Origin of the sequence: Gilliamella sp. B3783 (assembly GCF_026536125.1) — a bacterium.
Lineage (GTDB): Bacteria > Pseudomonadota > Gammaproteobacteria > Enterobacterales > Orbaceae > Gilliamella.
Genome location: NZ_JAFNOU010000001.1, coordinates 57,672 through 173,014, shown reverse-complemented (window position 1 = coordinate 173,014; position 115,343 = coordinate 57,672). Strand labels below are relative to the sequence as shown.

114 protein-coding genes, 3 tRNA genes, 1 other RNA gene, 4 pseudogenes and 1 other annotated feature (2 of these 123 cut by a window edge) are annotated in these 115,343 nt (G+C 32.5%); of the genes and pseudogenes, 85 read left to right on the top strand and 37 right to left on the bottom strand.

What is annotated here, in order from left to right; genetic code table 11:
- The 43 genes and pseudogenes from J3U59_RS00805 to J3U59_RS00610 all read left to right on the top strand — a co-directional run.
- Positions 1-223, top strand: the end of a protein-coding gene (locus J3U59_RS00805) for a hypothetical protein (protein ID WP_267332754.1). It extends 710 nt beyond the left edge of the window; the window shows 223 of its 933 coding nt (coding positions 711-933); its start codon lies beyond the left edge, outside the window; its stop codon occupies positions 221-223.
- A 353-nt stretch (positions 224-576) separates the two neighbouring features.
- A complete protein-coding gene (locus tag J3U59_RS00800) occupies positions 577-942 on the top strand; it encodes a hypothetical protein (RefSeq protein WP_267332755.1) in 366 nt (121 codons plus the stop codon).
- Complete coding sequence (locus J3U59_RS00795; protein ID WP_267332756.1) at positions 935-1,384, top strand: SMI1/KNR4 family protein; 450 nt, start codon at positions 935-937, stop codon at positions 1,382-1,384. Before J3U59_RS00800 ends, J3U59_RS00795 begins: the two co-directional genes overlap by 8 nt.
- Positions 1,385-1,525: 141 nt before the next feature.
- On the top strand, positions 1,526-1,804 hold the full coding sequence (locus J3U59_RS00790; RefSeq protein WP_267332757.1) for a DUF7710 domain-containing protein: 279 nt from the start codon (positions 1,526-1,528) through the stop codon (positions 1,802-1,804).
- Between the two features lie 113 nt (positions 1,805-1,917).
- Entirely contained in the window at positions 1,918-2,769 is an 852-nt protein-coding gene (locus J3U59_RS00785) for an immunity 22 family protein (RefSeq protein WP_267332758.1), read from the top strand.
- On the top strand, positions 2,770-2,976 hold the full coding sequence (locus tag J3U59_RS00780) for a hypothetical protein (protein ID WP_065632887.1): 207 nt from the start codon (positions 2,770-2,772) through the stop codon (positions 2,974-2,976).
- Positions 2,977-3,164: 188 nt separating this feature from the next.
- Positions 3,165-3,605, top strand: a complete 441-nt coding sequence (locus tag J3U59_RS00775) for a hypothetical protein (RefSeq protein WP_267332759.1) — start codon at positions 3,165-3,167, stop codon at positions 3,603-3,605.
- Positions 3,606-3,765: 160 nt separating this feature from the next.
- Complete coding sequence (locus J3U59_RS00770) at positions 3,766-4,065, top strand: hypothetical protein (RefSeq protein ID WP_267332760.1); 300 nt, start codon at positions 3,766-3,768, stop codon at positions 4,063-4,065.
- Between the two features lie 362 nt (positions 4,066-4,427).
- Positions 4,428-4,619: pseudogene (locus J3U59_RS11975) on the top strand (RHS repeat-associated core domain-containing protein); the annotation flags it as partial.
- 1,203 nt (positions 4,620-5,822) lie between these two features.
- Positions 5,823-6,020, top strand: a complete 198-nt coding sequence (locus J3U59_RS11970; protein WP_416379532.1) for an SMI1/KNR4 family protein — start codon at positions 5,823-5,825, stop codon at positions 6,018-6,020.
- 245 nt (positions 6,021-6,265) lie between these two features.
- Entirely contained in the window at positions 6,266-6,814 is a 549-nt protein-coding gene (locus J3U59_RS00760; protein ID WP_267332761.1) for an SMI1/KNR4 family protein, read from the top strand.
- A gap of 284 nt (positions 6,815-7,098) precedes the next feature.
- Positions 7,099-7,320: an RHS repeat domain-containing protein gene (locus tag J3U59_RS11965; RefSeq protein WP_416379546.1), complete on the top strand. Its 222-nt coding sequence runs from the start codon at positions 7,099-7,101 to the stop codon at positions 7,318-7,320.
- Between the two features lie 23 nt (positions 7,321-7,343).
- Positions 7,344-7,793, top strand: a complete 450-nt coding sequence (locus J3U59_RS00755) for an SMI1/KNR4 family protein (protein WP_267346532.1) — start codon at positions 7,344-7,346, stop codon at positions 7,791-7,793.
- 122 nt (positions 7,794-7,915) lie between these two features.
- Positions 7,916-8,254, top strand: a complete 339-nt coding sequence (locus J3U59_RS00750) for a DUF7716 domain-containing protein (RefSeq protein WP_267332763.1) — start codon at positions 7,916-7,918, stop codon at positions 8,252-8,254.
- A 202-nt stretch (positions 8,255-8,456) separates the two neighbouring features.
- Positions 8,457-9,029 carry an imm11 family protein gene (locus tag J3U59_RS00745; protein ID WP_267332764.1) on the top strand — a complete coding sequence of 191 codons (573 nt, stop codon included), beginning with the start codon at positions 8,457-8,459 and terminating at the stop codon, positions 9,027-9,029.
- A gap of 49 nt (positions 9,030-9,078) precedes the next feature.
- A complete protein-coding gene (locus J3U59_RS00740; RefSeq protein WP_267332765.1) occupies positions 9,079-9,651 on the top strand; it encodes an imm11 family protein in 573 nt (190 codons plus the stop codon).
- A gap of 49 nt (positions 9,652-9,700) precedes the next feature.
- The gene (locus J3U59_RS00735) at positions 9,701-10,273 is read left to right on the top strand and encodes an imm11 family protein (RefSeq protein ID WP_267332766.1); all 573 of its coding nucleotides are present in this window, start codon (positions 9,701-9,703) and stop codon (positions 10,271-10,273) included.
- A 37-nt stretch (positions 10,274-10,310) separates the two neighbouring features.
- Entirely contained in the window at positions 10,311-10,850 is a 540-nt protein-coding gene (locus tag J3U59_RS00730; protein ID WP_267332767.1) for a hypothetical protein, read from the top strand.
- Between the two features lie 302 nt (positions 10,851-11,152).
- On the top strand, positions 11,153-11,401 hold the full coding sequence (locus J3U59_RS00725) for a DUF7660 family protein (protein ID WP_065633107.1): 249 nt from the start codon (positions 11,153-11,155) through the stop codon (positions 11,399-11,401).
- A 276-nt stretch (positions 11,402-11,677) separates the two neighbouring features.
- On the top strand, positions 11,678-12,259 hold the full coding sequence (locus J3U59_RS00720; RefSeq protein ID WP_267332768.1) for a hypothetical protein: 582 nt from the start codon (positions 11,678-11,680) through the stop codon (positions 12,257-12,259).
- Positions 12,260-12,314: 55 nt separating this feature from the next.
- Positions 12,315-12,668: a hypothetical protein gene (locus tag J3U59_RS00715; RefSeq protein WP_065633104.1), complete on the top strand. Its 354-nt coding sequence runs from the start codon at positions 12,315-12,317 to the stop codon at positions 12,666-12,668.
- Between the two features lie 39 nt (positions 12,669-12,707).
- Positions 12,708-13,022: a hypothetical protein gene (locus tag J3U59_RS00710; protein ID WP_065798175.1), complete on the top strand. Its 315-nt coding sequence runs from the start codon at positions 12,708-12,710 to the stop codon at positions 13,020-13,022.
- 439 nt (positions 13,023-13,461) lie between these two features.
- Entirely contained in the window at positions 13,462-13,653 is a 192-nt protein-coding gene (locus tag J3U59_RS00705) for a hypothetical protein (RefSeq protein WP_267332769.1), read from the top strand.
- A 295-nt stretch (positions 13,654-13,948) separates the two neighbouring features.
- Positions 13,949-14,392 (top strand): hypothetical protein, encoded by a 444-nt coding sequence (locus J3U59_RS00700; RefSeq protein WP_267332770.1) that lies wholly within the window; start codon positions 13,949-13,951, stop codon positions 14,390-14,392.
- Positions 14,393-14,565: 173 nt separating this feature from the next.
- Complete coding sequence (locus J3U59_RS00695) at positions 14,566-15,162, top strand: hypothetical protein (RefSeq protein ID WP_267332771.1); 597 nt, start codon at positions 14,566-14,568, stop codon at positions 15,160-15,162.
- An 88-nt stretch (positions 15,163-15,250) separates the two neighbouring features.
- Positions 15,251-15,847 carry a hypothetical protein gene (locus tag J3U59_RS00690; RefSeq protein ID WP_267332772.1) on the top strand — a complete coding sequence of 199 codons (597 nt, stop codon included), beginning with the start codon at positions 15,251-15,253 and terminating at the stop codon, positions 15,845-15,847.
- 88 nt (positions 15,848-15,935) lie between these two features.
- The gene (locus tag J3U59_RS00685; RefSeq protein ID WP_267332773.1) at positions 15,936-16,532 is read left to right on the top strand and encodes a hypothetical protein; all 597 of its coding nucleotides are present in this window, start codon (positions 15,936-15,938) and stop codon (positions 16,530-16,532) included.
- Positions 16,533-17,049: 517 nt separating this feature from the next.
- Complete coding sequence (locus J3U59_RS00680; RefSeq protein ID WP_267332774.1) at positions 17,050-17,598, top strand: imm11 family protein; 549 nt, start codon at positions 17,050-17,052, stop codon at positions 17,596-17,598.
- Between the two features lie 64 nt (positions 17,599-17,662).
- Positions 17,663-18,478: pseudogene (locus J3U59_RS00675) on the top strand (RHS repeat-associated core domain-containing protein); the annotation flags it as partial.
- Positions 18,459-19,106: a hypothetical protein gene (locus J3U59_RS00670; RefSeq protein ID WP_267332776.1), complete on the top strand. Its 648-nt coding sequence runs from the start codon at positions 18,459-18,461 to the stop codon at positions 19,104-19,106. The pseudogene J3U59_RS00675 and the gene J3U59_RS00670, both read left to right, overlap by 20 nt.
- A gap of 190 nt (positions 19,107-19,296) precedes the next feature.
- On the top strand, positions 19,297-20,790 hold the full coding sequence (locus J3U59_RS00665; protein WP_267332777.1) for a hypothetical protein: 1,494 nt from the start codon (positions 19,297-19,299) through the stop codon (positions 20,788-20,790).
- A gap of 183 nt (positions 20,791-20,973) precedes the next feature.
- A complete protein-coding gene (locus J3U59_RS00660; protein WP_267332778.1) occupies positions 20,974-21,540 on the top strand; it encodes a hypothetical protein in 567 nt (188 codons plus the stop codon).
- A 514-nt stretch (positions 21,541-22,054) separates the two neighbouring features.
- Entirely contained in the window at positions 22,055-22,252 is a 198-nt protein-coding gene (locus J3U59_RS00655; protein ID WP_267332779.1) for an RHS domain-containing protein, read from the top strand.
- 15 nt (positions 22,253-22,267) lie between these two features.
- Positions 22,268-22,495, top strand: coding sequence for an RHS repeat-associated core domain-containing protein (locus J3U59_RS11960; protein ID WP_416379547.1), 228 nt, complete (start codon positions 22,268-22,270; stop codon positions 22,493-22,495).
- A gap of 374 nt (positions 22,496-22,869) precedes the next feature.
- Positions 22,870-23,367, top strand: coding sequence for an immunity 26/phosphotriesterase HocA family protein (locus J3U59_RS00650; RefSeq protein ID WP_267332780.1), 498 nt, complete (start codon positions 22,870-22,872; stop codon positions 23,365-23,367).
- A 162-nt stretch (positions 23,368-23,529) separates the two neighbouring features.
- Entirely contained in the window at positions 23,530-23,769 is a 240-nt protein-coding gene (locus J3U59_RS00645; protein WP_267332781.1) for a hypothetical protein, read from the top strand.
- 948 nt (positions 23,770-24,717) lie between these two features.
- Entirely contained in the window at positions 24,718-25,179 is a 462-nt protein-coding gene (locus tag J3U59_RS00640; RefSeq protein ID WP_267332782.1) for a hypothetical protein, read from the top strand.
- 327 nt (positions 25,180-25,506) lie between these two features.
- Positions 25,507-25,941, top strand: a complete 435-nt coding sequence (locus tag J3U59_RS00635) for a hypothetical protein (protein ID WP_267332783.1) — start codon at positions 25,507-25,509, stop codon at positions 25,939-25,941.
- Between the two features lie 251 nt (positions 25,942-26,192).
- Positions 26,193-26,567, top strand: coding sequence for an SMI1/KNR4 family protein (locus tag J3U59_RS00630; protein ID WP_267332784.1), 375 nt, complete (start codon positions 26,193-26,195; stop codon positions 26,565-26,567).
- Positions 26,568-26,812: 245 nt separating this feature from the next.
- Positions 26,813-27,829, top strand: a complete 1,017-nt coding sequence (locus J3U59_RS00625; protein WP_267332785.1) for a hypothetical protein — start codon at positions 26,813-26,815, stop codon at positions 27,827-27,829.
- 191 nt (positions 27,830-28,020) lie between these two features.
- Positions 28,021-28,446, top strand: a complete 426-nt coding sequence (locus J3U59_RS00620; RefSeq protein WP_267332786.1) for an NTF2 fold immunity protein — start codon at positions 28,021-28,023, stop codon at positions 28,444-28,446.
- A 513-nt stretch (positions 28,447-28,959) separates the two neighbouring features.
- On the top strand, positions 28,960-29,313 hold the full coding sequence (locus J3U59_RS00615) for a hypothetical protein (protein WP_267332787.1): 354 nt from the start codon (positions 28,960-28,962) through the stop codon (positions 29,311-29,313).
- A 1,192-nt stretch (positions 29,314-30,505) separates the two neighbouring features.
- A complete protein-coding gene (locus tag J3U59_RS00610; RefSeq protein WP_267332788.1) occupies positions 30,506-30,892 on the top strand; it encodes a hypothetical protein in 387 nt (128 codons plus the stop codon).
- 188 nt (positions 30,893-31,080) lie between these two features.
- On the opposite strand, the gene J3U59_RS00605 is transcribed toward J3U59_RS00610, so the two are convergent.
- Both J3U59_RS00605 and J3U59_RS00600 read right to left on the bottom strand, forming a co-directional pair.
- Complete coding sequence (locus J3U59_RS00605; RefSeq protein ID WP_267332789.1) at positions 31,081-31,374, bottom strand: hypothetical protein; 294 nt, start codon at positions 31,372-31,374, stop codon at positions 31,081-31,083.
- Positions 31,375-31,475: 101 nt separating this feature from the next.
- Positions 31,476-31,598: a hypothetical protein gene (locus tag J3U59_RS00600; RefSeq protein ID WP_267332790.1), complete on the bottom strand. Its 123-nt coding sequence runs from the start codon at positions 31,596-31,598 to the stop codon at positions 31,476-31,478.
- A gap of 117 nt (positions 31,599-31,715) precedes the next feature.
- Between J3U59_RS00600 and J3U59_RS00595 the strand changes: the two genes are divergently transcribed.
- Together J3U59_RS00595 and J3U59_RS00590 are read left to right on the top strand one after the other, a co-directional pair.
- On the top strand, positions 31,716-31,886 hold the full coding sequence (locus J3U59_RS00595; RefSeq protein ID WP_267332791.1) for a hypothetical protein: 171 nt from the start codon (positions 31,716-31,718) through the stop codon (positions 31,884-31,886).
- A gap of 184 nt (positions 31,887-32,070) precedes the next feature.
- Positions 32,071-32,976 (top strand): LysR family transcriptional regulator, encoded by a 906-nt coding sequence (locus tag J3U59_RS00590; RefSeq protein ID WP_267332792.1) that lies wholly within the window; start codon positions 32,071-32,073, stop codon positions 32,974-32,976.
- Positions 32,977-33,309: 333 nt separating this feature from the next.
- Here J3U59_RS00590 and J3U59_RS00585 read toward each other — a convergent pair whose 3' ends face one another.
- On the bottom strand, positions 33,310-34,110 hold the full coding sequence (locus J3U59_RS00585) for a PQQ-binding-like beta-propeller repeat protein (protein WP_267332793.1): 801 nt from the start codon (positions 34,108-34,110) through the stop codon (positions 33,310-33,312).
- Between the two features lie 49 nt (positions 34,111-34,159).
- On the bottom strand, positions 34,160-35,368 hold the full coding sequence (locus J3U59_RS00580; RefSeq protein WP_267332794.1) for an MFS transporter: 1,209 nt from the start codon (positions 35,366-35,368) through the stop codon (positions 34,160-34,162).
- An 804-nt stretch (positions 35,369-36,172) separates the two neighbouring features.
- Between J3U59_RS00580 and J3U59_RS00575 the strand changes: the two genes are divergently transcribed.
- Positions 36,173-36,613, top strand: a complete 441-nt coding sequence (locus J3U59_RS00575) for a putative T6SS immunity periplasmic lipoprotein (RefSeq protein WP_267332795.1) — start codon at positions 36,173-36,175, stop codon at positions 36,611-36,613.
- A 322-nt stretch (positions 36,614-36,935) separates the two neighbouring features.
- On the opposite strand, the gene J3U59_RS00570 is transcribed toward J3U59_RS00575, so the two are convergent.
- On the bottom strand, positions 36,936-37,835 hold the full coding sequence (locus tag J3U59_RS00570; RefSeq protein ID WP_267332796.1) for a LysR family transcriptional regulator: 900 nt from the start codon (positions 37,833-37,835) through the stop codon (positions 36,936-36,938).
- A 126-nt stretch (positions 37,836-37,961) separates the two neighbouring features.
- On the opposite strand from J3U59_RS00570, the gene J3U59_RS00565 reads away from it, so the two are divergent.
- The 3 genes from J3U59_RS00565 (at position 37,962) to J3U59_RS00555 (ending at position 39,985) form a co-directional block, all read left to right on the top strand.
- On the top strand, positions 37,962-38,654 hold the full coding sequence (locus J3U59_RS00565) for an HAD family hydrolase (RefSeq protein WP_267332797.1): 693 nt from the start codon (positions 37,962-37,964) through the stop codon (positions 38,652-38,654).
- A 271-nt stretch (positions 38,655-38,925) separates the two neighbouring features.
- Positions 38,926-39,366: a hypothetical protein gene (locus J3U59_RS00560; RefSeq protein WP_267332798.1), complete on the top strand. Its 441-nt coding sequence runs from the start codon at positions 38,926-38,928 to the stop codon at positions 39,364-39,366.
- Positions 39,367-39,778: 412 nt separating this feature from the next.
- The gene (locus J3U59_RS00555) at positions 39,779-39,985 is read left to right on the top strand and encodes a hypothetical protein (RefSeq protein WP_267332799.1); all 207 of its coding nucleotides are present in this window, start codon (positions 39,779-39,781) and stop codon (positions 39,983-39,985) included.
- Positions 39,986-39,990: 5 nt separating this feature from the next.
- Here J3U59_RS00555 and J3U59_RS00550 read toward each other — a convergent pair whose 3' ends face one another.
- Entirely contained in the window at positions 39,991-40,200 is a 210-nt protein-coding gene (locus J3U59_RS00550) for a hypothetical protein (protein WP_267332800.1), read from the bottom strand.
- 1,055 nt (positions 40,201-41,255) lie between these two features.
- On the opposite strand from J3U59_RS00550, the gene J3U59_RS00545 reads away from it, so the two are divergent.
- Both J3U59_RS00545 and J3U59_RS00540 read left to right on the top strand, forming a co-directional pair.
- Complete coding sequence (locus J3U59_RS00545; protein WP_267332801.1) at positions 41,256-41,636, top strand: helix-turn-helix transcriptional regulator; 381 nt, start codon at positions 41,256-41,258, stop codon at positions 41,634-41,636.
- A gap of 648 nt (positions 41,637-42,284) precedes the next feature.
- Positions 42,285-42,707, top strand: a complete 423-nt coding sequence (locus J3U59_RS00540; protein ID WP_267332802.1) for a hypothetical protein — start codon at positions 42,285-42,287, stop codon at positions 42,705-42,707.
- A gap of 439 nt (positions 42,708-43,146) precedes the next feature.
- Here J3U59_RS00540 and cmoB read toward each other — a convergent pair whose 3' ends face one another.
- Positions 43,147-44,115: a tRNA 5-methoxyuridine(34)/uridine 5-oxyacetic acid(34) synthase CmoB gene (gene cmoB / locus J3U59_RS00535; protein ID WP_267332803.1), complete on the bottom strand. Its 969-nt coding sequence runs from the start codon at positions 44,113-44,115 to the stop codon at positions 43,147-43,149.
- Between the two features lie 36 nt (positions 44,116-44,151).
- Positions 44,152-44,922: a carboxy-S-adenosyl-L-methionine synthase CmoA gene (gene cmoA, locus J3U59_RS00530; protein ID WP_267332804.1), complete on the bottom strand. Its 771-nt coding sequence runs from the start codon at positions 44,920-44,922 to the stop codon at positions 44,152-44,154.
- 32 nt (positions 44,923-44,954) lie between these two features.
- Between cmoA and J3U59_RS00525 the strand changes: the two genes are divergently transcribed.
- Together J3U59_RS00525 and rnd are read left to right on the top strand one after the other, a co-directional pair.
- Entirely contained in the window at positions 44,955-46,103 is a 1,149-nt protein-coding gene (locus tag J3U59_RS00525) for a metallophosphoesterase (protein ID WP_267332805.1), read from the top strand.
- A 19-nt stretch (positions 46,104-46,122) separates the two neighbouring features.
- Positions 46,123-47,214, top strand: coding sequence for a ribonuclease D (gene rnd / locus J3U59_RS00520; RefSeq protein ID WP_267332806.1), 1,092 nt, complete (start codon positions 46,123-46,125; stop codon positions 47,212-47,214).
- 25 nt (positions 47,215-47,239) lie between these two features.
- Here rnd and J3U59_RS00515 read toward each other — a convergent pair whose 3' ends face one another.
- The gene (locus J3U59_RS00515) at positions 47,240-47,863 is read right to left on the bottom strand and encodes a TRIC cation channel family protein (protein WP_267332807.1); all 624 of its coding nucleotides are present in this window, start codon (positions 47,861-47,863) and stop codon (positions 47,240-47,242) included.
- Complete coding sequence (locus J3U59_RS00510; protein ID WP_267332808.1) at positions 47,860-48,552, bottom strand: 5'-methylthioadenosine/adenosylhomocysteine nucleosidase; 693 nt, start codon at positions 48,550-48,552, stop codon at positions 47,860-47,862. Before J3U59_RS00510 ends, J3U59_RS00515 begins: the two co-directional genes overlap by 4 nt.
- Positions 48,553-48,653: 101 nt before the next feature.
- Between J3U59_RS00510 and J3U59_RS00505 the strand changes: the two genes are divergently transcribed.
- Together J3U59_RS00505 and J3U59_RS00500 are read left to right on the top strand one after the other, a co-directional pair.
- Complete coding sequence (locus J3U59_RS00505; protein WP_267332809.1) at positions 48,654-49,424, top strand: SDR family oxidoreductase; 771 nt, start codon at positions 48,654-48,656, stop codon at positions 49,422-49,424.
- Between the two features lie 26 nt (positions 49,425-49,450).
- Positions 49,451-50,320: a co-chaperone YbbN gene (locus J3U59_RS00500; protein WP_267332810.1), complete on the top strand. Its 870-nt coding sequence runs from the start codon at positions 49,451-49,453 to the stop codon at positions 50,318-50,320.
- A gap of 205 nt (positions 50,321-50,525) precedes the next feature.
- On the opposite strand, the gene map is transcribed toward J3U59_RS00500, so the two are convergent.
- Positions 50,526-51,314, bottom strand: a complete 789-nt coding sequence (gene map, locus J3U59_RS00495; protein ID WP_065634177.1) for a type I methionyl aminopeptidase — start codon at positions 51,312-51,314, stop codon at positions 50,526-50,528.
- A gap of 212 nt (positions 51,315-51,526) precedes the next feature.
- On the opposite strand from map, the gene rlmC reads away from it, so the two are divergent.
- The 6 genes from rlmC to J3U59_RS00465 all read left to right on the top strand — a co-directional run bounded on the left by rlmC (position 51,527) and on the right by J3U59_RS00465 (position 60,189).
- Entirely contained in the window at positions 51,527-52,684 is a 1,158-nt protein-coding gene (rlmC, locus tag J3U59_RS00490) for a 23S rRNA (uracil(747)-C(5))-methyltransferase RlmC (protein WP_416379548.1), read from the top strand.
- Between the two features lie 338 nt (positions 52,685-53,022).
- Positions 53,023-55,218, top strand: a complete 2,196-nt coding sequence (locus J3U59_RS00485) for a TonB-dependent hemoglobin/transferrin/lactoferrin family receptor (RefSeq protein WP_267332812.1) — start codon at positions 53,023-53,025, stop codon at positions 55,216-55,218.
- Between the two features lie 82 nt (positions 55,219-55,300).
- Positions 55,301-56,977, top strand: a complete 1,677-nt coding sequence (locus J3U59_RS00480; protein WP_267332813.1) for an ABC transporter ATP-binding protein/permease — start codon at positions 55,301-55,303, stop codon at positions 56,975-56,977.
- A 56-nt stretch (positions 56,978-57,033) separates the two neighbouring features.
- The gene (locus J3U59_RS00475) at positions 57,034-57,552 is read left to right on the top strand and encodes a HugZ family protein (RefSeq protein WP_267332814.1); all 519 of its coding nucleotides are present in this window, start codon (positions 57,034-57,036) and stop codon (positions 57,550-57,552) included.
- 293 nt (positions 57,553-57,845) lie between these two features.
- Positions 57,846-59,408, top strand: a complete 1,563-nt coding sequence (gene gshA, locus J3U59_RS00470) for a glutamate--cysteine ligase (RefSeq protein ID WP_267332815.1) — start codon at positions 57,846-57,848, stop codon at positions 59,406-59,408.
- A 1-nt stretch (position 59,409) separates the two neighbouring features.
- Positions 59,410-60,189 carry an endonuclease/exonuclease/phosphatase family protein gene (locus J3U59_RS00465; RefSeq protein WP_267332816.1) on the top strand — a complete coding sequence of 260 codons (780 nt, stop codon included), beginning with the start codon at positions 59,410-59,412 and terminating at the stop codon, positions 60,187-60,189.
- On the opposite strand, the gene J3U59_RS00460 is transcribed toward J3U59_RS00465, so the two are convergent.
- The 3 genes from J3U59_RS00460 to rnhA form a co-directional block, all read right to left on the bottom strand.
- Positions 60,170-61,429 (bottom strand): transglycosylase SLT domain-containing protein, encoded by a 1,260-nt coding sequence (locus tag J3U59_RS00460; protein WP_267332817.1) that lies wholly within the window; start codon positions 61,427-61,429, stop codon positions 60,170-60,172. The genes J3U59_RS00465 and J3U59_RS00460 overlap by 20 nt on opposite strands.
- A 42-nt stretch (positions 61,430-61,471) precedes the next feature.
- Positions 61,472-62,200, bottom strand: a complete 729-nt coding sequence (gene gloB / locus J3U59_RS00455; protein ID WP_267332818.1) for a hydroxyacylglutathione hydrolase — start codon at positions 62,198-62,200, stop codon at positions 61,472-61,474.
- A 64-nt stretch (positions 62,201-62,264) separates the two neighbouring features.
- Entirely contained in the window at positions 62,265-62,738 is a 474-nt protein-coding gene (gene rnhA / locus J3U59_RS00450; RefSeq protein WP_267332819.1) for a ribonuclease HI, read from the bottom strand.
- 238 nt (positions 62,739-62,976) lie between these two features.
- On the opposite strand from rnhA, the gene dnaQ reads away from it, so the two are divergent.
- The 3 genes from dnaQ (at position 62,977) to J3U59_RS00435 (ending at position 64,316) form a co-directional block, all read left to right on the top strand.
- Positions 62,977-63,660, top strand: coding sequence for a DNA polymerase III subunit epsilon (gene dnaQ / locus J3U59_RS00445; RefSeq protein ID WP_416379549.1), 684 nt, complete (start codon positions 62,977-62,979; stop codon positions 63,658-63,660).
- Positions 63,661-63,775: 115 nt separating this feature from the next.
- Positions 63,776-63,852: transfer RNA gene (locus J3U59_RS00440), tRNA-Asp, on the top strand.
- A 101-nt stretch (positions 63,853-63,953) separates the two neighbouring features.
- Positions 63,954-64,316: a YbaN family protein gene (locus J3U59_RS00435; protein WP_267332821.1), complete on the top strand. Its 363-nt coding sequence runs from the start codon at positions 63,954-63,956 to the stop codon at positions 64,314-64,316.
- A 75-nt stretch (positions 64,317-64,391) separates the two neighbouring features.
- On the opposite strand, the gene J3U59_RS00430 is transcribed toward J3U59_RS00435, so the two are convergent.
- Positions 64,392-65,447, bottom strand: a complete 1,056-nt coding sequence (locus tag J3U59_RS00430) for a hypothetical protein (protein ID WP_267332822.1) — start codon at positions 65,445-65,447, stop codon at positions 64,392-64,394.
- Positions 65,448-65,969: 522 nt separating this feature from the next.
- Between J3U59_RS00430 and J3U59_RS00425 the strand changes: the two genes are divergently transcribed.
- The 3 genes from J3U59_RS00425 (at position 65,970) to J3U59_RS00415 (ending at position 71,288) form a co-directional block, all read left to right on the top strand.
- A complete protein-coding gene (locus J3U59_RS00425; protein WP_267332823.1) occupies positions 65,970-68,741 on the top strand; it encodes a flavocytochrome c in 2,772 nt (923 codons plus the stop codon).
- Between the two features lie 27 nt (positions 68,742-68,768).
- A complete protein-coding gene (locus tag J3U59_RS00420) occupies positions 68,769-69,737 on the top strand; it encodes an FAD:protein FMN transferase (protein WP_267332824.1) in 969 nt (322 codons plus the stop codon).
- A gap of 90 nt (positions 69,738-69,827) precedes the next feature.
- Positions 69,828-71,288 (top strand): DASS family sodium-coupled anion symporter, encoded by a 1,461-nt coding sequence (locus tag J3U59_RS00415; protein WP_267332825.1) that lies wholly within the window; start codon positions 69,828-69,830, stop codon positions 71,286-71,288.
- Between the two features lie 56 nt (positions 71,289-71,344).
- Here the strand turns inward: J3U59_RS00415 and J3U59_RS00410 are convergent, their stop codons facing one another.
- From J3U59_RS00410 to J3U59_RS00395, 4 genes are all read right to left on the bottom strand, one after another.
- Positions 71,345-72,814: an exopolyphosphatase gene (locus tag J3U59_RS00410; protein WP_416379550.1), complete on the bottom strand. Its 1,470-nt coding sequence runs from the start codon at positions 72,812-72,814 to the stop codon at positions 71,345-71,347.
- Positions 72,815-72,880: 66 nt separating this feature from the next.
- On the bottom strand, positions 72,881-74,938 hold the full coding sequence (gene ppk1, locus J3U59_RS00405; protein WP_267332827.1) for a polyphosphate kinase 1: 2,058 nt from the start codon (positions 74,936-74,938) through the stop codon (positions 72,881-72,883).
- 111 nt (positions 74,939-75,049) lie between these two features.
- Positions 75,050-76,462: a pyruvate kinase PykF gene (pykF, locus tag J3U59_RS00400; RefSeq protein ID WP_267332828.1), complete on the bottom strand. Its 1,413-nt coding sequence runs from the start codon at positions 76,460-76,462 to the stop codon at positions 75,050-75,052.
- A 335-nt stretch (positions 76,463-76,797) separates the two neighbouring features.
- Entirely contained in the window at positions 76,798-77,217 is a 420-nt protein-coding gene (locus tag J3U59_RS00395) for an META domain-containing protein (protein WP_267332829.1), read from the bottom strand.
- A 74-nt stretch (positions 77,218-77,291) separates the two neighbouring features.
- Here J3U59_RS00395 and hrpA point away from each other — a divergent pair, with 74 nt between their 5' ends.
- Positions 77,292-81,170, top strand: a complete 3,879-nt coding sequence (gene hrpA, locus J3U59_RS00390; RefSeq protein WP_267332830.1) for an ATP-dependent RNA helicase HrpA — start codon at positions 77,292-77,294, stop codon at positions 81,168-81,170.
- 101 nt (positions 81,171-81,271) lie between these two features.
- On the opposite strand, the gene J3U59_RS00385 is transcribed toward hrpA, so the two are convergent.
- The 13 genes and pseudogenes from J3U59_RS00385 to thrS all read right to left on the bottom strand — a co-directional run bounded on the left by J3U59_RS00385 (position 81,272) and on the right by thrS (position 95,803).
- Positions 81,272-82,315, bottom strand: a complete 1,044-nt coding sequence (locus J3U59_RS00385) for a YdgH/BhsA/McbA-like domain containing protein (protein WP_267332831.1) — start codon at positions 82,313-82,315, stop codon at positions 81,272-81,274.
- Positions 82,316-82,366: 51 nt separating this feature from the next.
- A complete protein-coding gene (locus J3U59_RS00380) occupies positions 82,367-83,080 on the bottom strand; it encodes a helix-turn-helix domain-containing protein (protein WP_267332832.1) in 714 nt (237 codons plus the stop codon).
- Between the two features lie 527 nt (positions 83,081-83,607).
- Positions 83,608-84,126: pseudogene (locus tag J3U59_RS00375) on the bottom strand (zincin-like metallopeptidase domain-containing protein); the annotation flags it as partial.
- Between the two features lie 1,238 nt (positions 84,127-85,364).
- Positions 85,365-87,308: a peptidase U32 family protein gene (locus J3U59_RS00370; RefSeq protein ID WP_267332833.1), complete on the bottom strand. Its 1,944-nt coding sequence runs from the start codon at positions 87,306-87,308 to the stop codon at positions 85,365-85,367.
- A gap of 107 nt (positions 87,309-87,415) precedes the next feature.
- The gene (gene htpX / locus J3U59_RS00365) at positions 87,416-88,285 is read right to left on the bottom strand and encodes a protease HtpX (RefSeq protein ID WP_267332834.1); all 870 of its coding nucleotides are present in this window, start codon (positions 88,283-88,285) and stop codon (positions 87,416-87,418) included.
- A 223-nt stretch (positions 88,286-88,508) separates the two neighbouring features.
- An RNA gene (ffs, locus tag J3U59_RS00360) (signal recognition particle sRNA small type) lies at positions 88,509-88,604 on the bottom strand.
- 132 nt (positions 88,605-88,736) lie between these two features.
- Positions 88,737-89,036: an integration host factor subunit alpha gene (locus J3U59_RS00355; protein ID WP_267332835.1), complete on the bottom strand. Its 300-nt coding sequence runs from the start codon at positions 89,034-89,036 to the stop codon at positions 88,737-88,739.
- A 5-nt stretch (positions 89,037-89,041) separates the two neighbouring features.
- On the bottom strand, positions 89,042-91,429 hold the full coding sequence (pheT, locus tag J3U59_RS00350; protein ID WP_267332836.1) for a phenylalanine--tRNA ligase subunit beta: 2,388 nt from the start codon (positions 91,427-91,429) through the stop codon (positions 89,042-89,044).
- A 16-nt stretch (positions 91,430-91,445) separates the two neighbouring features.
- Positions 91,446-92,429, bottom strand: a complete 984-nt coding sequence (gene pheS, locus J3U59_RS00345) for a phenylalanine--tRNA ligase subunit alpha (protein WP_065633608.1) — start codon at positions 92,427-92,429, stop codon at positions 91,446-91,448.
- A gap of 27 nt (positions 92,430-92,456) precedes the next feature.
- Positions 92,457-92,570 (bottom strand) — a sequence feature (Phe leader region).
- A 74-nt stretch (positions 92,571-92,644) separates the two neighbouring features.
- Positions 92,645-92,998 (bottom strand): 50S ribosomal protein L20, encoded by a 354-nt coding sequence (gene rplT, locus J3U59_RS00340; protein WP_024496189.1) that lies wholly within the window; start codon positions 92,996-92,998, stop codon positions 92,645-92,647.
- A gap of 30 nt (positions 92,999-93,028) precedes the next feature.
- On the bottom strand, positions 93,029-93,226 hold the full coding sequence (gene rpmI / locus J3U59_RS00335) for a 50S ribosomal protein L35 (RefSeq protein ID WP_065557738.1): 198 nt from the start codon (positions 93,224-93,226) through the stop codon (positions 93,029-93,031).
- A gap of 84 nt (positions 93,227-93,310) precedes the next feature.
- Positions 93,311-93,850, bottom strand: a complete 540-nt coding sequence (gene infC / locus J3U59_RS00330; protein WP_065633609.1) for a translation initiation factor IF-3 — start codon at positions 93,848-93,850, stop codon at positions 93,311-93,313.
- A 27-nt stretch (positions 93,851-93,877) separates the two neighbouring features.
- Positions 93,878-95,803: a threonine--tRNA ligase gene (gene thrS / locus J3U59_RS00325; protein ID WP_267332837.1), complete on the bottom strand. Its 1,926-nt coding sequence runs from the start codon at positions 95,801-95,803 to the stop codon at positions 93,878-93,880.
- Between the two features lie 263 nt (positions 95,804-96,066).
- On the opposite strand from thrS, the gene J3U59_RS00320 reads away from it, so the two are divergent.
- Positions 96,067-96,516 carry a YaiI/YqxD family protein gene (locus J3U59_RS00320; protein ID WP_267332838.1) on the top strand — a complete coding sequence of 150 codons (450 nt, stop codon included), beginning with the start codon at positions 96,067-96,069 and terminating at the stop codon, positions 96,514-96,516.
- A gap of 68 nt (positions 96,517-96,584) precedes the next feature.
- Here J3U59_RS00320 and recO read toward each other — a convergent pair whose 3' ends face one another.
- Complete coding sequence (gene recO / locus J3U59_RS00315) at positions 96,585-97,277, bottom strand: DNA repair protein RecO (protein ID WP_267332839.1); 693 nt, start codon at positions 97,275-97,277, stop codon at positions 96,585-96,587.
- A 158-nt stretch (positions 97,278-97,435) separates the two neighbouring features.
- On the opposite strand from recO, the gene J3U59_RS00310 reads away from it, so the two are divergent.
- The 15 genes from J3U59_RS00310 to J3U59_RS00240 all read left to right on the top strand — a co-directional run bounded on the left by J3U59_RS00310 (position 97,436) and on the right by J3U59_RS00240 (position 110,678).
- Positions 97,436-99,064, top strand: a complete 1,629-nt coding sequence (locus tag J3U59_RS00310) for a Na+/H+ antiporter (RefSeq protein WP_267332840.1) — start codon at positions 97,436-97,438, stop codon at positions 99,062-99,064.
- Positions 99,065-99,568, top strand: coding sequence for a ubiquinone anaerobic biosynthesis accessory factor UbiT (gene ubiT / locus J3U59_RS00305; protein WP_267332841.1), 504 nt, complete (start codon positions 99,065-99,067; stop codon positions 99,566-99,568).
- 356 nt (positions 99,569-99,924) lie between these two features.
- Positions 99,925-100,983, top strand: coding sequence for an alpha/beta fold hydrolase (locus tag J3U59_RS00300; RefSeq protein WP_267332842.1), 1,059 nt, complete (start codon positions 99,925-99,927; stop codon positions 100,981-100,983).
- A gap of 283 nt (positions 100,984-101,266) precedes the next feature.
- Positions 101,267-102,700 (top strand): exodeoxyribonuclease I, encoded by a 1,434-nt coding sequence (sbcB, locus tag J3U59_RS00295; protein WP_267332843.1) that lies wholly within the window; start codon positions 101,267-101,269, stop codon positions 102,698-102,700.
- Positions 102,701-102,799: 99 nt separating this feature from the next.
- A complete protein-coding gene (locus J3U59_RS00290; protein WP_267332844.1) occupies positions 102,800-103,261 on the top strand; it encodes a CidA/LrgA family protein in 462 nt (153 codons plus the stop codon).
- A complete protein-coding gene (locus J3U59_RS00285) occupies positions 103,258-103,947 on the top strand; it encodes a CidB/LrgB family autolysis modulator (RefSeq protein ID WP_267332845.1) in 690 nt (229 codons plus the stop codon). Before J3U59_RS00290 ends, J3U59_RS00285 begins: the two co-directional genes overlap by 4 nt.
- Position 103,948: 1 nt before the next feature.
- Entirely contained in the window at positions 103,949-104,596 is a 648-nt protein-coding gene (locus J3U59_RS00280; protein ID WP_267332846.1) for an ElyC/SanA/YdcF family protein, read from the top strand.
- 136 nt (positions 104,597-104,732) lie between these two features.
- Positions 104,733-105,461, top strand: a complete 729-nt coding sequence (artP, locus tag J3U59_RS00275) for an arginine ABC transporter ATP-binding protein ArtP (RefSeq protein WP_065633617.1) — start codon at positions 104,733-104,735, stop codon at positions 105,459-105,461.
- Between the two features lie 23 nt (positions 105,462-105,484).
- A complete protein-coding gene (locus J3U59_RS00270; RefSeq protein ID WP_267332847.1) occupies positions 105,485-106,219 on the top strand; it encodes a transporter substrate-binding domain-containing protein in 735 nt (244 codons plus the stop codon).
- 86 nt (positions 106,220-106,305) lie between these two features.
- Positions 106,306-107,082 carry an arginine ABC transporter permease ArtQ gene (gene artQ / locus J3U59_RS00265; protein WP_267332848.1) on the top strand — a complete coding sequence of 259 codons (777 nt, stop codon included), beginning with the start codon at positions 106,306-106,308 and terminating at the stop codon, positions 107,080-107,082.
- A 9-nt stretch (positions 107,083-107,091) separates the two neighbouring features.
- Positions 107,092-107,769: an arginine ABC transporter permease ArtM gene (artM, locus tag J3U59_RS00260; RefSeq protein WP_267332849.1), complete on the top strand. Its 678-nt coding sequence runs from the start codon at positions 107,092-107,094 to the stop codon at positions 107,767-107,769.
- A 5-nt stretch (positions 107,770-107,774) separates the two neighbouring features.
- Positions 107,775-109,610: an excinuclease ABC subunit UvrC gene (gene uvrC, locus J3U59_RS00255; RefSeq protein ID WP_267332850.1), complete on the top strand. Its 1,836-nt coding sequence runs from the start codon at positions 107,775-107,777 to the stop codon at positions 109,608-109,610.
- 108 nt (positions 109,611-109,718) lie between these two features.
- A complete protein-coding gene (gene pgsA, locus J3U59_RS00250; RefSeq protein ID WP_267332851.1) occupies positions 109,719-110,273 on the top strand; it encodes a CDP-diacylglycerol--glycerol-3-phosphate 3-phosphatidyltransferase in 555 nt (184 codons plus the stop codon).
- Between the two features lie 224 nt (positions 110,274-110,497).
- Positions 110,498-110,585: transfer RNA gene (locus J3U59_RS00245), tRNA-Leu, on the top strand.
- Positions 110,586-110,602: 17 nt separating this feature from the next.
- Positions 110,603-110,678: transfer RNA gene (locus tag J3U59_RS00240), tRNA-Gly, on the top strand.
- 291 nt (positions 110,679-110,969) lie between these two features.
- On the opposite strand, the gene J3U59_RS00235 is transcribed toward J3U59_RS00240, so the two are convergent.
- Positions 110,970-111,350: a VOC family protein gene (locus J3U59_RS00235; RefSeq protein WP_267332852.1), complete on the bottom strand. Its 381-nt coding sequence runs from the start codon at positions 111,348-111,350 to the stop codon at positions 110,970-110,972.
- 126 nt (positions 111,351-111,476) lie between these two features.
- On the opposite strand from J3U59_RS00235, the gene J3U59_RS00230 reads away from it, so the two are divergent.
- Complete coding sequence (locus J3U59_RS00230; protein WP_267332853.1) at positions 111,477-112,436, top strand: helix-turn-helix transcriptional regulator; 960 nt, start codon at positions 111,477-111,479, stop codon at positions 112,434-112,436.
- A gap of 17 nt (positions 112,437-112,453) precedes the next feature.
- On the opposite strand, the pseudogene J3U59_RS11955 reads toward J3U59_RS00230, so the two are convergent.
- From J3U59_RS11955 to J3U59_RS00210, 3 genes and pseudogenes are all read right to left on the bottom strand, one after another.
- Positions 112,454-113,307: pseudogene (locus tag J3U59_RS11955) on the bottom strand (aldo/keto reductase).
- Positions 113,308-113,848: 541 nt separating this feature from the next.
- Entirely contained in the window at positions 113,849-114,772 is a 924-nt protein-coding gene (locus J3U59_RS00215) for a LysR family transcriptional regulator (protein ID WP_267332856.1), read from the bottom strand.
- Between the two features lie 495 nt (positions 114,773-115,267).
- Positions 115,268-115,343, bottom strand: partial view of a DMT family transporter gene (locus tag J3U59_RS00210; protein ID WP_267332857.1) — the final stretch only. Its footprint extends 857 nt past the window's final position; 76 of the gene's 933 nt are visible here — the last part of the coding sequence; its start codon lies off the right edge, out of view; it ends in the stop codon at positions 115,268-115,270.

Genomic DNA, 115,343 nt, shown 5'->3' with positions numbered 1-115,343 from the left:
ACAAAAATTATTAATCGATTTGGAGCCCTTTGATGAGCAAGGAAAATTAAAAACCGACACAGTGATTAAAAGGGAAAATGTAACGCCAGAAGGCCTAGCATTATTTAATACAGCTGTAGAGGGATGGCTTAAATATTTAAATAGAAGTCAAGCTGCTAACAAATATGAAAATCTTAGTCGTCTTGAAAATGGCTTGGCTGAAATCAGAGAAAGTAAAAAATAATTAATTTTAAATAGGGTATTTTTATAGTCGGTATTGGATTGAGTCCGAACGGCTCATTTAGCATGCTTATTACCTCAGTTTTCTGCCAGATCGGATTGGGCTTTTGGGTGGTGTTAACTTGTATCAGTATGTGCCTAAAGCAAGTATAAAAAATTTTATAAAAAGATATAATGAAAAACAGTATCAGGAAATCATTTTGAAAGTGCAAGAGCATTATTAGTGAGAAATATTTGAACGTTAACAATCACCCCTCCTAAAATCCCCAATAATCCCCTTAAAGAATTAATAGCTAAAAATAAAAAATGTATCCTGAATAAAACAAGGTAAAACATAATAGTAAAAAAGGATGTTAAATGAAAATTTTAAAAAATGATGAATTAGTAGTTAAGTCACTTTTATCTGAATTACTTGATGAAGGGCTTCAATATTATAAAGTAAACTTAAGTGACTCAAGTCAACCAATAAATGAAGCAGATCCTTTTTCAAGATTAAGAAGTATAGTCGTCGGATTATCAAACAACGACCAAGAAACGATTTTTAATTTTTTACGCATAGTAATGGTAGACACAATGTCAACAATTTTTGGAACAATAGATGGCTCACATTTTCCTCCTAATATTAATGGTGATTTTGTCTTAACCTATAATGGCGAAGAAATACAAGGTACGTTGCAAGATGAGTTAATCGGAAAAGCAGAAGAATTAGGTATATATGAGTAAGATTAAAAGCCTTATTGAGAAATTGCATAATGAAGCTGAAGATGAAGTATATTGGCTAGGTTCTTGTGATGAATCTCAAATTAAAATACTTGAAAATAAATTAAAATTGTCATTACCAGCCGAGTTGAAAGAATTTATTTTATTAGTTGGTGGCGGCGGTATTGTAGAAGAAGAGATATCAGGCATAGTGAATAATGATGCATTAACAGAGTCTGAAGGTAGTATTTATTATGATACCTGTCAATGTCGAAATGAATACTCCTTACCTATGAATCTAGCGGTTATCTATTTTAAGGATGACGAAGTATGTTGGTGTGTTGATTGTAGAAAAGATACTTTTGGACAAATTATTAATTATGATCTTTTTTCAAAAAAAATATTAAATGTTCTTGCTCCATCGTTTGAATCTTTTTTTGAAGAATATGTAAATCTACGGACGTAAATATTGAATGAAAATTTTTATAACTGACTAAAAATGATTCAGGAAATTCGTACCAATAGAAGCACGCCAGTTGATGTTAGTGGTTATGACTGGTGTATTCAAAATAAAGAGTAAATCAAATAGACTAAATGAAAAAAAGTAATGACATCATTTATATGGGTTTTTCATGGACATGAAGCTGATTTTTGCTCAGGTGTGTATAGCGAGTTAGAACAGGCAGAAAACTTTATTAAAAAAAATCTTTTAAGTGGCGTTTTAACAAAAATGCCTCTAAATAAAAGTGTCTATGAATGGACGACAGAAAACGGTTTTTTTGAACCCAAAACGGATTATCAGCATAGCAGTAAATTTATTCAAAAATTTACTAGTGCTTATTTGGAACACTATCATTATCAAGATGGTGAGAGAATTTCATATTAAATTAATGGATAAATTAAATAAAGCTACTTCAAAATCGCAAGCTATAATAGACAGTATGCATAGTAAACATATGAAAGCTAAACCCAATTGTCTATAAATAAGGAATATTAGTGATGAGTCATTTAAATTCGGATAAAGTTACTATCCACCTGTGGATAGGTAATAATTTTTCTTCAGATGAAGAATACAAAAATTATTTTCACCAATTTGAAGGAATACAAAAAGATTACCTAAATCTTAAACCAAGCTGTCCGTTTTGTGCAGATATTGGAAATATTGCATACATGACAGAAAATCTAATCATGTTAGAAAAATTTTCTTCCCCTAAAGATATGGATTTTGTTATCAATAAAGTCGAAGTAAATGAAAATGAAAAGAAAAAAATAATAGAAAAATGCAATGAATTAGGCATTAAATCGGCAAATGCAGTATTTTGGTATGTTAATAACGATCCAATATTGGAATTAGAGGTAAAAGAACCTTATAAAGAAAATTACAATGGATTAAAATATATAGGTGAATTTGAAGCTGACTCTAAATATCCCATCATTGAACAAGATGATCTTACAAAAAATTGGCATCTATGGATAGGTACGAATACTATGCCAACTAGAGAATATAATAAATATTTTAAATTGGACTATAAGCATGATATTGATAGTCCTAAATATGTAATCTGTGGTTTTTGTAAAGACACGGGTAATGATTGGTATGATGAAGACTTTATCGGTTATCCTAAACCGTTAAAAAAAAGCGTCAAAATTGATAAACTGATTGATGAATTTGTTACATCAGATTTAGATTGCATACAACAAATTGAAACAAAATGCCATCAATTAGGTATAGAACAAGCTAATGCTGTAGTTTGGTATATAGCAGATGATGAATTAAGTGAATTCAATATCCAAAAACCTCTTAAAGAAAATTATAATGGACTAAAGTATATTGGGATTTTTAGATTTTAATTGGTTAATACTAAAACTATGTCATCAGCGGCAGAATCGAAAACTGCCGCAACTGACCTACTGGATAAAAGCGCAACGAAGACAGCAGTACCCGAAAACCAAAACGTGGTAGGCTTTAACCAACAACTTGATTTACACTGCCTCCAATACACCTACGACAGCAAACAAACTGCCAGTGGTACCCGTAGTATAGCTATGAAAAGTTAATATAGGAAAATTTGGCTCAACTAAACAAAAGCCTATAGGAATGACAACTGTAGATGGAAAAAATGGATCTCATATAATGTGTTTAGTGAAAAAGATAAAGGTGAACACTTTTTATTTGATGCCACTGAATCCGCAGTAAACAAACTTCAAAATCTATTTGTGCATCCATCTCAATCACGGAAAAATTTATGACACTTGATGATGAAATCAAAATACATCTCACTCAATTATTCGATCAACCAAAACTAATAGATAATTGGGGAGAGATTGCAGATAAATTATCAGATTCTTTTGATTGGAAAGGAACAAAGATTGATTGGACAAAAACTATTAACTATAAAAGCAGTCGACTATTTGGAAACTATTCTAACTGGTTATTCCTGATAAAAAATTTTTTATATAACAATGATATATTTGTTGAAATAAAAAAAAGTAGCGTAATTTATTATATCAATGATTCGTCTTTGAATTTTGCAGTGCAGTTAACAAATCAGCAATTTGAGCGTTTTCTTGCATTTGCTATTAAAAATATCCCTCAACATCATTATTTTTTTGATTCATCCAATAAATGGTGTCTTGTTATAAGTTCGGAAGGGTATATTGATTTTGGACTAGCCCAGAAAAATTGATAATTATAAAAAATAGACTATATTTTAATACTCACCTTGATGGTATAAGGCCGGCGAGATATGCTGAAGTTATGGATTTAAATAAACACGCTAAGATAACATAGATTAAAGCAATCAACGTTAGAAAACTATACTAGAGCAGTATAGGAGATAATTTTTTATGAATCGTGTAAAGATTGTATGGCTTCCAGAGTCTAAAGGAGGCAGAAAAACAATTCCACCTGCGGGAAAATACTATGCCGTATCTCGTTTTAAAGAGGATAAAGAATGGCCGAATAATGCATGGAGCGTAGTATTTGAGATAGGTGAGTGCGAAATTAAAAATAATGAGATATGCTCTTTAGGAGCGGTAAGATTTTTAATGGACACAGCACCAGAAAGCCGCTTGGAATCACAAAATAAATTCGAAATTTATGAGGGTCCCCAAAAAGTTGCATATGTGTATTTAATACACAATTAGTTTCAATTTATATAAATATAAGCTATAAAATTAAACTCTTTATTAGTCTAGAATTGTAAAAGAGATTTGTTAATTTTAATTTAACTTTAAATTTTGTTTCTATGACCTCACCGGCAGAATCGAAAATTGCCGCAATCACGCCGACAGGGAAACCCTGCAATACAATGCCGTAACCAACCGACTGGATAAAAGACACAAAGAGGACTGTAGTATCCAAAATCAAAACTTGTTACGCTTTAACCAACAGCTTGATTTACACTGCCTCCAATACACCTATGGAGCAAACAGCTCTCCCCACAGCAAACAGACTGCCAGCGGTACCCAGTACTATCGCTATGAGCCGAACACGCCTAACAAAAATACAACAGAACTTAAGCTCTCAAGCACAATATTTAGACAAATAAATTAGCTTACATTACAATACCTTAAGGTACTGCGACCCAGATATAGGTAGATTTACACAGCCGGTCTCGATTGGGTTGTTGGGTGGGTTTAATTTGTATCAATATGCGCCTAATGGGGGGATGTGGATTGATACAGTCGGTTTAAAATGTATCCTAAAAAATTTATTGAATTATTTAACTCCCTCCCTTTGGAATATGCTGGAAAAAAATAAAATGTATGAATTGAATAAAATTCAAAATGCTATTAAAGAATGTATTAAATTGCAAGATAGTATGCTTGATAACATTTTTTTATTAGTAAATTCCCCTAAATCTGTAGAATTAATTAGAAAAGATTTAACAGGAGTAGTAAACCCTTTATTATTACATGTAATTAAGCAACTACCAGAAGAAATGAAGGTTAACTTATTGCCAAATATCATAGAAGTAATGAAAAATTTAGATGGAAATACCAAATTATGTCAAGATATTATCCTATCTATAGATAAAAATTGGTTAAAAAAAAATATTTGGTTATACACTAAAGATGCAATTGATGATCAAGATTATCAAAATATTGGAATATTTATCTATTTGTTTAAATCTATCAGTGAAGAATTATCTAATAAACTTGCTCTTTTGGCATTAAAGAGTAATGTTGAAGATGTTCGTGAAATAGGCGAAATGTATTTTGATAAAATGGCTGTGTATTGTGAAGATGATGGTATAGCTGTAGATATAATTTTAAGTTGTTTTGGATCACAAAAAATTTCAGTTGTTTATTTAGAGTCTGAAGAATGTGATGAAAAAATGAAAACAGATATAAATTTTATTATATCTCACCAAATTGAGCTTCTTCATTTAATTGAGCAGGCAACAGCTTCATACATTGATAAAGTTTACAAAAAAAAATTAGATAAACTGACATTAATAAAAATTTATTTATTTCCCGATGTTGAATATCAATATGGTTTTTTATTTGATTGGTTAGGTGATATAGAGCATGGAATAGGGGTTAAAATTAAAAATTTAAAAGTAGAAGATATAGGTGGAGCTGAAATAGCATTTCTCTAAAAATATAATATTTATTTGTATAATCAAACTAAGCTGATACTAGAACGACTACCCCGACCGACTGGTCAGTAAAAAAACAAAGCTTTAGCCTGATTAGAAAAAGGTTCTAAAACTCAGAAAGTTAATATAAAAAATTTGGCTCAACTAAAAAAAAGTTTGTAGGAATGACTACTACAGATAGAAAAATGCGATTTAGCATTAAGTACGATAATCAATGGAAAAGGGTTGGTTAATGGGAAAAAAACCGATGAAATCAACAAAAAGCTGTTAGTTTATTAACAATATATTATTGAATAGAAAATGTTGAATAAAAATAAATTTTTTAAATGCGAAAAACAATTAACTAATGATAATTTAACTGAATGTGAAAATAAATTAGGTATTAAAATTCCTTCATCCTTAAAACAGCTTTATTTAACTTGCAATGGAGGAAATATTTACCAAAATGTTTGTATAATTGATCGTTTTCCATATAATTTCAAAATTTCTTGCAATTAAATATAATTAAGCATTCAAAAATGACCCTGATTTCTTACTAGAAGGAATTGTATTAGAACATTGGAATGAAAATAAATTACCGAAAACTTTGCTACCTTTTGCACTGGATTATGGTGATGGATTTTATGTATAAATATTGATACTAGTGCTATATATCAATACATTAGATTTGCTTGGGATACTACGCTTAGTAAAGAACAAAATTTTGAAAAAAATAGTATTTATTTGATTCATTGGGAAAATTCTTGGATTGTTTAACTGAAGATGAAGAAAACAAAGATTGCGTTATAGAATATGAAGATATTAAACCTCGTAAAAGCAACAAATTTTACGATTCTCAAAAATCAGTTAACATAAATGATATAAGTGAAATTGAAAATAGTTTAAAAATAAAAATTCCAGAACAATTAAAAGAATTTTTATTAAAACATAATGGTGGTATGCCTGAAAATAATACATGGTTCGATCCTAAACATGAATATGTCACAATCCATGAGTTGACTCCAATTAAACATTATAAAAAATTTAATAATAATAAAAACTATTTGATGGACACAATAGCTAGAAATTTATGGGATAGAAATTTATTGGCCAAAAATTTACTACCTTTTGCTAGGGATGCTGGTGGTAATTATTTTTGTATTAATATCAACAATGGAAAAATTTACTATTGCACTTTCGATACATGGTCTGACAATCTATCGGTATCTGATAATCAGAGTAAAAGTACACTTTTCCTATGTAATAGCTTTAATGAATTTATGTCTAAATTAGTTTGTGAAGATGACTTATGAATTTTTTAATATAATTGTATTACTTTTTGTTTCATCTAATAGTTAACTTATATCGATAACAAAGCTTATACACAATACGAAGTTTTACATAGTCAGCTACAATAATTCAGCCATACTCGCAATAGCCAACCGCAAAGCAAACAGACTACCAGCGGTACCCAGCATTATCGCTATTATGCCGGAAACCACCTAACCAAAATACAATAGAACCTAAGATCTCAAGGGCAATATTTAGACAAATAAATTAGCCTACATTACAATATTTTAAGGTACAGCGACCTGATATAGGCAGATTTACACAACCGGACTCGATTGGGCTCTTGGCTGGGTTTAATTTGTATCAGTATGCGCCTAATGGGTTGATATGGATTGATCCATTAGGCTTTTGTTGTGGCCTAATGGTAAAGAAAATTAAGGATTTATTGGCACCACCATCAGGACTCTGGATATATGCAGCTGATTTCACCGTTTACATAATGCAATATGATATTCAGGTGGCATTTTAATAAGTAAAAGGTAATTTATGGTTATGATCATTTGTTCTAAAAAACCGGCAGTATTACAAGATATCTCTGATTTTGAGAAAAAAATACAAAGTATTTTACCAAACGATTATAAAGATTTTTTGATAAAGTTTAATGGAGGAAGACCTTTCCCGGCTTCTTTTAAATTTTTTTCAGATAGAACTGACGCATCTTCTGTTGACCAATTTCTTAGCTTAGGGAAAGAAAAAAATAGCAACCTTGAAAAGTATTATTTTAATTATAAAAATAGGATTCCATCAGGTTTTATTCCCATTGCCCATGATGCAGGAGGTAACCTTGTTATTATGAAACTAAAAAATGAAGAAAACCAGATCTATTTTTGGGATCATGAGCTTGAAGCTGATGAGGGAGAAAATCCTAATATGGAAAATGTCTATTTAGTTTGTAAATCATTTTCTGATTTTATAAACAACCTTTTTGATGAAGAAATTTAGATAATCCTAAAGGAAATGGTGGACGTTATCTCTGGCGAGTCAGCAAAGAAGACCGACGTGGAAGATTAAATGTATTAACAGGTAAAAAATTATATTAAATTTTATTATGGAGTACTTATACTATGCTGATTAAAGGTAACCTTTATCCAGTAAACGATATTATTTCTTATATAAAAAACCCAACAGAAAGAAATGATAATTTTTGTCTTTATGGCGAATTTGATGAAGATTTAAAGAGTAACAAAAGTTATTATATTGGTGACTATCCAAATGTGGATGATGATGGAAAAGAAATCTATCCATCTTTTGTTTTAAAAAAGAAACTATACTTTCTTTATTCAGGGGAGCAATTTGCTGATGTAATCGATTCAGTGATGGAACAGAAACCTTCAGCTACAACAAAAGACTTTATAAAAGCCTTAAATTATTATTCTGAATATGATGATTTTTTAGATTTCTAAATATACCCGTTCATATTATCAATACTCATTGGATATGAAAACTTAAATGAATGAAATTCATAACAAGGATCAAAAGGAAAATTGAATACAAAAGCAATTTAAAGAAGCTTTAAATAAACGTATAAAAACAAAAAGAATTGAACCACGTAGTGGAAAACTATTTTAAATAAAAATTCAAGTAAGTATTTTAAAGGATGTTGTTATGATTTATCAACTTATGATAGGTAATTATGCTAATCGTTATTGGTTCGAATATGACTCAACTGTCGTTAATCTTTACGAACTTTTACAACGTAAAGAGATTCAAATAAATAAACCCTTAGTTTTTAAATTAAAACACAAAGTCAGTGAAAAACGTTTACTCTCTTATGATTTTTATTTTAGTGATGGTCCTGAATTTATCTCGCCTAGACTTGCCAATTTACTTTCAAACAATCAGGATTTTTTACATGATCTCCAGCTAATAGATGCAACTATAACTGTTAATGGTCGCAGCTATTCTGGTTATAAAGTATTAAATATTCTTCGTTTAATATCCTGTATTGATATGAATAAATCTGAATATGAACCAATATTAGATGATTATCCTGATGGACCAATGAGATTTTTTAAAATCGTCTTTAAAGAAGATATAAATGAGCAATTTTGTATGGCAAGGTGTGAAGAATCTATAGGGCGAATTGTGATGTCAGAGTCGTTACGCCAGTTTTTTATAAAAAATAAAGTAAAAGGAATAGATTTATCCACATCATGTAATCAATCTATCTATGGATAATAGTGAAGCTTAAATAAAAATTCAAGTAATTATTTTAAAGGATGTTGTTATGATTTATCAACTTATGATAGGTAATTATCCTGATCGTTATTGGTTCCAATATGACTCAACTGTCGTTGCCAGTTACGAATTTATAGAATTCAAGGAGATTCAAATCAATAAACCCTTAGTTTTTAAATTAAAAGACAAAGTCAGTGAAAAGCGTTTATTCTCTTATGATTTTTATTTTAGTGATGGTCCTAAATTTATCTCGCCTAGACTTGCCAATTTACTTTCAAACAATCAGGATTTTTTGCATGACGTCCAGCTAATAGATGCGACAATAATAGTTAATGGTCACAGCTATTCTGGTTATAAAGTATTAAATATTCTTCGTTTAATATCCTGTATTGATATGAATAAATCTGAATATGAACCAATATTAGATGATTATCCTGATGGACCAATGAGATTTTTTAAAATCGTCTTTAAAGAAGATATAAATGAGCAATTTTGTATGGCAAGGTGTGAAGAATCTGAAGGGCGAATTGTGATGTCAGAGTCGTTACGCCAGTTTTTTATAAACAATAAAGTAAAAGGAATAGATTTATCCACATCATGTAATCAATCTATCTATGGATAATAGTGAAGCTTAAATAAAAATTCAATTAAGTATTTTAAAGGATGTTGTTATGATTTATGAATTAATGGTATGCAATTATGCTAATCGTTATTGGTTCGAATATGACTCAACTGTCGTTGCCAATTACAAATTTATAGAATGCAAGGAGATTCAAATCAATAAACCCTTAGTTTTTAAATTAAAAGACAAAGTCAGTGAAAAACGTTTACTCTCTTATGATTTTTATTTTAGTGATGGTCCTGTTTTTATCTCGCCTAGACTTGCCAATTTACTTTCAAACAATGAAGATTTTTTACATGATGTCCAGCTAATAGATGCAACTATAACTGTTAATGGTCGCAGCTATTCTGGTTATAAAGTGTTAAATATTCTTCGTTTAATATCCTGTATTGATATGAATAAATCTGAATATATACCATTATTAGAGAGTTATCCTGATGGACCAATGAAATTTTATAAAATGGTCTTTAAAGAAAATATAAATGAGCAATTTTGTATGGCAAGGTGTGAAGAATCTGAAGGGATAATTGTGATTTCAGAGTCGTTACGACAGTTTTTTATAAACAATAAAGTAAAAGGAATAGATTTATCCACATCATGTAATCAACTTTTCTATGGATAATAGTGAAGCTTAAGTAAACCTTTTAAAGGATGTTGATATGATTTATGAATTTATGCTAAGTAATTATCCAAATAGTTATTGGTTCCAATATGATTCAGCTATAGTTGATCTTTATGAATTTTTACAATGCAAAAAGATTCAATCAAATAAACCATTAGTTTTTAAATTAGAAAAAAAAGTGAGTGAAAAGCGTTTATTCTCTTATGATATTTATTTCAGTGATGGTCCTGAATTTATCTCGCCTAGACTTGCCAATTTACTTTCAAACAATCAAGATTTTTTACATGATGTCCAGCTAATAGATGCAACTATAATTGTTAATGGTCGTAGCTATTCTGGTTATAAGGCATTAAATTTTCTTCGTTTAATATCCTGTATTGATATGAATAAATCTGAATATATACCATTATTAGAAAGTTTGCCTGATGGACCAAAAGAATTTTATAAAATGGTCTTTAAAGAAAATATAAATGAGCAATTTTGTATGGCAAGGTGTGAAGAATCTGAAGGGATAATTGTGATTTCAGAGTCGTTACGACAGTTTTTTATAAACAATAAAGTAAAAGGAATAGATTAATCCACATCATGTAATCAATCTATCTATGGATAATAGTGAAGCCATCTTTTTGCTCTGATAAAGGCAGATTCATGTAGTCTGACCAGATAAGGGTGGCATAAATACGTATCAGTAATAAGACGGGAATTGATACTGTCTTGCAAAATGCACGAGATCTGAAAAGTGGACAAATGACTCCTGTTCAATGTGAATATCGAAAGATAATGACGGAAAAATATGGAAATTGGAGCATCGCAGGCGATTAGCTGGTTTAGATTCTATTCCTGTTAGATGGGTGACAAAAGCACAAAGGTTATAAGGTAATGTTTGATAAGATTAGTAATATTAAAGATAAAGCTGATTTTTTATCATTTATGAATGCTCTAAGAGATGATTTAAAAAATGAACCAGAAAGTTGGACAAACGGGGATTTGCAATCATATTTAGAAGCTTTATCTGCATGGGTTGACAACATAGAGCAATTTTATATTAATACTAAACAGCCAATTCCAAAACATATTAGTTGGAAAGTTCTTGCTGATATATTAATGGCTGCAAAAATGTATGAATAATTTTATATAAATATTAGGTAGATTTATGCAACTCAATCCGCTACGTTAGCTGATGCGCATTTTACTGGAACTATTCACAACGGTTTACATTATCAATACTCATAGGATATGCAAACTTAAATGAATGAAATTCATAACAAGGGTCAAAAGGAAAATTGGACATAAAAACAATATAAGAAAACAATAAAGAAACAAATAAAAACAAAAGAATTGAACCACGTAGTGGAAAAACTATTTTAAATAAAAATTCAATTAAGTATTTTAAAGGATGTTGTTATGATTTATGAACTTATGATAGGTAATTATCCTGATCGTTATTGGTTCCAATATGTCTCAACAGGAGATGATTATTACGAACTTTTACAATGCAAAAAGATTCAATCGAATAACCCAATAGTTTTTAAATTAGAAAAAAAAGTAAGTGAAAAACGTTTATTCTCTTATGATATTTATTTCAGTAGTGGTCCTGTTTTTATCTCGCCTAGACTTGCCAATTTACTTTCAAGCAATCAAGATTTTTTACATGATGTCCAGCTAATAGATGCAACTATAACTGTTAATGGTTGCAGCTATTCTGGTTATAAAGTATTAAATTTTCTTCGTTTAATATCCTGTATTGATATGAATAAATCTGAATATGTGCCAATATTAGATGATTATCCTGATGGACCCAAAAATTTTTATAAAATGGTCTTAAAAGAAAATATAAATGAGCAATTTTGTATGGCAAGATGTGAAGAATCTATAGGGCGAATTATGATGTCAGAGTCGTTACGACAGTTTTTTATAAAAAATAAAGTAAAAGGAATAAATTTATCCAAACAGTATATTGATAATGACTTCATATTTTCGTACTGATATAGACATATTCACGTAGCCTGACCCGATAGTTAACTGTTAGTGAAATAAAATAATGAACGAAATTGATTATACTTTACTTGATTTACCAATGTTACTTACTAGAAATAAAAACAAATGGTGGCAAGATCCTATTATACAAAGCTCAATAGCTTTATTAGGCTTTTTAAAAAAACATGAATTATTAATCGATGTTGAACCGTTTGATGAGCAGGGAAATTTGAAAACCGATACGGTTGTTAAAATGTCAAACGTAACTCCAGAAGGTTTGGAATTATTTAAAGCTGCTGTAAATGGATGGTATGATTATTTAGCTAGAAGTACCGTTCCTACCAAATATCAAAATGTTAGTCGGCTAGAAAAAGCTTTAGCTAAAATTCGAGAAAGTAAAAATAATGAAGTAAGATAAATATCTCACAATAGATAATAATTAAAATATGAGGTATTTATGGCTTTGGATTTTATAGCATCAAGTAATCAAAAAGAAATAGATGAAAATTCACCGATATTTTCACTTGAAAAATCTGATTACGATGAATTATTCAATAAAGCAAAACCATTAAATCAGTATTCAATAATAAAAAAACTTGATGATTATTATGCTGATACAATTATTCTATATGGGGAAATTCAGCCGTTAATAAAAGAACTTGAAAATCTTATTAAAATAAAAAAATTCCAACCGCAATCAATTATTGATTTTATTAATTTTTTAAAAGAATCTTTTAATGATGGATTAAATATATATATCAATAGTGACTAAAGGGATTGAGTGGTAGACTTTATTTTATCTGTGCTGTGATCTTAATATTGACCGATTTAACGAGTAACACTATACGGCATCGGTTGAACGGCAAAAATTACATGTATCACACCGTGTCGATGTTTTGTATGATACCTGATGGATTAAAGCGCTAAAAAATGGCTGTCAAATATGAGTATGGTAGATTTAGATATCGTAGATGTTATAAAAAAGGTGGTTTTTAGCGTGTTTTTCAACTCCAGAAAAGAGACATTTTATTAATGATTGTCAATTAAGTGTGATGAAATCAGCTTTTTTGTTTACGGCAACTTTAAATCTTTTTAATATAAAAATATGCGTTCCCAAAAAACAGCGAAATGGGTATGAAACAATCGATAATAAATTGTCCAAAAACATCAATTATATAAACTATATCAATTTAAGTGATTATCACGGGATAATGAAAACAACATTTAATGATCTATTACAATCTAATACGATCTTACTGTTACCAGAATATACAATAAAACAAGAAACGGATATTGAACAAATTGAAATAGAATTTAATAGCGGCACTACTATCATTTATCAAAATAGCAATTTGCCTCCTGCAATTATATCGAATAAATTAAAAAATCTCATTTTAGAATAAACGACAAGCTTACTGGGTAGCCCACAATACCATGCCACATCAACCTACAGGATAGCGAGTTTAGACCGATCGAGTATTGAGGATGTAGTGAGTTATGCCAAACAGCAATTAGATAGCGTGACACAAGAGTGAATAAAACTTAAGCCATTATTTACCTTACTTAGCATATAAAACGCCACCAGCTTTTTCACTGAATCTCCCATTAAAAAAATTGAATTGTGCTGAATATATATTGTTGTTTAAATGGAAAATAGCACTTAAAATCAAAACAGTGATAAATCGAAATGACGATGTAATGAAAATTGATTTTTTATTCTTGTGGGCTGAAGTTGGCGTTTGTTACGAGATTACTAATACGGTTTTAAATCCGTGGAGATCAAATCTCAATAAATTAAACAAAACGCTTCCACATTATGACAAATTGTTTAAAACAACAGATTATGAATTAGTATTTACCATATCTGCTACACAAGAACACAAAAATTTAGTCTACGGTCCTACAACATCGTCAAAAAACAAAGTGGTTTATTTCACAATTTTTATACCTTATAAAACGTTTAATTGCTATACGCAACAAATGTTCTATGTTCTTGATACCATCGCAGAGGGAATTATTTTTGTATTTAATAAATATAAAGTGGATCCTTCAGGAATAAAAGATGTGTTTGAAACATTAAAAACATTGATTGCCAAAGATCCGGAAAGATATCAAAAATGGCTAAAAGATCTCGAGGATTGATAACTTAAAAACTAATAGTGCCTAAGGCGTTATTGCCTTAGATAGATTGCAAAAGTAGCTAACCATTTGATAAAAGTTCTTATCGAAAAACACAAAACTAATGCACAAAACAATACGAATATTGAAAGTGCTGTTTGGAAAAATATAAATAATGGTAAATTTAAGGAATATCCATGAAGCGTGAACCACTTTATCACCTGTATTATTCAGGAATAGACACTGTCGATATCGTTCCCGAATGGGAGCATAAAAACAGAGAGCAATTTTGTCATTATTGCCATAGACTAAAACTACCTCACGGTGGTATGGATGTGATTACGGATGGCAAAATTAGAAAAAACCTAGATATGCCCATGGTAGGCGATCTTATGATACCTAGTATTATGTCGCTGCGCTTATTGAATTTGCTAGGTAAAGATGCTGAAAAACATTTAAATATAGGTTTTATTTATAATAAAGTGGAAAGTGAAAAGCATAAACAGCCATTTATAACTTTTATTAGTAAATATGATTACGTTGTACTGAGAGGTGAAACGCCAAATATTTTTGATGGACAGCCTGTTCCTGAGAATGATCGTCTAGTTGTCTGTCCTGAATGCCATTTCCACTCAAGAAGAGAAAGAGCGCCAAGGTTTTTACTTGAGAGCGAATATCCAAAATATCCAATATGCTGTACGGAATTTGGTTTACTTTTATATGAAAGTATTTATGAAAGGCTGAAAAATATTAAATTAGTTGGGGTACTTGTAGAGAAAGTCAAAGTTAAATAGCAAGATACGTATTCTTGAAATCATAATAGCAGGCTTGTTGGTGCTGTTTGGGAAAATATAATTAATAACAGATATAAGGTATACAGAAATGAAGCGTGAGCCACTTTATCACCTGTATTGTTCAGGAATGGTTACTGTCGATCTCATTCCCGAATGGGAACATAAAAACAGAGAGCAATTTTGTCATTATTGCCATACACTAAAACTACCTCACGGTGGTATGGATGTGATTACGGATGGGAAAATCAGGAAAAACCTAGATATGGCTAATACAGGCTATTTTCTGATACCTAGTAGTATGTCGCTGCGCTTATTGAATTTGCTGGGTGAAGAGGCTGAAAAACATTTAAATATAGGTTCTATTTATAATAAAGTGGAAAGTGAAAAGCATAAACAGCCATTTATAACTTTTATTAGTAAATATGATTACGTTGTACTGAGAGGTGAAAAACCATATCTTTTTGATGGACAACCTATTCCTGAAAATGAGCGTCTAGTTGTCTGCCCTGAATGCCATTTTCACTCAAGAAGAGAAAGAGCGCCGTGGTTTTTACTTGAGAGCGAATATCCACCATATCCAATATGCTGTACGGACTTGGGTTTACTTTTATATGAAAGTATTTATGAAAGGCTGAAAAATATCAAATTAGTTGGGGTATGTGTAGAGAAAGTCAAGATTAAATAGCAAGATACGTATTCTTGAAATCATAATAGCAGGCTTGTTGGTGCTGTTTGGGAAAATATAATTAATAACAGATATAAGGTATACAGAAATGAAGCGTGAGCCACTTTATCACCTGTATTATTCAGGAATAGACACTTTCGATCTTGATTCCAGATGGAAGCTTAAAAACAGAGAGCAATTTTGTCATTATTGCCATAGACTAAAACTACCTCACGGTAGTATGGATGTGATTACGAATGGGAAAATAAGGAAAAACCTAGATATGCCAATGGTAGGTCGTCTTCTGATACCTAGTATCATGTCGCTGCGCTTATTGAATTTGCTGGGTGAAGAGGCTGAAAAACATTTAAATATAGGTTCTATTTATAATAAAGTGGAAAGTGAGAAGTATAAACAGCCATTTATAACTTTTATTAGTAAATATGATTACGTTGTACTTAGAGGTGAAAAGCCATATATTTTTGATGGACAACCTATTCCTGAAAATGAGCGTCTTTTTGTCTGCCCTGAATGCCATTTTCACTCAAGACGAGAAAGAGCGCCGAGGTTTTTACTTGAGAGCGAATATCCACCTTACCCAATATGCTGTACTGAAATGGGTTTGCTAATATATGAAAGTATTTATGAAAGGATAAAAAATATCAAATTAGTTGGGGTACTTATAGAGAAAGTCAAAGTTAAATAGCAAGATACTTATTCTTTTGAAAACATAATAGCATGCCGAAAAGATTTTCCCAATCTTTTCGGCTATCCTGCCCGACATTCTTACCGACCGCCGTTACCAGTACGACAATCTGGACAGACTGGTGAGTAAAAAAACACCCGTCAGGGACAGACCGATTACCATTATGACGTCACCGGCCGAATCGAAAGCTGCCGCAACTAACCTGCTGGATAAAAGACGCAACGAAGACAGCAACAGCGACAACCAAAACCTGGTTCGCTTTAACCAACTACTCCACTTCCGTGGCCTGCAATACACCTACGACGCAAACAGATATCCCCACAACAAACACAGACAAGCATTATCATTATGAACAGAACACCACCTAACAGAAATACAGCAGAATCCTAAGCTATCAAGAGCAATATTTAGACAAACAAACCGGCTTACATTACAATACTTTTAAGAAGAATTGGTTTACGTCGTGGAAAAACTATTTTAAATAAAAATTCAATTAGGCCGTCTAATGGATGTTGATATGATTTATGAACTTATGATAGGTAATTATCCTGATAGTTATTGGTTTCAATATATCTCAACTGGAGATGATTATTACGAACTTTTACAATGCAAAAAAATTCAATCAAATAAACCAATAGTTTTTAAATTAGAAAAAAAAGTAAGTGAAAAACGTTTACTCTCTTATGATATTTATTTTAGTGATGGTCCTGTTTTTATCTCGCCTAGACTTGCCAATTTACTTTCAAACAATCAAGATTTTTTACATGATGTCCAGCTAATAGAGGCAACTATAATTGTTAATGGTCGCAGCTATTCTGGTTATAAGGTTTTAAATATTCTGCGTTTAATATCATGTATTGATATGAATAAATCTGAATATATACCATTATTAGAGAGTTTGCCTGATGGACCTAAAAAATTTTATGAAATTATCTTTAAAGAAAATATAAATGAGCAATTTTGTATGGCAAGGTGTGAAGAATCTATAGGGCTAATTGTGATTTCAGAGTCGTTACGACAGTTTTTTATAAAAAATAAAGTAAAAGGAATAGATTTATACACATAATCTAATTTAGTAAACCTTGCTATTAACAATAGTCAGGCAAGACATCTGATAAACGAAACGCCATCTGTGGGACGGACTAAGCATGATTCAGGAAACCCGTACCGACAGAAGCAAAAGCGTCTATATCTACACTGATGAAAGCGGCTATGAACCCTTAGCCAGAGTAGAGACCACCACCGGTACGGAACAAAAGGTGCTGTACTACCACACCGATGTCAATGGCGCCCCGGAAGAACTCACTGATGAAGAAGGTCATATTGTATGGTCATGCAGCTACCAGCTGTGGGGCAAACCGATACAGGAAATCGAACATACCGATATACAACAGAACCTAAGGTATCAGGGACAGTATTTAGACAGAGAAACGGGCTTACATTACAATACTTTCAGGTACTATGACCCTGATATAGGCAGATTCACGCAGCCGGATCCGATTGGGTTACTGGGTGGGTTTAATCTGTATCAGTATGCGCCTAACTCACTGATGTGGATTGATCCGTGGGGCTGGAGTTGTCGTACAGATGCTAAAAAATTACGTACTAATATGAAAAAAGCGCATGTACCTGTGCCAAACTATAATTATTCAGCACACCATATTGTTATGTCTAATTCACAAGATGTAAGAATGAAAAAACTTAGAGATAAGATGAAAGTGCTAAAAGTGGGTAAAAATTCATTTGAAAATGGGGCATATTTACCGACTTCTTCTAAAGATAAAGCAAAGGCACAAACTAAAGCAATTGCTCATTCTAAAGTTCATACTGAAATATATATGGAGAATGTTTATAATAGACTTATAAATATAAATGTCACTAATGAATTCACTAATGAATTGAAAAAGATAGGTAAGGAGCTATTAAATGGAACATTTAAATATTAAACTAGGGAAATTGAATTTAGTTAACATAATAAATATCCTTAAGAAAAAATATGAAAATATTATGTTGTCCCCCAAAAAAATAAATGATGAATATTATCAAAATGCTTTGTCAGAATTTGCATATAAAAAAATATCTAAAGGTCCAAGTGTTAATATTAAACCATTTGATTTTCAGCTAGATGGTTTCAAAAAGGGTAGAGAATTAAAGGCATTACCAAAAAATATCGATTATACACATGTATATTACTTTGATAATAATAATAATTTGCTTTTAACTGAAATTTATGGTCAAGCAGAAAATATTGTTGATAGAGAGTACTATTTTTATGATGAAAATCATATTGAATCAATCTATTTTGCAAGTGGTACAAATAATGTACGTAATATTTCATTTTTGATAAATGAAAAAAAGCAAGCAAAATATTGGATAAATTATTCTGAATATGGATATGGAGTTTCGGAATATATTTATAATGATGATAAGCTTACAGAGATAAATGTTAAAATAAGACAACATGAAACAAATGAGTGTACATGCTTTACCAATTTTTTTGAATACAACAAAGGGGAATTAGTTAAAATAACGAGTAAATATTCTAATGGTTATGAAGAACAACTCTACCCATAAAAAACGTATTAATTAGATTTTTATTACTTATTTTAAATTGCAATAATACTCTATATTATATAAAAAATTTATCCACACCTTTATAGTTAGGAACAGCTAGTGCATCTATAAACATACATTACTTAAAATTTATTATTATTTTCAGTTATGTATAAAAAATTAACATGGTATTAGTTAAAGGATATATGTTTTGAATGCTTTTTTTGATTTTCTCAATGAGAAAAAAATTAAATTTAATATAAGAAACCAATATATTTATATTCATAATGATTTAGATTTAAGATATACTAAAATTAAAACATTGCCTAATAATTTGATTGTTAACGGTAATTTAAATTTAGAATACCTAAATATTAACATATTACCAGAAAATTTATTTGTTAAGAAAAATTTAAATTTAGCATATACAAAAATTAAGTCATTACCTAATAAAATACGTGTTGATGGTAATTTGTATTTAAGAAATACAAAAATTAAAATGTTACCCCAAAATTTGGATGTTCGTGGTAGTTTAGATTTAAGATATACAAAAATTAATGTATTACCTAAAAATCTATGTGTGAATGGTAATTTATTACTTGCTCATACGAAAATAGAAACATTGCCTGATAATTTATCTATAAAGGGTGATTTATATTTAGAATATTCTAACGTTAAGATTTTACCTAATAATTTATCTGTTGGTGGTTTTTTAAGTTTAAATCATACAGAAATATATATGTTACCTGATGATTTAAATGTTAAAGGAAGTTTAGATTTAGCATTTACAAAAATAAAAACATTACCAGATAATTTTATTATTAATGGTTTTTTAATTTTGAATTCATCTAATATAAAAGTTTTGCCAGAAAATCTATCAATTAAGGGATTTCTAAGTCTAGATAATACAGATATTGAACAGTTGCCTAAAAGTTTATTAATTGGTGGTGATCTATTCATAAAAAACACGAAAATTAAAAATTTACCTGACAATTTTTTTATTGGTGGAAGTTTAGAATTAATAAACACAGAAATAGAAACATTGCCTGATAATTTAACAATTGGCGGTAATTTAAATGTAAAATCAAAAAAAATAAAAATATTACCAAAAAAAATGGTAATTAAAGGTAATTTAGATTTAAGTCACACTCAAATTAAAATTTTACCTCATGATTTAATTATTCTTGGCAATTTAGATTTGAAATATAGTAATATTGAATTATTACCTGAAAATTTTTCCCTTCAAGGAAATTTAAATCTAAGAAATACTAAAATTAAATTTTTACCCAAAAATTTGTTTATTGGTGGCAATTTAGATCTGAGCTATAGTGATTTAAGAACATTGCCGGAAAATTTATTTGTTAGTGGCTCTTTAAACTGTGAGTTTTCAAAAATTGAGTTTTTATCAAAAAATATTATTGTTAATGGTGATATAATTCTAAGACATACTCCAATCGAAATTTTACCTGAAGATTTTTCTATCAACGGCAGTTTAGATTTGGGATTTTCTAATATAAAAAAATTACCAGAAAATTTAAAAATTGCTGGTTATTTGAATTTAACTAACACTTCAATCGATATATTGCCTGACAATTTGTCAGTTGATGGAAATTTAAATTTAGTAAATACAAATGTTAAAAGATTGCCTAAAAATTTATCAGTCGGTGGAAAGTTATTTGTAAACAAAAATAACTCTTTGGAATAATATAAATACTACTATAATACGATGCGATTGCTAACCTACGAGGCCAAAGACGAAACCAAGACAGCCGCATTGAAAACCAAAACTTCGTACGCTTTAACTATATATTTCAAAGCAGTAGGAATACTTAACTGAGGCGGAGGAGCATTAAAAAAATAAAACCAAATCTAAAACAAGTGGAAAGAAATGTTAATTAAAAAACAACGCAGTCAAGAAAATACAGTATTCGGTGTCTATATAAAAGATGGGTTGTATTCATTAGCGCAATCCAGAAAAAACCATTGGATGGAGTTTTTTAATATATTTAATGATAAAGATGAATGGGATGGGGTAGACCTGAATAAGGTTAATATCTTATTTACCTATTCAGTGGCAGCACACAGACTTAAAGAGTTATTCGTTTCTATACAAGATGAACATGTACGAAAAAATGTACGCCCACAGCAATCTAGAATTATTGCAATAACAGATATTTTGGCTGGTACAAGAGGTCTGGTGGAAATGGATGACAGATATGATACCGTAGATAATAAAGTTTTGATTCCTCAATTAACTGTAAAAGATTATTTAGATATTATTCATACAAAAGAATTAGCAGGCATGCACGGAGATTCTAAAGATATCCAAAAACGTATACTTAAATTTTACGAAACGGGAGTCAATTGGGATGAATCTAAAAAATTTTTATTTCCTGATGTAATACCACCAGCACCTACCCAAAAACCTTTAACCAAAGAAGATTATTTGCACTAGTATAAAAACTTGTATGCAAAAACTTTATTAAGGTTTGGATGGAACAAGTTATAACTATAGTCTACTAAATAGGAAAAGAACGAGGTTGCCAAGATAAATTTTGAAGGGCGAATCTGCTTTTAATTTATCACCTTTCCCAAATTACCATTACATTGACCGTAGCCGAAGCCAACACAACATTTCAGCTACCGTTTTAAGGATATGCTTTTAAGTGAAACCAACGCTTAAGGCACACGCAGCCATCACTACAATTAACTAAGTAAACAAATTACCGCCACCTTTATACACCTACGACGAACACGGTCGCACCCACAGCAAACAGACCGCCAGCGGTACCCAGTATTACCACTACGATGCCGAACACCGCTTAATCGAAGTTCGTATCGAAAAATTAAACCGTACTGAACGCTATGGCTACCTCTACGACGCCTTAGGCCGACGTATTGAAAAACACCAAATAGACCTAGCAGGCAAAGCGTATAACCGAACTCGTTTCCTGTGGGATGGTTTACGCATGATTCAAGAAACCAGCCCAAACAAACAGCACAGCGTATATATCTATACCGTTGAAAGCAGCTACGAACCACTGGCACGAATAGACAGCAACACCGGTACGGAACAGAAAGTGCTGTATTACCACACAGATGTCAATGGCGCCCCAGAAGAACTCATTGATGAAGACGGTCACATTGTATGGACGTGTAGCTATTAGCTATGGGGCAAACCGATACAGGAAATCGAACACAGCCAGATACAACAGAACCTAAGGTATCAGGGACAGTATTTAGACAGAAAAACGGGCTTACATTACAATACTTTTAGGTACTATGACCCTGATATAGGCAGATTCACGCAGCTGGACCCGATTGGGCTATCGAGTGGGTTTAATCTGTATCAGTATGCGCCTAATGGGGTGATGTGGATTCGATCCTTGGGGGTTAATATCGACAGATGAACCTGGATATTTTGTTTATGCATTATATGACCAAGGAGCTAGAGAACCTTGCTATATTGACATTACCAATGACATTGACAGAAGAACGATTGAACATCGAGAAACTGGAAGATTATCTGCATCTGGATGAATGGAAGTATTAGAAAAAATATTATATATGGGCACGCAAGAGGTTATGAACAATAGTATATTGAAACGTATGGAACGAAAACTGGTAAAATAGAAGAAAAAATGTCTTCTACAAATAGAGGAAATAAATATAATTCCTTTAACTATCAGCATAATGATGACAGAGCTAAAATATTTAAATAAGCCTATAACATTAAAAAAGCGAGTGATGTAAAGAAGGGTAAGTCAGGGAAAGGAAAGTGCTAATGAATGATTTTAAAATATGGGGTTGGGATAAAAAACCTCGTACGATGTTACGCTACATTAAAGCAGGAGACATATTCTGTTTTAAATTAGATAATCAAAATTATTGTTTTGGAAGAATTGTTATTAAATTTATAGTTGGCCATATTGCTGAGATTTTTGATATTATTTCCAATTCTCCAGATTTATCAGAAGCAAAAATTAGAAATGCTCACCGAATGATTGATCCGGTAATATTAGATAGCTATTTACTATTTGATAGAAAATTTGAAGGTGATTGGAGAATAATTGGGCATCAACAAAACTACTCACCCAGTAATATGCAAAATGTATATTTTACATACGGGATAGAGCCTTGGTTTAAAAAAGTAGACATATGGCAAAATGAAACATTGATATCTGAAAAAGAAGCTGAATCTTTGCCTCGCGTATCGCCACTCAATGATTATCATATTAAACAATTAATGAAAAATTTTAATATTAAGCTGAATATACATTAAGTTTTCTTTATGGCATCTATTTTTATTATGGATATCAATTTAGTTATCTAATGAATTAAAATAATCATTTGATATCAACTTAATTTGCATTGAAAAATAATTACTATACTAATAACTAATACTAAACATGAATATTATCTTTTTTTCATAATAAAATTGTATGTGTTTTTTAATAAATACTTAAAAAATTGGTCGAAAGAAATGTTAATCAAAAAACAACGCAGTCAAGAAAATACAGTATTCGGCGTCTATATAAAAGATGGGTTGTATTCATTAGCGCAATCCAGAAAAAACCATTGGATGGAGTTTTTTAATATATTTAATGATAAAGATGAATGGGATGGGGTAGACCTGAATAAGGTTAATATTTTATTTACCTATTCAGTAGCTGCACACACTTAAAGAGTTATTCGTTTCTATACGAGATGAACATGTACGAAAAAATGTACGCCCACAGCAGCCTAAAATTATCACTTATACAGGTCCATTAGCTGAAAAAATAGGTCTGGTGTAAATTGATGATAGATATACTTTTGTAGATCAAAAAGTTTTGATTCCACAGCTAACCGTAAAAGATCACTTAGATATTATTCATACAAAAGAGAATGTGGGAATGCATGGAGGTTCTAAAGATATCCAAATACATCTACTTAAATTCTATGAAAATGGCATTAATTGGGATGAATCTCAAAGTTTTTTTCCTCTGATGTAACACCGCCAGCACCTATCCAAAAACCTTTAACTAAAGAAGAATATTTACACTAGTATAAAGACTCGAGCGCAAGACCTTTATTAAGGTTTGGATGGAACAAGTTATAACTATAGTCTACTAAATAGGAAAAGAACGAGGTTGCCAAGATAAAGTTTGAAGGGCTAATCTGTTTTCAAGTTATCATCTTTTCAAATTACCATTACATTGACCCTAGCCGAAGCCAACACATCATTTCAGCTACCGTTTTAAGGATATGCTTTTAAGTGAAACCAACGCTTAAGGCACACGCAGCCATCGATACAATTAACTAAGCAAACAAATTACCACCACCTTTATACACCTACGACGAAAACGGGATGCGCCCACAGCAAACAGACCGCCAGCAGTACCTATTATTACCACTACGATGCCGTACGTCGCCTAATTGAAGTTCGTATCAACAAACACCAAATAAGACCGTGCGAACAAAGCCTACAACTGCCTTCAGGTCTTGTAATTATAGGATCATGTTAGTTTTTTATTGAAGAATTGTGTTATGCAATAGGATTATGTATAAAATGAGTTATTATAGATAAAAAGTTATAACTATCTAAAATTTTACTTAAACCAAAAACAGTGATAAACCGAAAGGCCATGTAATGAAAATTAATTTTCCATTTTTGTGGGCTGAAGTTGGCGTTTATTATGAAATTAGAAATACGGTTTTTAATCCGTTGATAGAAAATCTTAATAAATTAAACAAAACGCTTCCATATTATGACAAATTATTTAAAACAACAGATTATGATTTATTCTTTACTATCTCTGCCACACTAGAAAACAAAGATTTAGTTTACGGCCCGTTAGCCTCGTCAAAACGAAAAGTGGTTAATTTCTCAATTTTTATACCTTATAAAACGTTTAATTGTTACACACAACAAATGTTTTATATGCTTGATACCATAGAAGAGGGAATTATTTTTGTATTTAATAAATATAAAGTGGATCCTTCAGGGATAAACGAAGTGTTTGAAAAATTAAAAACATTGATTGCCAAAGATCCAGAAAAATATCAAAAATGGTTAAAAGATATTGATGCAAAAGATATAGATGAATGGTGACACTAGAATGAATAGAACTTAAGGCATTATTTACCTTACTTAGCATATAAAACGCCACCAGCGTTTAACCGAAATCTCCCATTAAAAAATTAAACTTACCGAACGCCTATGATGCCTTAGACCGATATATCGTAAAACATCATCGGGCATTAAATAAAAGAATAACACTCTATTTTATTTAAAGTTGATAGCGCTAAGTCTAAAATAGTTAAACGACAAAATGTTTTTTAAGACGACACATAGAAAACATTTTACTGAGATGAAAAAATAAACTCCAAAGCGATTGTAACAAAAATTTACTATTGTGAGTGAGTTTGAGGGGAAAATATGGAATGGACTGGTAATATGTATGGATTTTATACCGATAAATCCGTCGATGATGTATGGTTTTCATTAATTAAAAAATTATCATCTATTAATTATAAATATGAACAAAGTAGTTTTAGAGATGAAGAGTTTCTATTTTGTTATAAAAACGATGAAATGCGAGATTATCATGATAATCATGGTTACAATTTAGATTTACAAGGGGAAGGTTGTTTTTTAATTGAAGCAAAAAGCACACAGTTAAATGGAATAGCAACTTTATTTGAATTCGATAATGCTTCTGATTTTGAACCCTATGATATAAATTTGCAGTTTAACCAGGTCTTTTATTATGTACTTGTGTTACCTGATCTCATTGAGAATTCAAAATTTTGTCATGACATACATAGTTTGTTTATTAAGATTCTTCATGAGAAAAATGACAACATTAGGTAAATATCTACTTTCAAAGTTGTTATTGTTGAAATTGCATTAATCTGAAACAAGATATTTTATGAAATATCAGAGGACGCTATTCGATAGAGATGCATTAAACATACTTCATCTGAATGGTTTAAAACAATAGTCACCAAAGCTTTTTTTACAAGCTTTAAAAAAAGGCTAAAAATATTTTGATGATATGCTAACTTTAATACTAACAATTTTGTTTTTGAATTATACCCTATTCGTTGAATGGAGAATTTTAGATGGAAAAAAGAGTTATTGAAATGTTGAATATTCTTGAGCAAGAGATGAATATTAAATTTCCGAATTTGTATGTGAAATTTTTATCCGAAGAGGTTCAAGATAAAGAGCCATATGAATTAATCAATGAAAGGGAAGAGTACATATACATCTATAATATAAATAATATTAAAGAGAGAAATAGTACCTATAATATACAAGACGTTGAGCCTAATTATTTTTTAATCGGTCAAGATGGTGATATAGGCTATTTTGTATCTGTAAAAAAAGATAATGAATCTAATTATATATATAGTTTGGATTTGGGGGCGTTAGGCTGCCTTGACATGGATAAAGAAGCAACTGATATTTATCACTTAGGAAAATATGTTAAATGATGTATCTGAAAACACTATTAAAATGAATTGCTTCGTTTTCTTATACCATTAAGCTGATGATAGTTGAATATAAAATAGTGGATTGATTGGAGCAATAACTCGGTATAATGCTTTGAATATTTGCTCATGAATAATAAAAAAGAAAAATGCCCAAAGTGGTCCTAATTTTTGCGAAATATAGTCGTAAAGCTTAACTAACATAATATTATTAACTGTAGCGTATCAAAAGTTGGATAAAGAAAATAATGAATAAACCAGATCCTATTTTATATGATTTGCCCATGTTGATAGCTAAAAATAAAACAAATCTTTGGCAAGAGCATAGCACTAAAACTTCAACAGCTTTAATGCGTTTTTTAAAAAAACATGATTTATTGATTGGTGTTGAACCGTTTGATGAACAAGGAAAATTAAAAACTAATACAATAATTAAAAAGTCAAACCTGACGCCAGATGGCTTAGAATTATTTAAAACAGTTGTAAATAGTTGGTTAAAATATTTAGACAGGAGTAGTGCTACTAATAAATATCAAAACTTCAATCGACTTGAAAATGGTTTAACCGAAATTAGAGATTTTATAAAAGCAAGGGATGAAAAAGATTATACTTTACATAATTTACCAATGTTGCTTACTAGAAATAAAAACAAATGGTGGCTAGATAGTGTTATGCAAAGCTCAACAGCTTTATTGAGCTTTTTAAAAAAACATGAATTATTAATTGGGGTTGAGCCGTTTGATGAACAAGGAAATTTGAAAACCAATACGGTAATTAAAAAGTCAAACCTGACGCCTGATGGCTTAGAATTATATAAAACGGCTGTAGATGGTTGGTATAATTATCTAGACAGGAGCACTGTTGCTGATAAATATCAAAACGTCAGCCGTCTTGAAAAAGGTTTGGCAAAGATTAGGGAAAATAAAAACAAAGAAGTCGATTTTATCGTATACGATGTTGCTGTGTCACTGGCTACTAATAAAATCAATCAGTTACCTGAGCCTATCATACAGTCTTCAATTGCGTTATTGGTTTTTTTAAAACAACATCAATTATTGATCGGTGTTGAACTATTTGATAAAAAAGGAAATTTGAAGACTGATACGGTGATTAAAAAGTCAAACCTGACGCCAGATGGCTTAGAATTATTTAAAACAGCAGTAGATGATTGGTTAGCGTCAGTAGACAAAACAACTGCTGCTAATAAATATCAAAACGTTAGTCGTCTTGAACAAGCTTTAGCACAAATTAGAGAAAGTGATTAAGTTAATTCGTATTGAATTGAAGCGTTGTTTCTGATTTTTGTTGATTCATTTTTAGACGTTTATCGAGAAATGAATTAGCATTGGGTTATTGTTGTTAAATAACCTGCCATAAAATAGATCGCCTTAGGATCAATCATTCAAAGTTTAAAGAAATGGAAAGAAAAATATATATTTGTTAGTTAAGGAATAATATGGAAAAAAATGTACAGCAGGCTGTATCAGTGTTAAAAAATTTTATAACGGATATGAATAAGTGGGAAGGATATTGTGAACCACTTTGCGAGCTAATCGAAAATGGTGAGGATGACGAGCCTTTAAAAGATAAGATGAGAAGTGAGTTAAATACTATATTCAATCAGTATTGTACTATTAAAGAAAGAAAGTACGGTCGCCAAGTTTCATTAGACTGTGGATATCCACCAGAGTATTCACCCGATGAAGAAATACTAAAAACAGAACAACTATCAGAAAACAAACTACTCATTTATACGCAACAACATACAGAATTTAAAAGTCAGTTTCGTTATTCCTTAATATATACTCATAAACAATGGCGAATTGATAAAAAAGAAATATTTGATAAGTCTGACAATAAATGGGAAAAATTTTCATTATAAAAAGGGATAACGGCTTGTAACATCGCTTTAACTTGATAATTGTCGTTATTCGATTGCTAAGCTGTATGCCTGAAATTATAGATATCACTACCAGCCAATATAAGCTCAATAAACGAAATGAATTTATTTCATTTGATGAGTTGTTATCTCTATTTACCTTTTTTTAGATACGTTAAATAAAAGCTAAAAGCCTATAGCGTATTATAAAATGAATTAAGTCGTCTTTATTACATAACAGAATAAAGACTATTAAATGGCATTGACACTTAAAATTATATTGAATAATTTTGCCTACTTTGTGATTGATGCTTATAACATTATGCCAATGTAGCAATAAGACTTAAATTTTTAACTTACTTAAATATAAGCTATTAAATTTAATTAAATCAATGTAATGCAAAGTATCGTTGAACAACATACTGTTAAATTAAATGTTATATTGTTAACTCCATATAATGTTATAATTTAATAAGTTCCAATTAATTTTAAAGAAGTTATGGCAAAGTCTAAAAAATGATAACTAAAGCGATACCAATCAAATACGGCATTATTTATGCTCGAAACGCATTAATTCTAAAAAAGGTTAACTTGGATTGCTACCCGTTTACATTGATTGTTGAAACGTCACTATCGCTAGCTAATTGTCAGCCCGAAGTGTTGAACGTGCCTGATGTATGGGTAAAATTTATTTTTACTGATATTGATAACTTATCTATTTATCAATTAGATAATTATCCTAATCAAAGATATTTAACCTCAAGTTTTGATCTTGTTGAACAAGTTCATCACAAAGGTAAAAAACGCATAATACTCAGCACATACGATCATATTTTTGATATTGTTGGTCGTTATCGTATTGAATACTAAGCATAATCAAACGTCGAGTATTGATTAAAAATAATCGGTTTAACATGACTAAAAAATAAACTGGCAATGTTAGATAAAAGTTGTGTTAATGAGCGCTATAAGATAGTGCGTTACTTGGTGTTAAAAATATTGCAATTGGTCCTCATTTTTACTTGAACAGATGGACTTTGGGTTCAAATCAAAATGCAATATTATTAGAGAAAGTAACACAATCTAACATCCAAGTAAATCTAACAAAACGTAAAACAATTAATGTCAAACTATATTGGTTACCCGCTTAACAAGGTGTAAAAAAAATACTGCCACTAAATACACTATATTATCCAACTACTGAACCTCTTCAACATTAATATTATGAACCTCATAACTTGGTCATTTTCGATAAGAATTGATAATAATAGTCGAATTAATGATTATAAAATAATAGGTTAGTGAGAAGCGTAATTTTGAATAGATAATGTACCTGATCATTAATTTACAAAAGGTTTAAAGTCAATATTTTTGAAGAATCAAAACTTATTGATGTCATGGGAGTCGATTAGTCTATTATCAATAGAAAAAAGTAACTTGTTAGTTCTAATTAACCTATAACCATCAATATGTTACATAAAGAAATTAACAAATTTTTTCGCGGTTGATTGTATAATTACTAGGTATTGATTATTAATATTATTTTTTTTCGGTTAATAAGCTATGGACGATATATTCAGTATTACTCATGCATCAGTTTTATACTAATTGCAAACTTTATCCAATAACACACACATCTTACTCTTGGAAAATTGAATTATATTGAAAATGAATGTAATCGAAATTAATTTAGTGGTTTTCTAACAAAGATGATATGCGTCAAAGTGTAAAGTCATTGTTGAAAAAGTGTAAAGTTTATATTAATATATTAGAAACTATATATAGAATATATGGTTATTAAATAAAAATTATTGATAAGAGTAATTATTTCTAAGCCTTAAGATGATACTGCAAATATAATCAATCAGTTCACAGCTATATAGGAATGTAAATCAAAGTCAAAGGTTAAAATAATAAAAAATTAATATAACATGCGCTTATATCAGATGGTTAACATACTTAGACAATATAAATTCGATAAAGAATAAAATATTCATATGTAGCGCGATTATCAATTAATGGATTAAAAGTCATTTTTTTACAAAACAGATTCGGAGTTACAATGAAAAAACTAATTAGTATATTTTTAGCATTATTTGTAGTTGGGTGTGCAAGTAATATAGATCCAATGATTGAACAAAAAGCAAAAGAGCCATTATACTGCGATGGGGCTGAACAATGTTCTCTATATTGGAAAAGAGCGGAATATTGGGTTTCAACAAACTCTAGATGGAAACTTGAAACAGTAACAGATGTGACTATTAGAACAGCTAATCCATTAGCGAATGATCCTTACTTAGCATTTCAGGTTTCTAAAAAACCTATTACTTCTGATAAATATCAAATCTTGATCGCCGCATATTGCGATAATATGTTTGGATGTGTACCAAATAAATATGGCGCTATGGCTGCATTTAAACAGTATGTTAAAACAGGAATGGATAACTAATTCAATTACATCCCCGTTTAATCATAATTATCCTAAAACCTTCATTTCGAAGGTTTTATTTTAGTTGCTGAAATTTTTCGTAAAAAAATAAAGAATTCACTCATCTAGATAATTGAATACTGAATCAATCATTTATAAAAATGAGATCACCTTCAATAATGTTTTGTGCTTTTAGAAAAGTATTATCCCTACATGTATTTAACACTGAAAATATGTAAGTCACAACGCTTGGTTGGGGTTGGGCAACAATGCCTTGGATTGATTGATATTTTGTTATCTGGCAGGTCGGCTATATATTGTGATTTTGGCCAAATTTTATTGAAATCATCATGGGTTAGCATCATTTTGGTGCTTTCGGTTTGCTTGTTGCTGGTTTGAGGTAATTTAGCCTCAACGGCTTGTGCTTTTTTAAGCGCACTAGCTTGGCTATTTTTAGCGGTCAATGTTCTGATGACTAATAATTGTAGGTTTTTATCTTCCACTAAACCTTGTGCTACAGCGTACTCAACTTTTGGTAAAAACTCCGCTATTGCATTACGGCTTCCACTGCGCCTGCAAGTAGCTTTGGTGTATAGGGAATAATCTAGTCAAAAATAGGCCAAACTAGTGATAGTAATCCCTGATGAGCCAATACTGTTAACACTGTTACTAAACTTGCTGTACGTTCACATAATTTTGTTTGAGTAATACCTAATTCAAACAGCATATCTAACCATATTTTACGGTCTATAGGACGAATGGCAATATCAACATTTATTCAGTTAATGATGTTGTCGAAGTAATTAATATTGATTTTCACGGTAATCAAGAGCTTCCCGTAATATTGGGCAAACTCGACAATTATTGGCGACTTGCTAAATGGTTATCATGGGCTGAACGTAGCGCTTGGCAAGTTGAACAGGGTAATGAACGGGTCAATTTATCTAGCAATAATTTAACCATTCAATTATTTCCAAGTGGCAAGTTAGCGTTAGTTTCACTCTACTTATCTTAAATTAGTTTGTAAATTGTAAATAGAGTAAAATCATCCCAACTTTAGAATATTTACTATAAACTTTTAACTAATCTTACTATATGTTTAAAACTTAGAAAAGTCATGAATTTATTGGTAAATTAGTGTGATAAAATACATTGAGTACCCCATCGATTTAATCATCAATTGCGAAGTAATTTAAAATATGGATATTTATAATAAAAAACTACCAACAATCAGGCAATTGCAATATTTTATTGCGATTTGTGAAATGCATAGTTTTCGTGCTGCAGCAGATAAACTGGGTGTAAGTCAACCGCCATTATCCGTGCAAATAAAAGAACTCGAAGATAAATTGCAAGTGAGCTTATTTTTAAGAAATTCTCACAACATGGTATTAACTAAAGAAGGTGAAAAATTTAAAAGCCAAGCATTGGAGGTATTAAACAGTTTATGTCAATCAGTGGATAATATTAAATCTTGTCAAGGCAATCAAGTCATGTTAGGTATGACGAAAACACTGTGTTTTGATTTTATTCCTTTTTTCAAAAAGTTTTTAGCAAATTTCAATGATAATATAAAACTTTATCAACATGACTACACGTCTAAAGAGCTGTTATTAGAACTCCAAAAAGGCAATTTGGATTTTGCTGTTGTATCTGATTTTGCTTCAAGAAACCAACAAGAAAATTCGATGCTAATTTATCAGGAGCCGCTTATTTTGGTTCTTCCAGAAAGCCATCCTTGTAGCCAACAAGATTATGTTGATCTTAATGATGTCACTGATTTACCGTTATTTTGGTTTAAAGCCCATTTAAATAAGACTTTTTATGCACAGTGCGAGTCTGTATTTAAAACGTTAAATCATCCATTGGTTCGTCGAGCTGAACGACCAGACACGCTGTCTATGTTATTGGATATTGCATTAGGGAGAGGTATGATGCTATTACCTCAGTCGATGACACAGGCCAACATTGATGGGGTAGTGTATAAAAAATTGATTAGTACCCAAACCAGTAAATTATATATCGATATTTATCTTGTTTGGCGGAATAATTTACACGCTAACTTGATTTATGAACAAATTATCAATTATTTCAAATCGTTATAAGTAGTTACTTAAGGGGTATTTGACTAATTGTGATGTAAAAAGAGTGACGATAGCGTTACCAAGTGGTTTGCATGATTAAATATCGTATTCATGGCTACTGTCGTTTTTACTCTAGACCAACTCTATAACCCTTAAACGTTTAAAAATAGCATTGCGATAGATTGTAAACACTTGATATTATCGTATTAAAAAATTAGAAAGATTTTTACATACTAATGATAGTATGGCTAAAAGTTCGGACCTGATTTTGTTTAAAAAGGTCCGAAATGACATTGATTGAAATGATACCCTTAAAAAATTCTATCTTTGCCGATAATTAATCAAGCGTGTTTATTATGGGTTGATGTTAGTTAATTGATAAACCGATTCATCACCCCAAGTACCGATATACAATTGGTTTTTGTACAGACTTAACGCTACAGCACCAGACAATGATGTAACTAGTGTAGTGGTACTTTTGCTATTGACATCGACTTTACGAACTGCACCAGCCCCATTATCAATGACAGCAACTTCGCTAGGTGAAAGACTTACTATACCTACACCGGGTTGGTTAAATGCACTCCCTAATTCTATCTGTTTTCCATTAGGTTCGATTAAAGTTAAGCGTCCACTATATTGTGACACAACTAAGCGATTGTCAGCTAATTGTGTTACACCGACAGGTAATGATAATCCTTTTGCAACAACCTTTTTTTGCTTTGTCGTTAAATCCAAAGCGACAACCTCGCCAGAGGAGCGATTAGTAATCAACAATTCACCTGTATTAGAAAATGCAATTCCAGTTGGCGTATGATAGTCAGTCGATATTTTTTCTACTTTGCCATCTTTGGTGATTTGTAAAATATAATTGCCACTATAAGATGAAACATAGATATTATCTTGTTTATCAATAACTATTCCTGCAGGAGAGGATATGTTGTTATAAATAGTGTTACGTTTACCTTCCGTTGTGATTTTTTCTATTGAACTTCCAGACCAATTTGTCACATACATCGAACCTTGGCTATCGAAGGCGATAGCGGTTGGCGCACTAAAAGATTTTGCAATAAGATTCAATTTTGCCATAGCTAATTCCCCATATAGAATAAAACAGATAAATAGTGCAATTTGAAAAAATACTTTTTTGATCATTGTTTTTCCTCGTAAAGTGATAGTATTGCGATATATGTTCGCCTATTGTTTAAGTATTGCTTTGTTTAATTTTGATTAATTTAATACCAAGTAAAGCTAAAGCAACATTAAGTATGGTTAAAATTAAGATAGCCACAATTAAATTAGGCCAATTTAATTGTTGATAAATGCTTCCTAATAAATAAGTGCCTAAACTGCCACCAATAAGGCATGCAAGTAAATATAAAGACGATACCGCGCCTCGTAAGTCGAGTGGTACAATTTGATTAAGCATAGCCATGACAATGGGTTGAATTCCAAACACAAACATAAATAGACAAAAAATACCTAAACTAATCATTAATATGTTGGTACCAAAACCAATGATCGTAATTGAAGCACTTACGCATAAAAGTAATAAGATGAGTAAATTGTTTTTATTGATAATCTGTGCCAATTTTCCCGTAATGATCGAACCAATTATTGCGCTGATTCCTGCAAAATTTAACCAACCAAGTTCTGTTGAGGTTAGATAAAATGGTGAACCTTTCAAATAAAAAGTGAGCAATGAAGACAACCCTAAATAAACAAAAAAGAGCAAAAATCCAACCAATAAGAAAATAATGACAGTTCGATTAAACAGCAGTTTTGATGCGTGTTGATAAGTTTCAATGATGCTGATTTTAGCCGTGTTGTTTAAAGTGGGTTTGATCGCAGATGGAATAAAAATAGTGACAATTAAAATCAGGCAAGCATAAACCCCAAAAGCAACTTTCCAAGAATAGATATCGGTTAACATGGCTGCTAAACTACGGCTGAATATCATTCCTACAATTGAGGCCGAAATTAACATCCCCATTGCTTGTGATAATTTTGCGTTGTCTGTATTTTTGGCTGTGTAAGCAAATAAAGCAGCCGGTACTGAGGCGGCAAAAAAGCCAATTAATGACATTACACTAAGATATAGATTAAATGACGTTACTATATTGGCAATGCATAGGCAAAGTACTGTGCCAAGACTGCCAAATGTCACTAACAGACGTGTGGATAGTTTATCTGATAATGGCCCATAGATAAAAAAGGCTAATGCATAAAAAAAACATGATAAGCTAAAAACTAATCTCGCATCTAAAATCTCAATGTTAAAGTTTATCGATATCTCCTGAAAAATAAGTTGAGTAATATAAACAGAGCCAACCAAAAGCATAATAAGAAGTGCAGATATAATAATGCTCATTTTATTTGATAATCGTTGAGTGGATGTCATCCTTGAATTCATACGGCTAAAGTTCCTTATTAAACAATATTGTGATTGATGTGTACTGAAGGTTTAGGTCGAAAGTAAAACGATCTAAACCTTAGATTTACTATCACTGTTTTTGGCAATAAGCATAGGATAACAAGTGTAAAATATGGAAATACTTATTTTGTGATAGTAAAAAACTATCAGAGTTGAAAAGTCAGTTTAAAACGTGTTGCTTAAGTGCTTTTATTATAAATATTAATCAGTATAACAATATGTTAGCTATAAAACTTAGTTTGATCGTATAAAATCAAACAGTCTAATTGATTTCTGTTTTTGAATAATAGGGATAAGCAAAGTCGACTATTTTTATGCAAGGATTGATGATTAAAAGGCGTGGTTATTTAAATAAAACAATGTAAATTTTCATCTAGATAATTGTCTTGTAAAATAACAAAAAATGATGATTGTGCTATTAAAATGGTAATTGAAAATGTATTTATGAACAGTGAATAAATTAAATTACTTGCTTTATGCTCAATCTCTTTTTTTATTACCCGTTTATTCAGAACAAAGTTTTTAAAAAAAGTTCAGTTAGGTCTTTCAAACAATCAATCTAAAATGACCGGATTATTCATCTCATTTTTAAAATTAATTATTGTTATGCTTTGTAAGCATAAAGCGCAGATAGTTTAATTTCAAGATGAATGATTTATTCAACTTTATGGCATGTATAAGATTGTTATACATTGTTTTTTGAATAGCTGATTGATTAAAAAATAAGGTTATTGGATAATGTGGCGACTAAATAACCATGTCTGCACTATATGGAATAACAAAATGAAATTAAATCTAATCCGTCCGTTATTTTTTATTACCATTGTTTTGTTATTAACCGGCTGTTTTTTTTGTACCTATAAAGTCAACACCGCTGAAGTTAAATTAGATCAAAATCAAAAAGTTTGCATCAACATACCAAAAGAAAAAGCGCGTTCAACTGATGTGTTTAATATTTCATCTAGCAGTATTTTTGTAACGCATATTGGGTATATTTGGGAACAGGAAGATCATGGTTCAATTTATCAAGCTAAAGCAGGTGAATGTTTACGCTTTGATTATCCTTTTCAAGTCGATGTGGATTATTCAATTGATTTTGTTTCAACCAACCTCAAAAATAATGAGGATAAACCATGGATTGCTAGTTTTCGGTTAAAAAAGAAGGCTGATGGTAATTTGAAAATATTATGGCCAAATGATCCTGATGAAACTAAAACTGAATAAATTCAGTCAATATTTAATTTTTTAACAGGTTTTATATAAAATTTGTACATTTAATAGATAGGTTACGTGATTATAGATAAAATAAAATGACATCACCATTATTAGTTAATTATGAATGTTCATATACCCATTTTTTTATGAATGATTAGCTATCAGGCAAAATCCCATAAATTATTCATACCATCGATCGCTATTAATTTATCCAATAATTATTCAAACTAACAAGCTAATACATTTGCGATCAGTTCCCATATTAGCATAATAATTTGACCTAAATGATTGCTGAGTTTGAGTCGCGCTTTAGTGGGGATAAAAAACAAAACTAGCAATGATTACCCTGTATTTTACCGCTATCTTTATTCACTACATCAATAAAAATATTTCGAAAATCACACATTACTTTGTCATTCCAGGCCATTGCTATGTCCCAATGTACTGTTTTTTGTTTAGGAATGATGAGTTTTACGTTCCTTGGCAAAAATTGCTTCATACTTTGTGGCATAAAGGCAATAGCATTGCCGCCAGCAACTAACGCTAATAGTGTTGTCAAATCACCATTTATTAATATTTTATTAGTTTGAAGTTGATTTTGTATCAAAAATTGTTCGGTTTGTTCTGCCAGACATGGAAAGCGATCTTTATCGAGTTGATATAAAGGATAGTGCTTTAAAATTGCCGATAAGTTATGCCAATCGATAGGGCTACTAGAGGGAATGGCTAGGGCAAGTTTTTCGTGGGCAATAAGCTGTGAACTTAGTTGATTAGTAAAAGGCATCCGTAAAAATCCGATTTGTAGGGATCCTTCTAATAGCATATTAATTTGAACACTTGAAGGAAGCTGATTGAGCGTAACTTGGCAATCAGGTCTTTGTTTGACAAATTGATCAACCCATAATGGTATTTTTTGATAGGTAGATAGACTAAACCCAATTGATAAGGTTTGTTGATACTTTTTATTTATCTGTTTGGCATAAGTAAGAAAATTGTCATGTGATTGTAGAATCGACTTTGCTTGAGCATAGAGTTGACCACCAAAAGTAGTCGCGGTTGCACCTTGCCGACCTCGAAAAAAAAGTTGACCGCCAGTTAAAGATTCTAACGCTTGTATTTGTTTGGATAAAGCCGGCTGGGTAATAAATAACGCTTTTGCTGCCAAACCGTAATTACCGGTTTCAACAAGTTTTACAAAAGCACGTAATAATCTTAAATCTATTCCTTGCATTTATTGAATCCTAAAAAATTGGAATTATACAGAGTCTAAAATCAAATCTATGATAGGCGTTATTTAGTCAGGATAACAGATATGGGTTGTTTTGACTTGTGTAAGATAAAAGATAAGGAAAAAATTATGCGTGAAACTCTTACTAAAATTACTGCGGTATTGTTTGATATGGATGGGGTATTGATTGATTCGAATGAGGCAATTGAACGAGCGTGGCGTGAAGCTGCACACATGTATGGTCGAACTATTAGTGACACAGATATGGTTAAACATATTCATGGTCAACCTGGTCGACATACGATTGCGACGCTATTTGGAGATTTGTCTATTACTGATCAACAAAAAGTTCAGGCCCATATTATTTATGTTGAAAACACTGCTATTTACAAACCAATTGCTGGCGTTGCTAAATTCATCACGGCATTACATAAAGCCGGCGTTAAAGTTGCCATCGTTACCAGCGGTTGGCTAGAAAAAGTCAATTCGATCATGAATTTATTGAAAGTGAAGGAGTGTATTTCGGTCATTATTGATCGTGACAGCGTCACTCGAGGTAAACCTTATCCAGACCCTTATCTAAAGGCTATCAAGTATCTTAATATTACAGCAAAACAGGCAATGGTCTTTGAAGATTCAATCAGTGGCGTTAAATCTGCTGTGGCAGCAGGAACATTTTGTGTCGGTGTTGGCCATGAATCGCTAATGACTTTAGGGGCAAAATTTACGATTGCCGATTTTTCGCTTATAGAGGTGATTATTCAACCTAATGGATGCGCAATTATTGATTTTGGTAATGCGCATCGAATATTGGTTGGATAGAATAATAACCTTGAATAAATTCGCTAAATTTGAGTAGACGATGGAACAAATTGTTAAGTCACCGGTTGATATCTTTATTAGAATAGACCAATTTTCATTAATTGATTATCCTAAGCAGGTTCGCATTTTTACTTTATATGCTTCTATTTATGATTTTTTTATTTGTTTTTTTGTTTTATTTTGAGATAAAAGAATTTTGTTCGTCTTTTTAATTGATCCTTATTGTTAAATCACCTACTATTAATACTCAATTTATAGGTAATGGAATGATATGAATAAAAATATAATTATTGGACTAGTGTGTTTAGTCATGTTTGGATGCAGTGAAAATAAAGTCACCGAACAAATGCTTATTGGTAGTTGGTCTTGTGTTTCGAATCTAAAGTCTGCTAAATGGCGAAATGGCGCTTTTGAGGATTATGGTGAAGTTAAAACCGAAAAGGGCAATATTCATTATCTGTTAGAAGGTGGCCAACTTTTATGGAAAACAGAAACAGATTCACACCCCTTTGATTTAAAAACTTTTTATGATAAACCTAAACAGTTAAAAATAGCTCATGGTGGAATAAGAACTGTTCATAAAAGTATTGAGTATTATTCACAGAATAAATTTAAAATGGTTAATGTCTTTGAAACCATTTATCCAGAAGATAGCCTAAACAATCATAGAGAAAAAATTGAGTTTGAATGCTTACGTCGTTTAAATATATAAATGGTATTAAGATCGAGACGATCTTTTATGTTTAATAATCCAGTTTTGTGATTGTTTATCAGCTAACACTATTTAGTAATTTTGTTAATTAAAGGTTGTTAAGAAATCAGTTGATAAAAATAGACTACAGGTTAACCTACCTTTGAGCAAACTAATTCCAATTTTACTATCAAAATTGTTGTCATTTAATTAGTTCAAAAAATTTATCATGAATTAATAATGCTTGCAAATCAGATTAATTTTATTATTTTTAATAGATTACATTTTTATATCACTATTTTGCTTTTGATAGCCAAACGAATGAAACAAAATAAAGTTAATACCAAGCTTGATTTTTTATTGAAACCGCGTTTATATAGTACTGATAAGTAATGTGCTTATCGCTAACATAACCTTACTGGAGAAGCTTATTATGGTACAAAAATTTGCTGCATACGGTAGTGATGTTTCAGCTGGCACTTATAAGTGTGCCGACTGTGGTTATATTTATTCAAACCAAAGTAAGAAATCTTTACCACCTTGCCCTGATTATAATAAAAAACCGCATAGCAAAAATGGTTGGTATGTGATGTCAGGTCAAGGTGATTCTGTGAAAGATCCTCATCCAAATAAAAAATAATTGTTTTACGTTTCATCAAAAGGTAACCAATTTGTGTTACCTTTTCGATTATTTGCTTGCTCGTTTAATATTTGTTGTTTTAATGGCTCTAGCAAATCACGAAACCAAAACAGCGCTATGTCTTTATCCCGTTCCCTTAAATTCAAATTTTCAGTAATAACTCTTGAAAGTAATTCAGCCCGTTCAATTGTTTTTATTTTTTCTAACTCATCCATTATTTATTACCCTTTTACTGCATTTCTATACAGTTAATAATAATTACCTTTCCGACCAACTGTTAGTTGATAATATTATTGATTAATCAGAATGTTATAAATTTTTCTGGTTATTTAACAAAATGTCATTTTAGCTAACATTAACGATACATTTGGATCGGTTTTACTAATGTTGTTTTAAAAATCACTTTCAGAACAGACCTTTAAAAAAACCATTATTTGGCTTTTAACCTAGACTAATCTGCATTTACACTATACCGTTAATTTTTTATTTTTGCTATCCCGATAAATTTAAAAAAGTCGATGTTTGGTTAAATTAAATGTGTGAAAAGATCGTTTAATTTTATTAAAGTTATATATCTTTTAATTAGTTATAATGCTAACGGTTTCCAATTATTTTTTATTAAACATTTTTATTAGAAAAAATAAAGTGAGTTAAATTTGCATTTTTAGAATTGCTTTACTTTTTGAAATGATTAATTAATGGATAAAAATATCGTATTTTTTTTAAAACAAGCATATTATGATGATATATGATATGTCAGTAAAACGGAGCATTATAAAAAACGTTTTTAATAATTTTGTTCGAAAAATTAACTACTCAGAATTTTATACCCAGTTTTAAGGTTAAGTTTATTAATTTGTAAAAAAATTAATGTTGGCTTATTCCATAATTTAGTGCTTAAATATATGTTATGACTCATAAAGGATCCTTGAGTAAGTTAAGTAAAGGATTATATACTTTAAAGACTTTTATGGATAAACTCAGTCATGTAGCTTAAGGTTATTTTCTATTCGGCTTGTTCGTGAATCTTTTTTTTCACGGATGTATTTTGCCTAATCAGCATTCATGTCTATATCCAAACAAGTTTGTCAATCGTAATATAACTCGCTGAAATAGAGATTGAAATTGATGTCATCATGGTGCATTATTCCTAGCTAATTGTAATTTATGGTTGTGTTTTAATTTAACTTACAAGGTTAAACTAAATATAAAATTCTTTTAGTTTAAGTTTAATGTTTTTTTAATTATTTTTATCTGAGCTTAATTTATTATGAGTATTAATTTTAATTCTGGTGGAGCTAAAGTATTAGATAGAATCATTGAAGCTTATGGTTTTCGATCCAAAGTTGAATATAGCAATTATTTGGGGACATCTGCAGCAAGCTTATCCATTCGCTATAAACGAGATTTGTTTCCTTCTGATTTAGTCGTTAAATGTATGGACGAAACAGGTGCATCATTACAATGGTTGGCACATGGCCAAGGTGATTTTAATCACGTAGATACGGATAAAGCAGTGGTTATATATGATAAAATTTTAGATAAACTAGAGCGACTAATAACCTTCAAAGAAAAGGGGGACATTACACCGCAAGAGTATAATGAATTGAAAAGGGCACTTATCAAAATGGGTGATGTAAATAATGAATAGTGAATAAAAGCTATTAAATAATCATCTCTTTTTAAAATAAAACATCCCAATTCATGGATAAACTAATTTTTTTGATAACATGACATTATTAGATGCCCACCATATTTAATTCTTTTGCTAGCTAGTCAATTTCAAATTTGTTTTTTATTTAATTGATGTTAGATGAGTTGAATGTTATGAATCACTTAAATAAAGCAAATAATCTAATTCGTTTAACTTGGACTAGCTATCTATTTTGTTTTAACTTATTCTTTATTTTTATGGTAATAGCGTCGTTATAATGGAATGGATTAATAATAGCCGTTGAGTGTTATTTGATGTAACTTTGCCAGTCTTATTTCAGCTTGATAAAGATGAACGTTTAGCTATGCTTTATATTTAATGTATTGAATATATTGATAAACTAAAAATAATTGATTTGAGAAAATGTCTATCACTACCTATCTTATTAAGATCAATTGCACAATAAAAATGTACTAACTTAATTAAATACTCTTTTTTTATAAAAAATTTTGTGTAAGATAACCATCAAATATATTAATCAATAAATATTTGATAATTATCAGCAGTTACTAGAGTACTTACTCAAAATAGTGAATGAGCATTTTTTATCGGGTAAGATTAAATAATACAATAAGGGATAGCACAATGAAAAAATTAGCGAAATCAGCAGCGATATTGATTGGATTATTGATGTTTTCATCAGCTTATTGCGATGAATTACCGCCAGTATCTAAAGTAAGTTCGGCTATTGTGAATAGTGCAAAAAAATCGATTTTAGGTGAAAACGGTAAGTTTCCATATAAGACGGCAGATGGTACCGAATTAACCAATATTAGCGCAAATAGTAATAACATTATATTTGAGTATAAAATTCCCGCAGATAGCCAAACCCTACCCGTACAGGATCTTTCTGATTATTTTAGAGTTCAGCTTAAAGATGAATTTTGTAATAAGCAAGATGTTGTCAATGTCTTGAGTTTTTATGATATTCGTTTTTTATTTCGTTTTCAGTATTCTGATGATCGTAACGTACCAGCTACGCTATCGATTAAAGAAATTTGTCAGTAATATTTTTAGTTAAGAATGCGTTAGCTAATCGCTATTGGATAAGCTTTAATAAAATAATGCCCATATTTTGTAAAAGTCTTATCCAAACATAACGTATTTATTGATACCACTTCCTATTCCACATAAAAGCCCAAACTGGCTACTAGCGTATTGGTTTTCGCCAAATCTACATCGTTAATATGTTTAAATAAAGATTGACTAACTGCTCATCAAAAACTCATTTTTCAAGTTATAAATCATGTATTGTAATATCATTCACAATATTCATCTATTACTGCTGGGTAAGGCAAAAGATCGCAGTCAGGCAATGACTATTACCGCATTATTGCGAATCATTTATTGTGCCAATTGTTAGTCATTGTCAATTAATTAGTCATTTTAAAGAGACATTTTGATTAACACTCATCATCACTATTTGTGTCTATTATTGGTTTGTAGACTAGTTTTTAGCAATAAATACTGCCCGCATTGGGGCAGGATAGCCTTCTACGGTTTTGGTTATGTCATTGGGATCTAAAAAATCAGCCAGTGAATCAGATGTCATCCATTCTGTTTTACGTTGTTCATCCAAGCTAGTAGTCGAAAGATCAACAAGCTTAACTTCGGTAAAACCACATTTATTGAGCCAGTTAATCATGGTGGGTACTGATGGAATAAAATAAACATTACGCATCTGAGCATAACGTTCACCGGGCATTAGCGCTTGATGCAGCTCACCATCAATGACCAGTGTCTCTAATACTAATTGTCCACCCTTAATCAGCTGATCTTTTAATTGATAGAGATGATCAAGCGGGGAACGGCGATGATATAAAACGCCCATTGAAAATACGGTATCAAAAGCATTGAGTTTGGGTAACTCTTCAATACCTAGTGGTAATAGGTGGGCTCGCTGGTCATTACCTAATAATTTACGGATTGCTTCAAATTGGCATAAATAAAGCGCCATTGGATCAATGCCCACAGCCAATTTGGCTCCAGCACCAATCATACGCCATAAATGATAACCACTATTACAGCCAACATCTAAAACTGTTTTACCTTCTAAGGTATCAATATGATTGATTAATCGTTGCCATTTCCAATCTGAACGCCACTCGGTATCAATATAAATATCATACAAATTAAAAGGTCCTTTACGCCAAGGCATCATGGTTTTTAATAACTGCGTAATCCGTAATTGTTCGCCATTAGTTAGCGGTTGTTCGGTTTTTGCTGTGACACTATGCAATAAATCAATTTGATAAGGCGTGATAGACGGTAGATGCTTAATACTGTTGAGCCATTGATTAAAGCGATTATCAATGTTTTGTTTTTGCCAATTGGCTAGTTGTGCCGGTAAAACCTCAAGCCAACGACTCAGTTTACTTTTTGCGATTATCTGGTAAAAATCACCAAAGTCGATCATGTGTTATTCCTTGTTATCTGTGTTTGCATTTATACATTATTTGATTGCGATAATAGATCCAAAATTAAAACACTGGAACCAAGTGTCTATATGATTAAACCCTGCCTGAGATAAGCGTTTTTTATGTGTTTTGATCGAATCGGTCAGCATCACATTTTCTAACATGTTTCGTTTTTGACTAATTTCAAGTTCGCTATAGCCATTCGCACGTTTAAAGTCATGATGCATATTGAACAGTAATTCATCAATAGTTGGATCACTAAAACTAAATTTTTCAGAAAGGACCAAAATACCATTAGGTTTTAATGCTTGATAGATATTATTTAAAACACGTTGACGATTGTCTGGGGTTAAAAATTGTAAGGTAAAATTAAGTACCACCATTGATGCATTTTGCATACTAATATTGCAAATATCATCACAGATGACTTCAACAGGAACTTTAGCTTTGTATGCTTCGATGTGTCGTTTACAACGTTCAACCATGGGTTCGGAATTATCTACTGCAATAATACGACAATTAGCATGATTGATATTACGTCGAATAGAAAGAGTAGCCGCACCTAAAGAGCACCCCAAATCATAAACTGTTGAATTTGGTTGAACGAATCTTTCTGCTAACATGCCAATCATTGAGATAATATTAGAATAACCAGGAACCGAACGTTGCACCATATCAGGAAAAACTTCTGCAACCTTTTCGTCAAATGTCCAATCGCCTAATTTATCAATGGGTGTCGAAAATAATTGGTCTTTTTTGATATCCATAAAAGTTATTGGTACTATAGAAATTAATTCTGTTATCATACCATTTTTTAGGTTCAATTGTTCGGGTAATTATGAGTTTTATTGCGCTTATTGCCATAGTTGTTAGCATTCTGATCGCTATCTATTTAGGCAAACGTTGGCAATTTTGGTTTAAATGTCATCCACGTGGTGTATATCAAATTGCTTATTGGTTTTTTGTTGGTATCGCGAGTTTATCTATAGTACTTTCTAAGATATTTGATAGTTTGTCTACATATTGGCTGCCTTTATTGGCGAATGTTACTTTCGGTTTAATTATCTGCGCTATTTTTGTCACTTTATTGTTTGATATTGTGCATAAACTTATTAAAAATAAATTTAGTCCCAATTTAGCGACCAAAATTATCTATATCATTTGTGTTCTCGCACTATTTTGTTATGGCCATGAGATGGCTTTCGAATCTAAAATTGTTAATTATCAAGTTAAAATTAATAAACCGGCTAATGTTGATCATTTACGTATTGTTCAGCTTACAGATATTCATATCAATGAATTAACTACGCATAGAATGATTCAACAAATGGTTGATAAAGTGAATAGTTTGAATGCCGATTTTATTGTTATTACTGGTGATACGTTAGATAAACGTTTAAAACCATTTATTGAGCAAGATTTTTATAAACAATTTCAGCAATTAAAATCAAAATATGGTACATATATCATTTTCGGTAATCACGAATATTTAGGTACAAAGGAACCGAATAATCGTGAACAAGATATCATTAATGCCTTTCAACAAGCGAATATGAAAGTGTTAAAAGATGATATAGTTTATCTGGATGATGTCGGTATTAACCTGGTTGGGCGCGATGATTTTTCATCTGCGTTATATGATGTAAAACGGGCTTCTTTATCTGACTTGATGATGTTTACTGATACGCAAAGCCCAGTTATTTTATTGGATCATCAACCGAAAGATTTAGTTGAACCTGCTTCGTTAGGGGTGGATTTAATGATTTCAGGTCATACTCATGGTGGACAAGTGTTTCCTATTAATTTGCTCGTTGCGGCAATGTATAAAAATGCCCACGGCATCTATCAAGATAATGAGAAACCTTTTGTTAGTATTGTGAGTAGTGGTTATGGTCTTTGGGGACCGCCAATTCGTTTAATGACGCGTTCTGAAATCGCAGTTATCGATATCGATTTTGCTAAACAACCAGCATCAAGCACTAACTAAACTAATTAGGAAACAGACTTTGCCATATCAATTTATTACCAATAATGCGCAGTTAAATCAATACTGCGTAAAAATTGCCAATAGCAATGCAATTGCTTTGGATACAGAATTTGTGCGCACTCGGACTTTTTATCCTCATTTAGGATTGTTGCAAGTGTTTAATGGTGAATATGCTGCCCTGATTGATCCGCTAGCAATTACTGATTGGCAGGCTTTTTTAGCTATCTTAAATAATCCTACTATTGAAAAATATTTTCATTCTTGCAGTGAAGATATTGAAGTCTTTTTACACTTTTTTGGTTGCTTGCCAACGCCAATTATTGATAGCCAAATATTCGCTTCGTTTTTAGATAATCCAATAAGCAGTGGTTATGCCAGCTTAGTTAACAAATATTTAAATGTTGAATTAGATAAAAGTGAAACGCGTACAGACTGGTTAAAACGTCCATTAACTGAAAAGCAATGTAATTATGCTATTAATGATGTTTTGTATCTATTCCCTTTGATGAATTTACTTAAAACGCAATTAACGAAACAAGGTTATCTAACGGCAGCTTATCAAGAATGCCAAACCGTAATTAAGCGTAAGTGCGAAATCATTAATCCAGATGATGCTTATCTTAATATTAAAAACAGTTGGCAACTAAAGGGCAAAAGTTTAGGTCAATTATATAAACTCGCACGTTATCGTTATAATACCGCTAAACAAAACGATATCGCTTTAAATTTTGTCGTGAATGAAGAAACACTATTTAAAATAGCGCGTTATTCGCCAAGTTCCTTGGCTGAACTTGATAAATTAGGTATGAATGGCAAGGAAATACGGTTATATGGACAGGCTATTTTAGCTATTTTATTAGAGCCTATTCCAGACATTCCACCTATTCGTCGAGTGAACTCTTACCCTAACTACAAATATATTGCAGATAAATTAAAACAAGCAGCACAAGATATTGCTGAGCATACTGGGTTGAATCAAGATTTGTTATTATCAAGACGATTAATCAATCAGTATGTTAAATGGCAAATAGATAAAACCGATGCTTTACCTGATATTTTAGCTGGTTGGCGAAAGCCTTTATTTGAAAAATATATCGCGAATGAGCAGTAAAAATTCAAGAGTATTGTGATGGCGATTATTTTTTTAATCCAACTATAGGTAGTGTTAAATTACGATAAATCGCTAATAGGCGAATAATAAGTGTCACTGAAATACCGAGCAGGGTGGATATCTCTAACGGCAAATTAAGTGCGTTATAAGCAATGACATGTGTTGTTCCACCGATTATGCAGGCAGTTGCGTAGATATCGGTTCTAAAAACCATAGGAATATCTCTGGCAAGTACATCTCGTATAATTCCACCACCAACACCGGTCATAACGCCCATACATACTGCAATTAGGCTATTGACTTGAGAGTCAATAGCTTTGTTTACCCCAATACCGACAAATACGGCAAGACCAATTGCATCTAATACCGAAAATAACCATTTAGGAATAGTTAGGGTTGATGAATAACGTAACAACAACATGGTTATTAGTGAGGCGATAATAGCAACATATAAATCTGTTGAGTCAGTTATCCAAAAAATCGGTCCATGATTTAACACCATATCTCGAATAGTTCCACCGCCAATAGCGGTAATAACAGCTAAAACAAGTGCACCAATTGGATCCATCTCTTTTTTTGCGGCTAACAATACGCCAGAAATAGCAAATACAATAGTGCCTAAAAGGTCAAACCAAAAAAGGTAACTCACGCAAGTTCACTCAACATTGATTCTACAATCAACGATGACTGTGCAGAAGCAAGTTTTAAAAATGATTGAAAATCAATTGCTGATTCATTATCACCATTATCGGAAATTGCTCGCACCACAACAAACGGCACCTTAAAAAGCCAACATACATGACCAATTGCTGCAGCTTCCATTTCAACAGCAATTGCATCAGGAAAGGTTTGTTTTATTCTATCTAAATGGTTTTTACCATTAATAAATGCATCGCCACTACCAATCGAACCTACAATTGCATTGACGCCATGTTTTTTTATGCAGTTTTCAGCAAGTAATTGATATTTTTCAGCAGATTCAAAGGTGGCAGGGCAGCCAGACATTTGTCCTGGTAGGTATCCAAAAGCAGTTAAATCAACATCGTGATAAAAAACATCCTGTGACACAACAATATCGCCAATATTAAGTTTAGATGATAATCCTCCTGCTGAACCCGTATTAATAACGGCATCGACGTTGTAATTATTCAATAATAATGTTGTGCCCGATGCTGCTGCAACTTTACCGATACCGGATTGGAGCAATACAATGTCACAACCGGCAATTTGACCTAAATGAAAATCACATCCTAAATGGTTTTCTACACGATAGTGATTGATTTTAGTTTTTAATATAGCAACTTCTTCTTCCATTGCGGCAATAATCGCGATTTTCATTTAATCCTCTTAGCTTTGATTAACTCACTTAAATTTAGATGTGCTATCATAATTGCAGAGGATTAACTTGACAATATATCATTACAAAGGAGTGACCAAATTTGCGAACAATATTTATTACCGGTTGTTCTAGTGGTATTGGTTTGATTTCAGCGATTGCTTTAAAAAAACGTGGATATCGCGTTATTGCATCGTGTCGTAAAGCGTCTGACCAGAAAAAACTTATTGAGCAAGGGTTTGAAACAGTATTACTTGATTTAGATAACCCTGAATCAGTTAAACAGGCAGCAAAAGAGGTGTTAACATTAACTGATGGTAAATTATATGCATTATTTAATAATGCAGGTTTTGGTGTTTATGGTCGGTTAAATACCATTAATCGTGAGCAATTAGAAGCTCAATTTTCAACCAATTTTTTTGGTGTTCACCAGTTAACCCAATTACTGCTTCCTGCAATGCTTGAACAAAATGAAGGCCGAATTATTCAAACAAGCTCTATTGTGGGCATCGTAGCAACCCCTGGTCGGGGGGCTTATTCTGCAAGCAAATATGCGTTAGAAGCATGGTCAGACGTATTAAGATTAGAATTATATAAAACCAATATTAAAGTTTGTTTAATTGAACCAGGTCCCTTAAAAACCTATTTTTCCAGTAATGTTAATCAAACTGAAAAGAATAATACTATAGAAAATCCACCTATTGCTAAACGATTTACGCTTCTTCCTGAAGCGGTATTACCTTATTTATATCATGCATTAGAGAGTAATAAGCCAAAAATTCGTTACAGGGTAACAAAAGTCACTAAACTTGCTGCTATCGCTAAACGTTTGCTTCCCGATAGATTAATGGATAAAATTTTATCTAATAAATAATAAGCCGAAAAATTTAGGAAACATTTATGCAAAACCAATTTATTTTTGATGTGAATGAACACAATATTCAAGCAATTATTGAAAAGTCATCGCTATCACCGGTATTGTTTTACTTTTGGTCTGCACGAAGTCCAGAACACGAAACAATGACACAAACACTAACAAAATTAGCAAACGAATTTAATGGGCAATTTATATTAGCAAGTGTCAATTGTGATGAACAGCAAATGTTGGCGGCTCAATTTGGTTTAAGAGCAATACCAACTGTGTATCTATTCCAAAACGGCCAACCTGTAGATGGTTTTCAAGGGCCGCAATCAGAGCAAGTGATAAGGGATTTTTTAGCTAAAGTATTACCAAATGAAGATGAATTAAAATTAATCGAAGCACAATCATTATTTAATGAAGCTAAATACGAACAAGCTTTACCTTTGTTAAGACAAGCTTGGAAAGCCTTGACCGATCATCTAGGTAAGCCAAGATCTGATATTGCACTAATGCTTGCTAAATCGCAAATAGAACTCAAACAATTAAGTGAAGCAAAAGAGGTACTTAGTACCATTCCATTGCAAGATCAGGATTCCACTTTTCATGGTTTACAAGCAGAAATAGAACTACTCGAACAAGCAGCTAATTCACCTGAATTACAATTGTTGCAAGCGCAATTAGCTCAACATCCCGATAATATAGAATTAATGATTCAATTGTCTTCTCAATTAATGCAGGTAGGGCGTCATGAAGAAGCGTTAGAATTATTATATCAACCGCTGACCAAAGATCTCAATGCTGGAGATGGGCAAGTGAAAAAAACATTGCTGGATCTATTAGCGGCTCTTGGTACCAGTAATCCTCTGGCAAGTGCTTATCGACGTAAACTTTATACATTATTATATTGATAGATAAAGTGTATCGAAAAAGATCAATATTTATTGCTATCTATTGTTTTATTGACTTTAATCATTAACAGTATAACTAACTAATAAAGTGAATTGTTTGGTATTGGTTAGTTAAACAATAGATAGCGAATAAAAAATGGTGGTTTGCTAAAAATAATAAGTAATGAAAGATTCAACAACTGTATCATTGTTGAATCTTTTTTATTTAGTGTTCAATAATGCGAGGAAAGTTTTCATCTTTGCGTAAGGTTAACACTTCAACGCCGTTATCGGTGACTAAAATAGTATGTTCATATTGTGCAGAAAGACCATGATCTTTTGTTTTAACTGTCCAACCATCTTTCATTGTGCGAGTACGCCAATCGCCGGTATTAACCATTGGCTCGATAGTGAAAGTCATTCCCGGTTTTAAAATCACTCCGCCATCGTCAGCATCATAATGTAATACCTGTGGTTCATCATGATAGACATTACCAATACCATGACCACAATATTCTCTAACTGATGAAAAACCGAATTTTTCAACATATTTTTGAATCGTTTTACCAATTTCTTTTAAACGAATACCAGGCTTAATAATTTTTATTGCTTCATATAAGCTTTCTTGAGTGACTTGACATAATTTTTCACCGGCAATTGTTGGTTTACCCGCAATATACATTCGTGAAGTATCGCCATGATAACCATCTTTAATAACAGTGACATCAATGTTAAGAATATCACCATCCTTAATTTTTTTTTCGAAACTTGGAATGCCATGACAAACTACATCATTGATTGAAATACAACTAGTATGTTTATAGCCACAATAACCAATATTGGCAGGAATTGCTTTTTGAACATTAACAATATGCTCATAACAAATTTGGTCAAGTTCACCTGTACTTATACCGGGTTTAACATAAGGTTCAACTATTTCTAATACTTCAGCGGCAAGTTTACCAGCTATACGCATTTTTTCGATTTCATCGGGAGTTTTTAACTTGATAGACATTAATTCGTTCCTATAATATTAACGGCATTATCCTATCATATACCGGTATTTCGTCAAATCATAGCTATTAGTATATTTACAATGAATCGAAAAATGTTGAAATGTTTGGTAAAAAAATTAAGGTAAGCTGATGTTTTAGTATAAAATTGAATAGAAATTATCACTCATAAAAAATTATCAATAAAATATACATTAGAAAAATAGGTTTTATCATCATGCAATGTCGCTATTATCAGCAAAAAAAGTGTTTATCGTGTCCATGGATTGAACGACCTTATCAAACACAACTCGATGAAAAACAACAACAATTGATTAAACAATTAACACCTTTCCAACCGTTAGAATTAAAAGCGCCTTTTGCCAGTGAACAAAAAGGGTTTCGTAATAAAGCAAAAATGGCAGTACTTGGAACAGTTGAAAAACCAATCTTAGGCATACAACACCAGGGACAAGCTGTTGATTTATGTGATTGTCCACTTTACAGTGATAGCATGCAAAGCATTCTTAAAATTGTACGTAGCTATATTCGTAAACAAGGAATAGTTCCCTATAATATTAATAAACGAAAAGGTGAATTGAAATTTATTATTATTACTGAAAGTGCTAGTAATAATCAAAACAGTTATATGTTGCGATTTGTCCTAAGATCCTCAAAATTTGTTGAACAAATTAAAAACACAATCAGTCAGTTACAAAATTACATACAAAATTTACACGTAGTATCAATTAATATTCAACCTAATCATGCCGCAATTTTAGAAGGTGAACAAGAATTGGTTATTACTGAAAATCCATATTTACCAATAAAATTAAATAATATTGAACTCTATATCAAATCGAAAAGTTTTTTTCAAACTAATACCTATATTGCAGAAAATTTATATAAAACCGCAAGTGACTGGGTCACTCATTTACCAATTAACTCTATTTGGGACCTTTTTTGTGGGGTAGGTGGTTTTGGGTTAAGTTGTGTGACAAATATTGATCATACTATCTGTAATGCCATTAAGTTAACAGGGATTGAAATCAGCAGTGATGCAATTGAATGTGCCAATAAATCTGCTCAAAAACTTGGGTTTAAACATTTAACTTTTAAATCACTCGATGCAACTCAATATGCCATTAATCAGCACGATATTCCTGACTTAGTGTTACTCAATCCTCCTCGACGTGGGGCAGGTAAAACGCTTATGCAATATTTAGAACAGGTTGAGCCAAATTACATTTTATATTCGAGTTGTCATTTGACGTCATTAGTAGATGATTTAAATGAATTATCTAACTATAAGATCTTAAAAACTCAATTATTTGATATGTTTCCACATACCTCTCATATGGAAATATTAGTCTTATTACAAAAAAAAGATTAGTTTCCCCATAGCCAGTTCTCAATTTTCTTTATGCTATTAACCACGCATTATTAATGGTAATTATTTTTCATCACTTTTATGAACGTTATACAAATTACCATTTTTATTGCACGACTACTTCTATTTTATTAAGCACAAAGCGTTTTTATATAACCTATTAATTTGATTGAATATAATTTATATATCGTCAACATGATAATCATTATCATATGTAAATGGTAATTATTATCATTGATAATTTTAATTAAATTTGTTAGATTAAAAAATAAAAAATGATAATTATCAAATATTGGAGCAATAGTTAATATAGTTCATATGGATAGGTTTTTTAAAACAGGATGAAAGTAAATAAAGTATTGTTAACTATTTTGGCTGCTTCAATGACATTTCAGGTTTATGCTGAAAATGATGATTTAGATACCATTACGGTAACCGCTAGTCGACAAAAGAAAGCAAAATTGGCCATTCCCGAAACGGTTGATGTGATTAATAAAAAAAATATCGAAGATCATCAAATGTCAACAATGGAAGATGTAGTTCGCTATCTTCCCGGCGTTACTGTTAGCAGACAAACCTCGGGGACTGATCCTTTTGGTAATTTAGGTGGAATTAGAATACGAGGAATGACAGGTAACCGCATACAAATGCAAGTTGATGGTGCGAGAGTCATAGAAGGGTTACAAGATGGCAACCGTAATTTTATCGATTTATCAACAATAAAAGCGGTTGAAATTGTTCGTGGTCCGGGCTCTGTATTATGGGGAGCGGACGCACTGGGTGGTGTGGTTGCCTTTAAAACATTAGATCCAAGTGATTTATTGCAGAATAAGCCTTATGCAGTGCAAATTAATGGTGCTTATGATAGTTTAAATAAACAAAATACTAAAACGGGTATGCTTGCTTTCGAATTAATGCCAAATTTAGAAGCTTTACTAAGTTTTAGTCGGCGTGATTATCAAGAATCTAAGTTAAGAAAAGCTAAAGCTAATGGGGGAATTTGGGGGTGCCCAAGAGGGGATGAAGCCATCGGATGTAATAAACTTAATCCATTAGATGCTAAAGCAGAAAACCTGTTATCTAAGTTGGTTTTCCATAATGATAACCGCGAAACAAAATTAACTTTTGAACATTTTCGTTCAAACTCTTATGTAAAACAGCTGTATGATTATGGTTTGCAATCTTCGGGAACCTTTAATGGCGACTATAAGCGCACTCAAATACAAACACGAAAACATTATGCCATTGATGATACGTGGTCACCTTCGGTAAATTTTGTTGATCAAATAAAAACAGTGATTTCTTATTCACCCCAAGAGCGATATTTAAAATCTCACCGTGAACAGAGAGATAAGAAAAATAAACCTATCTATACTTATACTACTAATGATTATAAAGAGAAGTTTTTACAGTTTGATTTACAATTAAATTCTAGCTTTGATTTTTTAGATACAGCGCATGATTTAGTATATGGTTTTCAAGGTGATATAACCCGCAGCCATTATCGTAATGAGAGCACTAAAAATGGTGTAAAAACAATTGGTGGCGGATTTAACTTTGCCAATGCAAAAACTCGTCGAGCAGACATCTATCTTCAAGATGAATTTCATTTAATTACAGAGCGCTTTAAAATCAAACCGGGGTTACGTTATGCCACTTATGAAATCAAACCCAATATTGATGATTACTATGTGGTGATTAAAGACAAAGAGCCTCGTAAATTGACTTCACATCGTTTAATCCCACAACTCGGTACACTTTTTTCCATTACTGATCAATATTCAATTTATGCACGTTATGCCGAAGGTTTTAAAATGCCAACGGCGCAACAGCTATATACCTCATTACCTTCGGCTTCAATGAATTTGATTCCTAATCCTAATTTAAAACCCGAAAAAGTAAAATCGTATGAGACGGGGTTACGCGGTGATTTTTCTGAAGGCTGGTTTAGTTTTGGTCTATTTAAAGCCAATTATAGTAATTATATTAAAAACTTTATTCAGGTTGGGCCTAAAGATTATACCTACAAAAATTTATCTAACGTTAATATGTGGGGGATAGAGTCATCTGCTGAGTGGCATTTTCTAGAGAATTGGTCTTTGAACGCTTCGGCCTCATACCAGTATGGTAAAAAGCAATCTTCACCTGGCGAGAAAAAATCTTACTTTAACGAAGCGATGCCTTTACAAGGTAATCTTGGCATTAAATGGCATCAACCCGATCTTAACTTAGATAGTGAGATTGTGAGTTCGTTTTCTAAAGCGGTTAGCCATGTATCAAAAGATGACGAGACAGCAGGCGACGTATTTAAACCTCAAGGGTATGCCATTTATGATGCCTATTTTAATTGGCATCCTAATCAACATATCAAGTTAAGAGCCTCAGTCTTAAATATTTTCGATAAACGTTATTTTAAATGGCCTATGTTCAGTACTTATTATAAAGATCCGAAAGATAATGTGAAAGCAACCAATCCATTGGAATTGCAAACCGCACCGGGACGAACATTTGGTTTTGATATAGCGGTTAGTTTCTAAAAAATTTAAATCTAATTAATGATCAATTTTTGTTTAAAGAATTGATCATATTGATGAGTAATAGGCAGTATAGAGAGTAAAGATGTTGCAAACCTTAAAAAATATTTTTTTGCTCATTAAGTTATGTTGCAATACAAAACAAGGTAAGTTGGGATTTGGTTATGCATTTATTGTCATTAGCTTGAATATTATTCTAATAAAAATCAGCCTCGAAATGATAGGTTGGAATAAAAACTTCTATAATGCATTAGAAAAGTATGATATGCAGGGTGTTTTAAATCAAATAATGGTTTTTATTTTATTAACTTTTTTAGGGGCGATGACTTATCTTATTGCTGATTATTTAAAAAAAGTTTTGACTATTACTTGGCGTAATACACTTAATAATAAGATTTTAGATTATTGGATTGATAATAGAGCTTATTGGTATCTTAATAACAAACAACAAAAAATTGATAATCCAGATCAAAGGATAGCTGAAGATTGTCAGTTATTTGTTGAGAAATTAACCAATGAAGGGTTTTCATTTATTACACAGTTAATAGGACTTTTTTCTTATTTTGTCTTGTTATGGCAAATTACCGACAGTTTTGTATTAGCTTTTAGTATTTGCGGTATCAATATCAGTATTTCTCATTATCTGATTTGGTTAGCGCCGTTGTATGTATTATTTTGCTCATGCCTTGCCCATTGGTTAGGAAGACCTTTAAAAAAACTCTTAGTTGAACAACAACATAAAGAAGCAAATTATCGTTTTGCTTTAACGCGGTTTCGAGAATCGAAAGAGCCTATTGTTTTATTAAAAGGTGAAAATGTTGAAAAGCAAATTTTAAATCAGTATTTCGATGAAATAAAAAACAATTGGTATCAATTAATTAAGCGTCAATTACGATTAGGTTGTTTCACAAGACCTTATAATTTGACTGTACTTCAAATTCCCACTTTTTTTGCATTACCGATTTATTTGATTGGCAAAGTCAGTTTAGGTTCATTGATGCAAATTAGCAAAACTTTTAGTAATGTTGTGGTTAATTTATCTTGGTTTATTTTTAATTATAATAAATTGGCTGAACTGATTGCTTGTAGTCACCGGTTGTGTCAATTTGTCAAATATACGCAATCTGTCACGGAAATACATCGTCAATCCGATCAACCTGAAGATACGATAAATACTCTGCAAATTAACAATTTGATCATAAAAACTCCGCAGGGCAAAGTTTTACTTAAATGCCCAACATTTCAGCTAAACCAAGGTGAATCGGTAATTTTGTCTGGCGTATCTGGAGTGGGAAAATCGACACTGTTAAAAATATTATCTGGCATTTATCCTTATTATGAAGGAACAGTGCAATTACCCGCATCAAAAATACTCTTTTTATCTCAGACACCTTACTTTCCAATAGGTGGATTAGCGCATGCAGTTAGCTATCCCGAGCCTTTACTCGAAAAAAATTTAACACATATTAAAGCACTTTTATTAGTAGTTGGTTTTTCGTCAGAAAATATCGAAAATCAATTACTTGATTGTGATTTTAACAAACTATCTGGTGGTGAAAAGCAGCGCTTAGTAATCGCCAGAATATTGATGCAAAAACCTGATTGGATATTTATGGACGAAACAACCAATGCCCTCGATAAAAAATCAGAACAACAACTATTACAATTATTACAACGTAAGTTACCCTCAAGTAGCTTTATTATTATTTCACATACAGATGTCTCAAATTATTTTACCAATTGTTATCAATTGATTTTATAACACATGACAGTAAACATAATTTGAAGATTAAATTAAAATAAAAAAGGAGTTTTTCTATGGCTGAGTCCACAAATGATCTTGTACATAATACTTTAAATAGTTTGCATGAGTCAGTTTTAACCTTGATATTATCAACAATAAATAAAGATACTGGTATTGAAACTAGCTATTCACCTTACTTTTTTGATGGGAATGATTACTATATTCTGATCTCTAATTTGGCGCCTCATAGTCAAAATATTAAAACAAATCCTAACCTATCGTTTTTAATTATTGAGGATGAAACAAACACTAAAAACATTTATGCTCGTAGGCGTATAACATCACAAGCGACAGCTAAGATCATAGAAAGAAGTTCAGATGTGTTTGAACACATTATTGATAATTTGGCTAAGCGAGTCAGTAAAATGGTTTATATGTTGGCTGAAATGAATGATTTCAATTTATACAAAATCACACCAACAGTGGGTCGCGTTGTAATTGGTTTTGGTCGAACATTTATTTACGATCATCAAACCAAAGCGATAACGCCAGTTGATGAAAGCTATCTTGCTAATCAAAAAGCACAACAATAAAAGTAAAATCAGGGTTCAGTTTTAAAAATAGTTAAAATTGAGTAGGCTAATAAAGTCTACTCAATTTATAAACAAATAATAACGTTGCATTTTATTTTCTATCTATCAACATCTTTACATTATCAGTTTGATTATTGGAATCGGCACTTTGTTCAATCAATGTTACCATTTTTGCCGACTAACTCTATAAAAACTTATTTAATGATTTTAATAATATCAAAATTGCATTTAGCATAAGGCAAATTGTGTTAATATGATATTAATAAAAAATATGATTAAGGAAGCACTAAACTATGATTCCTGATGTTTCTAAAGCACTCAACTGGTTAGAAAAGCATTATACTATTTTACAAGGTATTCAACGTGGTGTTGAACGTGAAACATTGCGTATTTTACCTGATGGTACATTATCTAAGACCCCGTTTCCTAATAAAATTGGAGCTGCTTTAACTCATCCATGGATCACAACAGATTTTGCCGAATCGATGTTGGAATTTATTACGCCAGTTAATACCAACATCGATTATATGCTAACGTTTTTACGTGATTTACATCGTTACGCTAGTGTCAATATTGGTGATGAAATGATGTGGCCTTTAAGCATGCCGTGCTTTGTCGCAAATGAAGATGACATTATTTTAGCGCAATATGGTAAATCAAATGAAGGACGCTTCAAAACAACATATCGAGAAGGTTTAAAAAATCGCTATGGCGCGATGATGCAAACCATATCTGGCGTGCATTATAATTTTTCATTACCAATGGCTTTTTGGCAAGCTCGTGATGGTGTTAAAAATAGTGAAGAAGGTAAAGCGGTCATTTCTGAAGGCTATTTTAGATTAATTCGTAATTATTATCGTTTTGGTTGGGTCATTCCTTTTTTGTTTGGTGCATCACCCTCTATGTGTTCTTCTTTCATTCAAGATCCCCAAAAAGCCAAAGCGTTTATTGAACAAACCAATGGTAATTGCTATTTACCTTATGCGACCTCATTAAGATTAAGTGATATAGGCTATACCAATAATGCTCAAAAACAATTAGGTATTACTTTTAATCATCTTGAGACATATGCCGAAGGATTAAAACGAGCAACGCAAACTAAATCCCCAGAATTTGCAAAATTAGGTATCAAAGTTGACGGTCACTACCGTCAATTAAATGATCATGTATTACAGATAGAGAATGAATTCTATGCGCCAATTCGACCAAAACGCGTGCCTAGGGCTGGTGAAACCCCATCAGATGCTTTATTACGTGGTGGAATAGAATACATTGAAGTTAGAGCCTTAGATGTAAACCCATTCTCACCGATTGGTATTACTGAGGAGCAAATTCGTTTTATTGATCTATTTTTAATATGGTGTGCCTTAGCACCCGCACCCGAAATGAGTAGCCAAGAGCTTGAATGTGCAAAATTAAACTGGAATCGTGTTGTCATAGAAGGGCGTAAACCTGGGCTTGAAATTGGTATAGGTTGTGATAGTTATCATGAGCCGCTTTCTAAAGTTGGTCATGATTTATTTAAAGACTTACTGCGTGTTGCTGATGTTTTAGATCATAAAGATGATCAACAGCAATATCGTAAAGTTTGTGAACGATTAGAATTGATGTTTGATCAGCCAGAGCTAACACTTTCAGCAAGAACCTTACAGGCTATTAGTGATTTAGGTACGTCTGAATTTGGTTTAGTACTTGCAACTCAATATAAAAAACAACTTATTACCGAACCACTATCGTTATTAACCGATGGTGATTTTGTTCAGCAACGTATTTTATCTATTGAAAAACAGCAAAAGAAAGAGCAAAGTGATACATTATCATTTGATGATTATTTGAAACAAAAAATGACCGTTTAGTATGTTTAAAAATCGTGATTATACATTAAGATATCAAGGAAATAATGATGTTGAATTGATTTTACCTAATCATCATATCATCGTAAATCAACCTTTAATTGACCAAAACTCTTTTTCAGTTTTAGTTTGGAATATTTTCAAGCAAAAAAGGGCGGATTGTATTCAAATTTTGGAGCAATATGCAAAAAGTACCAAAATAATCTTATTACAAGAGGCCCAAACCACACCACAATTATTAAATTTTATTGCAAAGCATAATAAAATAGCTGATCATGTTCCGGCTTATTGTTTAAATGATATCTATGCAGGCGTTATGACCATAACTGATAGTTTACCTACTGCCTTATTATCTTTTAAAGAGAGAGAGCCACTAATTAGAGTACCTAAGTCAGCATTAATTACCTATTACCCGATTGAGCACTCTTTAGAGCAATTATTAGTCGCCAATATACATGCTATTAATTTTAGTTTGGGGGTAAAAGTTTATCGCCAACAAATGTTCATATTGTTAAATCGTATTAAAGAACATCATGGACCGGTCATTTTGGCTGGGGATTTTAATGCGTGGAGTCGTCAACGTTTAAATCTTTTATATCATCTGATTCGTTCTATAGGATTGAAACCGGTCAATTTTTCTGTCGATATTCGAAAAACATTTATGGGCAGACCGTTAGATTTTATCTTTTATCGAGGATTACAACTTGATGCGGCTGAAATTATTAGTACAACGGCATCCGATCATAATCCTCTATTAGTGAATTTTAGATTGGGTTTGCATTAGCAAGGTTGATAGTTAAAATATCGCCTTCTTTTACACGCGAATTTTTTAACTTATTCCACTCAAGTATATCGGTAATTTTTACACGATAATTTTGTGCGATAGAGTAAAGGTTATCACCCGCTTTAACAAGGTAAGTAATTTTTTTACTGCTATTACCATTTTTACCTAAAATAGAATTAACCGTTTTATTATTTGTTGAACTATACTTAATCGTTGACGATTTCACTTCAAATGGCATTGTAGCATGCGGTACGTCTTGTAATAGTTCAGTTATTTCATTAGCAACCAGATTCTCTGCTTGTAATTTTTTAAATAAATCTTCAGCATGAACATAAGGAACTAGCAGATGGAAAGGACCATTTACTGTTTGTTGTACATACCCTGCATTATATGTCATTAAATCATTGAGTGATAACCCAGTATATTGGGCAATTTTAGCCAATGAGATATTTTTAGACATATCGATTCGAACTAAAGAATTTTCATAATTACAATCGGGTAACTTAATACCATATTGTTGATTATTTTTTACAATATCAATGATGGCTAAAATCTTAGGTACATAGTGCATGGTTTCACTAGGTAAATCTAAAGACCAATAATTGATTGGTAAACCTTTAGCTTGATTTTTTTCTATTGCTTTTCTAACTCGACCTTCACCCGCATTATAAGCAGCAAGAGTTAATAACCAATCACCATTAAATTTGCTATTAAGGTTTTGTAATAGTGATATAGCTGAATTAGTTGATGCAATCAAATCACGGCGACCATCAAAGTAATTGCTTTGCTTTAATCCATATTCTTTGGCTGTAATTGGCACAAATTGCCATAATCCCGCAGCTTGAGCAGAGGAGGTTGCCATCGGATCGTATGAACTTTCAATTAAAGGAATTAATGCCAACTCAACCGGTAAATTATTTTTACGTAATTGGTTGATAATATAGTATACATAAGGTTCAGAACGTAGTGCGATAGTTTCAAATCCTTGAGGATCACGTAATAAACGTTCTCTTTCAGCTTTAATTCGACTATTCTCTGGCACATTAACATTGATTTGCGCTAACATAAATTGCCAAGGATTTTGAGTCACTGATGAGTAATTTACACCACCACTTTTGATACTCGTTGTCATTATTGATTTAGAGTTGTGCTTTTTATAAGTGCTATTATAGCGAGCTCCGTGATTTTGACATGCACCTAAAAAAGAACATAACACAGTAAAAATTATTAACTTTTTCATTAGTTTACAAGATTTAACATGAATTTAAGTTGAGTATTATACCTAAAAATTGTCTTTTTGGCTCCTAAAAAAAGTAAACAATTCTAACTCATTGTTAAAATTGAATTTACTTTGTAAGTTTTTTTCATTACATCTCAAAAATAAATTAATTTGTCTTTCATTCATTAACGTTGAAGGTAAAGTTATTGTTTTATTTGAAATATAATTTAAATATTGCGTAATATTTTTGTCTTCCGGTACCATGTGTGTAGCAAATTTTAAATTCGATAAAGTGTACTCATGACCTGCACAAATTAATGTGTTATCCGGTAACTTTTTTAATTTATTGAGTGAATCTAACATTTGCTGGTAGTGCTGCTCGAAAACTCGTCCACATCCGGCCGAAAACAACGTATCACCACAAAAAAGATAGGGCGCACAGTAATAGGCTAAATGTCCTAAAGTATGGCCTGGTACTTTTAATATATCAAATTTAAAATCAGCAATGGTAATTGTGTGCTGATTAGATAGTGATATTAAAGGTAGATTAATTTCACTTGGCCCATAAATGGCTATATCAGTATAGTAATCTTGCAGTAATTTAACACCACCAAGGTGATCAATATGGTGATGAGTAAGTAAAATTGCAAGGGGGGAGAGTTGGTGCTGGTTTAGATAGTTAATAACAGGTTTGCCATCACCAGGATCAACGATAATCACTTGCCTATGGGCATTTTCGAGCAACCAAATATAGTTATCTGCTAATGCCGGAATAATATGCAATTGAAACATATGACCTAACTCCTTTCAACAAAATTTATTAAATATTATCACGCTATTTTTATTGAATTAACACTTAGTCAACTGCAGATTGTTCAAATAGCGTGTCATGCATAGTTGGATTTTCAGCCATACTTTTTGCAATGACATCACAACGTTCATTTTCAATATGTCCAGCATGTCCTTTTACCCAAATCCATTCAATTTTATGCGTTTGTACTAGTGAATCTAGTCGAGTCCAAAGATCGGCATTTTTTACTGGTTTTTTATTAGCTGTTTTCCAACCGTTTTTTTTCCAAGCATGGATCCAGTTTAAAATGCCATTACGCAAATATTGACTATCGGAAAATAATTCAATTAAACAAGGTTGTTTTAGCTCTTCTAAAGCAACAATTGCTGCAAGTAATTCCATACGGTTATTTGTTGTTTTATAAAAACCTTTTGATAAGATTTTTTCTGTTTGTTTATATTTTAATATCGCGGCATAACCACCAGGACCGGGATTGCCTAAGCAAGAACCATCAGTATAAATTTCTATTTGTTTGAGCATGTTAATAATCTTTTAAAATGATATTAATTGTTAGCTATCTGCTAAAGATAAAACCAAAACGAGTGTTTGTTACTATAAATGAGTTAACCCTCTATACTATTGGGTCTCAACATTAGAAGCGTTTAGTGCTAAACTATACCATTATTTTGATCATTCCCCAATTATTGATAAACAAAAAGAGAATAACGTGATAACCAATTGTAATCGCCAAATTGTATTAGATACAGAAACCACTGGTATGAATCAAGAAGGCAATAATCATTATGAAGGACATAAGATTATTGAAATTGGTGCTGTTGAAATTGTTAATCGACGATTAACAGGAAATCATTTTCATGTCTATATTAATCCCGAACGTTTAATCGATGAAGAAGCCTTTAAAGTTCATGGTATTAGTGATGAATTTGTAAAAGACAAACCTATTTTTAAAAATATTGCTCATGATTTTATCAAGTTTATAGATGGTGCTGAGTTAGTTATTCATAATGCTTCGTTTGATGTCGGCTTTATGGATTACGAATTTCGCCTTTGTGGCTTAAATTTCAAAACAGCAGATCACTGTATTATTACCGATACCTTAGCAATGGCAAGACGCTTGTTTCCGGGAAAACGTAATAATTTAGATGTGCTTTGTGAACGTTATCAGATTGATAATTCTCATCGAACACTGCACGGCGCTTTACTTGATGCCGAGATCTTAGCAGAAGTCTATCTTGCAATGACAGGGGGGCAAACAACCTTGTCATTTAGTAACGATGATCATCTTTCATCTTCCACTGATGCTAATGCTGTTAAGAAAATAGATCGTAATGGTAATCGTTTAAAAGTAATCAAAGCGTCTGATGATGAACTTGGCCAACATAAAGCTATTTTAGAAAAAATTGACAAAAAAAGTGGTGGGGCGTTATGGAACTCACAATAATGATGGTTTTATATGCAATTAAACATTAATTTGCAAATTATTATTGACGAAAATGAAATTTATCTTTAACATCACGCCTACTTTAATGTTGTTGCATTAAAGACAGCTAAAAAGCGGAGCGGTAGTTCAGTTGGTTAGAATACCTGCCTGTCACGCAGGGGGTCGCGGGTTCGAGCCCCGTCCGTTCCGCCAATTCAATCTTGTTTTGGTCCTTATTTGTTACCTAATTATACTATATCTACTTAGTATCCATTCTATTAATCAATATTTAGTCGAAATAGAGCTATATTCTCATGTTAAAAAAATGGTTATTTATCATCGGTGGTGGCATGGCTTTTACATTAGGGACAGTTGGAATTTTTGTTCCTCTTCTACCAACAGTACCTTTTTATTTATTAACTGCCTATTTATGGCTTAATAGCTCTGATCGTCTTTATCACTATTTTACCAAAAGTCGTTATTATCAGATTTATATCCAGAAGATGCTAATTGAAAAACAAGTTACTAAATCAAGCCTGCTAAAAATGTTAATAATGGTGTTTATTGTTTTGCTAATTCCATTTATTATTTTTAATTCATTACATGTTAGAATTATCTTAGCGGTAGTCTTTTTAGCTCACCTTGTTTTTGGTTATTATTATTTTAATAAGCAGTAATAGCTAAGCGGAGTGTTTATAACAAGCAAATAAATTACAGGGCAAGTTACCCTGTAACAATATGCAAGTTAATGGTTATTTTTGCAGACTCTTTTTAATTTCGATTGCTAACAAAGGATTCCACATAGCACCAGTAGCACTCATTACTGCATCCGCTCCAACGTTTAACAACTCATTATAATGTTCACTATTGCTAACCCCACCAACGCCAATGATGCTAAATTTTAAATCCATCTGTTTACGATATTTAGCTAAACGACTCACCATATCTAAACCCGCCCAACGAATTGCATCACCACAGATTCCTCCTTCTTTTCGATTATCACCTAAAGCCGGATGACCTTTGGCATCAACTGGTTTAGCGGATAACGTGTTAATTGTACTTAAACCGTCGATAATAGAACCAACACGCGTTAATAAAGAAACAATTCTTTCATCATCAGGAAAATAAGCTAGTTTTAAGATAAGTGGGCGATCTGGTACTGCTGTTTTAATTTCATTAACGATACGTTCAACTTTATCAACATCAAAACACAGTAATTTACTTGCCCCTTCATTTGGGCAACTCAAGTTTGCTTCGAGTATTGGTGCATTGGTTTCTCTTACTAATTTTGCAGCTAAAGCATAATCTTTTTCAATTTCACCTTGACCTTGTGTACCTTGAAAACTACCAATAACGCATTGACCCTGTCCCGCTGAATTTACCGCATCAGCCATGTCAGGCTGCCAAATATCTGGCGCAAAAGAGGGCACGCCAAAGGAGTTAGTAATTGATAAAGGTTGTTGATAATTAGTATCAGCTAAAACAGTATCAAGATTACTTGATAATTTTCCTGTAGGATGAACTGATAAAACATTTGGTAAAGGATGGCATTTATGGAATTTTGTTCTAACTGTTTTATATACACATAAATCGAATCCATAAGCAAAAGCAGCTTTAATATAATTGGCATTTAATAAAGGTCCAGCAGGCTGACCGAAAGGTAGGTTAACATTAACATTTAAGAATTTAGTTTGTTTAGTCGGCACGTGTTCTGCTTTGTCCAATTCGGCATAAAGTCCAAAAGGTCCTTGAGCATAATTATCTTCATAACTGATGTTCGGATTATAAAAAGGGATTAAGGCGGTCATATCAGCTCCTATTTATGTGTGTTCTTAAAATCAATTTGGTTTATAATGGTTGAGGAAAATAAATTTAAGAGATGCTTAAAATAAAAAATCCTCCATAAAGGAGGATTAATAATTGTAATTAAAAAAGAATGAAGATTTAGTTTTTCGTTCTGTTTGGGTATCTGGACCACTAACATTTATACATTCCTTTTTATATGAGTTGCTTGGCATTGTAGCTGAATTAAAATAAAGCACAAGCCAAAAACAAGAAAAAATATCTAAGTAAATGAAATAGTTATAGTGTTTTTTTTGAGACAAGTAATTAAATTATATACACTACTATAACTATTTAACTGTCAAAAAAAGCAATTTCTAATTATTCTGAATAATAAGATCTTATAAGCTATTAATAAAATTGAATAATTTTTGTCGAAAAAATGATACTGACATAACTGATCAGACCATTGTAATTGGAGAACAGTTATCAGTAATGATATTATTACCAGTAACAAATCAATTTAAGTAATTATTAGGTAACTAACGATGAGAAACGAAAATACTTTTAAACCTTTTATTTTGCCCAATGGGGTTGAATTAAAAAATCGCATAATGATGGCACCAATGACTACTTGTTCAGGTTTTCATGAAGGATCGGTAACGCATGATTTAATTCAATATTATCAAGTTAGAGCGGGTGATATTGGCACTATTATTGTTGAATGTGGTTTTGTTGATGATAAAGGTTTGGCTTTCCCAGGTGCAATTGGTTTAGATAGTGACGATAAAATTGAAGGATTAGCTAAAATAGCTGAGGCGATCAAATCTAAAGGATCGAAAGCTATTATACAGGTTTATCATGGCGGTCGAATGGTTGAACCTAAATTAATCGGTGGCCAGCTACCTGTCGGTCCGAGTGCTATTGCAGCGCCAAGACCCGGTGCCGCAACTCCAATTGAATTAACGAGTGATGAAGTTGAGCATATGATTGATAAGTTTGGTCAAGCCGTGCGGCGTGCTATTCAGGCTGGATTTGATGGTGTCGAAATCCATGGTGCCAATACTTATTTGATACAACAGTTTTATTCACCTAATTCAAATCAACGAAATGATAAATGGGGTGGAAGCCGTGATAACCGAACTAGATTTCCTTTAGCCATTTTAGATATTACTCATAGCATGGTTAAACAATACGCAAATTCTAATTTCATTATTGGTTATCGTTTTTCACCTGAAGAATTAGAAGTTCCTGGCATTCGTTTTGATGACACGATGTATCTACTTGAGAAATTGGCTGAAAAAGGATTGGATTACATTCATTTTTCAATGGGAGCAATTCTTAGACCGTCTATTGTCGATACCCAAGATCCTACGCCATTAATTCGAAAATATGTTGCAATGCGTTCTGAAACATTAGCAAAAATTCCTGTTGTAGGTGTGGGAAACGTAGTAAATCAAACCGATATCGATGCCGCGTTAGAAAACGGTTATGATTTAGTTGCAGTTGGACGAGCTTGTATTGCATATCCTGATTGGATAAGCAGAATTGAAAAAGGTGAAAAACTTGAGCTAGTTATCAACAGTGATAAGCGAGAAGCCCTTAAAATTCCAGAACCTTTATGGCATTTCTCTTTGGTTGAAAGTTTAATTCGAGATGTTAATTTAAGTGTAAAAAAATTTAAACCAGGTGATTACCAAGAGAAAGTGAACGATGAATCATATGAATTTGTCATTAATGTAGAATTGGCCAAAGATTTTATCAAAGACATGCAATTAGTTAATGCTAATGAATTTGATAATGAGGTTATAACTCATTTTTCCGAAATTAAACATCGCATCATTGAAGCCAATAGTCCTTTTGTCGATGCTATTTCTGGCGCAACATCGCAATGTGAAGCATTTAAAAAAGCGGTAACCAAAGCTATGGCTAAATCAAATAAAGCTGCGATAGTGGCTGAAGGCGGTGATCCAAATGATAAAGCTTATGATATTGTTGTCGTTGGTAGTGGTGGAGCGGGACTTGCAGCAGCTATTCGAGCTCATGATTTAGGCGCAAATGTTGTGATTGTTGAAAAAATGTCTGTTATTGGTGGTAATACCAATAAAGCCTCAGCCGGAATGAATGCAGCAGAAACTAAGTTCCAAAAACTAAAAGGTATTGTCGATAGTAAAGAACTTTTTTATAAAGAGACGTTGATTGGCGGTAAAAATAAAAATAATCCAGAATTATTGCGTTATTTTGTTGAAAATGCACCTGAGGCTATTGATTGGTTGGATGATAATGGTATTGAACTTAGTGGTATTACAACAACTGGTGGCATGAGTGTTGATCGTACCCATCGACCTGAAAGTGGGGCTGCTGTAGGGGGATTTTTGATTAGTGGTTTAGTTAAGAACATTAACAAACGAGGCATTGAAGTTTTATTAGACACGAATGTAACTGAAATTATTACCGAAAATAATAAAGTGATGGGTATTAAAGCGGTTGATGACGATGGAACTATTCAAACCATAAAAGCTAAAGCGGTGATAATTGCAACGGGTGGATTTAGTGCAAATCGTGAAATGGTCGAAAAATATCGTCCAGATCTTAAAGGATTTGTGACAACGAACCATAAAGGTGCTACCGGTTCAGGCATTATGATTTTAGAAAAACTTGGTGCAGGGACAGTGGATATGAAAGAAATTCAAATTCATCCAACTGTTGAACAAACAACATCGTATCTCATTTCGGAATCTATTCGAGGTGGCGGTGCAATTTTAGTATCACAAAATGGTGAGCGTTTTGTTAATGAATTGGATACGCGAGATAAAGTGTCTGCCGAGATCATCAATTTGCCTCAACACTATGCTTATATTTTATTTGATCAAAAAGTGCGTGATGAAAACAAATCTGTTGAAGAATACATATCGCATGATTTGGTTATTCAAGCTAGCAGCATTAATGAATTAGCGCAAAAATTATCAATTAATGTTGATTCATTAACTAAAACCATAGAACGGTATAATCAATTTGTTTCAAATCAACACGATGAAGATTTTGGACGAACAACAGGTATGCGTCATCCTATTAATACTGCGCCATTTTATGCAATAAAAATCGCACCCGGTGTGCATCATACTATGGGGGGCGTAACGATAAATACCCAAACGCAAGTATTAGATGTCGAACATCACGTTATAAAAGGTGTATTTGCTGCTGGTGAGGTTGTTGGTGGCGTACACGGAGCGAATCGAATAGGTGGTAATGCTGTTGCTGATATTATCATATTTGGTATGCAAGCTGGAAAAATAGCAACAGATTATATTCATCAGTGATTGTTTTATACTTAGGGTATATTTAGCATGGTTAATTCAAGCTATGAAAGCTATGAATATGTGCAAAATTTATTAGGCACAACGGTTTCATTAATACTTTGTGAACCTAATGAAAACGTTGCTCATAAAATATTTGAGTTAATAAAAGTGCTTGAAAGTAAGTTAACCGTTAATCGCCCTGTATCTGAGGTGATGTCTGTTAATTTGGCTGCGGGTCAACAACCTGTTAAAGTGAGTCATAGTATTTTTTCCTTAATTGCACAAGCTAAAGATGTCAGTTTAATGCCCGGTAGCTGTTTTAATGTCGCTATTGGGCCATTAGTTAAGTTATGGAAAATAGGATTTAATGGCAGATTTCCACCCAGCCAACAACAAATTGACGAAAAACGCTTATTAATCGATCCACAAGATATTGAACTCAATGTTGAAGATCAAACAGTTTTTTTGAAAAAAAAAGGCATGGAAATCGATATGGGCGCTATCGCAAAAGGCTATATTGCCGATATTGTAAAAGCCATTTTGCTACAAAATGGAATCAATCAAGCTATTATCAATTTAGGCGGCAATGTTGTGGCTTTAAATCAATCACCGGCAAATGCCGAGGGTTTTTGGCATATAGGATTAAGAAAACCTTTCTCTAACAATGATGAATTAGTCGGTTTTTTGAAGGTAATAAACAAATCTGTTGTGACATCAGGTATATATGAACGCTATTTTGTACACAAAGATACTCTCTATCATCATATTTTGGATTCTTCAACGGGGTATCCTTTGAATAACGAATTAGAAAGTATCACAATTATTTCTGATACGTCTCTTGAAGGGGATTTATTTTCAACGCTTTTATATGGATTAGGCTATGAGCGTGCTAATGAATATTTACAAAAACACCGCAATTTATCAGCAATTTTTTTATTAAAAAATAAAACGATAAAGTTAGCTAATCCCCACAATTTTGCTTTCGAACTAACGAATCATCAATATGTAATGCGTTAATGCTTTAATTGAAATGATTATTGAATGTTGAATTTAATGTTTGTTAAGAATTAGATCATGAAATTTTAAAATTAAAAAAGGAAAAATCCCATGAATACAATAAATAAGCCACCAGTAAAATGGTTACCTTTAATAATTATTGCTGCGCTATCAGCAATATTATGGTTATTGGTATCCCCCCCGCAGGGTATCAGTATAGAAGGGTGGCGAACAAGTATTATTTTTGTCGCAACCATTGCCTGCATTGTTGCTGAAATTATGCCTATTGGTGCCATTGGTTTATTGGCCATTACGGTTTTTGCAGTATTAAGACCTTCAGGGGCTATGTCTGCGGCAGAATCGATAAAAATATCGTTAAGTGAATTAAATAGTAGCCTAATTTGGCTTATTGTTATTGCCTTTATGATTGCCCGTGGATTTATTAAAACAGGACTGAGTAGACGCATTGCTTACTATCTTGTTAAAATTTTAGGTAAAAATACGCTTGGTTTAGCTTATGGTTTATCAGTAACAGATATGGCTTTAGCGCCGGCTATTCCAAGTACGACAGCTAGAGCTGGAGGCGTTATATATCCAATAGCTGAAGCGCTGGCGATTAATTTTAATTCAAACCCAAAAGATGAATCAAGAAACCGCATAGGTACTTTTTTGATGTTAACTATTAGCCATGTTAACGACATCACCTCTGCTATGTTTTTAACAGCTTTTACAGGAAATTTGTTAGCCGCTAAATTAGTGACAACGTCACTAGGTATCACTTTAGGCTGGGGGCAATGGTTTGTAGCAGCGATTGTACCTTGTTTAGTTTCGTTTGTTGTTATTCCATTAGTTATCTATTTTTTAACTAACCCTGAACTGAAAAAAACGCCAGAAGCGCCGACTTTGGCTGTTGAAGAACTAAAAAAAATGGGGACGGTTTCAAGAAAAGAAATTATCATGGGCTGCACTGTTATATTATTGTTATGCCTTTGGATTTTTGGCAGTAATTTTGGTATTGACTCAACAACCACTGCATTTATCGGCTTGTCTATTTTGATTTTATCCGGTGTTCTTAGTTGGGATGATATAAAAGGAGAGAAAGCAGCATGGGATACTTTAATTTGGTTTGCGGCATTATTGATGATGGCCGGCCAAGTTAATAAACTTGGTGTAACTAAATGGTTAGGTGACACCATTGGTAATGCAGTAAAAGGTCATTTAGGTGATAGTAGCTGGGTATTTGTGATAATCATTTTATGTGTGGCTTATGTTTATCTACACTACTTTTTTGCAAGTGGAAATGCACATATTGCAGCTTTATTCCCTGTTTTTCTGTCAGTTGCTATTGCACTGGGCGTACCACAAATGATTGCCATTTTTGCTCTTGTGATTTGTACTAATTACTTTGGTTCAATTACACAATTTGCTAATGCGAGAAATCCTTTACTCTTTGCTGAAGGTTTTGTGCCAGTAAAAACATGGTGGAAAGTGGGCTTTATATGTAGTGTTGTCAATTTAATTATTGTCTTTACCATCGGTATTTTATGGTGGAAGATCATTGGATTAGGTTAATCACGTTATATTATGACCGCCAGTCATATCTGGCGGTAAGTTATAGGGTTTATCTTTTAAAACGTTTCAATGGATAAATCCCAATCATTGACTGATTTCCAATATTTTTGCTCTTGTTCTAAATCAAGCAATATAAGCTTATTATTTTCAATAAATTGTTGATCAACTTCTAAGATGATATGGGTTAGCTTATCTTTTGTAAGCTTTAAACGAAAAGCCTCTACATTAAGATCATTATTGCGTTGATTATTAATTAAAATTGAAAGTCTTAAAATTTGTAACAATGAAACAATATGTTTATATTCAAAAAGGCTAAAATAGGGTAAATCATCAATATTAATTGACTTTCTGTGGTAACGTACCAGTGTTGATAAAAGTAGTTGTTGTTCTTCATTAAATCCTGGCAGATTGCTATTTTGCAGTATATAGCTTGAATGCTTATGAATTGAAGAGAAATTAATTTTTAATCCCACTTCGTGTAACTGCGCAGCCCAATATAAAATTGCTTCAACATTGGTTGGTATAATCATCAAGGCTTGCTTTTTCCATTGCGAAAATAGATGTTTGGACGTTTTTACAATTTGTTTTGCATGGCGCTCATCAATATTATAGTGTTGCGATAATGATTCTGCTGTCGTTTCTCTAATATCACGGTAATTGGGTCCATCAATTAGCTCATATAAAACACCTTCACGTAGTGCAAAAGGACAATAGTGCAATGCTTGCAATTCTAATGCATCAAAAATACCGCTAAATATTGCTAAACCACTAACAAACACTTTTTTTCGTTCATCTGAAAGAGAAGGAAAATCGATATCCTGAAAAGATTTAAATTCTAGGACATAGCTAACTAAGTCGTCCAAACGTTTTGGTGTGATAATTCCGTCGCTAACACCAATATCGAGTAATATTTTATATATACTTTTAATTGTACCGGAGGTACCAAAAGCGACACTAATATTTTGTTTTTTTATCGTATTTATAATGTTTTCAATTTGCTGCGTTGCTGCGAGTTTTGCTCGTTGAAATGAAGCTTTATCAATTATCTTATTTGGAAAAAATTGTTTAGTGTAAGTAACACATCCCATAGGACGACTGGCGACTATCGAAGGTTTAAGATCATTGCCTTTACCTATAGCGATCTCTGTCGATCCTCCGCCAATATCAATAACAAATTTAGTATCAAATTCAGAGGTGGATTCAGAACTCATGGCGCCTAAATAAATCAAACGTGCTTCTTCTTGGCCTGAGATAATTTCAACAGGATAGGGTAAAACTTTAGCGGCTGCAGTTAAAAACTTTTGTCTATTTTTAGCAATACGTAACGTATGTGTGGCAACAATTCTCACGTTTTCAACAGGAAAACCATTTAACCGCTCTGCAAATAGAGCAAGGCATTCCACACCACGACTAATACTTGATTCACTTAGCTCATTTTTATCATTTAAGCCTGTTGCTAAATGAATATTTTTTTTATTTTTATAAATAATTTGAGTTGCACCATCAATACAGCGCGCAATAACCATATGAAAACTATTTGATCCTAGGTCAAGAACCGCATATTCATTGAATTTATTCACTGTTTGAATTCCTTATTCATGTGTTTCTAATTGTTTTAAATAATCATAAATTGCATGTTGAGCTCTAATTTTTTTCTTATTGCCTCGTTGTACATAATTATTCATATTATCTTTATCAATTACACGGGCTTTAACATTATCATTACATTGAATATTAAAAATATCATGGATAGTTGATCTTAAAATAGGATCGAAAATTTTAACGCCGACTTCTATGCGATTATCCAGATTTCTTGGCATCCAGTCAGCAGAAGAGATAAATGTATCTTTTTTACCCTCATTTTCAAAGATATAAACCCGAGCATGTTCTAAAAACTGATCCACAATACTCGTTACATAGATATTTTCGCTGAGATTTGCAATTTGAGGAACTAAAACGCAAGTTCCACGTACGATCATCCTAATTTTGACTCCTGCACATGAAGCACGATAAAGTGCATCTATCATTTCTTTATCGGTTATTGCATTAAGTTTTAAATAAATAGCGGCATTTTTTCCTGATTTTACATGATTGATTTCTCGTTCAATAAATTCATGGAACCGCAAACGTGTGTTTTGAGGTGAAACAAGCAAATAATTGAAAGAGACGGGTTTAAATGGATTTTCAATAAAATTGAAAACTTTTCTCACTTCATCTGTTATGGCAGGATCGGCGGTGAGCAGTGAAAAATCTGTATAAATTCTAGCCGTTCTTTCATTAAAATTACCAGAGCCAATATGGGCATATCGAACAATGTCGTCATTTTCTTTACGATCAATTAAAAATAATTTCGCATGAATTTTTAATTTTGGTTGTGAATAAATAACCTTAATTCCACTACTAATTAATCTTTTAGCCCATTTAATGTTTGCTTCTTCATCAAAACGCGCTTGTAACTCAACGACTACAGTGACTTTCTTTCCGTTATTAGCTGCATTAATTGCAGCATGAATAAAACGAGAATCTTTCGCTACTCGATAAATATTCATTCGAATATGTGTTACAGCTGGATCAAAAGAAGCTTGACGCATAATTTCAAGTACATGGCCAAATGAATAATAAGGGTAGTAGAGTAGAACATCGCGGTCTTTGATAGCTGCAAAAGCATTTCTGAACTTTTTAAATCGATTATAGGCAAGACTTGGCAATCGTTTATTCAACAAATTTTTTACGCCAAGATCTGGAAATTTGACTAAATCCTTAAAATTAGGGTAACGTCCACCAGGCATTGCATCTTGTTCAGTTAATCGTAATTTATTTATCAATAATTCAAATAGTGCTTTAGGCATGTCTTTTTGATAAGTAAATCTTACTGGTTGGGCAGTTAAACGTTGCTTTAATCCTTGTGACATGAGCTCGAGTAAGCTATCTAATTCAGTATTCAATTCATACTCGGCATCACGATTAATATTGATTGAATAAGCATTAAGTTCCTTGGCATCAAAAAATACTTTAAAAATTTCGGATAAGCAATAACGCAGAATATTATCTAAAAATATGATTGATTTATTTTTGGTTGAAACTTCAGACGGAAGTAAGACAAAACGTGACACATTGTCTGTCGGTAATTCGAGTAATGCATAGCTTATGCTATTTTCACAAATTATCTCAACAGCTAAGTAAGCATGATCGTCCTTTAAAAACTGAATTAATTCAGTATGACTATCTAACAAAATTGGCGTAATGTACTGGCGTAAATTCTGTTTATAATAATTTTTTATCCAATTTTCTTGATACGAGGTTAATTGCCTTTCATTGATCAAAAAGATCTGATTTCTTGCCATTTCAAGTAATAATTCATTATAGAGCTGATCGAACTGTTGTTCTAATTGAATAACTTTTTGATTAACTTGTCGTAACAGTTGTTTTGCATTGGATGAGGTTTGGGCTTGTTCTTGTTCAATTAACACATATTTTTTTAAATTAGCAAATTGTACTTTATAAAATTCATCAAGATTACTCGAATATATGCCTAAAAATCGAATTCTTTCAATCAGAGGATTATTTTTATCCGCTGCTTCTTGTAAGACTCGTTGATTAAAGGATAACCAACTCAGTTCTTTAGGTGTATATACTTTCTCTTCAGGCATTTTTTATCTCTTACAATTTATTAATTTTAATGATAACAGGATAACTTAAGATAAAAAAAAAGCTAGCATCTAGCTAGCTTTTTATAATTAAGTTAATAACCCTTAAGTGGATTAAATACGATGTACAGAAGTTGTATTAGTTGTCCCACTTGGTACCAATGCACCTGATACCATTACAATCGTATCACCTTGTTGTAAACCGCAAACTTTTACCGCCATTTCTTTACCTAATCGGTAGAAATCATCAGTAGAATTAATTGCATCAATTAAAATTGGCTCAACACCTTTTGATAGTGCTAATTGGTTCACTGTTTTTTGGCTAGAAGACAGTGCTAAAATACGTGCTCTAGGGAAATAATGACGAACTTCACGTGCTGATTTACCACTACGTGTTGCTACAACGATCAATGGTACATTTAAACGTTCTGCAATTTCAACCGCACCACAACAAACGGCTGCTGTAATACGTAATTTTTCTTCTTTAGCAGTTAATTCTAACGAAGCAGGAATCGTGCCATCGGTACGTTTACAAATAGTTGCCATGACATTGACGGTTTCTAATGGATATTTACCTTTAGCACTTTCACCAGATAGCATTACCGCATCAGTTCCATCAATGATTGCATTTGCCACGTCACCCGCTTCAGCACGAGTAGGGCGAGGATTTTTGATCATTGAATCAAGCATTTGTGTCGCAGTAATTACAGGTTTCGATGCTCTATTACATTTTTTAATCATCATTTTTTGGGCAAAAATAACTTCTTCAACCGCGATTTCAACGCCTAAGTCACCACGTGCAACCATGATACCGTCAGAAGCTTCCAGAATTTCATCAAAATTGTCTAAACCTTCTTGGTTTTCAATTTTAGAAATAATCTTAATATCTTCTCCACCATGAGTTTTTAAGTGAGCTCTAATATCTTCTACATCAGAACGCTTACGAATAAAAGAAGCTGCGATAAAGTCAACACCTTGTTCACAACCAAAAATAAGGTCATTTTTGTCTTTTTCTGCTAGAGCAGGTAATTTAATAGAAACGCCTGGTAAATTAATTCCTTTATTTTCACCTAAATCACCATTGTTCAAAACAGTACAAATAACTTCGTTGCCTTTAATTTCTTTTACATCCATAGCAATTAAGCCATCATCGACTAAAACGCGATTTCCTGGTTTTAAGTCATGTGCAAAGCCTTTATAAGTTACGGCTACACGCTCAGCATTACCAATGACGGTTTCATCAGTTGTGAAGGTAAAAGTTTGACCTGCCACAAGTGAAACATCATTGCCACCTTCTAATTTAATGGTACGAATTTCTGGACCTTTGGTATCTAGCATGATAGCGGCTTTTAAACCTGTTTCTTGCATTACTTCTCGTAAATTTTTGATTCGATTACCATGCTCTTCATAATCACCATGAGAGAAGTTTAAACGCATAACATTCATGCCTGCTTTTAATAATTTTGCTAACATCTCTTTTGATTCAGATTTAGGACCAATGGTGCAAACGATTTTTGTCTTTTTCATAATATTATCTACTAGTTGTTAAGGTTGAAGTTAAAATTTTAAATAAACTGTTTTTAAATAAAAAAAAATCAATGTCAGTACATTGATGGGAATGATAGGTAAAGGGAAATGAGTAACTGCAATATGGTTACTCAATTTAAATAAATTATTTGAAGAATTGATTATTTTCATCAAAGTGTGACCCTTAAAAAACTGTGGTCATTATATTCTTAACTATTGTTAAAATAAAGCTTTTTATCGTGATATGTGTCTTCTCTTTTTACAACTTAGTTACCTTAAAACCTTATGTAAAATTAAATACCTCAAGTGTTTTAAGGTAAACTATGGGGTTTGTGTCACATCCATTCTTTGACTTGATAGATAAGTTCGTTATCTTTATTTTTTAAAATAAGTTGATTATTTGTCAATTCAACTTTAGCGCCATTACTAATCAGTTGATCTATCACAATATCCAACTTATCAAGTTGGTCATCATTACAAAGCATTTTTGTCATAGCAACGCCAACACCTTTAATTTCATCATTTTTTAACGTAACCTGACCAGAAAATTGGTTGCACATTTTTCCTGTTATTGTCATCTTTTCACCAAATTCTAAGCCGGCTTGTTTATCTAAAGCAACGTCTTGACCATTGGCTTTAATCAACACAAAATGATGATGCATTAAATCTGTATCTTTAATTTTGCCTGACTCCCCACATCCAGATAAAGTGAAAAAAGCTGTGAGCAAAGAGATATAGCCAATCGTTTTTTTCATACCAACTCCTAATAATAAGTAAATTTTGCTATAATGACATAATTATAATTGTTTACTAATATACTTGACACTTTATGTTATCTCAACAACAATTCAAACTTCTCGAATCAACGACTTTAAGTGATAAACAAAAAATAATAAAACTGTCACGTACCAAAGCTGATTCATTAAAAATTAATGCTGCTATTTTGCAAGCTGTTGATCATTACCAAACTAAATTGCAATCTTTGCCGAAGCAAATTAGTTATCCTCAACATTTACCTGTTGTTGACAAAAAACAAGCAATTTATCAAGCTATAAAAAATCATCAAGTTGTGATTATTGCAGGCGAAACAGGATCAGGTAAAACCACACAAATTCCAAAAATTTGTTTAGAACTTGGTTTAGGTGTAAAAGGTTTTATTGGACACACTCAACCTAGACGATTAGCTGCTCGTTCGGTTGCTAATCGTATTGCGGAAGAGTTAAGCACTGAAATAGGGCAATTAGTCGGTTATAAAGTGAGATTCTCTGATCATGTTAGTGATAACACTTTAATCAAATTAATGACTGATGGTATTTTACTGGCCGAAATACAGCAAGATAAATTACTATTAAATTATGACACCATTATTATTGATGAAGCACATGAACGCAGTTTAAATATCGATTTTATTCTTGGCTATTTGAAACAATTATTACCTAAACGCCCTGATTTAAAAGTGATTATTACATCAGCAACAATAGATGTTGAGCGATTTTCTCAGCATTTTAATTGTGCACCAATTATTGAAGTATCAGGTAGAACTTATCCTGTTGAGGTGAGATATCGCCCACAAGTAGCGAGTCGTGATTCAGATAATGACAATGAAAGTAGTAATGATTTTCAACCTATTGTTGATGCAATTGATGAGCTGTCTGCTGAAAGTCATGGCGATATTTTAGTGTTTTTAACTGGTGAACGTGAGATTCGTGATCTGGCCGATACATTAAATAAACTAGATTTACGTCATACTGAGATTTTACCTTTGTATGCTAGGTTATCTGCTTCTGAACAAAATCGTATTTTCCAATCGCATACTCAGCGACGCATTATTCTTTCAACCAATGTGGCAGAAACATCATTAACTTTACCCGGAATTAAATATGTCATCGATCCTGGTTTGGCGAGAATAAGCCGTTATAGTTACAGAACTAAAGTTCAACGATTACCGATCGAGCCGATTTCGCAAGCATCGGCTAATCAACGAAAAGGGCGTTGTGGTCGTACCTCTGATGGGATATGTATTCGTTTATATGATGAACAAGATTTTTTATCTCGTCCAGAATTTACCGAACCAGAAATTTTGCGTACCAATCTGGCCTCTGTTATTTTGCAAATGACCGCCTTAGGATTGGGTGATATCGCTGCCTTTCCATTTGTTCAAGCACCGGACTCTAAATATATTCGTGATGGGATTCGATTATTAGAGGAACTTGGTGCAATTAACGCTCATCATCATCAATATCGTTTGACCGAAATAGGAAAAATATTAGCACAACTGCCAATTGATCCAAGATTAGCGAGGATGTTGGTTGAAGCAAGGCGATCGGGCTGCACTAAAGAGATTATGATCATAACTGCAGCTTTATCTATTCAAGATCCGAGAGAACGTCCTTTTGATAAACAGCAAGCGTCCGATGAGAAGCATAGACGGTTTACTGATAAGCAATCAGATTTTATTTCTTTCATTAATCTCTGGCATTATATTGAAGAACAACAAAACCAACTTTCAGGAAATCAATTTCGACGATTATGTCAAAAAGAGTATTTAAATTATCTTCGTATTCGAGAGTGGCAAGATGTTTATACTCAAATTAGACAAACAATCAAGCAATTAACTTTTCCAATAAATAGTCAACCTGCTGATTATCGTTCCGTGCATCTAGCGTTAATAAGCGGCTTACTATCACATATTGGGATGAAAGAACTTGAAAAGCACGAATATATAGGTGCTCGCAATATTAAATTTGCTTTATTTCCGAATTCAACATTATTTAAAAATCAGCCTAAGTGGTGTATTGCAAGCGAACTTGTCGAAACCAGTCGTTTGTGGGGTAGGATAGTGGCAAAAATCGACGTTGAATGGATCGAGCCTTTGGCTAAACATTTGCTTAAGTATAGCTATAGTGAGCCTAGATGGTCAAAAAAACAAGGGGTTGCCATCGCCAATGAAAAGGCAACATTATTTGGTTTGCCAATTGTCATTAATAGAGTCATAAACTATAGCAAAATCGATCCTGATTTAAGCCGAACTTTATTTATTAGGCATGCACTGGTAGAAGGCGATTGGCAGACAAATTATCGTTTTTTTATACAAAATCAAAAGCTGATTAAAGAAGTCGAAGATTTAGAACATAAGTCTCGTCGACAAGATATTTTAATTGATGATCAAGAATTATTTGATTTTTATAATCATAGAATTGATCAGTCTGTTATTTCGGCCAAGCATTTTGATTCATGGTGGAAACAAAAACAAAAGTCAGATCCGGATTTGCTGAATTTTGAAAAAAATATGTTGATTAATCATTGTGCTCAACAAGTTAACCTTAATGAGTTTCCTGACTTTTGGCAACAAGGCAACTTCAAATTACCATTAAGTTATCATTTTGACATTGGCAATAAACGTGACGGTGTCACAGTTAAAATTCCTATCGATGCACTTAATCAAATTAAAAATAGAGGATTTGAATGGCAAGTACCAGGTTTTAGGAAAGAATTAGTTATAGCATTAATCAAGTCATTACCCAAATCACTACGTAAAAGTCTGGTTCCTGCTCCAAATTATGCTGATGCATTCTTAAGTAGGGTGAGTTCAACTGACATTCCTTTACTTGAAAGTTTACAAAGTGAATTTAAAAAAATGACAGGTGTAAAAATACTCAATGAAGACTGGCAGTTAAATCAAATTCCTGATTATTTAAAAATGACCTTTGCTATTATTGATATCAATAATAAAGAATTAGCCGCAGGTAAAGATTTGGTTCAGCTTAAAGAACAACTTAAAGCACAAATACAGCATGCTTTGTCGAATATAAATACTAAAAAAACTGATTTAATAGAAAAAAAGAATATTATCGATTGGAATTTTGGAACACTACCCACTATTTATGAGGGACAACAAAAAAATTACACGATTAAAGCTTATCCCGCAATTGTTGATAATCAGACATCGGTAAGTATAAATCTAGTGGATAGTTACGAAGAACAACAACGATTAAGTAAATTGGGATTAAGGCGTTTGTTGTTGTTAAATATTCCTTCACCGATAAAGTATTTACACGAAAAATTACCCAATAAATCTAAATTAGGTCTTTATTTTAATTCGTTTGGCACTGTATTAAGTTTAATCGATGATTGTATTGCTTGTGCAATTGATGAGTTGATAGACAAAAATAATCAATTTGTCCAAAACCAAGAACAGTACCAGCAATTATTGAATTATACCAAAGCTAATGTGAATGAATATGTCTATCATATCGCCAAGCAAGTTGAATCAATTTTAACTTTACATTTCAGTATTAATAAAAAGCTTAAAGGGCGAGTTGACTTGTCTTTAGCTTTTGCATTATCAGATATAAAACAACAAATCGATGGACTGATTTATAAAGGGTTTGTATCTAAAACAGGTTATAAAAAATTATCTGATCTCTATCGCTATTTATCAGCAATCGAAAAACGTATCGAAAAATTAACAGTTAATCCAAATAAAGATAGACAAGCCATGAACATTGTTGAAGAAGTTAAAAATCAATATGAAAGTTGGCTAACTACTTTGCCTGAAAATCAAAGATTGCAAGATAATGTGAAAGATATACGTTGGATGATTGAAGAGTTGCGAGTTAATCTATTTGCTCAGCAGCTAGGTACACCATATCCAATTTCATCAAAACGAATAAAACAACAAATTGAATTAGTTAAATCGGAATTATAATTTTTATAGTGTTGAATTTAAATATGAACGCTGATTAATCCGATTTAAATTAAGGTAGGAAGAGTTGAAAAAGTAGGGCGCCAAAGCGCCCAATACTGTTATTATCGATAAAGATCAACAAATACTGTGATATTTGGTCCGTTAGCATCTTGAGCGATGCGAGCAATATGATAATATTTAGCGCCAGCATCAATAGCACGTTTACCCGCTTGATACGAGATTTCCTGATCGGTTGGATAATATCCTCTAAACTTCACGGTATCATATGCAACCATCTTCGCCGCAGTTGCATCATTGAGTTCTTGAATTTTGCGGCCATCTGGCAAAGTGACAGTGTAACGGCTTGCTCGTTGTGGTGCATTTGCTGCATCTGCGGTTGCAGCTTCTGTTGTTGATGTACCACTCACTGTGCTAACATTGCTTGGTTTAGCGGTTTTATCAATAACTTTATTGTGGAATTTTTCGGCATAGAATTTTTCGTTAAATGCTGATGGTGAATAATAGCCTGGTTTTTCAACTTGCATTGCAGCTTCACCACCTTGAGCTAAGGCAAGTTGCCCAGCTTCTGAATCATAAGGAATAGCATTTTCAGGTTGTAATTTTCGTTCTGGCGCATCTTTTTTAAATAAATATGCAGCAACTTGCAAATTACTACCAAGTTCTGATCGCGAATCAATATAAAATGCATATGCACCTTGAGCTGAGGCTTCTTTTGCAATCGCTTGATTTACATCGTAATCATTAGGAAAATAACCACGAATTCTAACAATATTAAAAGGTTCTAATCGAATAGCTTTAGACTTAGGATATTCATAAACACCTTCAAATTTGCGAAGATTTTCAGCGGGCTCTTCTAATTTTGGTGCATCTGATTTATATAATTTAGCATAAACAATACGCAAAGTATCATTTGAAGGACTAATATTTGTTGTTGTAATAAAAAAAGCAGCTGCTCCTTCTTTATCTGCTGCTTTAGACATTGCCATTACATAATCACTATCAGTGTAAAATGCACCACGAACAGTAATCTGTTTGAATGATTGCAAATTTTTAGCTTGCTCTTCAGTGAGCTGTTGTGCAGCAAATGAACTCATTGGCATAATGGCCACAGTTGCTGCTATAAGAGTTTTCTTTAAACTTATCATAGTTGTTAAACCTTAATATGAACTTTTTAAAATATTTTATCATGAAATAAATTACTTTCCCAAAACAATTAAAGCATTTAAATTTTTGATAAAAATATATTTTCCTTTTACTGATAATATATCTTGCTCTTGAAACTTAGACAAAATTCTACTAACGGTCTCAATTGTTAATCCTAAATAATTGGCAATATCAGTCCTACTCATTGATAATTTTATATTCAAAGAGGTGTGACCTCGTTTTTCATAGCGTTTATATAATGAATAGATAAAAAATGCTAATCGTTCATCCGCTTTTTTCTGGGAATAGCATAATAGTAATTTCTGATAGTTATAGATATCCGTACTTAACAACTTGAATATCATATCTCTAACGGTTTTATTGACTTCAATAAGTGACATTAATTCTTCATAATTAAGTTCACAAACGGCAACATTATTTAAGGCTTTGATAGTATAGTTATATACTTTTGTTGAAATAGAATCTAAACCAACAATGTCACCTGGCAAGTAAAACCCATTAATATGTTCATTACCATCAGCGGTGGTGATATAAGTTTTTAAAGCACCTGAATGAATAATAAAAAATTTAGTGAAAGGTGTATTTTCTTCTATCAAGATCTGATCTTTGGTATAAGAACATTTACGATCTAAAACTGTATGCAATTTGTTATTGACTAACATAGGAATACATAATGAACCTACACTACATAATTCACAAGGGACTGAATAACTTTTGGAACGTAATGGCTTATAGTTACTTTGCATATTTTATTAAAAGGATTAATTCCAATTCGATAATTGATAATAATCGCATATTTTACAATAAAACAATATATAACAGTTAGCCATTATTTTTTTATATGTTAAAAAAGAACAAAATAAATGATAAATTCGATTAAAAGTGCCTGATTAAATTCGATAAGATCAAATCATAAATTTTTATGAGCTTCAAAGTAACTTAAATTAAAAGCCTAGGTAGGTGAGAAGCATAGACTCAAAAGCTTGAATAAATAAGATGATATACGTAACATTTCATAATCAAAACTCAAGGTCTATAATTTAAATCAACAACAACTTAAACATTCAAATGAAATATTAATAATAAAATAACAATTTAATCAATTTAACATAATATACATTATGCGTACCAATATAAACGTAGATGAATTTTAGTAATTTAACTGACAGATTCATGACGCTAATTTAAAAATTTGTGGCATCTAATACCAATCTGGAATCGGTCAATCTGTAACACTATATAATCTCGGCACACTATATTGATAATTTATCGTTTAATCCTCCAGCTCCAGATCTTGCGATGTTATTTTTCCATGACTAATAAATTTTTCGGCTAACTTTTTTCTTGGAATATCCAATGTCCGGTTTAACATTTGACTTGATATCGTTGTGTACTGTTTTTTAGCCGTTAAATATTTACTTTTGGTTAATGCTAATACTTTATCCGACTCAGTCAATGCTGTGCCTAATTCTGCCTTTTGAACCTCTTTATCGTCACCAAATTTAGCTAAATATAACTTAATATAAGCTAAATTATTATTTTTATTTGATGCAATTTGCGTTAAATTACAAAGCTTCATCGCCGATGTTTCGGCGACTAATTCATCTCGGGGTGTAAATAATCTTTTTTGTTCATGCGTTTTCGGTATTCTGTTTAATTCCCGACTGGTTGAGTGTCCGATTTCATGGAAGATATCATTATAGTATGCTTCGGCAGTCTCATACTGGGAATTATCGGGCATATAGATGGTATGCGATTTGGGATCATAACGAGGATTTGATGGGCTGTTATGTAAAACCTTAACCCCCCTGACTTGCTATAAATTGCTCGACTTTTAGATTTTCCTGCCACTGTTTTTCTGGTTTAATTTCAGGCGGAAGTTTATCAAATGAAGTTTTATCTAATTGTTCAACATCATAAAATTTAATATTTCGTAATTTTTCATTATCTTTATATAAATCACTTTCAAAAAAGTTATCTTTCTCATCTGGTTTTATCTGTAAATTATGCCGCGTCTATATAAATCATTGGCTTGATACACTTCTTGAGTATAGGGATTTTAGGGTGATTGACATTGGTGGAGTCAAAATTTGAAATTCATTGTTTTTTTGCTGCCTGCGCTATCAGCTCAAAATTATCAAACATCTTTATTACACCTCAATTAGCCAAGAATAGTCTAAAGTTTCTTTAATTCGATTACGCACAAAATCTAAGGTTACAATTTTTTCATAATAGTTATTGATTTTAATCCAATCCTTATCATAAAAAGTTAAAGTATCTTTTATTTTTATAAAAGTAAGACGTTAATTTATTGAGCTCCTGCAGATAATTTCATGTTGTTCTAGTGTAATTAAATTTACCACAAATGCGTGTCTGAATTCATGTTTCATCATGCCTTCAATTGTTTCCACTCGCTCTTTTTGGTCTCAAATACTGTACTCCTTAGCTAGTTTTGGTGATATTACATTTGAATTATGAAAAATTTTTAAAAGACGCCTAAGCGGAAAGCCTCGCGGTGCGTTCCTTCCACCCGCATTAAAGGATAAAACTTGGTGACTTCTCAATAGTTCACTGCGTGACTGCGACCGATTGGCTATAGCAACACCGCGCAATTATTAACATAAAATGTAAATAACACTGTGTATAAAATTTAATTCATGATCTAAATCAATACGTTAATTAGATGCATAAAAAATAAACAGTATAAGAGCTACTAATCTTTCTATATCTTCTCAACATATAAAATAACAACAATATTAGTCTTATTGTCGTCACTTCCCTTTGATTTTAAGAATGGTAATAATGTAATCCTATTGAATTATCACTAATTATTTTTTAGTCAAAATACCAAGCAAAATAAAAATATTATTAATAATCAATAATATAAAGTTTGCATAATGTATATTATGTTAAATTAACATAATTATTGCGAACTTCTGTTTTGTTGTTACCTTATTAAACATAACTAAAAAATTTTTCATAATTAAATACTAAACTAAAAACGTCAAAAATTATTAACCAATTTACAATTTAACTATTTTTAGTCAGTAAAATGACCTCACTACCGGGTAATGGCATTTTTAGAATATGATTTTTTATTTTCCCCCAAACTTGCATTTCACACGCTTTACAATTAAATTTTAGCAGTAGCTCCTCATTGTTTTGAATAAGCTTCATTGGTGTAACTTTAGTTTTAACACCTTGTATACCTTTAGCTTGTTTAGGACATAAGTTAAATGCAAAACGTAAACAATGTTTAGTTATCATTAATGGTGCATCATCTTTAACTTGGTGAGCTTCATAAGCACTTTCAATTAATTCAACCCCATGCTGAGTGTAAAATTCTCTCGCTTTATGATTATAAACATTGGCCAAAAACGATAACTGATTTTCAGGATATATTGGCTTTGGTATTAATTCAGGTTTGCGCTTTTGTCGACAGTAACTTTTTAGTCGTTCTGTGGTTAATTTTGCGATAATATCTCGTCTAAATTGGTTAAGTTGACTGCTGGGAATAAAATAGACTTTTGATAAATTAATTTTAAAATCAATTAGATAATATATAGTTTGACCAAGTTTTGAAAGATTATCACGAATATTGTTAATTGCTTTATCAGGTTGATCTGCAATAGCAAATACGCTATTTAGCTCTAATGTAACGCAAATGCCCTCTTCGCTTTTAGCTGAAAGAATAATTCCATCATCTTGATTACTTAATTCAAATATAACACCAATTCGTCGATCACTTGAGTTTTTAAGTAAATTTTGCTGCCAAATATGGTCTAAGTTTCGATTAACTAAATAAGGTAATTTCACCGAAAACAGCGCTTTAGGAATTTCATTCGGGAAAATTCGATAATGACCAACTGCAATTTTTTCTACTTTATCGGCTCTAAAACCATAAATTTCACGTTTAACTAAAACATTTAAACCATCACCGTTAGTTAACAATTTATCTGTTTTAACCTCTATCGTTTTGGATGTAACTTTTGTAATTTCACCTATGGATAAGCCAATAAATTTTGGTGAGTCAAAAGCCCCTATATCCGGTTTTCGGCCATGAACAAAATAATCGGTACTACCTCGATGGAAAGTTCGATTCGGATCGGGCGTAAAAAAGAACTCCGTTTTACCGCTTGATTCTGGAGATAAATCAGGATACTCACATAAGATTTGATCTAATTTTTGGCGATAAAATGCAGTAATATTTTTTACATAACTTAGATCTTTATAACGCCCTTCTATTTTGAATGATCGCACGCCTGCGCTGATTAATTCCCGCAAATTATTTGATTGATTATTATCTTTCATAGATAAAAGATGTTTTTCGTAAGCAACAATTCGACCTTTATCATCTTTTAAGGTGAAAGGTAATCGGCATGCTTGAGAACAATCACCACGATTGGCACTACGCCCTGTTTGAGCATGAGAAATATAACACTGACCGGAAAATGCAACACAAAGTGCACCATGGATAAAAAATTCTATTTTTGCATCTATTTGTTCATGAATTTTAGCAATTTCAATTAAATTAAGCTCTCGAGCAAGCACAATTTGCGAAAAACCAACTTCAGACAAAAATTTAGCTTTTTCAGGTGTTCTTATATCCATTTGAGTGCTGGCATGTAAATCAATCGGTGGGATATCCATATTTAATATGCCCATATCTTGTACAATCAATGCATCGACACCTGCATCATAAAATTGCCAAATAAGCTGTCTTGCAGCTTCAAGTTCATTATCATGTAATATGGTATTGAGAGTCACAAAAACTTTTGCATAATAGTGATGAGCAAATTCAACTAATTGAGCAATATCACTAACAGAATTACCCGCATTATGTCTAGCACCAAAACTCGGTCCACCTATATATACTGCATCAGCACCATGCAAAATAGCTTGTTTGGCAATTTCAATATTTTTAGCTGGACTAAGTAATTCTAATTTATTGTAGGTCGCTTTATGATGCAACATTTAACTATCTCACAAACTCAGGTTAAGCAGGTATGGAATTGACAAGTGTTATAGTGATTATCACAACACTTGTCAAGACAATATAAGATTAAATAATGGATTTAAAATTAACGGTTATATGAGCCATTTCGTAAGGCATCGATCCGTTTTTCTAATGGTGGATGCGACATAAATAATTCTGAAAATTTCACCTTTTTTTCACCATTTATGCAAAAAGCCATGATGGAAGCTTCTTCTTGGGGTTCATAACTTATTTTTAATTTTTCTAATGCTGCAATCATTTTTGTTGCTCCGACCAATTTGGCTGAGCCTGCATCAGCATGAAATTCTCGATAGCGAGAAAACCACATTGCAATTAAACTTGCAAGAATACCAAAAATGGTTTCAAAAACCATAACAACAATATAATAGACAAGTGGTGAACTATCCCTTTCTCTATCAGACATGGCTTGAGATGCAACAGAAGCTAAGATTCTAGCAATAAAAATGACAAAGGTATTTAGTACACCTTGAAGTAAAGTCATGGTAACCATATCACCATTAGCTATGTGACTCATTTCATGCCCCAGTACAGCTTCAGCTTCATCTTGAGTCATGTTATTTAATAAACCAGAGCTAACTGCAATGAGTGAACTATTTTTTGTTGCTCCTGTAGCAAAAGCATTCATATCTGTAGCCTGATAAATAGCGACTTCTGGCATTTTAAGGTTAAGAGCTCTTGCTTGTCTACCGACAACATCAAGTAACCATTGTTCTTGTTGATTACGTGGTTGTGTAATAATCTGACCATTTACAGATCGTAACGCCATGCTTTTAGACATAAATAGCGAAATGAAAGCGCCGCCAAAACCAAAAATAGCAGCAAAAATAAGTAAGCCTAATGTGCTATGAGAATCAACACCCAGTATGCTTAAAATAATACCAAATACAAACATCACAGCTAAGTTAGTTAAAATAAATAGTCCAACTCGCATCATAAATATTTCTCTCTTGTTTTATAAAATTAAAATCTTTTATCGGCATTTCCAATTATTGGATAATTAGATTAATCATATGATCTCAAAAAACTATTCTCGTCACAACCATGTATATGTTCAAATTAAAAAATAAAGATTATTTGATGATAGATTAATCAGTTATTGAGTGAGGTAATTGAGGATTTATTTATGATTACTGTAAATTGAAATTTTATGGAGGAGACCCTATCAGCCGCATCCCACACACATACTTTTTACTTTGGCTGCTTCCTTCCGGACCTGACCTGATGAGCAAAAAAACGTTGCAAGAGGACCCATAGAGCCTCCATAGAAGAGGCGTTATTATGCTTTATTTGGAAAAATAAAACAACTACTTTATTAAAAAAGAAAATAGCCTTTCCGCTTTTCAACTGAAGAAAGGCTATGTGATCAATGGATATAAGAAATTAATTTAGCGATTGATAACTAAATTTTTTTCAATTCGTTCTCTAAATTTTATCCCTGGTCTAAATGTGACAACTCGACGAGCTGAAATGTCTACACTTTCCCCTGTTTTTGGATTACGACCTGGGCGTGAATTTTTATCTCGTATAGCAAAATTACCAAAACCGGATAATTTAACTGGTTCCCCTTTTTCTAAAGCCACTCGAATCTCTTCAAAAAAAAGTTCAACAAGGACTTTAGCTTCTTGGCGATCTATATTAAATTTTTCGGCAAGACGATCTGCAATATCAGCTTTAGTTAATGTCATAGTTATTATTCTCTTAATAGGGCTTTAAAACGAATTTGTAAGGCTGTAATACATTTGCTTACAATGTTTGTTATATCTTCTTCTTCAAGTGTACGTGATTTGTCTTGTAAAATCAAACTGATAGCAAGGCTTTTTTGATCTTGTTTAATGTTATCACCTTGATAAACATCAAACAAATTGACTTTAATAAGTTGCTCTCCGCCAGCACGTTTACACTCAGCTATAATATCTGCTGCTGGAATTGTATTTGAGACGACAATAGCTATATCTCGTTTATTTGACGGATACTTCGATAGGTCTTGAGCAACAGGTACCTTCTTATCGCTAATTTTAGCTAAATTTATTTCAAAAACAAGCGATTTACTATTTAAAGATAATTTTTTTTCGATTTCTGGATGCAATACGCCAAAATAGCCAATAATTTCATTGTTCAAATATATGGCCGCACTTTGCCCTGGGTGTAATGCATTGATGTCTGCTTTTTTAAATTCAACAGTTTCGCTACAGCCTAATAGTGCCAAAATAGATTCTATATCCCCTTTTAAGTCATAAAAATCGATATTTCGTTTAGGCAATGCCCAATGTTCTTCATATAAGTTACCGGTGACAACGCCTGATAACATGAGTTCTTGACGAACGCCAAATTCACAACTTTGATCTGGAACAAAACGTAAACCAGTTTCAAAAAGACGAATACGTGATTGTTGACGGTTTTGATTGTACAACACTGCATCTAATAATCCAGACCAAAGCGATAAGCGCATTACAGACATTTCACTTGAAATTGGGTTTGGCAGCGTTATTGCAGTTTGCTCAGAATGAAGAAGACTTTGAATTTTTGGATCAACAAAGCTATATGTAACGGCTTCTTGATAACCACGATCAACCAATAAATCTTTAATTCGTTTTAACGCTATGTGGCTTTCTGGCTTCGGTTTCATAACTAATTCAATTTTCATATTCGCATTAGGAATATTGTTATAGCCATAAATACGGGCTACTTCTTCAACTAAATCTTCTTCTATTTGTAAGTCAAATCGCCAACTCGGTGCTTCAACGGTCCAAATCTCATTTTTGAATGAGACGTTACATCCTAATCGTTCAAGAATATCAATTATTTTTTGCGTTTCAATTTTATAACCGATAATGCGATCTATTTTTGAACGATGTAATTGAATGGTCGCTTGTTTTGGCAAGTGTTCTTCGTTGGTAATATTAACAACAGGACCTACCTCACCACCACAAATTTCAATAATTAATTGAGTTGCTCTTTCGATTGCAACATTTTGTAAAGCAGGATCGACTCCGCGTTCATAACGATGAGAAGCCTCAGTATGCAAACCATATTCACGTGCTTTACCGGTAATAGCTAATGGAGCAAAAAATGCTGATTCTAGAAAAATATCTTTGGTTGACGTTGTAACACTTGATTTTTCACCGCCCATAATACCGGCCATCGCGAGTACTTTTTGCTGATCAGCAATGACAAGCGTATTATCATTTAATTTGACTTCATTACCATTTAATAATGTGAGTTTTTCATCTTGATGTGCATAACGAACAACAATCCCTTTTTCGATTTGAGCTAAATCGAACGCATGCATTGGATGACCAAGTTCGAGTAATACATAATTAGTAATATCTACAATGGCATCAACTGAACGAATTCCACCACGACGCAACTTTTCTTTCATCCATAATGGCGTAGCTGCTTCGATATTGATGTTTTTGATTACTCTTCCTAGGTAGCGAGGGGCTGCCTTTGGAACATCTATTTGAATTGAGACGGTATCGGAAATTGACGCTGGTACGTTTGTTACTTTAAGCTCCTTCATTGGTATATTGTTAACCGCTGAAATATCACGAGCAACGCCAACAATACCAAAACAATCAGCTCGATTAGGTGTAACACTAATATCAATCATAACATCGTTAAGATTTAAATATTCTCGAATATCTTGTCCTAAAGGAGCATCTTCAGGTAACTCAATAATACCATTATGATCATCAGCAATACCTAATTCAGAATAAGAGCACAGCATTCCTTCTGAAGGTTCACCTCGGAGTTTTGCTGATTTGATTTTGAAATCTCCTGGTAAAACAGCCCCAACAGTTGCACAAGCAACCATTAAACCTTGACGGCAATTAGGTGCGCCGCAGACAATGTCTAATAATTCAGATTTACCAATATCGACTTTTGTCACGCGTAGTTTATCGGCATTAGGATGCTGTTTGCATTCTACCACTTTTCCAACAACGACACCTGTAAAATCACCAGCAACTTTTTCGATATCATCAACTTCTAATCCAGCCATAGTTAATTGATCGGCTAGTGTATCGCTACTTATTTCTGGATTGATCCATTCACGTAGCCAACTTTCACTAAATTTCATGTTTTGATCTCCAGAATTAATTAAATTGCTTTAAGAAACGTAAATCATTTTCAAAAAATGAGCGTAAATCGGTGACACCGTAACGTAACATGGTTAATCTTTCGATTCCCATACCAAAAGCAAACCCATTATAGACATCAGGATCGATACCGACATTACGCAACACATTTGGGTGGACCATACCACAACCTAGAACTTCAAGCCATTTACCGTTTTTCGCTTTGATATCAACTTCGGCTGAAGGTTCAGTAAATGGAAAGTAGCCAGGTCGAAAACGAATTTCCATATCATCTTCAAAAAAGCAGTGAAGAAAATCATGCAATAGCCCTTTCAAATGAGTAAAGCTAATATCTTTATCAATCAATAAACCTTCCATTTGATGGAACATTGGCGTGTGAGTTTGATCATAGTCATTGCGATAAGTTCGACCTGGAGCAATGATTCGAATAGGTGGTTTTTGTGTTTCCATTGTTCTAATTTGAACAGTGGATGTTTGTGTTCTTAATAAACGATTTGCATCAAACCAAAAGGTATCATGATCTGCTCGAGCAGGATGATGAGAAGGGATATTAAGTGCATCAAAGTTATGATAATCATCTTCAATTTCGGGTCCTGTTTCAACAACAAAGCCCAGCTCACCAAAAAATTCAACTAAACGATTTATTGTTTTGGTGACGGGATGTAATCCCCCTAATTCAAGCGTTTTACCCGGTAATGAGATATCGATGGTTTCGTTGGCTAATTTTGCATCAAGAGCCTGGCGCTCTAAAAGTTGACGTTTTTGATTTAATAATTCAACGACTATTTGCTTAGCATCATTGATTTTTTGACCGACCGCGGGACGTTCATCGGCAGGAACATCACGTAAAGAAGCCATTTGCATGGTAAAGTAACCTTTTTTACCAAAATATTCTACACGTATCTGTTCGATCGCATTAATGTCATTAGCACCTTCAATAGCGGATTTGGCATTATTCACCAGTTCAACTAATTGAGACATACAGTTCTCCTGCTTATTGTTCATTATATAAAAAAAGCCTCTTTTGAGGCTTTATAATTATTTTTCGTTTTTTCCTTGCCTCACGAACCAATATTACTATTGAAGCTAAAAAACAAACGAAAAATAACTAAATTCATCATTAATCCACTTTTTTAAAATAAATCATTTATATTTAAAATAATAAAAGCCGAGATAACTCGGCTCTTATAAAGCTATTATAATGCAGCTTTTGCTTTTTCAACTAATGCAGCGAATGCATTTTTATCAAATACAGCAATATCTGCAAGGATCTTACGATCGATTTCAATTGATGCTTTCTTTAAACCATTAATGAAACGGCTATAAGAAAGACCACATTGACGAGCTGCCGCATTGATACGCACAATCCATAATTGACGGAATTGACGTTTACGTTGACGACGGTCACGATAAGCATATTGTCCAGCTTTGATTACTGCTTGGAAAGCAACACGATAAACACGTGAACGAGCTCCATAATAACCTTTTGCTTGTTTTAAAATTTTCTTGTGACGTGCACGAGCAATAACACCACGTTTAACACGAGCCATAAATCATATCCTCTAAATAGTTAACCAAAATTAAGCGTATGGAACACACGCTACAACTAAACCTAAATCACCTTTTGACACTGTTGTCAAACCACGTAAATGACGTTTACGTTTAGTTGATTTTTTAGTTAAGATATGACTTTTGTTAGCTTGCTTATGCTTAAAGCCACCAGAAGCTGTTTTTTTAAAGCGCTTTGCTGCGCCTTTTACAGTTTTAATTTTAGGCATTTTATTAATTCCTACTTCGCATTGTTAATAACACAAAATAATGGTGTAACGTTTAACAAAATTAAAAATTAACTTGATGAACCATTATTTCTTCTTCGGCGCAAGCACCATAATCATTTGACGACCTTCGATCTTAGTTGGATAAGATTCGATGATTGCCAAATCAGCTAAGTCTTCTTTAATGCGATCAAGCATTTCAGTGCCTAACTGTTGGTGAGCCATTTCTCGACCACGAAAACGTAGCGTTACTTTAGCTTTATCGCCATCTTCTAGAAAGCGCATCAGGCTGCGGAGTTTTACCTGATAGTCGCCTTCGTCTGTACCAGGTCTGAATTTAATTTCCTTAACCTGAACAACCTTTTGCTTCTTCTTCTGTTCTTTTGTTGCTTTACTCTTTTCATAGAGGAACTTGCCATAATCCATAATTCGACAAACAGGTGGCTCTGCATTAGGGCTTATTTCAACTAAATCTAGAGTTGCTTCTTCGGCTTGCTTTAAAGCTTCATCTAAGCTAACTATACCGAGCTGTTCACCATCGACGCCGGTTAACCTCACCTCGCGAGCAGTAATTTCATCATTGATTTTATGCGCGCGTGTTGACTGAATTCGTTTACTGACTTTAATATCTCATTCCTCCAAATTAATTTATCATTAATTCATCTGTTCTAATGAACGACTATGAATTTCGTTAAGCAACAATTCTATAACATGTTTCACTTCAAAGCTACCAAGATCTTTACCTTGACGAGTTCGAACTGAAATTGTTCCTGATTCCATTTCTTTGTCTCCACAAACAAACATATAAGGAACACGTTTTAGAGTATGCTCGCGGATTTTAAACCCTATTTTCTCATTTCTCAAGTCTGCTTTTGCTCTAATACCAACTTTTTGTAGTTGCTCGGTTAATTGTTTTGCATATTCAGCTTGATTATCGGTAATATTGATGACAGCAACTTGTAATGGTGCAAGCCATGTTGGGAAAAATCCTGCACAGTTTTCGGTTAAGATACCCATAAAACGCTCCATAGAACCTAAAATAGCCCTATGAATCATAACCGGTGTGTGGCGTTCATTATCTTCGCCAACATAAGTTGCATCTAAACGTTCAGGTAACATAAAGTCAAGTTGAACTGTACCACACTGCCATGCTCGACCTAAACAGTCATGTAACGTAAATTCGATTTTAGGACCATAAAATGCTCCTTCACCTGGTAAATATTCAAATTCAATACCATTTTCGGTTAAGCAGTCAGCTAAATCTTTTTCAGCTAAATCCCAAGTTTCATCTTTACCAATACGTTTTTCAGGACGTGTTGATAATTTGACCGTAATATCAGTAAAGCCAAAAGTGCTGTAAGTGTCATAAACCATTTTAATACAGCTGTTTACTTCACCTCGAATTTGGTTTTCAGTACAGAAAATATGCGCATCATCTTGGGTAAAACCACGTACACGCATCAACCCATGCAAAGAACCAGAAGGCTCATTACGATGACAACTACCAAACTCTGCCATGCGCAAAGGTAAATCACGATAAGATTTCAAACCTTGGTTAAAAATTTGCACATGCCCAGGACAGTTCATTGGTTTAATACAATATTCACGATTTTCAGATGAAGTCACAAACATTAACTCTTTATAGTTACCCCAGTGCCCCGTTTTTTCCCACAACACTCGATCCATCATAAATGGACCTTTTACTTCTTGGTAGTCATATTCTTTAAGTTTGGTACGAACGAACACTTCAAGCTCACGGAAAATAATCCAGCCATCATTATGCCAAAACACCATGCCAGGGGCTTCTTCTTGCATATGATAAAGGTCAAGTTGTTTACCGATTTTACGATGATCGCGTTTGGCCGCTTCTTCTAAAAATTGTAGATAACTATCTAATTGCTTTTTGTCAGCCCAAGCTGTCCCATAAATACGTTGTAACATTTTATTATCACTATTGCCGCGCCAATAAGCACCCGCAACTTTTTGTAATTTAAAATGATGACAAAAACGCATATTTGGTACATGCGGACCACGACACATGTCGATATACTCTTCATGATGATAAAGTGCTGGCGTTGAATCTTTCGGTATGTTTTCATCTAAAATAGCGATTTTATAAGGTTCATGACGTTCCCAAAAGACTTCTCTGGCTCTTTCCCAACTAACGACTTCCTTTATAACTTCATAATCTTTTTTAGCCAATTCATGCATACGTTTTTCAAGCGCATCAAGATCTTCTTGTGTTAAAGAGTGTTCTAAATCAACATCATAATAAAAACCATTGTCAATTGTCGGCCCAATAGCCATTTTCGTATCCGGCCATAATTGTTTAATGGCATGACCCAATAAATGTGCACAAGAATGGCGAATAATTTCAAGTCCATCTTCATCTTTAGCGGTAATGATTGCTAATGTTGCATCTTGATCAATGAGGTCACAAGCATCTTTACGCTGTCCATTAACACGCCCTGCAATACATGCTTTGGCAAGACCTGCACCAATACTTTGAGCGACTTCTAAAACAGTAACCGGTTTATCAAACTGACGTTGACTTCCGTCAGGAAGAGTAATAATTGGCATAATAAATCCTTATAACAGTGGTGCGCCACACGAAAGCGCACATGTGTGTAAATATTGCATCTAAAATAATAGATCGCGTATACTACCACTTATCATAAGGATTTCAAATAGAAATAGTGGTCTTATGAATATTAATAATGAATATTTTTTACTATACTGAATCGTATAATTAACATGAAATTTTTAACGAAATTTGCATCTTAAAACGGTTAAACGATTTATGATTGATAGTTGTTTAAGTTGAATGGTTTGTTAATGCTATTATGAACATTTGGATTGATGCTGATGCTTGCCCTAACCCAATTAAAGAAATTTTATATCGAATCGCTATTCGTAAATCAATCAAAATTAATTTAGTTGCTAATCAATGGTTAAATATTCCGCCTTCACCTTTTATTTCTCGATTACTTGTTGAACATGGTTTTGATAAAGCAGATAACAAAATTGTCGAACTTGTTGAATTAAATGATTTGGTCATTACATCTGATATACCTTTAGCATCAGATGTATTAAATAAAGGCGCTTTTGTTCTTACACCTAGAGGTGAAGTTTATACGTTAGAAACAATTAAAGAGCGGCTAGTGATGAGAGATTTTATGGAAACAATGCGAGCAAGTGGAATACAAACTAAAGGACCCGCTCCCTTTTCAAGTAAGGACCGCGAAAAATTCGCCAATCAACTTGATATTTTAGTTAATAGGTTAACTAAATAAAGTTAATCATTTTGATAAGAAAATTATACCTATATTTTAAAATATTTATCTTTAATAACGTTACGACGTTATATTTTTAAAAATAATTCTCTACTTTTAAATGGTTTTGCACCTATATAAGGTTTCAATGCAATTCTGGTAAAACGTTTGGCCGCTTTAAGTGTATCTTCATTATTAAACTGACGTTTGCCAAAAGCTAAAACGTGTTCACCACTAAAACTAGTACTATTTTGCAGTAAACTACTAATAAACCCTTTTTCTGATTGATATTGATAATGCATTGTTTCAACAATATCATCACCGGTTGCACTGCAATGAAAAAAATCAACGTGATAACCTAAGTTTTCTAATAAAGATAGCTCAAAACTACGTAACACATTTTCAGCAGAAACTTGCTGTGCGAGTTGCTGTAAGCTTTGTAAATAGTCATCAAAAAGTGTAGGCATTTCTGTTTCGGCAACCAGCACTCGATGGAGTAACTCGTTTAAATAAAAAGCGCTATATAAATGAATTGAAACCAAAGGTAGTGTCAAAGACACCGCTTCAACCTGGCGTAATGTTTTTATTTCACCTTGACCAGAATATTGAACAATTAATGGAGTAAAGGGTTGTAAAATGCCCTTTAACGCGGATTTTTTACGTCTGGCACCTTTAGCTAAAATAGTTATTTTCCCTTTATTTTCAACAAATAAATCAGCTAATAGACTACTTTCACTGTAAGTTCTGGTATGAAGTATAAATGCTCTTTGCCAATTTTCCATTAAAAAAGCCTTTTAATTGCGTCGCAATTTTTTATCCACAAGGGTATCTGACCAAAATTTAAGTAATTTTATGAAATTTTCACCTGAAATCTAGCTGAAAATCCGATATAATCAATTGCTAAAAACTACAGGATTATAGGATAAATAAAAGACAAGCTATGGAACTTTTTTCAATAATTTTACTTATAGTATTAATTGTATCACTTTCTGGTGTCGTTGTTAAAATGTTACCAATACAAATTCCACTACCACTTATGCAAATATTGTTGGGATGTATATTGGCAGCGTTTGGTGTTTATGTGAAGTTCGATCCAGAACTATTTCTTGTTTTATTTATACCTCCTTTACTTTTTGCTGATGGTCGAAAAACATCAGTTAAAGATTTCGTCTATAATTTCAGAGAAATTGTTGGATTGGCCTTAGTATTAGTGGTGATATCCATCATTGCATTGGGTTATTTGTTACATTGGATTTTACCAAATGTGCAATTAGCCGCAGGTTTGGCTTTGGCTGCCGTATTATCACCAACCGATGCGGTTGCGTTAAGTGGCATTGTCGGTAAGGGTCGAATCGAAAAAGAAAAAATGGAAATAATTGAAGGTGAAGCTTTAATGAACGATGCATCTGGCTTAGTATCATTAAACTTTGCAATAGCCATCGCCGCAGGCGCGATACAGTTCGATTTATTACAAATTAGCGTGACATTCTTTGTTGTTGCCATTGGTGGATTAGCTATTGGTGTTTTATTTACCTGGTTATATGCACGCATTTTAAGAAAAATAAATAAACTTACCCATAATGATCCGGCAATCCAAATTGTGCTGTTATTCTTACTTCCTTTTGCTGCTTATATTATTGCCGAAGAATGCCACTGTTCAGGTATTTTAGCTGCAGTTAGCGCCGGCATGACAGTTAATCAATCTGGCATGATGAGAAATGCACCTTTAACAGCGCGTTTACAATCAGATAGTACTTGGTCAATGTTAACTTTTGTGTTCAATGGTTTTGTATTTATTTTATTAGGAATTCAATTACCAAGTATTTTAACGAATACTTTTGCTGAGAATCAAACCGATGCATCCATTGAAGTCTGGCAATTATGTTTAATTGTGCTGTTTGTCTTCATTGCTTTAATGGGAACAAGATTCGCTTGGCTTTGGGCAATGAAACATATGCCAACAATGCCATTTGGTACCAAACGCCCTCTTGCATTTCGATCTTATTCAACCCGAGATTTGTTAATTTCAACTTTTGCAGGTGTACGCGGCGCAATAACCCTTGCCGGTGTTCTCTCTATTCCAATGACAATCGGCGGCCGATATCAACTTGTCTTTATAGCAACAGGCATTATCCTTATTTCATTAATTGCCGCTGTGATTATATTACCGATATTATTAAGAGGTAGCGTCATTTTAGATAATTCCGAACAAGATAATGAAATTCTTACTGTAAAAGGTCATATGGCCGAAGAAGCCATTGTCAGTTTAGAAAAAATGCAAAATAACTTATTACAAGAAACAACCGAAAACAGCATGGATCAAGAAATTGTTAATGAAGTCGGTTCTCGTGTTATCGGTTCGTTAAGACGTAGAACGGGGCTGAAGGACTTAGAACAAAAAGCACTTGAAGCCGAAAATCTTGAAAGGCGCATGCGTTTAGTTGCTATTGGTGCAGAGCGTACGTCGTTATTACAAATGAAAATTCGTAATGAAGTGAGTGAAGAAGTTTTCGAGCATTTAAATACAGATTTAGATATTTATGAAAAAATGATTTCTGGGGATGTATAAATGATAAGCAATCATCACTTATTAGGAAAAATACACTCAACATTTGTCGACAAAGCCCCTCAAATGTTGGGGGTAACGTTGCGTTGTATTCCTTTCAATTTAAAAAAACAAGTTATCGAACAATTGTTACAATTACAATTTAAGCATTCACTTGAGGATGGAGATCTTGATTTTTTAGAAAATCGTTGGCTCAAAATCGAAGTGACCGATTTACAACTAGTCTGGTTTGTAAGTCTGATTGAGAATAAATTAGTTGTTAGTCGTGAAGAGATTGCTGATGTTAGTTTTATAGGTAATGCAAACGATCTAATTATGATAGCAACTCGACGACAAGATCCCGATACATTATTCTTTCAACGTCGATTAATTGTTGAAGGCGATACTGAACTAGGTTTATATGTCAAAAATCTTATGGACTCGATTGAAATAGAAGCCATGCCTAAATTTTTAAGGATAACACTCGAAAAACTTGCAGATATTATCCAAACCGCACCTCAGAATTAAGTCAATTTGCTCAATTTTAAACAAAATTGAGCAAATAAACGTTTCAAATACGACATTCTATTTTCAATAACTAACAATAATTCATTTACTGTTATTTAGCTATCATTAAATAAACAACTAATTATATGTTTTGAACCATAATAAATTTCTTAAAAATGGGGTTCTGTTTATTTTTCCTCTATTTATTAGACTGTTAGAAGCTTAAATTAGACATAGCATTATCTCCTATATAGCGTTATATTTAAAGGGTGATGAAATAATTATCAGAGATATGACGAGTGTTCACTCCCCATGAACCTTAATCTTTGTTAAACAATTTATCAGCAAAACGGAAAAATATTACAGGAGGAACCTTTATGTCTTTGATGAAAAAATTGATGATAAGTATTGCGATTGTTACAACGTCATTTTCTAGCTTTTGTCTCGAATTTAATAATCAGCTTGAGGCTGACTACAACATACCTAATTTCAAATTTAATGATGGAAACACGGTCGAAAATTTACGAATACATTATACAACTCTTGGTAACCCAAATGGAAAACCAGTGCTAGTCTTACATGGTACAACGGGAAGTGGAAATGCAATGTTAAATAAAAGTTTTGGTCATGCCCTTTTTGACAAAGGTATGCCCTTAGATGCTGAAAAATATTATATTATTCTTCCTGATGCTATTGGTACGGGTAAATCATCGAAACCTTCGGATGGTCTAAAAAGTGATTTTCCACATTATGATTATACCGATATGGTAAATGCGCAGTATCAACTTGTAAAAAACGGTTTAGGAATAAAACATCTTACACTAATAATTGGTAATTCAATGGGTGGCATGGAAACTTGGAAATGGGTTACCCTGTACCCTGATTTTATGACTGCAGCAGTACCATTAGCATCCACACCAGCAGCAATGTCTAGTCGAAATTGGATAATGCGAAAAATGGTCATTAATGCAATTAAAAACGATCCTGATTGGCATAATGGCTTTTATGATAAACAGCCGACAAAGTTCCAAACTGTTTATAATTACTACAATATTGCAACCGATGGGGGGGATATCGCCTGGCAAAACCAAGCATATAATACCGAAATAACTGAACAGATTTTGACAAAAAAACTTAATGAACATGTGACAATGGATACTAATGATTTTCTATACCAATGGGATGCAGCAAGAAATTTCGATCCATCGAACGATTTAACAAAAATTAAAGCCCATCTATTAGTGATCAATTCAGCTGATGATGAAAGAAACCCTGCAAAAACTGGCGTGATGGAAAACGCATTAAAAAAAATTCCTAATGTTAAATATTTTTTAATCCCTGCCAGTGATAAAACTAGTGGACATAGTACAACCATGAAAGCGGATTTATGGAAAGACCAATTATCCACATTTCTTGAAGAAAACAAAATCAATTAATAATCGTAGTTTAATAAAAGTGGGTAATGCATTTTTACCTACTTTTTTCGCTATGTCATAATTGGTTTATTTAAGCCCGAAACACTTACCATTTGTTACAATGTCACAAAAAATATAATTCTCAATGAAATAATCCCCAAGAAAATACTTAGATTCTGTTATAATCAGCTAATTAACTAGTAACATTACTTTTTAGCCATTAAGCTGTCATTTTGAATATCAATAATCAATTATAAAATCATGCAACTTGGTTGACGGCTATAAGGCAGCAAAAACGATAAAAATGAAAAACAACACCGAACTTCCTACTTTTTACTTTCATGATTATGAAACTTTTGGTATCAATCCTGCTTTGGATAGGCCAGCGCAATTTGCTGGAATTAGAACAGATAGTGATTTTAATATCATTGAGGAACCTTTAGTCATTTATTGTCAAATTGCTCAAGACTATTTACCAAATCCAGAAGCAGTATTAATCACAGGAATTACACCACAAAAAGCAAATTCGAAAGGTCTGTGTGAAGCAGAGTTTACCAAATTAATTCATCAAGCATTCAGCCAAGCCAATACCTGCATCTTAGGTTATAACAATCTTCGTTTTGATGATGAAGTGACTCGCAATATTTTGTATCGAAATTTTTATGACCCTTATGCCTATAGTTGGCAAAATGGCAATTCTAGGTGGGATCTTCTTGATGTTGTGCGTGCTTGTTACGCCTTAAGACCTGATGGTATCAATTGGCCTATTAATGATGCGGGTTTCCCAAGTTTTCGTTTAGAGCACTTAACAAAAGCCAACAATATTGAACATGAACACGCGCATGATGCGATGTCAGATGTTTATGCGACTATCGCTATCGGTAAATTAATTAAACAAAAGCAGCCTAAATTATTTGATTATTTTTTTAAACTTCGCCATAAAAATAACGTTGCGCAACTTATAGACATCATTAACATGACACCAATAATACATGTATCGGGCATGTTAGGTAGTTATCGAGGCAATATAACCATCGTGAGTCCAATAGCTTGGCATCCAACACAAAATAATGCGGTTATTGTCTGTGATCTTACTGGTGATATCGATTCAATCATTAATTTACCAATTGAACAAATAAGGCAAAAACTGTACACCAAAAACGAAGATTTAGCATTAAATGAATCGCGGATCCCATTAAAACTGATTCATATAAACAAATGCCCTATCGTTGCACCATTAAAAACCTTATTACCTGAAAATGCACAAAGGTTAAATATTAATGTAGCGCAATGTTTAATCAAACAGCAACAGTTATTTAAACATCAACACGCTTTACAAAACAAGATGAGAGAGCTATTTAACTCAACTGATGATTACTCCGCTAATAGCGATGTTGATGCTCAAATTTATGCAGGATTTTTAAACAACCAAGATAAATTACGGTGTGAAACTATTCGTACGACACCAATTCAATCACTTGAAAATTTATCAATGAATTTTGATGATGAACGATTAAAGACATTATTCTTTCGTTACAAAGCAAGAAATTACCCTCAAATACTAACCGAACAAGAGCGTATAATCTGGCAAGATTATTGCCAACAGAAACTGAATATAACCAAAGTCCAAGATTATCTGTTAACATTAGAACAACTTGCTCAAACCTATATACAACAACCTGAAAAACTGAATTTAATTAAACAACTTTATCATTATTGCCATTATTTAGTTGGATAATTAAATTTGAGCGGCGTATCATATAAAGAAATATTCATATCATTTCTAAACTTTGAAGTGATCATCATTATCAAAGAAAAATTAATTAGTATTAACGTTATGAAACATTTTTTAGCAAAGCATGCCACAATCAAACACCGTATATACTCTTTATACTACACGTTATTTAGTTATGGTCGAGGATTACTCGTATTAACCGCTTGTTTATGGGTAGGTAATATCATCTCACTGATATTACCAATTATGATTCCAGGCAGTATTATTGGACTACTAATTCTGTTTTTCTTATTAGCTTTTCAATTAATTCCAACTTGTTGGATTAAAAACAGTTGTAATTTATTCATGCGTTACATGACTCTGCTATTCATCCCTGCTGCAATGGGGATTATGGATAATTACTCGTTATTATTAGACAACTGGCTCCCAATCATTTTTGGTAGTGTGGGTGGCTCAATTATTGTCTTATTATTAACGGCCTTTTTGACAGAACATTTACATAATAAATCAACAATAAAAGCCGCCAAAACAGTATCAGAAAATAATGGGGATAAGCAATCATGATATGGATGTTACCTTTAACGCTTTGTGTATTTCTTATTATTCGCAGAATTTCAATAAAAATTAAATCGCCATTATTTAATCCATTGGTGGTTTCTGTCATTGTTTTAATTCCTATTTTACTCATTACAAAAACTAGCTATATTCAATATGTAAATAACGTACAAATAATTAATGACTTACTACCTTATTCAGTGGTCGCATTGGCTTATCCTTTATACGAATTGATACCACAAATCAAAGCACGCTGGAAATCAATAATGCTAATCACCTTCACTGCATCAATCGCCTCAATGATAACGGGGGTATGCATCGTATTTTGGTTGGGGGGAAGTCATGAAATTGCGGCATCAGTTTTACCGAAATCAGTAACCACAGCTATTGCTGTAACTATCGCATCTAATCAAGGCGGCGTCCCTTCAATTGCTGCACTTTGTGTTATTTTAGTTGGCACCTTAGGCGGAATCTTTGGTCATCAATTATTAAATATGGTAAAAATTAAATCTGCTTCAGCAAGAGGTCTTGCAATTGGTGCGGTTTCACATGCTGTTGGTACTGCTCGTTGTATCGAAGTTGATTATAACGAAGGTGCATACAGTTCTTTATCTTTGGTACTATGTGGTATTATGACATCATTGACAGCACCTTTTTTATTCCCAATAATGGTTTTTATTTTTGATTGGTTATAGCATGAACTTAAAAAAGCTATTGGCTTATTTTATCGGATTTTGCTTTATTATAATAACGTTGATTCTTGGTCTTGATTACTGGATCAGTTATAAAACTGCGCCTTATATTTATCAAGACGAAAATCAACTACCGCATCGAGCTATTGGTGTCGTTCTAGGTACATCTAAATATGTACGAGGCGGCGGCATAAATGGATTTTATCGAAATCGCATAGAGGGTGCCATAAACCTTTATTGGCAAGGTAAAGTGGATTACCTTCTGCTTAGTGGTGACAATGCATTACTCAGTTATAATGAACCAATTACAATGCAAAAAGATCTGATTAAAGCTGGTATTCCAAAAGAATCTATTGTTCTTGATTATGCAGGCTTTAGGACATTTGATTCGGTTGTTCGAGCAAATAAAGTTTTTGATGCCAATGATTTTACGATTATTACTCAAGAGTTTCATTGTGAGCGAGCAATCTTTATTGCATTAGCACAAGGCATTCAAGCACAATGTTTTGCAGTCCCCTCTCCTGACAATATGAAATTAGTAAGAATTCGTGAAATGTTTGCTCGTGTCAGTGCTTTTGTCGATCTTTATATTCTTAATCAAAAACCAAAATATTTAGGGCCAGTCATTCCTATTATTGCCCCTGATCGTTAACTTTGATGATCAGCATCTTAAAAAAATGAAAAATGTCGAACAAAACCAATAATTAATTTTTTGTCTCATTTTTGTGATTGCATTTTTATGCAAAAAAAAGTAATATTTAGTCAATTTGAATTTAAGAAAACGAATAATGAATATTGAATTAGACCATATAAACTGTTTTTATGGTACCCACCAAGCTTTAAATGATGTTTCTTTATGTTATCCCCTTGGCGAAACCATTGTTTTGTTAGGACAAAGTGGTGCAGGGAAAAGCTCTTTATTAAAAGTATTTAATTTACTTGAAATTCCAACATCAGGTAAAATGACAATTGCTGATTCTCATTTTGATTTCTCAACTAAAATTAGTGAATCAACAATACGACAATTACGTAAAAATGTTGGTATGGTTTTTCAAAACTACAATTTGTGGCCACATTTAACAGTACTAGAAAATTTAATTGAGGCGCCTTGCCAAGTTTTAAAGCTTTCTAAACAAGAAGCCAGTGACAAAGCTATGTCGATTTTAGCTCGGTTACAAATCGATGAAATGGCACATCGCTACCCACTTCATCTATCTGGCGGTCAACAACAACGTGTTGCTATCGCTAGAGCATTGATGATGGAACCACAAATTTTATTATTTGATGAACCAACTGCGGCTTTAGATCCGGCAATTACATCGCAAATAGCCGAGATTATTAATGAATTATCCCAAACAGGGATCACACAAATTATTGTCACGCATGAAGTTGATTTTGCTCGAAAAGTGGCTTCACAAGTGATTTATATGGAACACGGTAAAATTATTGAGCAAGGACAACTAGAATGTTTTGCTCATCCAAAAACCGAAGAATTTAAATCTTATTTATCACATTAATTAATATAAAATTGGGTGGATATATGAAAAAAACGTTACTAGCCATTTTGCTTGCAGGATCAGCTTTTGCTGCTCAAGCTGCAGAAACCTTAACCATTGGTACAGAAGCGACTTATGCGCCTTTTGAGTTTACCAACGAAAAAAATGAAATTGTTGGATTTGATATTGATGTGATTAATAAAATTTGTGATGAAATTAAAGCATCATGTAATATTGTTAATCAATCATTCGATGGATTAATTCCTAGTTTAAAAACTCGCCGTATTGATGCTGCAATTGCAGGTATTGATGTGACACCAGAACGCCAAAAACAAGTGGATTTTACTAAAATATATTATGATGATAGTTCTATTCAATTTATTACGCTAAAAGATTCATTAACCAGTTTAGATCAACTAAAAGGCAAACGAATTGGTATACAAAAAGGGACAACTTATTCAAAATATTTGAATGAAAAATATCCTGATGTTAAAGCCGTAAGTTATGACAGTTATCAATTTGCTTTTTTAGATTTAAAAGCTAAACGCATTGATGCTATTGTTGCAAGTTCATTTGTTGCTGGTGACTGGCTAGGTAAAGATAGTGAAATTGTCGCATTAGGTGATAAAATTACTGATCATGAATTTTTTGGTGAAGGTTTAGGTATAGCATTACGTAAAGGTAACGATAAATTACGTGATCAATTTAACCAAGCTATTGATAAACTGAAAGCAAATGGTCAATTAGACGAAATTTACAAAAAATGGTTTAATAAATAATCATTAAACTTTAATTTAGACTTTATGATGACCTCGCCGCATATTTTGCGGCGAGTTTATTTTTTTAATTTAACAACGGTTTTTTTATGTCAGACTTTCTTGCAAACGGGATGAACTGGATCTTATCATCAATGGATGGTTATATTTTGCCGCTAACTAAAGCGACATCTATTACCTTGTCATTAGCGTTTATATCGCTAATTGTAGGCATGTTTTTTGCGTTTATTTTTACAATTTTAGAATCCATTCCTTTTAAACCCGTTGCATGGTTAATGTCACTGTTTAACTTAACCATACGTGCCCTACCAGAACTTTTGATAGTGGTAGCAATTTATACAGGATTACCTTTGCTGTTAATGGCATTAGATGATGGTTTTTCTATATCATTAGGTTTTACATCATTCACACTACAAATGAATATCGAAAATACAAAACCCGATCCTTTTTTATGTGGTGTGATTGCCTTATCATTACTTTATGCTGTTTATGCATCACAAACATTACGAGGGGCATTCAAAGCGATTTCAAGTGGACAAAAACAGGCAGCACAGGTGCTGGGATTAAGTAAATCACGTACTTTTTTCCGTATTATTTTGCCTCAAATGTGGCGCCATGCTCTACCTGGATTAAGTAATCAATGGTTAATTTTACTAAAAGATACAGCACTAGTGTCAGCCATTGCTATTGATGATTTAATGATGCAAACGAAAACAATTATAGCTCGAACAAATCAACCCTTTCTCTGGTATTTTATTGCTATGATTATTTACTTGGTTATTTCGATTTTAAGCCAAAAAGTTATCGGGCGAATCGAAAAACGCTCAACCTATTTTGAACAATCTAATTCTGCTAATAACCAGTAAGGTCAATTTATGTTTGATAATTTTATTTACTATCTTAAAATCATTTTACAGGGGCTACCTAATACACTAAGTTTGGGTATTTTAGGGATCTTATCTGCTGGTTTATTAGCAATAATCTTTTCTTGCTTATTATCATTGAATTCGAAAGTATTAACTAAGGCAATTCGAACCTATATTATTATATTTACGGGTTCACCACTGCTAGTCCAATTATTTCTAATTTATTATGGACCATCACAATTTGGTCAAACGTTAAGTCATGTACCAGCATTTTATGATCTTATCTCCTCTCCTTGGTTTTGTGCTTACTTAGCTCTGACACTTAATAGTGCAGCTTATACTACTCAGATTTTTTATGGGGCTCTAAAAGCAGTGCCACAAGGGCAGTGGCAGGCTTGTAAAGCTTTAGGTATGAACAAATGGCAGACGTTGAAAGTTGTTATGCCTTATGCATTAAAACGATCATTATCAACCTATTCCAACGAAGTGGTTTTTGTAGTTAAAGGCACTGCTCTAGCGTCTATGATACCGGTAATGGACATTATGGGATACAGTAATGAATTAAATGGTGATTACTACGACTTTTCAATTTTTATTGTTGCAGGCTTAATTTATCTCTTGATAAATGGTTTATTAAGCACCATTATGAGAGTTATAGAGAAAAAAGCCCTCACATTCGAAAACTAATAAATATGAGCCAATTTGATTCGACATTTTTTTTAAAAACTGTTCCCCATAAACCGGGTATTTATCAGATGTTCAATGATAAAGACACGATTATTTATGTAGGAAAGGCCAAAGATCTCAATAATCGATTAAAAAGCTATTTTAATAATAGTAAAAAAACGTTAAAGACCGATAGACTGGTAAGTCACATTCATCGAGTTGAATTTACTATTACTAATACCGAAACAGAAGCTTTATTACTCGAACAGACTTATATTAAAAAGCATCAACCTCGTTATAATGTACTATTAAAAGATGATAAAAGTTATCCCTTCATCAAATTAAGTAAAGAACGTCATCCCCAATTATCACTTTATCGAGGGACAGTTAATCGCAAAAAAGATGAATTTTTTGGTCCTTACCCAAGTGGCTATGCGGTTAAACAAATTCTTGCACTATTGCAAAAAACGTTTCCGATAAGACAATGTTTAAACTCGACTTATCGTAACCGTACTCGCCCTTGCTTACAGTACCAAATAAAAAGATGCTTAGGGCCTTGTGTACCAGGGTTAGTCAGTGATGAAGATTATAACGAACAGGTTAATTATGTAAGATTATTTTTATCGGGACAATCTGAACAAATTTTACAAAAAATAACTGAAGATATGCAAACAGCAAGCCGCGAATTAAATTTTGAAAAAGCAGCGGTATTACGTGACCAGTTACAAGCTATCAAACACATTAATGAAAAACAGGCCATTTACAATAATAATGATAATCTTGATGTAATTGGATTCCATTATGAACTCGGTTTAGCATGTATCTATGTATTATTTATTCGTAATGGACAAACCTTTGGACATCGCTCCTACTTCCCTAAAGTTCCATCAAATACGGAATTAGAAGAAGTTATTGAAACATTTTTAGGTCAATTTTATCTACAAGGAAACCAAAATCGTAATATACCTAGAAAAATTTTACTCAATTTTTCATTATCAGATAAACTGCCAATGGAAGAGACACTGTCACTTATTGCTGAACATCAAGTTAAACTGATCGATGAGCCCAAAGGAGACAATTTAAAGCTTTTGAATATTGCAACGATTAATGCACAAACAGAAGTTAAAAATAAACTGCTAGAAAATTCCACAATTAAACAACGTTATGATGCCTTACAAACGTTTTTGGGAATTAAAAAAATTAATCGCATGGAATGTTTTGATATCAGTCACTTTATGGGAAAAAACACTATTGCATCTTGTGTAGTTTTTGATGACAAAGGTCCAGTTAAATCAGAATTTCGCCGTTATAATATCACCGGCATCACACCGGGCGATGATTATGCAGCAATGCAACAAGTGTTAACACGTCGTTACAGCAAAAAAGATCTACCTGAAGAAAAGATACCCGATATTATTTTTATCGATGGTGGTAAAGGTCAACTTAACCAAGCTCTACAAGTTTTTGAACAACTCGATGTAAATTGGGATAAACATCACCCTATTTTGATTGGTGTAGCCAAAGGGGCTGAACGTAAAGAAGGATTAGAAACACTCTTTTTTGAAGCGCATGGAATAGGACACTATTTAGATGACCATTCCCCTGCACTATTATTAATTCAACAAATACGTAATGCATCACATGATCATGCCATTGTTGGTCAACGCAAAAAAGGGGTAAAACAGCTCACTGACAGTGCTTTAGAGCATATTGAGGGCGTGGGCGGAAAGCGCCGACAAGCATTACTTAAACATTTTGGTGGTTTACGAGAATTAAAAAACGCCAGTATAGATGAAATTGCACAAGTGCAAGGGATATCTAAATCTTTAGCTGAAAAAATTTATCTCAATTTGCAACAATAACACATTGAAAAATTAAAATTTTTCAGGCAACATAATCATAATAAAAACACTGTTTTTTTAATTGTTACTAATTATTTGATTAATCAAACAAAAAAGAGCTTATGTCACATGAAAATTAATTTCCCTACAGTTTTAACCTTATTCCGAGTTATATTAATTCCTTTTTTTGTGATGGCTTTTTATCTATTTCCGCATGAGTGGTCAGGTTTTTTTTCTGCCTTAATTTTTTTAATCGCAGCAGTCACTGATGTGTTAGATGGTTACCTTGCGCGTCGTTTAGGTCAAACAACAAAATTTGGTGCTTTTTTAGATCCTGTCGCCGATAAAATTATGGTCACTATTGCTTTAGTTTTGATTACTCAATACTACCAATCGTGGTGGATCTCTATTCCTGCAATCATTATTGTTTCAAGGGAAATCATCATATCAGCATTACGTGAATGGATGGCTGAAATAGGCAAACGCGGTAATGTTGCGGTATCTTCAATCGGCAAAATAAAAACTATCGCACAAATGACAGCCTTGACTTGGTTACTCTGGCGGCCTTGTGATATTGTTATTTATGCAGGTCTTGCAGCTCTTTTTCTAGCAACAATTTTAACTTTACTATCCATGTTACAATATTTATGGATAGCACATAGCGATCTGTTGGATGAAGAGTAATTTATCTAAAAATCACTAAAAACCAGCTTTAGTGTAATTTTGTGATAGTCCATTATATTCACAAAATTACACGCCCTTTTCCCCAAAAAACACAATATTAAAACAACAATAAGTTAAACATTGAACAATTAAACAATTAATCAAAAATATCTGTTGACTGAAATCATAAGATAGGTAAAATGCACAGCATTCAAAACGAATTACATTTTAGTAAGCAGTTTTGAGCCCGGGTGGTGAAATCGGTAGACACAAGGGATTTAAAATCCCTCGGCCTTTTTGGCCGTGCGAGTTCAAGTCTCGCCCCGGGCACCATTTAAAACACGTCTCATGCGGGAATAGCTCAGTTGGTAGAGCGCAACCTTGCCAAGGTTGAGGTCGCGAGTTCGAACCTCGTTTCCCGCTCCAATATCACAATCCTGTATAATCTATTAAAGTCCGCAAAGTTCAGATATTGATTGATGCCTACTGATTCTGAACTGAAATGAAGTTTAAGCGATAGCTTATTTAAATACATCGACATTATTAATGTATCTTGCAATTCAAATTATCACCTCAATCCCAAACATATTTTTCCTAAGCAAAATCCAATTCACGAGATGCTCCCGTGCTCAATCCTATTTTTTTATGAAATGAAATCCTCATAAACCATGGCTACAAAATGAAGTCCCCATGGTTTTAATTTTTTAAGATATTATTTCACTCAAACTTTGAAGTATCGGTAGCACAAACTCGGAGTCGATGACCATCGGGATCATTTCCTACAAATGTGTACCCGAAATCGAGCATTTGCGGTTTAAGTTCAATTTTGACGTTTAGTTCTTTCCAGGTCGCATAAATCTCATCTACTTCATTTTTTGTTACATCACTAAACGACAGCTCAAAACCGCCATAATGATTGGGTGCCTTTGGGGTTATTTTATCAGCCTCTTGAAGGCCCAAAATAAAATTATCATTCAATAAAAATACAGCAAAACCAGGATAAGTTTTAACTGGTGGGCGCCCTAGTATTTTTGTGTAAAACGCTGTACTAACATCGACATCTTTGACATAAACAATAACGCTATTAGGTTTAAACATTTTTCTTTCCTTTTAGTGATAAAAATTAGTTCAATTAATTTTAGTTGTCTCTATTTTGATGTAGCATTGCTGACAACTGTATGTCATATTTAAAATTCAATCTAAATTATTTTGCAAACATAAAGCATGAAAATTAATCGTATAATTACTACCATCATGGTATTGCTACAAAGAGAAAAAATAACTGGTAAAGAATTAGCAGAAAAATTAAATGTATCATTGCGTACTATTTACCGAGATATACAAGTTATCGAGGGAGCGGGTATACCCATTATTACCTATCAAGGAAGTGCCGGTGGAATAAGTATTTTAAAAAATTATAAAATTAGTAAAGGTCTATTCACTAAAGAAGATGTCATTGTTTTATTAAAGGGACTCAACTTATTATCCTCACCGGTTTTAAAAGAAAGTGAAAATTTAAGAACACTCGAGAAAATAAAGAGTTTTTTATCAGAACAAGAACTTGATGAAGTGACAAATAACTTAAATCAACTTATTGTTGATTTATCTCCCTGGTTTTCCAAACAAAATATTGATAACAAACTATCTATTATAAGACTGGCACTGAAAGAGCAAATGCTTTTATCGTTTGATTATTTGGGTGTTAGGAATAAACAAGCCTCACGTTTAATTGAGCCATATAAACTTATTTTTAAGGAAAAAGAGTGGTATTTACAAGCTTTTTGTCTAACTAAAAATGACTTTCGTGTATTTAAATTGTCAAAAATGTCAAACATTAGAAAAACAAACACTAAATTTATCAAGCAGACAACGCCTGAAGTCTTCTCTTTGTTCCAAACGGATATGAAAAAAAAGAGTTTTAAAATAAAATTACTAATAGATGAATCGCTTTTGGAACGTATTTTAGATTTTTGTGACGAAAAAGATATTAAGAAATTAAATGGACAACAGTATCTTGTAGATTTTAACTTTATTGATGATGACTACAGTTATGGCATTTTACTAAGCTTAGGTCATAAATGTATTTGTTTAGAGCCTGAGCATATACGTCAAAAACTCGTTGAACGAGCGGAAAAATTAGTTAAATCTTACAAAGAAACTGTCAATCCATTTATGTCAAATTAGCCTCAATAACTAAAAATTTAAACATCTAATCTCCGGCTGGTTAACCATTTTACTTTTTCCGGGTCTCGATGATCAAAAAATTGACTTGTATTTGTATCAAGCGCTGCTATTTGTTGCATATCTTTATCTGAAAGCTCAAAATCCCAGATATCTTGATTTTCAACTATACGCTCTTTACGCACAGATTTAGCCAAGCTTGCAATGCCTCGTTGTGCTAACCAACGTAATACCACTTGCCCTATTGTTTTACCATATTTAACGGCAATTTGACCTAACATAGGATGCGAAAATAAACCATTTTTCCCTTCAGCAAACGGTGCCCAGGCTTGAGGCGTTATGCTCTCTTTTTGCATATAAGGCACGGCTTCAAGCTGTTGTTGGAATGGGTTAACTTCAATCTGATTTACGGCAGGAATAATGGAATGAAATGCAGTTAAATCAGCTAATCTATCAGGTTGAAAATTACTTACGCCAATAGCACGAGTTTTACCTGCTGAATAAAGCTCTTGCATTGCTTGTCAGGCACCATGAACATCACCATAAGGTTGATGAATTAAATATAAGCAACATAGTCTAATTGCAAACGATTTAATGAACGTTCAAATTGAGCCTTAGCACCATTGTAATTGGCATCTTGCAACCATAATTTAGTGGTAATAAATAATTCTGCTCAATCAATCCCATGTGCACGAATAGCATTACCAACTTCAGTTTCATTTTGGTAACTTGCAGCTGTATCAATCAACCGATAGCCAGAATCAATCGCATCATTTACGGCTGTTTCACACTCTTTCTTATCGGTCATTTGAAAAACACCAAACCCTAAGATAGGCATTTCGATACCATTATTTAATGTTATTGTTCTTTTCATAGCTCATACCTCAGTTATTATAGTTAGCTTATTATTAAACAGCTTACTACAATGATAAAGTAGGTAATACAACATGCACTAATGAAAATTTTTCATTTATCCTACTTTTTAATATGTCAATGATTGCTATTGATGGAATTTTTTTAACCTAAAAACTCAATATAACCAAAAGGTTATATCATTAATTGTTAGATTAATTTTAAAAAAATCATTAAAATTGAGATCCATTAAGGTATTTACTGACACAAAATTAGCAGAATTAATTGAAAGACCAATATCAATTAGTAAGTTGGAAGTGATTATTCATTTTGTAACATCAAACTTTATAGTTGTGCATCTATTTTTAACCTCATGTCTAAATAAACTTTTTATTAATAACTGTAGGGCATCATCGTTTATTAAAACGCTAAAGTTTTTATAAAAAAATTCCAGTAAACTATGCATACAAATGTAATAAGCATAATAGATAATAAAAACGTTAATAGTTTAATTCACCTTTTTCCACTAATAAAAGAATAAATGCGGCTATAGAAAACCAGTATTATCTACTAATTTTATCAGTAAAATACTCGATGAAAACCTTAAGTTTAGTTGAATTTTTATATGTAGAAGGATAAAGAAAGCAAAATTCCCAAGTATGTTCTTTATTATACTCAGACAAAATTTCAACTAATTCTTTTCTTTTTAACTCTTCTTGTACAGAGAAACTAAAAAGTTGAACTATACCGCCATCATTTAAGGCTAAAAATTTAGTCGCTTGAATACTATCAAAGATTTGTATTTGGCTATTTTCAATATTATCTTTATCTATATTTTTATTTAAAGATGCCCATTGAAATCGTTTATTATTCTGACTTGAGCTAAAATTGATACATTTATGATTAATTAGTTCATCAGGACAAACAATCATGCCATTTTTGGCAAGATAATTGGGACTAGCATATAATCCAGTAGTAGCAATAAACAATCTTTTTTTGATGAGAAAAGCCTCTAGCTTGGTGTTTTCTTGTACCAGTCTAACTGATAGATCATACTCTTCTGCTATAAAATCAATATTTCTATTAGTTACATGAAAATCAAGTTTTAAATTAGGATATTCTTCGGAAAAATTAGCCAGATAAGGTGATATTTTATAATTAAAAAAGGTCTCTGGTACGCTTATTTTTAATTTACCACCAATTGTATTTTTTTCATTTTTAATAGAATGCCCAGCATTAATTAGCATATCGAATATTTCAGAACATTTTTTATAATAGATACGCCCTTCCTGCGTTAGTTTGACTTGGCGTGTACTACGTGAAAACAAGTCAAATCCGATTCTTTCTTCAAGTCTTTTAATAGAACGACTAACAGCAGCAGGAGTAATATTCAAGTATTGAGCCGTAACTGAAAAATTCTCATTTTCGGCTGCGACTAAAAATAACTCGAGGCTAGCGATATGCATAGTTTTAAACTGTTTTTTCATCCAATTGTCTTTATTTATGAATACTAACTGCTATCAAAATATTTTATATTTTGGCCTAATTGCTGACAAAAAACTTATTTATAAGCAATGTAATGAATTACAAGAAATATTAATACATCAATTTTGCCACAAATTACATCTGTTTTTCATGTCCTTTATGGATAAGTATCGTCTCCTAATTCTTATTAGGAATATCTTCAATGGCAATACTATTTTTCAATTTATTAAAATAGAAATAATCACTTAAAAAACCTGCTTACACTTTTGTGCGAATACATTTAGCAAGCGACGTTCTATTTTTTTAGAATCCACTCCCTTTTTATTGATCCAATATTTATATTCCAACCATTATTTACAACCGTTTTAAAAAAGAATGAGAACTTATCATCACAAAACCAGTTTTATAACCGAGTTTAGCAATATGATGAATAAAAATAATAACAAATAATCTGTTTCTCATCGCAGTTTTTCTTATTTTTAATATTATGAATTTATTTATTTTTGTTTACTGTCATTTTTTCTCATAAAAATATTATTAAGAATCAGTGCAATTATAGTGATTATCGCACCT

Coding starts and splice junctions, on each gene's coding strand:
- J3U59_RS00800 (WP_267332755.1), top strand. CDS start 577: ATGAAAATTTTAAAAAATGATGAATTAGTAGTTAAGTCACTTTTATCT.
- J3U59_RS00795 (WP_267332756.1), top strand. CDS start 935: ATGAGTAAGATTAAAAGCCTTATTGAGAAATTGCATAATGAAGCTGAA.
- J3U59_RS00790 (WP_267332757.1), top strand. CDS start 1,526: ATGACATCATTTATATGGGTTTTTCATGGACATGAAGCTGATTTTTGC.
- J3U59_RS00785 (WP_267332758.1), top strand. CDS start 1,918: ATGAGTCATTTAAATTCGGATAAAGTTACTATCCACCTGTGGATAGGT.
- J3U59_RS00775 (WP_267332759.1), top strand. CDS start 3,165: ATGACACTTGATGATGAAATCAAAATACATCTCACTCAATTATTCGAT.
- J3U59_RS00770 (WP_267332760.1), top strand. CDS start 3,766: ATGAATCGTGTAAAGATTGTATGGCTTCCAGAGTCTAAAGGAGGCAGA.
- J3U59_RS11970 (WP_416379532.1), top strand. CDS start 5,823: ATGTTGAATAAAAATAAATTTTTTAAATGCGAAAAACAATTAACTAAT.
- J3U59_RS00755 (WP_267346532.1), top strand. CDS start 7,344: ATGATCATTTGTTCTAAAAAACCGGCAGTATTACAAGATATCTCTGAT.
- J3U59_RS00750 (WP_267332763.1), top strand. CDS start 7,916: ATGCTGATTAAAGGTAACCTTTATCCAGTAAACGATATTATTTCTTAT.
- J3U59_RS00745 (WP_267332764.1), top strand. CDS start 8,457: ATGATTTATCAACTTATGATAGGTAATTATGCTAATCGTTATTGGTTC.
- J3U59_RS00740 (WP_267332765.1), top strand. CDS start 9,079: ATGATTTATCAACTTATGATAGGTAATTATCCTGATCGTTATTGGTTC.
- J3U59_RS00735 (WP_267332766.1), top strand. CDS start 9,701: ATGATTTATGAATTAATGGTATGCAATTATGCTAATCGTTATTGGTTC.
- J3U59_RS00730 (WP_267332767.1), top strand. CDS start 10,311: ATGATTTATGAATTTATGCTAAGTAATTATCCAAATAGTTATTGGTTC.
- J3U59_RS00725 (WP_065633107.1), top strand. CDS start 11,153: ATGTTTGATAAGATTAGTAATATTAAAGATAAAGCTGATTTTTTATCA.
- J3U59_RS00720 (WP_267332768.1), top strand. CDS start 11,678: ATGATTTATGAACTTATGATAGGTAATTATCCTGATCGTTATTGGTTC.
- J3U59_RS00715 (WP_065633104.1), top strand. CDS start 12,315: ATGAACGAAATTGATTATACTTTACTTGATTTACCAATGTTACTTACT.
- J3U59_RS00710 (WP_065798175.1), top strand. CDS start 12,708: ATGGCTTTGGATTTTATAGCATCAAGTAATCAAAAAGAAATAGATGAA.
- J3U59_RS00705 (WP_267332769.1), top strand. CDS start 13,462: ATGAAAACAACATTTAATGATCTATTACAATCTAATACGATCTTACTG.
- J3U59_RS00700 (WP_267332770.1), top strand. CDS start 13,949: ATGAAAATTGATTTTTTATTCTTGTGGGCTGAAGTTGGCGTTTGTTAC.
- J3U59_RS00695 (WP_267332771.1), top strand. CDS start 14,566: ATGAAGCGTGAACCACTTTATCACCTGTATTATTCAGGAATAGACACT.
- J3U59_RS00690 (WP_267332772.1), top strand. CDS start 15,251: ATGAAGCGTGAGCCACTTTATCACCTGTATTGTTCAGGAATGGTTACT.
- J3U59_RS00685 (WP_267332773.1), top strand. CDS start 15,936: ATGAAGCGTGAGCCACTTTATCACCTGTATTATTCAGGAATAGACACT.
- J3U59_RS00680 (WP_267332774.1), top strand. CDS start 17,050: ATGATTTATGAACTTATGATAGGTAATTATCCTGATAGTTATTGGTTT.
- J3U59_RS00670 (WP_267332776.1), top strand. CDS start 18,459: ATGGAACATTTAAATATTAAACTAGGGAAATTGAATTTAGTTAACATA.
- J3U59_RS00660 (WP_267332778.1), top strand. CDS start 20,974: ATGTTAATTAAAAAACAACGCAGTCAAGAAAATACAGTATTCGGTGTC.
- J3U59_RS00655 (WP_267332779.1), top strand. CDS start 22,055: ATGATTCAAGAAACCAGCCCAAACAAACAGCACAGCGTATATATCTAT.
- J3U59_RS00650 (WP_267332780.1), top strand. CDS start 22,870: ATGAATGATTTTAAAATATGGGGTTGGGATAAAAAACCTCGTACGATG.
- J3U59_RS00640 (WP_267332782.1), top strand. CDS start 24,718: ATGAAAATTAATTTTCCATTTTTGTGGGCTGAAGTTGGCGTTTATTAT.
- J3U59_RS00635 (WP_267332783.1), top strand. CDS start 25,507: ATGGAATGGACTGGTAATATGTATGGATTTTATACCGATAAATCCGTC.
- J3U59_RS00630 (WP_267332784.1), top strand. CDS start 26,193: ATGGAAAAAAGAGTTATTGAAATGTTGAATATTCTTGAGCAAGAGATG.
- J3U59_RS00625 (WP_267332785.1), top strand. CDS start 26,813: ATGAATAAACCAGATCCTATTTTATATGATTTGCCCATGTTGATAGCT.
- J3U59_RS00620 (WP_267332786.1), top strand. CDS start 28,021: ATGGAAAAAAATGTACAGCAGGCTGTATCAGTGTTAAAAAATTTTATA.
- J3U59_RS00615 (WP_267332787.1), top strand. CDS start 28,960: ATGATAACTAAAGCGATACCAATCAAATACGGCATTATTTATGCTCGA.
- J3U59_RS00610 (WP_267332788.1), top strand. CDS start 30,506: ATGAAAAAACTAATTAGTATATTTTTAGCATTATTTGTAGTTGGGTGT.
- J3U59_RS00600 (WP_267332790.1), bottom strand. CDS start 31,598: ATGCTGTTTGAATTAGGTATTACTCAAACAAAATTATGTGAACGTACA.
- J3U59_RS00590 (WP_267332792.1), top strand. CDS start 32,071: ATGGATATTTATAATAAAAAACTACCAACAATCAGGCAATTGCAATAT.
- J3U59_RS00585 (WP_267332793.1), bottom strand. CDS start 34,110: ATGATCAAAAAAGTATTTTTTCAAATTGCACTATTTATCTGTTTTATT.
- J3U59_RS00580 (WP_267332794.1), bottom strand. CDS start 35,368: ATGAATTCAAGGATGACATCCACTCAACGATTATCAAATAAAATGAGC.
- J3U59_RS00575 (WP_267332795.1), top strand. CDS start 36,173: ATGAAATTAAATCTAATCCGTCCGTTATTTTTTATTACCATTGTTTTG.
- J3U59_RS00570 (WP_267332796.1), bottom strand. CDS start 37,835: ATGCAAGGAATAGATTTAAGATTATTACGTGCTTTTGTAAAACTTGTT.
- J3U59_RS00565 (WP_267332797.1), top strand. CDS start 37,962: ATGCGTGAAACTCTTACTAAAATTACTGCGGTATTGTTTGATATGGAT.
- J3U59_RS00560 (WP_267332798.1), top strand. CDS start 38,926: ATGAATAAAAATATAATTATTGGACTAGTGTGTTTAGTCATGTTTGGA.
- J3U59_RS00555 (WP_267332799.1), top strand. CDS start 39,779: ATGGTACAAAAATTTGCTGCATACGGTAGTGATGTTTCAGCTGGCACT.
- J3U59_RS00550 (WP_267332800.1), bottom strand. CDS start 40,200: ATGGATGAGTTAGAAAAAATAAAAACAATTGAACGGGCTGAATTACTT.
- J3U59_RS00545 (WP_267332801.1), top strand. CDS start 41,256: ATGAGTATTAATTTTAATTCTGGTGGAGCTAAAGTATTAGATAGAATC.
- J3U59_RS00540 (WP_267332802.1), top strand. CDS start 42,285: ATGAAAAAATTAGCGAAATCAGCAGCGATATTGATTGGATTATTGATG.
- cmoB (WP_267332803.1), bottom strand. CDS start 44,115: ATGATCGACTTTGGTGATTTTTACCAGATAATCGCAAAAAGTAAACTG.
- cmoA (WP_267332804.1), bottom strand. CDS start 44,922: ATGATAACAGAATTAATTTCTATAGTACCAATAACTTTTATGGATATC.
- J3U59_RS00525 (WP_267332805.1), top strand. CDS start 44,955: ATGAGTTTTATTGCGCTTATTGCCATAGTTGTTAGCATTCTGATCGCT.
- J3U59_RS00510 (WP_267332808.1), bottom strand. CDS start 48,552: ATGAAAATCGCGATTATTGCCGCAATGGAAGAAGAAGTTGCTATATTA.
- J3U59_RS00500 (WP_267332810.1), top strand. CDS start 49,451: ATGCAAAACCAATTTATTTTTGATGTGAATGAACACAATATTCAAGCA.
- map (WP_065634177.1), bottom strand. CDS start 51,314: ATGTCTATCAAGTTAAAAACTCCCGATGAAATCGAAAAAATGCGTATA.
- J3U59_RS00485 (WP_267332812.1), top strand. CDS start 53,023: ATGAAAGTAAATAAAGTATTGTTAACTATTTTGGCTGCTTCAATGACA.
- J3U59_RS00480 (WP_267332813.1), top strand. CDS start 55,301: ATGTTGCAAACCTTAAAAAATATTTTTTTGCTCATTAAGTTATGTTGC.
- J3U59_RS00475 (WP_267332814.1), top strand. CDS start 57,034: ATGGCTGAGTCCACAAATGATCTTGTACATAATACTTTAAATAGTTTG.
- gshA (WP_267332815.1), top strand. CDS start 57,846: ATGATTCCTGATGTTTCTAAAGCACTCAACTGGTTAGAAAAGCATTAT.
- J3U59_RS00465 (WP_267332816.1), top strand. CDS start 59,410: ATGTTTAAAAATCGTGATTATACATTAAGATATCAAGGAAATAATGAT.
- J3U59_RS00460 (WP_267332817.1), bottom strand. CDS start 61,429: ATGAAAAAGTTAATAATTTTTACTGTGTTATGTTCTTTTTTAGGTGCA.
- gloB (WP_267332818.1), bottom strand. CDS start 62,200: ATGTTTCAATTGCATATTATTCCGGCATTAGCAGATAACTATATTTGG.
- rnhA (WP_267332819.1), bottom strand. CDS start 62,738: ATGCTCAAACAAATAGAAATTTATACTGATGGTTCTTGCTTAGGCAAT.
- dnaQ (WP_416379549.1), top strand. CDS start 62,977: ATGAATCAAGAAGGCAATAATCATTATGAAGGACATAAGATTATTGAA.
- J3U59_RS00435 (WP_267332821.1), top strand. CDS start 63,954: ATGTTAAAAAAATGGTTATTTATCATCGGTGGTGGCATGGCTTTTACA.
- J3U59_RS00430 (WP_267332822.1), bottom strand. CDS start 65,447: ATGACCGCCTTAATCCCTTTTTATAATCCGAACATCAGTTATGAAGAT.
- J3U59_RS00425 (WP_267332823.1), top strand. CDS start 65,970: ATGAGAAACGAAAATACTTTTAAACCTTTTATTTTGCCCAATGGGGTT.
- J3U59_RS00420 (WP_267332824.1), top strand. CDS start 68,769: ATGGTTAATTCAAGCTATGAAAGCTATGAATATGTGCAAAATTTATTA.
- J3U59_RS00415 (WP_267332825.1), top strand. CDS start 69,828: ATGAATACAATAAATAAGCCACCAGTAAAATGGTTACCTTTAATAATT.
- J3U59_RS00410 (WP_416379550.1), bottom strand. CDS start 72,814: ATGGTTATTGCGCGCTGTATTGATGGTGCAACTCAAATTATTTATAAA.
- ppk1 (WP_267332827.1), bottom strand. CDS start 74,938: ATGCCTGAAGAGAAAGTATATACACCTAAAGAACTGAGTTGGTTATCC.
- pykF (WP_267332828.1), bottom strand. CDS start 76,462: ATGAAAAAGACAAAAATCGTTTGCACCATTGGTCCTAAATCTGAATCA.
- J3U59_RS00395 (WP_267332829.1), bottom strand. CDS start 77,217: ATGAAAAAAACGATTGGCTATATCTCTTTGCTCACAGCTTTTTTCACT.
- hrpA (WP_267332830.1), top strand. CDS start 77,292: ATGTTATCTCAACAACAATTCAAACTTCTCGAATCAACGACTTTAAGT.
- J3U59_RS00385 (WP_267332831.1), bottom strand. CDS start 82,315: ATGATAAGTTTAAAGAAAACTCTTATAGCAGCAACTGTGGCCATTATG.
- J3U59_RS00380 (WP_267332832.1), bottom strand. CDS start 83,080: ATGCAAAGTAACTATAAGCCATTACGTTCCAAAAGTTATTCAGTCCCT.
- J3U59_RS00370 (WP_267332833.1), bottom strand. CDS start 87,308: ATGTTGCATCATAAAGCGACCTACAATAAATTAGAATTACTTAGTCCA.
- htpX (WP_267332834.1), bottom strand. CDS start 88,285: ATGATGCGAGTTGGACTATTTATTTTAACTAACTTAGCTGTGATGTTT.
- J3U59_RS00355 (WP_267332835.1), bottom strand. CDS start 89,036: ATGACATTAACTAAAGCTGATATTGCAGATCGTCTTGCCGAAAAATTT.
- pheT (WP_267332836.1), bottom strand. CDS start 91,429: ATGAAATTTAGTGAAAGTTGGCTACGTGAATGGATCAATCCAGAAATA.
- pheS (WP_065633608.1), bottom strand. CDS start 92,429: ATGTCTCAATTAGTTGAACTGGTGAATAATGCCAAATCCGCTATTGAA.
- rplT (WP_024496189.1), bottom strand. CDS start 92,998: ATGGCTCGTGTTAAACGTGGTGTTATTGCTCGTGCACGTCACAAGAAA.
- rpmI (WP_065557738.1), bottom strand. CDS start 93,226: ATGCCTAAAATTAAAACTGTAAAAGGCGCAGCAAAGCGCTTTAAAAAA.
- thrS (WP_267332837.1), bottom strand. CDS start 95,803: ATGCCAATTATTACTCTTCCTGACGGAAGTCAACGTCAGTTTGATAAA.
- J3U59_RS00320 (WP_267332838.1), top strand. CDS start 96,067: ATGAACATTTGGATTGATGCTGATGCTTGCCCTAACCCAATTAAAGAA.
- recO (WP_267332839.1), bottom strand. CDS start 97,277: ATGGAAAATTGGCAAAGAGCATTTATACTTCATACCAGAACTTACAGT.
- J3U59_RS00310 (WP_267332840.1), top strand. CDS start 97,436: ATGGAACTTTTTTCAATAATTTTACTTATAGTATTAATTGTATCACTT.
- ubiT (WP_267332841.1), top strand. CDS start 99,065: ATGATAAGCAATCATCACTTATTAGGAAAAATACACTCAACATTTGTC.
- J3U59_RS00300 (WP_267332842.1), top strand. CDS start 99,925: ATGTCTTTGATGAAAAAATTGATGATAAGTATTGCGATTGTTACAACG.
- sbcB (WP_267332843.1), top strand. CDS start 101,267: ATGAAAAACAACACCGAACTTCCTACTTTTTACTTTCATGATTATGAA.
- J3U59_RS00290 (WP_267332844.1), top strand. CDS start 102,800: ATGAAACATTTTTTAGCAAAGCATGCCACAATCAAACACCGTATATAC.
- J3U59_RS00285 (WP_267332845.1), top strand. CDS start 103,258: ATGATATGGATGTTACCTTTAACGCTTTGTGTATTTCTTATTATTCGC.
- J3U59_RS00280 (WP_267332846.1), top strand. CDS start 103,949: ATGAACTTAAAAAAGCTATTGGCTTATTTTATCGGATTTTGCTTTATT.
- artP (WP_065633617.1), top strand. CDS start 104,733: ATGAATATTGAATTAGACCATATAAACTGTTTTTATGGTACCCACCAA.
- J3U59_RS00270 (WP_267332847.1), top strand. CDS start 105,485: ATGAAAAAAACGTTACTAGCCATTTTGCTTGCAGGATCAGCTTTTGCT.
- artQ (WP_267332848.1), top strand. CDS start 106,306: ATGTCAGACTTTCTTGCAAACGGGATGAACTGGATCTTATCATCAATG.
- artM (WP_267332849.1), top strand. CDS start 107,092: ATGTTTGATAATTTTATTTACTATCTTAAAATCATTTTACAGGGGCTA.
- uvrC (WP_267332850.1), top strand. CDS start 107,775: ATGAGCCAATTTGATTCGACATTTTTTTTAAAAACTGTTCCCCATAAA.
- pgsA (WP_267332851.1), top strand. CDS start 109,719: ATGAAAATTAATTTCCCTACAGTTTTAACCTTATTCCGAGTTATATTA.
- J3U59_RS00235 (WP_267332852.1), bottom strand. CDS start 111,350: ATGTTTAAACCTAATAGCGTTATTGTTTATGTCAAAGATGTCGATGTT.
- J3U59_RS00230 (WP_267332853.1), top strand. CDS start 111,477: ATGAAAATTAATCGTATAATTACTACCATCATGGTATTGCTACAAAGA.
- J3U59_RS00215 (WP_267332856.1), bottom strand. CDS start 114,772: ATGAAAAAACAGTTTAAAACTATGCATATCGCTAGCCTCGAGTTATTT.